At 46.1% G+C, this 115,343-nt stretch carries 117 protein-coding genes, 6 tRNA genes, 1 pseudogene and 2 riboswitches (2 of these 126 cut by a window edge); of the genes and pseudogenes, 37 read left to right on the top strand and 87 right to left on the bottom strand.

The window, feature by feature from the left end; all coding sequences use genetic code 11:
* The 7 genes from trkA to KIB08_RS00880 all read left to right on the top strand — a co-directional run.
* A protein-coding gene (gene trkA / locus KIB08_RS00910; RefSeq protein ID WP_303988437.1) for a Trk system potassium transporter TrkA crosses the window boundary here: on the top strand, positions 1-993 show its 3' portion. It extends 345 nt beyond the left edge of the window; only the last 993 of its 1,338 coding nucleotides appear in the window; its start codon lies beyond the left edge, outside the window; it ends in the stop codon at positions 991-993.
* A 1-nt stretch (position 994) separates the two neighbouring features.
* The gene (locus KIB08_RS00905; RefSeq protein ID WP_303988436.1) at positions 995-2,497 is read left to right on the top strand and encodes a TrkH family potassium uptake protein; all 1,503 of its coding nucleotides are present in this window, start codon (positions 995-997) and stop codon (positions 2,495-2,497) included.
* A 53-nt stretch (positions 2,498-2,550) separates the two neighbouring features.
* Positions 2,551-2,626, top strand: a tRNA-Asp gene (locus tag KIB08_RS00900).
* Positions 2,627-2,642: 16 nt separating this feature from the next.
* Positions 2,643-2,718 (top strand) — tRNA-Phe (locus tag KIB08_RS00895).
* A 4-nt stretch (positions 2,719-2,722) separates the two neighbouring features.
* Positions 2,723-2,797: transfer RNA gene (locus tag KIB08_RS00890), tRNA-Gly, on the top strand.
* A 4-nt stretch (positions 2,798-2,801) separates the two neighbouring features.
* A tRNA-Cys gene (locus KIB08_RS00885) sits at positions 2,802-2,875 on the top strand.
* A 5-nt stretch (positions 2,876-2,880) separates the two neighbouring features.
* A tRNA-Leu gene (locus KIB08_RS00880) sits at positions 2,881-2,969 on the top strand.
* Positions 2,970-3,283: 314 nt separating this feature from the next.
* Here the strand turns inward: KIB08_RS00880 and KIB08_RS00875 are convergent.
* On the bottom strand, positions 3,284-4,990 hold the full coding sequence (locus tag KIB08_RS00875; protein WP_303988434.1) for an Rqc2 family fibronectin-binding protein: 1,707 nt from the start codon (positions 4,988-4,990) through the stop codon (positions 3,284-3,286).
* Between the two features lie 94 nt (positions 4,991-5,084).
* Between KIB08_RS00875 and dapF the strand changes: the two genes are divergently transcribed.
* The 26 genes from dapF to KIB08_RS00745 all read left to right on the top strand — a co-directional run bounded on the left by dapF (position 5,085) and on the right by KIB08_RS00745 (position 30,690).
* On the top strand, positions 5,085-5,957 hold the full coding sequence (gene dapF, locus KIB08_RS00870; RefSeq protein WP_303988432.1) for a diaminopimelate epimerase: 873 nt from the start codon (positions 5,085-5,087) through the stop codon (positions 5,955-5,957).
* The gene (gene remA, locus KIB08_RS00865) at positions 5,938-6,207 is read left to right on the top strand and encodes an extracellular matrix/biofilm regulator RemA (protein ID WP_303988624.1); all 270 of its coding nucleotides are present in this window, start codon (positions 5,938-5,940) and stop codon (positions 6,205-6,207) included. Before dapF ends, remA begins: the two co-directional genes overlap by 20 nt.
* The gene (gmk, locus tag KIB08_RS00860; RefSeq protein WP_303988430.1) at positions 6,204-6,848 is read left to right on the top strand and encodes a guanylate kinase; all 645 of its coding nucleotides are present in this window, start codon (positions 6,204-6,206) and stop codon (positions 6,846-6,848) included. The genes remA and gmk overlap by 4 nt, the downstream gene beginning before the upstream one ends.
* Before the next feature lie 2 nt (positions 6,849-6,850).
* Positions 6,851-7,063, top strand: a complete 213-nt coding sequence (rpoZ, locus tag KIB08_RS00855) for a DNA-directed RNA polymerase subunit omega (RefSeq protein WP_303988429.1) — start codon at positions 6,851-6,853, stop codon at positions 7,061-7,063.
* Positions 7,063-8,271, top strand: coding sequence for a bifunctional phosphopantothenoylcysteine decarboxylase/phosphopantothenate--cysteine ligase CoaBC (gene coaBC / locus KIB08_RS00850; RefSeq protein ID WP_303988427.1), 1,209 nt, complete (start codon positions 7,063-7,065; stop codon positions 8,269-8,271). Before rpoZ ends, coaBC begins: the two co-directional genes overlap by 1 nt.
* 24 nt (positions 8,272-8,295) lie before the next feature.
* Positions 8,296-8,390: riboswitch (SAM riboswitch) on the top strand.
* A 45-nt stretch (positions 8,391-8,435) separates the two neighbouring features.
* Entirely contained in the window at positions 8,436-9,623 is a 1,188-nt protein-coding gene (metK, locus tag KIB08_RS00845; protein ID WP_303988425.1) for a methionine adenosyltransferase, read from the top strand.
* Between the two features lie 41 nt (positions 9,624-9,664).
* A complete protein-coding gene (priA, locus tag KIB08_RS00840) occupies positions 9,665-11,998 on the top strand; it encodes a replication restart helicase PriA (RefSeq protein WP_303988423.1) in 2,334 nt (777 codons plus the stop codon).
* Positions 11,999-12,010: 12 nt separating this feature from the next.
* Positions 12,011-12,493, top strand: a complete 483-nt coding sequence (def, locus tag KIB08_RS00835) for a peptide deformylase (RefSeq protein ID WP_438362028.1) — start codon at positions 12,011-12,013, stop codon at positions 12,491-12,493.
* Complete coding sequence (gene fmt, locus KIB08_RS00830; protein WP_303988419.1) at positions 12,490-13,431, top strand: methionyl-tRNA formyltransferase; 942 nt, start codon at positions 12,490-12,492, stop codon at positions 13,429-13,431. The genes def and fmt overlap by 4 nt, the downstream gene beginning before the upstream one ends.
* The gene (locus KIB08_RS00825; protein ID WP_303988417.1) at positions 13,412-14,236 is read left to right on the top strand and encodes a DUF116 domain-containing protein; all 825 of its coding nucleotides are present in this window, start codon (positions 13,412-13,414) and stop codon (positions 14,234-14,236) included. Before fmt ends, KIB08_RS00825 begins: the two co-directional genes overlap by 20 nt.
* A 7-nt stretch (positions 14,237-14,243) precedes the next feature.
* A complete protein-coding gene (rsmB, locus tag KIB08_RS00820; protein ID WP_303988415.1) occupies positions 14,244-15,518 on the top strand; it encodes a 16S rRNA (cytosine(967)-C(5))-methyltransferase RsmB in 1,275 nt (424 codons plus the stop codon).
* Positions 15,515-16,552, top strand: a complete 1,038-nt coding sequence (gene rlmN, locus KIB08_RS00815) for a 23S rRNA (adenine(2503)-C(2))-methyltransferase RlmN (RefSeq protein ID WP_303988413.1) — start codon at positions 15,515-15,517, stop codon at positions 16,550-16,552. Before rsmB ends, rlmN begins: the two co-directional genes overlap by 4 nt.
* A 68-nt stretch (positions 16,553-16,620) precedes the next feature.
* Positions 16,621-17,334, top strand: a complete 714-nt coding sequence (locus KIB08_RS00810) for a Stp1/IreP family PP2C-type Ser/Thr phosphatase (RefSeq protein WP_303988411.1) — start codon at positions 16,621-16,623, stop codon at positions 17,332-17,334.
* A 23-nt stretch (positions 17,335-17,357) separates the two neighbouring features.
* A complete protein-coding gene (pknB, locus tag KIB08_RS00805) occupies positions 17,358-19,220 on the top strand; it encodes a Stk1 family PASTA domain-containing Ser/Thr kinase (protein ID WP_303988409.1) in 1,863 nt (620 codons plus the stop codon).
* On the top strand, positions 19,220-20,101 hold the full coding sequence (rsgA, locus tag KIB08_RS00800) for a ribosome small subunit-dependent GTPase A (protein WP_303988407.1): 882 nt from the start codon (positions 19,220-19,222) through the stop codon (positions 20,099-20,101). Before pknB ends, rsgA begins: the two co-directional genes overlap by 1 nt.
* Positions 20,098-20,745, top strand: a complete 648-nt coding sequence (gene rpe / locus KIB08_RS00795) for a ribulose-phosphate 3-epimerase (RefSeq protein ID WP_303988405.1) — start codon at positions 20,098-20,100, stop codon at positions 20,743-20,745. The genes rsgA and rpe overlap by 4 nt, the downstream gene beginning before the upstream one ends.
* A gap of 12 nt (positions 20,746-20,757) precedes the next feature.
* A riboswitch (FMN riboswitch) is annotated at positions 20,758-20,883 on the top strand.
* A 44-nt stretch (positions 20,884-20,927) separates the two neighbouring features.
* Positions 20,928-22,061, top strand: coding sequence for a bifunctional diaminohydroxyphosphoribosylaminopyrimidine deaminase/5-amino-6-(5-phosphoribosylamino)uracil reductase RibD (gene ribD / locus KIB08_RS00790; RefSeq protein ID WP_303988403.1), 1,134 nt, complete (start codon positions 20,928-20,930; stop codon positions 22,059-22,061).
* Positions 22,046-22,690 carry a riboflavin synthase gene (locus tag KIB08_RS00785; protein WP_303988401.1) on the top strand — a complete coding sequence of 215 codons (645 nt, stop codon included), beginning with the start codon at positions 22,046-22,048 and terminating at the stop codon, positions 22,688-22,690. Before ribD ends, KIB08_RS00785 begins: the two co-directional genes overlap by 16 nt.
* A gap of 14 nt (positions 22,691-22,704) precedes the next feature.
* Entirely contained in the window at positions 22,705-23,889 is a 1,185-nt protein-coding gene (locus KIB08_RS00780; RefSeq protein ID WP_303988400.1) for a bifunctional 3,4-dihydroxy-2-butanone-4-phosphate synthase/GTP cyclohydrolase II, read from the top strand.
* Between the two features lie 11 nt (positions 23,890-23,900).
* The gene (gene ribH / locus KIB08_RS00775; RefSeq protein WP_303988399.1) at positions 23,901-24,362 is read left to right on the top strand and encodes a 6,7-dimethyl-8-ribityllumazine synthase; all 462 of its coding nucleotides are present in this window, start codon (positions 23,901-23,903) and stop codon (positions 24,360-24,362) included.
* A 1-nt stretch (position 24,363) separates the two neighbouring features.
* Positions 24,364-25,245, top strand: a complete 882-nt coding sequence (hslO, locus tag KIB08_RS00770) for an Hsp33 family molecular chaperone HslO (protein ID WP_303988398.1) — start codon at positions 24,364-24,366, stop codon at positions 25,243-25,245.
* Positions 25,238-26,050 carry an S-methyl-5'-thioadenosine phosphorylase gene (mtnP, locus tag KIB08_RS00765; protein ID WP_303988397.1) on the top strand — a complete coding sequence of 271 codons (813 nt, stop codon included), beginning with the start codon at positions 25,238-25,240 and terminating at the stop codon, positions 26,048-26,050. Before hslO ends, mtnP begins: the two co-directional genes overlap by 8 nt.
* Positions 26,047-27,099, top strand: coding sequence for an S-methyl-5-thioribose-1-phosphate isomerase (mtnA, locus tag KIB08_RS00760; protein ID WP_303988396.1), 1,053 nt, complete (start codon positions 26,047-26,049; stop codon positions 27,097-27,099). The genes mtnP and mtnA overlap by 4 nt, the downstream gene beginning before the upstream one ends.
* Positions 27,096-28,349, top strand: a complete 1,254-nt coding sequence (locus tag KIB08_RS00755) for an adenosylhomocysteinase (protein ID WP_303988395.1) — start codon at positions 27,096-27,098, stop codon at positions 28,347-28,349. Before mtnA ends, KIB08_RS00755 begins: the two co-directional genes overlap by 4 nt.
* Complete coding sequence (locus KIB08_RS00750; RefSeq protein ID WP_303988394.1) at positions 28,346-29,626, top strand: amidohydrolase; 1,281 nt, start codon at positions 28,346-28,348, stop codon at positions 29,624-29,626. The genes KIB08_RS00755 and KIB08_RS00750 overlap by 4 nt, the downstream gene beginning before the upstream one ends.
* Positions 29,627-29,709: 83 nt before the next feature.
* Complete coding sequence (locus KIB08_RS00745; protein ID WP_303988393.1) at positions 29,710-30,690, top strand: site-specific integrase; 981 nt, start codon at positions 29,710-29,712, stop codon at positions 30,688-30,690.
* A gap of 24 nt (positions 30,691-30,714) precedes the next feature.
* Here the strand turns inward: KIB08_RS00745 and KIB08_RS00740 are convergent, their stop codons facing one another.
* Positions 30,715-31,032 carry a LysM peptidoglycan-binding domain-containing protein gene (locus tag KIB08_RS00740; RefSeq protein WP_303988392.1) on the bottom strand — a complete coding sequence of 106 codons (318 nt, stop codon included), beginning with the start codon at positions 31,030-31,032 and terminating at the stop codon, positions 30,715-30,717.
* A 141-nt stretch (positions 31,033-31,173) separates the two neighbouring features.
* Between KIB08_RS00740 and lexA the strand changes: the two genes are divergently transcribed.
* Positions 31,174-31,800 (top strand): transcriptional repressor LexA, encoded by a 627-nt coding sequence (lexA, locus tag KIB08_RS00735; protein WP_303988391.1) that lies wholly within the window; start codon positions 31,174-31,176, stop codon positions 31,798-31,800.
* A gap of 30 nt (positions 31,801-31,830) precedes the next feature.
* Here lexA and dapA read toward each other — a convergent pair whose 3' ends face one another.
* From dapA to KIB08_RS00615, 24 genes are all read right to left on the bottom strand, one after another.
* Positions 31,831-32,715: a 4-hydroxy-tetrahydrodipicolinate synthase gene (dapA, locus tag KIB08_RS00730; protein ID WP_303988390.1), complete on the bottom strand. Its 885-nt coding sequence runs from the start codon at positions 32,713-32,715 to the stop codon at positions 31,831-31,833.
* Positions 32,716-32,731: 16 nt separating this feature from the next.
* Entirely contained in the window at positions 32,732-33,763 is a 1,032-nt protein-coding gene (locus KIB08_RS00725; RefSeq protein ID WP_438362031.1) for an aspartate-semialdehyde dehydrogenase, read from the bottom strand.
* Between the two features lie 14 nt (positions 33,764-33,777).
* The gene (gene dapB / locus KIB08_RS00720; protein ID WP_303988622.1) at positions 33,778-34,569 is read right to left on the bottom strand and encodes a 4-hydroxy-tetrahydrodipicolinate reductase; all 792 of its coding nucleotides are present in this window, start codon (positions 34,567-34,569) and stop codon (positions 33,778-33,780) included.
* A gap of 146 nt (positions 34,570-34,715) precedes the next feature.
* Positions 34,716-36,398 (bottom strand): DNA repair protein RecN, encoded by a 1,683-nt coding sequence (recN, locus tag KIB08_RS00715; RefSeq protein ID WP_303988388.1) that lies wholly within the window; start codon positions 36,396-36,398, stop codon positions 34,716-34,718.
* Positions 36,399-36,404: 6 nt separating this feature from the next.
* Positions 36,405-36,866 carry an arginine repressor gene (gene argR, locus KIB08_RS00710; protein WP_303988387.1) on the bottom strand — a complete coding sequence of 154 codons (462 nt, stop codon included), beginning with the start codon at positions 36,864-36,866 and terminating at the stop codon, positions 36,405-36,407.
* A 29-nt stretch (positions 36,867-36,895) separates the two neighbouring features.
* Positions 36,896-37,783: an NAD(+)/NADH kinase gene (locus KIB08_RS00705; protein ID WP_303988386.1), complete on the bottom strand. Its 888-nt coding sequence runs from the start codon at positions 37,781-37,783 to the stop codon at positions 36,896-36,898.
* Between the two features lie 16 nt (positions 37,784-37,799).
* On the bottom strand, positions 37,800-38,591 hold the full coding sequence (locus KIB08_RS00700) for a TlyA family RNA methyltransferase (protein ID WP_303988385.1): 792 nt from the start codon (positions 38,589-38,591) through the stop codon (positions 37,800-37,802).
* 1 nt (position 38,592) lies between these two features.
* Positions 38,593-39,048, bottom strand: coding sequence for a divergent PAP2 family protein (locus KIB08_RS00695; protein WP_303988384.1), 456 nt, complete (start codon positions 39,046-39,048; stop codon positions 38,593-38,595).
* Positions 39,049-39,060: 12 nt separating this feature from the next.
* Positions 39,061-39,945, bottom strand: a complete 885-nt coding sequence (locus KIB08_RS00690; RefSeq protein ID WP_303988382.1) for a polyprenyl synthetase family protein — start codon at positions 39,943-39,945, stop codon at positions 39,061-39,063.
* Positions 39,932-40,171: an exodeoxyribonuclease VII small subunit gene (gene xseB / locus KIB08_RS00685; protein ID WP_024049228.1), complete on the bottom strand. Its 240-nt coding sequence runs from the start codon at positions 40,169-40,171 to the stop codon at positions 39,932-39,934. Before xseB ends, KIB08_RS00690 begins: the two co-directional genes overlap by 14 nt.
* Positions 40,168-41,373 carry an exodeoxyribonuclease VII large subunit gene (gene xseA / locus KIB08_RS00680; protein WP_303988378.1) on the bottom strand — a complete coding sequence of 402 codons (1,206 nt, stop codon included), beginning with the start codon at positions 41,371-41,373 and terminating at the stop codon, positions 40,168-40,170. The genes xseB and xseA overlap by 4 nt, the downstream gene beginning before the upstream one ends.
* Complete coding sequence (locus KIB08_RS00675; protein ID WP_303988376.1) at positions 41,355-42,305, bottom strand: glycoprotease; 951 nt, start codon at positions 42,303-42,305, stop codon at positions 41,355-41,357. Before KIB08_RS00675 ends, xseA begins: the two co-directional genes overlap by 19 nt.
* A 2-nt stretch (positions 42,306-42,307) precedes the next feature.
* On the bottom strand, positions 42,308-42,697 hold the full coding sequence (gene nusB, locus KIB08_RS00670) for a transcription antitermination factor NusB (RefSeq protein WP_303988374.1): 390 nt from the start codon (positions 42,695-42,697) through the stop codon (positions 42,308-42,310).
* Complete coding sequence (locus KIB08_RS00665; RefSeq protein ID WP_303988372.1) at positions 42,694-43,059, bottom strand: Asp23/Gls24 family envelope stress response protein; 366 nt, start codon at positions 43,057-43,059, stop codon at positions 42,694-42,696. The genes nusB and KIB08_RS00665 overlap by 4 nt, the downstream gene beginning before the upstream one ends.
* Positions 43,046-43,432 (bottom strand): Asp23/Gls24 family envelope stress response protein, encoded by a 387-nt coding sequence (locus KIB08_RS00660; protein ID WP_303988370.1) that lies wholly within the window; start codon positions 43,430-43,432, stop codon positions 43,046-43,048. Before KIB08_RS00660 ends, KIB08_RS00665 begins: the two co-directional genes overlap by 14 nt.
* 58 nt (positions 43,433-43,490) lie before the next feature.
* Positions 43,491-44,048, bottom strand: coding sequence for an elongation factor P (gene efp, locus KIB08_RS00655; protein WP_034436143.1), 558 nt, complete (start codon positions 44,046-44,048; stop codon positions 43,491-43,493).
* Positions 44,049-44,083: 35 nt separating this feature from the next.
* Positions 44,084-45,133, bottom strand: coding sequence for a M24 family metallopeptidase (locus KIB08_RS00650; RefSeq protein ID WP_303988368.1), 1,050 nt, complete (start codon positions 45,131-45,133; stop codon positions 44,084-44,086).
* Positions 45,134-45,205: 72 nt separating this feature from the next.
* Positions 45,206-45,817 carry an alpha-ribazole phosphatase gene (gene cobC, locus KIB08_RS00645; protein ID WP_303988366.1) on the bottom strand — a complete coding sequence of 204 codons (612 nt, stop codon included), beginning with the start codon at positions 45,815-45,817 and terminating at the stop codon, positions 45,206-45,208.
* A complete protein-coding gene (locus tag KIB08_RS00640) occupies positions 45,814-46,890 on the bottom strand; it encodes a pyridoxal phosphate-dependent aminotransferase (protein WP_303988364.1) in 1,077 nt (358 codons plus the stop codon). Before KIB08_RS00640 ends, cobC begins: the two co-directional genes overlap by 4 nt.
* The gene (locus KIB08_RS00635; RefSeq protein WP_303988362.1) at positions 46,874-47,743 is read right to left on the bottom strand and encodes a GHMP family kinase ATP-binding protein; all 870 of its coding nucleotides are present in this window, start codon (positions 47,741-47,743) and stop codon (positions 46,874-46,876) included. The genes KIB08_RS00640 and KIB08_RS00635 overlap by 17 nt, the downstream gene beginning before the upstream one ends.
* Positions 47,728-48,480, bottom strand: coding sequence for an adenosylcobinamide-GDP ribazoletransferase (cobS, locus tag KIB08_RS00630; protein WP_303988360.1), 753 nt, complete (start codon positions 48,478-48,480; stop codon positions 47,728-47,730). The genes KIB08_RS00635 and cobS overlap by 16 nt, the downstream gene beginning before the upstream one ends.
* Positions 48,477-49,442, bottom strand: a complete 966-nt coding sequence (cbiB, locus tag KIB08_RS00625; protein ID WP_303988358.1) for an adenosylcobinamide-phosphate synthase CbiB — start codon at positions 49,440-49,442, stop codon at positions 48,477-48,479. The genes cobS and cbiB overlap by 4 nt, the downstream gene beginning before the upstream one ends.
* Positions 49,439-50,983: a cobyric acid synthase gene (locus KIB08_RS00620; protein WP_303988356.1), complete on the bottom strand. Its 1,545-nt coding sequence runs from the start codon at positions 50,981-50,983 to the stop codon at positions 49,439-49,441. The genes cbiB and KIB08_RS00620 overlap by 4 nt, the downstream gene beginning before the upstream one ends.
* A gap of 9 nt (positions 50,984-50,992) precedes the next feature.
* Positions 50,993-51,568, bottom strand: a complete 576-nt coding sequence (locus KIB08_RS00615) for a bifunctional adenosylcobinamide kinase/adenosylcobinamide-phosphate guanylyltransferase (RefSeq protein ID WP_303988354.1) — start codon at positions 51,566-51,568, stop codon at positions 50,993-50,995.
* A gap of 74 nt (positions 51,569-51,642) precedes the next feature.
* Here KIB08_RS00615 and KIB08_RS00610 point away from each other — a divergent pair, with 74 nt between their 5' ends.
* Positions 51,643-52,020, top strand: coding sequence for a hypothetical protein (locus KIB08_RS00610; protein WP_303988352.1), 378 nt, complete (start codon positions 51,643-51,645; stop codon positions 52,018-52,020).
* 31 nt (positions 52,021-52,051) lie between these two features.
* Here the strand turns inward: KIB08_RS00610 and KIB08_RS00605 are convergent, their stop codons facing one another.
* The 27 genes and pseudogenes from KIB08_RS00605 to mnmA form a co-directional block, all read right to left on the bottom strand.
* Positions 52,052-52,561 (bottom strand): cob(I)yrinic acid a,c-diamide adenosyltransferase, encoded by a 510-nt coding sequence (locus KIB08_RS00605; RefSeq protein WP_303988350.1) that lies wholly within the window; start codon positions 52,559-52,561, stop codon positions 52,052-52,054.
* Between the two features lie 9 nt (positions 52,562-52,570).
* Positions 52,571-52,975, bottom strand: coding sequence for a nucleoside-diphosphate kinase (gene ndk, locus KIB08_RS00600; RefSeq protein WP_024049245.1), 405 nt, complete (start codon positions 52,973-52,975; stop codon positions 52,571-52,573).
* Positions 52,976-53,086: 111 nt separating this feature from the next.
* Positions 53,087-53,163 (bottom strand) — tRNA-Pro (locus KIB08_RS00595).
* Positions 53,164-53,181: 18 nt separating this feature from the next.
* Positions 53,182-54,105, bottom strand: a complete 924-nt coding sequence (gene thrB / locus KIB08_RS00590; protein ID WP_303988347.1) for a homoserine kinase — start codon at positions 54,103-54,105, stop codon at positions 53,182-53,184.
* Positions 54,092-55,402, bottom strand: coding sequence for a homoserine dehydrogenase (locus KIB08_RS00585; RefSeq protein WP_303988345.1), 1,311 nt, complete (start codon positions 55,400-55,402; stop codon positions 54,092-54,094). Before KIB08_RS00585 ends, thrB begins: the two co-directional genes overlap by 14 nt.
* Positions 55,403-55,412: 10 nt before the next feature.
* Complete coding sequence (locus tag KIB08_RS00580; RefSeq protein ID WP_034436117.1) at positions 55,413-55,862, bottom strand: ACT domain-containing protein; 450 nt, start codon at positions 55,860-55,862, stop codon at positions 55,413-55,415.
* 6 nt (positions 55,863-55,868) lie between these two features.
* Positions 55,869-56,891 (bottom strand): lysylphosphatidylglycerol synthase transmembrane domain-containing protein, encoded by a 1,023-nt coding sequence (locus KIB08_RS00575; protein WP_303988342.1) that lies wholly within the window; start codon positions 56,889-56,891, stop codon positions 55,869-55,871.
* Positions 56,888-57,739, bottom strand: coding sequence for a ChbG/HpnK family deacetylase (locus KIB08_RS00570; protein ID WP_303988340.1), 852 nt, complete (start codon positions 57,737-57,739; stop codon positions 56,888-56,890). Before KIB08_RS00570 ends, KIB08_RS00575 begins: the two co-directional genes overlap by 4 nt.
* Positions 57,740-57,748: 9 nt before the next feature.
* Positions 57,749-58,687 (bottom strand): ribonuclease HIII, encoded by a 939-nt coding sequence (locus KIB08_RS00565; protein WP_303988338.1) that lies wholly within the window; start codon positions 58,685-58,687, stop codon positions 57,749-57,751.
* Positions 58,677-59,080 (bottom strand): annotated as a pseudogene (gene larC, locus KIB08_RS00560) (nickel insertion protein). Before larC ends, KIB08_RS00565 begins: the two are co-directional and overlap by 11 nt.
* Before the next feature lie 26 nt (positions 59,081-59,106).
* A complete protein-coding gene (locus KIB08_RS00555; RefSeq protein WP_303988334.1) occupies positions 59,107-59,382 on the bottom strand; it encodes an AIR carboxylase family protein in 276 nt (91 codons plus the stop codon).
* Complete coding sequence (locus tag KIB08_RS00550) at positions 59,358-59,606, bottom strand: hypothetical protein (protein WP_303988333.1); 249 nt, start codon at positions 59,604-59,606, stop codon at positions 59,358-59,360. Before KIB08_RS00550 ends, KIB08_RS00555 begins: the two co-directional genes overlap by 25 nt.
* A gap of 214 nt (positions 59,607-59,820) precedes the next feature.
* Positions 59,821-60,648, bottom strand: a complete 828-nt coding sequence (locus KIB08_RS00545; RefSeq protein WP_303988331.1) for a TrmH family RNA methyltransferase — start codon at positions 60,646-60,648, stop codon at positions 59,821-59,823.
* On the bottom strand, positions 60,645-62,381 hold the full coding sequence (locus tag KIB08_RS00540) for an ABC transporter ATP-binding protein (RefSeq protein WP_303988329.1): 1,737 nt from the start codon (positions 62,379-62,381) through the stop codon (positions 60,645-60,647). Before KIB08_RS00540 ends, KIB08_RS00545 begins: the two co-directional genes overlap by 4 nt.
* Positions 62,382-62,384: 3 nt before the next feature.
* A complete protein-coding gene (locus KIB08_RS00535) occupies positions 62,385-64,115 on the bottom strand; it encodes an ABC transporter ATP-binding protein (protein WP_303988326.1) in 1,731 nt (576 codons plus the stop codon).
* Between the two features lie 89 nt (positions 64,116-64,204).
* Entirely contained in the window at positions 64,205-66,103 is a 1,899-nt protein-coding gene (locus KIB08_RS00530; RefSeq protein ID WP_303988619.1) for a glutamine synthetase, read from the bottom strand.
* Positions 66,104-66,175: 72 nt separating this feature from the next.
* The gene (locus tag KIB08_RS00525) at positions 66,176-66,631 is read right to left on the bottom strand and encodes a GatB/YqeY domain-containing protein (RefSeq protein ID WP_303988325.1); all 456 of its coding nucleotides are present in this window, start codon (positions 66,629-66,631) and stop codon (positions 66,176-66,178) included.
* A gap of 17 nt (positions 66,632-66,648) precedes the next feature.
* Entirely contained in the window at positions 66,649-66,825 is a 177-nt protein-coding gene (rpsU, locus tag KIB08_RS00520; RefSeq protein WP_024048955.1) for a 30S ribosomal protein S21, read from the bottom strand.
* A 76-nt stretch (positions 66,826-66,901) separates the two neighbouring features.
* On the bottom strand, positions 66,902-67,255 hold the full coding sequence (locus tag KIB08_RS00515) for a histidine triad nucleotide-binding protein (protein WP_303988321.1): 354 nt from the start codon (positions 67,253-67,255) through the stop codon (positions 66,902-66,904).
* 2 nt (positions 67,256-67,257) lie between these two features.
* The gene (gene mtaB, locus KIB08_RS00510) at positions 67,258-68,568 is read right to left on the bottom strand and encodes a tRNA (N(6)-L-threonylcarbamoyladenosine(37)-C(2))-methylthiotransferase MtaB (protein ID WP_303988319.1); all 1,311 of its coding nucleotides are present in this window, start codon (positions 68,566-68,568) and stop codon (positions 67,258-67,260) included.
* Between the two features lie 101 nt (positions 68,569-68,669).
* The gene (gene dnaJ / locus KIB08_RS00505; protein ID WP_303988317.1) at positions 68,670-69,824 is read right to left on the bottom strand and encodes a molecular chaperone DnaJ; all 1,155 of its coding nucleotides are present in this window, start codon (positions 69,822-69,824) and stop codon (positions 68,670-68,672) included.
* Positions 69,825-69,842: 18 nt separating this feature from the next.
* Positions 69,843-71,693, bottom strand: coding sequence for a molecular chaperone DnaK (gene dnaK / locus KIB08_RS00500; protein ID WP_303988315.1), 1,851 nt, complete (start codon positions 71,691-71,693; stop codon positions 69,843-69,845).
* 14 nt (positions 71,694-71,707) lie between these two features.
* Positions 71,708-72,265 (bottom strand): nucleotide exchange factor GrpE, encoded by a 558-nt coding sequence (locus KIB08_RS00495; protein ID WP_303988313.1) that lies wholly within the window; start codon positions 72,263-72,265, stop codon positions 71,708-71,710.
* Entirely contained in the window at positions 72,266-73,303 is a 1,038-nt protein-coding gene (gene hrcA / locus KIB08_RS00490) for a heat-inducible transcriptional repressor HrcA (RefSeq protein WP_303988311.1), read from the bottom strand.
* Between the two features lie 98 nt (positions 73,304-73,401).
* On the bottom strand, positions 73,402-74,541 hold the full coding sequence (hemW, locus tag KIB08_RS00485) for a radical SAM family heme chaperone HemW (protein WP_303988309.1): 1,140 nt from the start codon (positions 74,539-74,541) through the stop codon (positions 73,402-73,404).
* A 1-nt stretch (position 74,542) separates the two neighbouring features.
* Positions 74,543-76,339 carry a translation elongation factor 4 gene (gene lepA / locus KIB08_RS00480; protein ID WP_303988307.1) on the bottom strand — a complete coding sequence of 599 codons (1,797 nt, stop codon included), beginning with the start codon at positions 76,337-76,339 and terminating at the stop codon, positions 74,543-74,545.
* Complete coding sequence (gene mnmA, locus KIB08_RS00475; protein WP_303988305.1) at positions 76,329-77,507, bottom strand: tRNA 2-thiouridine(34) synthase MnmA; 1,179 nt, start codon at positions 77,505-77,507, stop codon at positions 76,329-76,331. Before mnmA ends, lepA begins: the two co-directional genes overlap by 11 nt.
* A gap of 59 nt (positions 77,508-77,566) precedes the next feature.
* Here mnmA and lgt point away from each other — a divergent pair, with 59 nt between their 5' ends.
* Positions 77,567-78,382 carry a prolipoprotein diacylglyceryl transferase gene (lgt, locus tag KIB08_RS00470; RefSeq protein ID WP_303988303.1) on the top strand — a complete coding sequence of 272 codons (816 nt, stop codon included), beginning with the start codon at positions 77,567-77,569 and terminating at the stop codon, positions 78,380-78,382.
* A gap of 24 nt (positions 78,383-78,406) precedes the next feature.
* Here lgt and trmFO read toward each other — a convergent pair whose 3' ends face one another.
* The 16 genes from trmFO to KIB08_RS00390 form a co-directional block, all read right to left on the bottom strand.
* Positions 78,407-79,732: a methylenetetrahydrofolate--tRNA-(uracil(54)-C(5))-methyltransferase (FADH(2)-oxidizing) TrmFO gene (trmFO, locus tag KIB08_RS00465; RefSeq protein WP_303988301.1), complete on the bottom strand. Its 1,326-nt coding sequence runs from the start codon at positions 79,730-79,732 to the stop codon at positions 78,407-78,409.
* Positions 79,710-81,881: a type I DNA topoisomerase gene (gene topA, locus KIB08_RS00460; RefSeq protein ID WP_303988299.1), complete on the bottom strand. Its 2,172-nt coding sequence runs from the start codon at positions 81,879-81,881 to the stop codon at positions 79,710-79,712. Before topA ends, trmFO begins: the two co-directional genes overlap by 23 nt.
* Before the next feature lie 9 nt (positions 81,882-81,890).
* Positions 81,891-82,988, bottom strand: coding sequence for a DNA-processing protein DprA (gene dprA, locus KIB08_RS00455; protein WP_303988297.1), 1,098 nt, complete (start codon positions 82,986-82,988; stop codon positions 81,891-81,893).
* A 59-nt stretch (positions 82,989-83,047) separates the two neighbouring features.
* Complete coding sequence (locus tag KIB08_RS00450; protein ID WP_303988295.1) at positions 83,048-84,568, bottom strand: YifB family Mg chelatase-like AAA ATPase; 1,521 nt, start codon at positions 84,566-84,568, stop codon at positions 83,048-83,050.
* Positions 84,569-84,578: 10 nt separating this feature from the next.
* On the bottom strand, positions 84,579-84,932 hold the full coding sequence (locus KIB08_RS00445; RefSeq protein WP_303988293.1) for a YraN family protein: 354 nt from the start codon (positions 84,930-84,932) through the stop codon (positions 84,579-84,581).
* A 33-nt stretch (positions 84,933-84,965) separates the two neighbouring features.
* Entirely contained in the window at positions 84,966-85,745 is a 780-nt protein-coding gene (locus KIB08_RS00440; protein ID WP_303988291.1) for a ribonuclease HII, read from the bottom strand.
* Positions 85,738-86,604: a ribosome biogenesis GTPase YlqF gene (gene ylqF / locus KIB08_RS00435; RefSeq protein WP_303988289.1), complete on the bottom strand. Its 867-nt coding sequence runs from the start codon at positions 86,602-86,604 to the stop codon at positions 85,738-85,740. The genes KIB08_RS00440 and ylqF overlap by 8 nt, the downstream gene beginning before the upstream one ends.
* A gap of 107 nt (positions 86,605-86,711) precedes the next feature.
* A complete protein-coding gene (gene rplS, locus KIB08_RS00430; RefSeq protein WP_303988286.1) occupies positions 86,712-87,053 on the bottom strand; it encodes a 50S ribosomal protein L19 in 342 nt (113 codons plus the stop codon).
* 101 nt (positions 87,054-87,154) lie between these two features.
* Positions 87,155-89,200, bottom strand: coding sequence for a glycine--tRNA ligase subunit beta (gene glyS / locus KIB08_RS00425; RefSeq protein WP_303988284.1), 2,046 nt, complete (start codon positions 89,198-89,200; stop codon positions 87,155-87,157).
* Entirely contained in the window at positions 89,193-90,077 is an 885-nt protein-coding gene (glyQ, locus tag KIB08_RS00420; protein WP_303988282.1) for a glycine--tRNA ligase subunit alpha, read from the bottom strand. The genes glyS and glyQ overlap by 8 nt, the downstream gene beginning before the upstream one ends.
* A gap of 246 nt (positions 90,078-90,323) precedes the next feature.
* Positions 90,324-91,010 (bottom strand): DNA repair protein RecO, encoded by a 687-nt coding sequence (recO, locus tag KIB08_RS00415; protein ID WP_303988280.1) that lies wholly within the window; start codon positions 91,008-91,010, stop codon positions 90,324-90,326.
* The gene (locus KIB08_RS00410; RefSeq protein ID WP_303988278.1) at positions 90,988-92,274 is read right to left on the bottom strand and encodes a hemolysin family protein; all 1,287 of its coding nucleotides are present in this window, start codon (positions 92,272-92,274) and stop codon (positions 90,988-90,990) included. Before KIB08_RS00410 ends, recO begins: the two co-directional genes overlap by 23 nt.
* 52 nt (positions 92,275-92,326) lie before the next feature.
* On the bottom strand, positions 92,327-93,217 hold the full coding sequence (gene era / locus KIB08_RS00405) for a GTPase Era (RefSeq protein ID WP_303988276.1): 891 nt from the start codon (positions 93,215-93,217) through the stop codon (positions 92,327-92,329).
* Positions 93,214-93,603 carry a cytidine deaminase gene (locus KIB08_RS00400; RefSeq protein ID WP_303988274.1) on the bottom strand — a complete coding sequence of 130 codons (390 nt, stop codon included), beginning with the start codon at positions 93,601-93,603 and terminating at the stop codon, positions 93,214-93,216. Before KIB08_RS00400 ends, era begins: the two co-directional genes overlap by 4 nt.
* Positions 93,593-94,069 (bottom strand): rRNA maturation RNase YbeY, encoded by a 477-nt coding sequence (ybeY, locus tag KIB08_RS00395; RefSeq protein WP_303988271.1) that lies wholly within the window; start codon positions 94,067-94,069, stop codon positions 93,593-93,595. Before ybeY ends, KIB08_RS00400 begins: the two co-directional genes overlap by 11 nt.
* Entirely contained in the window at positions 94,070-94,978 is a 909-nt protein-coding gene (locus tag KIB08_RS00390) for a PhoH family protein (RefSeq protein ID WP_303988269.1), read from the bottom strand.
* Positions 94,979-95,172: 194 nt separating this feature from the next.
* Between KIB08_RS00390 and nadE the strand changes: the two genes are divergently transcribed.
* Positions 95,173-96,765 carry an NAD(+) synthase gene (gene nadE, locus KIB08_RS00385; RefSeq protein ID WP_303988267.1) on the top strand — a complete coding sequence of 531 codons (1,593 nt, stop codon included), beginning with the start codon at positions 95,173-95,175 and terminating at the stop codon, positions 96,763-96,765.
* Positions 96,766-96,787: 22 nt separating this feature from the next.
* On the opposite strand, the gene sufU is transcribed toward nadE, so the two are convergent.
* From sufU to KIB08_RS00295, 18 genes are all read right to left on the bottom strand, one after another.
* Positions 96,788-97,222 carry a Fe-S cluster assembly sulfur transfer protein SufU gene (gene sufU, locus KIB08_RS00380; protein ID WP_303988265.1) on the bottom strand — a complete coding sequence of 145 codons (435 nt, stop codon included), beginning with the start codon at positions 97,220-97,222 and terminating at the stop codon, positions 96,788-96,790.
* Between the two features lie 12 nt (positions 97,223-97,234).
* Positions 97,235-98,461 carry a SufS family cysteine desulfurase gene (locus KIB08_RS00375; protein WP_303988263.1) on the bottom strand — a complete coding sequence of 409 codons (1,227 nt, stop codon included), beginning with the start codon at positions 98,459-98,461 and terminating at the stop codon, positions 97,235-97,237.
* Complete coding sequence (locus KIB08_RS00370) at positions 98,458-99,534, bottom strand: SufD family Fe-S cluster assembly protein (RefSeq protein ID WP_303988261.1); 1,077 nt, start codon at positions 99,532-99,534, stop codon at positions 98,458-98,460. The genes KIB08_RS00375 and KIB08_RS00370 overlap by 4 nt, the downstream gene beginning before the upstream one ends.
* Before the next feature lie 8 nt (positions 99,535-99,542).
* A complete protein-coding gene (sufB, locus tag KIB08_RS00365) occupies positions 99,543-100,958 on the bottom strand; it encodes a Fe-S cluster assembly protein SufB (protein WP_034436059.1) in 1,416 nt (471 codons plus the stop codon).
* A 4-nt stretch (positions 100,959-100,962) separates the two neighbouring features.
* A complete protein-coding gene (gene sufC / locus KIB08_RS00360) occupies positions 100,963-101,703 on the bottom strand; it encodes a Fe-S cluster assembly ATPase SufC (protein ID WP_303988258.1) in 741 nt (246 codons plus the stop codon).
* A 131-nt stretch (positions 101,704-101,834) separates the two neighbouring features.
* Positions 101,835-103,091 (bottom strand): diaminopimelate decarboxylase, encoded by a 1,257-nt coding sequence (gene lysA, locus KIB08_RS00355; protein ID WP_303988256.1) that lies wholly within the window; start codon positions 103,089-103,091, stop codon positions 101,835-101,837.
* Entirely contained in the window at positions 103,088-104,323 is a 1,236-nt protein-coding gene (locus KIB08_RS00350; protein ID WP_303988254.1) for an aspartate kinase, read from the bottom strand. Before KIB08_RS00350 ends, lysA begins: the two co-directional genes overlap by 4 nt.
* A gap of 138 nt (positions 104,324-104,461) precedes the next feature.
* A complete protein-coding gene (gene cobO / locus KIB08_RS00345) occupies positions 104,462-105,001 on the bottom strand; it encodes a cob(I)yrinic acid a,c-diamide adenosyltransferase (RefSeq protein WP_303988252.1) in 540 nt (179 codons plus the stop codon).
* A 1-nt stretch (position 105,002) separates the two neighbouring features.
* Positions 105,003-106,382, bottom strand: a complete 1,380-nt coding sequence (locus tag KIB08_RS00340) for a cobyrinate a,c-diamide synthase (protein WP_303988250.1) — start codon at positions 106,380-106,382, stop codon at positions 105,003-105,005.
* Entirely contained in the window at positions 106,382-107,089 is a 708-nt protein-coding gene (cobI, locus tag KIB08_RS00335) for a precorrin-2 C(20)-methyltransferase (RefSeq protein WP_303988248.1), read from the bottom strand. The genes KIB08_RS00340 and cobI overlap by 1 nt, the downstream gene beginning before the upstream one ends.
* Positions 107,090-107,106: 17 nt before the next feature.
* Positions 107,107-107,964 (bottom strand): sirohydrochlorin cobaltochelatase, encoded by an 858-nt coding sequence (locus tag KIB08_RS00330; RefSeq protein WP_303988246.1) that lies wholly within the window; start codon positions 107,962-107,964, stop codon positions 107,107-107,109.
* 215 nt (positions 107,965-108,179) lie between these two features.
* Positions 108,180-109,001: an energy transducer TonB gene (locus tag KIB08_RS00325; protein WP_303988244.1), complete on the bottom strand. Its 822-nt coding sequence runs from the start codon at positions 108,999-109,001 to the stop codon at positions 108,180-108,182.
* Positions 108,964-109,395 carry an ExbD/TolR family protein gene (locus KIB08_RS00320; RefSeq protein WP_024048996.1) on the bottom strand — a complete coding sequence of 144 codons (432 nt, stop codon included), beginning with the start codon at positions 109,393-109,395 and terminating at the stop codon, positions 108,964-108,966. Before KIB08_RS00320 ends, KIB08_RS00325 begins: the two co-directional genes overlap by 38 nt.
* The gene (locus tag KIB08_RS00315; protein WP_024048997.1) at positions 109,385-110,002 is read right to left on the bottom strand and encodes a MotA/TolQ/ExbB proton channel family protein; all 618 of its coding nucleotides are present in this window, start codon (positions 110,000-110,002) and stop codon (positions 109,385-109,387) included. The genes KIB08_RS00320 and KIB08_RS00315 overlap by 11 nt, the downstream gene beginning before the upstream one ends.
* A gap of 391 nt (positions 110,003-110,393) precedes the next feature.
* Positions 110,394-112,298, bottom strand: a complete 1,905-nt coding sequence (locus KIB08_RS00310) for a VWA domain-containing protein (RefSeq protein WP_303988240.1) — start codon at positions 112,296-112,298, stop codon at positions 110,394-110,396.
* Positions 112,295-113,326, bottom strand: coding sequence for an ATP-binding protein (locus KIB08_RS00305; protein ID WP_303988238.1), 1,032 nt, complete (start codon positions 113,324-113,326; stop codon positions 112,295-112,297). The genes KIB08_RS00310 and KIB08_RS00305 overlap by 4 nt, the downstream gene beginning before the upstream one ends.
* A complete protein-coding gene (locus tag KIB08_RS00300; protein WP_052098439.1) occupies positions 113,323-114,399 on the bottom strand; it encodes a radical SAM/SPASM domain-containing protein in 1,077 nt (358 codons plus the stop codon). The genes KIB08_RS00305 and KIB08_RS00300 overlap by 4 nt, the downstream gene beginning before the upstream one ends.
* A gap of 739 nt (positions 114,400-115,138) precedes the next feature.
* Positions 115,139-115,343 carry the 3' portion of a hypothetical protein gene (locus tag KIB08_RS00295; protein WP_303988235.1) on the bottom strand. 119 nt of this gene lie beyond the right edge of the window, so the window shows 205 of its 324 coding nt (coding positions 120-324); its start codon lies beyond the right edge, outside the window; its stop codon occupies positions 115,139-115,141.

Here is a 115,343-nt window from a genome sequence, read left to right as displayed (position 1 = left end):
GGTTTGAACCTCATTATTAACACAGAAATGGTTACAGCCAATGAAGTAATGCAGATTATCAAGATGCCGAATGCCTTGGATGTTGAAAACTTTGCGAATGGCAAAGTCCGACTCTTGGAAATTAAAGCACGTGATAATGAAGACATGTTGGGACAACGGATTCGTGATTTGGAAATTCCCGACAAAGTTCTGATCGTCGGCATTTTCCGACATGGACGTATGATCATTCCAAACGGGGATGATACGCTTCAAATGCTTGATAATGTATTCTTTCTCGGCGAACGTCAAGCGATTGAAGGACTTGAAGAAGAACTCTCTACGACCCGTACACGGATTCAAAATGTTTTGCTGGTGGGTGCTGGACTGGTTGGTCGTAATTTGGCTATTCTTTTAGAAAAAGCCAATTACCATGTCAAAGTTATCGAAAAAGATTATGAGCGTTGCGAACTCCTTTCAGCGGAAACCGACAACGTGATCGTCATTAATGGTGACGGCACTGATGTCGATCTTTTGCGTGACGAGGAAGTGGGCGATTATGATGCGATTGTTTGTTTGACCGATGATGATAAACTCAATTTACTCGTCGCATTAATGGCACGTCATTTTGGTGTCCAACGAACTCTTGTACGTGTCGGACGACCGGAATACATAGACTTGATGGAACAAGTGGGGATCGATATCGTATTTTCGCCGCGTTTACTGACTTCGAACGAAATTTTACGACAGATTCGCAAAGGGGAAGTGCTTTCCATCAGTAGTTTTGAGGACTCGAAGGCGGTGGCTTTGGAATTGAAAGTAACCGAGCAAAATCCTCTTGTGCATCGTCCGTTGGCGGAAATTAATTTGCCGGGGACAACCTTACTGGCAGCTATTGTTCGCGGTGAGGAAACGATAGTACCAAATGGACGTACGGTGTGTGAGCCGGGCGATCAAATTGTACTATTTACACTGCCGGAATATAGTGATGCGGTAATTTCGTATATGGAAGCATAGTATGAATAAAAAGATGAAAGCCGTTTGTGCCTTGTTAGGGAAAGTGGTTATGGTGTTTTCCCTTGTTATGCTGGTGCCTTTTTTCTATGGCATTTGTATTAACGAGTGGATTTGGCCGCTTTTCTTTAGTGCTTTAATTACATTGGCATTGGGAATATTGATTGACCGCAACGGTCAAAAAATCACATCCATTTCACTTAGTCAAGGGTTCGTACTGGTTTCGTTTACTTGGATTTTAGCCTCCTTGGTGGGCGCACTGCCCTACTACATGTGGAATGAACTTCCCAGTTTCGTGGATGCGCTTTTTGAATCGGTTTCCGGCTATACGGCGACCGGTGCTACCGTTATTTTGGACGTCGACGGGATGCCACGTCCGTTACTGTTGTATCGCAGTATGACACACTGGTTTGGCGGTATGGGGATCATTATTCTTTTGCTCGCGTTTCTGCGCAGCTTAGGGCCGGAGGCAGCGAACCTTTTTAATGCCGAAGCAGCGATTAACGGCTATGGTCAAATTATGCCGCGCATTCGCAAATACGCCATCACGCTGTGGGGAATCTATTGCCTTTTTTCGGCCGTATTGTTTGGGCTCTTATGTTTGGCAGGAATGCCGATTTTTGAAGCGCTGAATTATGCTATGTCAATTATTGCAACCGGCGGCTTTGCGGCTCGCAGCGCCGGAACGTTTATTTATGAAGAAAATTATGTCATTCAGGCAATTTTTATTTTATTTATGGTTCTTTCCGGCGGTAACTACGGTCTGTATTATTTAGGGTGGAAAAAAGGGTTTCGCCTCATTTTTAAAGATACCGAATTTCGAGTGTATATTTCCATTTTGTGTGTAGGCGCGTTAGTTATTGCGAGCACACTCTTTTTCAAGCAAAATACTACGATTTTAGAGAGTTTAATGGATGGATTCTTCACCATGACATCCATGCAAACCGGCTCAGGGTTTGCAGTAGCTGATTATGATCTTTGGCCCCCGTTTGCCAAAACCATTTTATTTATTGCCATGTTTATTGGTGGCTGTTCAGGCTCCACGACCGGCAGCGTCAAAGTGATTCGCTACATTTATATCGGTAAAGCCATTTGGGCCTATTTGCAGCAAATGATTCATCCGGGTATGGTGAAAGTAGTCAAATATAATGGGGAGGCGGTACCGAACAAAAAAGTTATGGTAACTCTTATTTTCTTCATCTTGTACATTTTGATTTTGTTTACATCGACATTATTGGTAACCTTGACTGGCATGCCGATTATGGAATCTCTGACGGGGGTTGCCAGCACATTGGGTAATGTCGGCTTGGCGTTCGGCCATTTAGGACCGACCGGTTCATATGCATTGGCACATCCCTGGGCCAAGGTCGTATTTATTGTCGACATGTTGTTGGGACGTTTGGAGTTGTTGACATTGCTGGTCATGTTGCATCCCGGCTTTTGGTCGAACTTTTTGCGCAAAGATAAAAAGCGTTTACAGAATGCAAAAAAGCGACGCTACTTGTAATGAAATCTTGACACTGTACAGGAAAACCGATATACTATCAAAGTAAGTCTTGCGGCCCGGTGGTGTAGTGGTTAACATGCCGCCCTGTCACGGCGGAGATCGTCGGTTCAAATCCGATCCGGGTCGCCATTTTTCTTTTTTATTTGCCTCGGTAGCTCAGTCGGTAGAGCAGAGGACTGAAAATCCTCGTGTCGGCAGTTCGATTCTGCCCTGAGGCACCATCATGCGGGAATAGCTCAGTGGTAGAGCATCGCCTTGCCAAGGCGAGGGTCGCGAGTTCGAATCTCGTTTCCCGCTCCATTGTGGCGGCATAGCCAAGCGGTAAGGCAGAGGTCTGCAAAACCTTTATCCCCAGTTCGATTCTGGGTGCCGCCTCCACATTTGCCGGGGTGGCGGAACAGGCAGACGCAACGGACTTAAAATCCGTCGAATCGAGAGATTCGTACCGGTTCGATTCCGGTCCTCGGCACCAATTTTTGGTCATAAGATTTATTAAGAAAAAAACCGATTCATGCGAATCGGTTTTTTTGTTGCGCCAAATGGCACGAATAAATATGCTGCGAATCAAAAATCGTAGCCGAAGTTCTTAATAGAAACGATTTTGGGTGACATCAGCACGTATCATGAATACACAATGGCATAATGCGTGTTGTAATATGCTCAAAAAAATAATTATTAAGGATATAAACTTTTTACGAGTAGCAAGGAATTGGTTCTTAGAGTTGATAAAGTCTTCGCGATAGGACAAAATGAATTTACAAAAAAAGAACCGATTGATACGGTTCTTTAACTTTCTTTTTGCGGTGGGACAAGCAACGTTTTTTGGTGAGTATAATGCACAAATCCGGGTGGCGTGCCTTGTGGCTTTTTGATGTATTTACGAAAGGTATAATCTACTTCGACCTTCGGGGCTGTTTTGGCTTTGCTGTAGTACGCAGCCAGTTGCGCCGCATAGGTAATGACCTCCTCGGTGAAGGACTCACCGGGATTGGCAAAGATGATAACGTGGGAACCCGGAATTTCTTTGGCATGGAGCCAAAGGTCATCAGGACCTGCCGTTTTAAGAGTCAAGGTTTCATTTTGCACATTGTTGCGTCCGATCTCAATGCGGTAGCCGTCGTAGTTCAGTGACAGCGGTTGCGATTTTGTGCTTAATGAGCGATGATTGTGATTCTTTTGCTTTTTAGGCCGCAAGGCATCCAATTCGTTTTCTAAATCGGTCAGTTCCGGTGCTTGCAAAGACTCCTCAAGAAAATACGCAAGGGAATCTAAATACCGGAGATTCTGCTCCGATTTTTTCAAAAAAGGCAAAGCCTGTGTTTTTCTTTTTTTCAAACGATTATACCGCTTGTAATAAAGTTGCGCATTTTCCGCCAGCGACCATTCCGCGCGCAGAGGTATGGTAACATCTTCCTGCTGATCAGAAAGCAAATTGGGAAGTGTAATTTTTGTGCGATATTCATGTGGTAAATACGCATGAATAGACAAAAGATCACCGTATAATTTGTCAGTTTCAAGACGATCCGTTTCCGCCATTTCCCGGCGGATTTTTTGTTGCTTAGTGCGTTCCTTTTTTTGCATAGAGCGAATACGTTGGCGCAGGCGCTGGATGCGTTCTTCGTATTGCGAAAAAAGTTCTGCAGAAGCAAACGCCTGATTAGGATCAGAGAATTCTGCGACTTTATCCATCTGCCATTCCCAAAATAGGAAAGGAGACAGCCACGCTTCGCGGCCGTGTTTATAAAAATATACGTTAGATTGCGTCATGAAAAGTTTCTGCAATGTTGCCAAGCATGTCATCAACTCTTTTTTTGACGCAGAGGAAAGCTCTGCCAACGTCATTTCCGGAACGAGTTGTAAGCGTGTGTTTAACAGCCTGGTTAACGGACGAGAAAAACCGTTAAAATAAGTGGCAAGTGCTTGTGTAAGAGTGAGCTCCTGTGGTAATTCGCCGATTAAGTTCAATATTTCCTGTGGTGTCAATTCGAGCCAGAATATTTTTTCGCTGTGCGGCGGTTCACTATAGGTTTGACCGGGAGCGAGATCACGGCGCGAAGAGGGTTTGCGATGTAACGCATCGATAACTTGTCCGTCAACAGTTAATACCAGATTTGGTGCATTCGGAATCAGTTCTAATTCGAGCTTTTTAGAGACAATTTTTCCTTGGGCTTCAATGCGCTGAAATGTGGCGGTGACCCATTTATCACCATAGCGTGCTGCAATTTCCGTAAGTGTGGCGCCCTCCAGATGTTTGCGCAAAACCATGCAAAAATTGTTGGTAGGAGTATTGTTTCCTGCCGGCTTTTTATGACTCCACCAAGTTCGTGGCGATGATTGTAAGGAGACTTGCCAGGCGCGTGTACCTCGAGGCAAAAGCATTGTTAAGCTGAACGTGGATGTATCTAAAATTCGAATGTTGCCGAGCTTTGCGCCTTGTAATTCTTCTTTTGCAAGTAAAGCCCATTTTGTAAAAAGCAAACTGTCAATATTCATCTAAACCTTCCATTTCCTCCGTCTATATCTGCTAAGTCTCTTCATTTTACATCAGTTACTGAAAATGGTAAAATAGCTTAAATGGAGGTATTGTATGCAGTTTACAAAGTGGCATGGTTTGGGAAACGATTTTGTTTTACTGGACGGACTTATTGAAGAAGTGGTGATGACACCTTCTTTAGCACGCCAACTATGCGATCGTAAACGCGGCATCGGCGCAGACGGTGTAGCGATCATACTACCTCCCGAAAATTCTCACTATGATTTAGAAATGCGGATTTATAATGCGAACGGAACCATTGCGGAGATGTGCGGCAATGTAACCCGTTGTGTGGCTGCCTATGCAACACAGCAGCAGCCGGACAAAAAGCATTGGCGTATTTTGACAGCCACCGGGGTCATGCAGGCTGATGTGATTAACCATACGCCGCAGGAATCAGAGGTCACCGTAATCATGAGCGTACCTAAATTACGACGCGGTGACATCGGTATAACTGCGGATAAGGAGCAGCCTGCGCAAAATATTCAAATCGATCTTGATGGAAAGACGCTTACATTTACCGGTGTTTCTATGGGGAATCCGCACATTGTTACATTCGTTGATGATGTCGATACAGTGCCGTTGGGAGATTGGGGGCCTCAGATCGAAACAAATCCGCTATTTAGCGAAAAGACGAATGTGGAGTTTGCACAAGTTTTGTCTGCGAATGAAATCCGCATGCGTGTTTGGGAACGCGGCGTAGGTATTACGGAAGCGTGCGGAACAGGTTCATGTGCGACATTGGTAGCGGCTGTTGCCAACCAACTGATGAAAAATACAGCGACGTTAATTTTGGACGGCGGACGGCTGCAAATAACTTGGCCGGGTGTTGGGAAACCGGTACAAATGACAGGTCCGGCAGTAGAGGTATTCAGTGGCGAATATAAAAGAATCGGAGAAAACAATGATGAATGTACGATTAATTAATATCGGATTTGGCAATATGGTTTCCGCCAGTCGACTGATGGCAATCATTAGTCCGGAATCAGCTCCGATCAAGCGTATGATCCAAGAAGCCCGCGAAGGGAGTATTCTGGTAGATGCAACGTATGGCCGGAAAACTCGCGCCGTTTTGATTATGGACAGCGGGCAGATTATTCTATCAGCTATCCAGCCGGAAACCATTGCCAACCGGTTACATGAATTCGGCGAAGAATGGGATGAAGAAAAAGAATGAGCGCGGAGTATAAACATGACGAAGGCGTACTTTTAGTGGTCTCAGGTCCTTCCGGTGCAGGTAAGGGCACGATTTGTGATGCACTGCGCCGGCTTCATCCGGAAATTCGTTACTCCATTTCGGTTACCACCCGGCCGCAACGAGTAGGTGAGGTTGACGGGGTCAATTATTTCTTTACTTCTGTCGATAAGTTTAAAAACATGTTGAAACAAGACGCCTTTCTTGAATATGCCGAAGTTTATAACAATTACTACGGCACACCGAGAAAGCAAGTACTTGATTTGGTTCATGAAGGTAAAACGGTCTTGCTTGAGATCGATATTCAAGGCGCGATGCAGGTCAAGAAAAAATATCCCGAAGGGATTTTTATTTACATTGTCCCACCATCTTTACAGGAGCTCTCTCATCGTTTGTATGCTCGGGATACTGATTCCAAAGAAGTGATTCAAATGCGTCTTGCGAAAGTGATTGGCGAACTCGAGTTAGCGCACCAATATGACTACATCGTTGTCAATGATAAATTGGATGAAGCCGTAGATAAAGTTCGCGCCATTATGGTGGCAGAACGTTGTAAACTGTCGCGTAATAAAGAGCAAATCGATACTATTTTTGAAAAGTATATTACCAGGGAGGTTATGTAGTTATGGTATTCCCATCAATTGATGACTTATTGGAGCGTGTAGACAGTAAATATACCTTGGTTTCTATGGTGGCTAAACGAGCACGAGAACTCACCGAAGGAGCGGAGGCATTGGTAGAAGCTGATGAGAAAAAGCCGACAACGATTGCTTTAGAAGAAATTTATTACGGTAAAGTCAAGAAAGCGGCTACCCATCCGGCGGGAAATATACGATAATGGAACGCTTACAAGGGAAAAAAGTAGTTCTTGGCGTAAGCGGCGGTATTGCTGTTTACAAAGCGCTTTTTTTGGTTAGAGAGCTGCGTCGACATGGCGCGGAAGTTCATGTGATTATGACGGAACACGCAACGAAGTTGGTGGCGCCGCTTTCTTTTCGTGAGCTTTCCGGTCAGCCGGTTACGACGACGATGTGGGGAGAAATCACCCATTGGAATGTAGAACACATTGCTCTGGCTAACTTGGCGGATGTTTTCGTCTTGGCTCCGGCGACCGCAAATTTAATTGGCAAAGTAGCCAACGGGATTGCCGATGATATGCTGACGACAACCGTAATGGCAACACCCGCTCCGGTAGTTGTCGTGCCGGCGATGAATACCCGAATGTACGAAAATCCTTTTACGCAAAGCAATTTACAAAAGTTGGCTAGTGCGGGCTATACCGTCATCGAACCGGAATCGGGGGATATGGCCTGCGGTACAAACGGTAAGGGGCGCTTCCCCGCCGTAGAGACAATCGTTGCCACCATTGAAAGAGTGGCGTCGCAAGGTCTGTTGCAAGGTAAAAAAGTGGTTGTCAGCGCCGGTGGGACACGCGAGGCTATTGACCCGGTACGGTATCTCTCCAACCGCTCCAGCGGCAAAATGGGGTATGCGGTAGCCGCTGCTGCAGCTTGCCAGGGAGCCGAAGTGGTCTTGGTCAGTGCGGCAACATCGCTGCCGGAAGTTCCCGGTGTACGTATCGTTCATGTCAATAGCGCGCGGGAAATGAAGGACGCCATTGATGCCGAATTTGATACTGCCGATATTGTCGTCAAAGCGGCAGCTGTTGCAGATTATCGCCCGGCGAAAACTGCATCTCAAAAAATCAAAAAACAGGACGACGATATGCGAATCAAGCTGGTACGCAATCCTGATATTTTATATGAACTGGGCCAACGTAAAAAGCAACAAATTTTGATCGGGTTTGCGGCGGAAACCCAAAATGTTTTGGAATATGCTAAGGGCAAATTGGTCAAGAAAAATTTGGATATGTTGGTGGCCAATAATGTGGCTGCCCCCGGCGCCGGTTTCCAGACGGAGACTAACATCGTAACGTTTGTCTATCGTGACGGCAGTCACGAATCTTTGGATATCATGACTAAAGACCGGGTGGCGGAAGAGATCATCAAACGGGCGGCGAAGTTGGCAAACGCTTGCAAAAAATAGCATAATATCATAAAATAATAATTGTACTCATCCAGAGTGGTGGAGGGATTCGGCCCGTAGAAGCCACAGCAACCGGTTCAATTCGGTGCTACATCCGACAGGCAACTGGAAGATGAGGGAAATCCCTCATGGAGGGATTTTTTTATGCAAAAGGAGCGAATATTTTGGCAGAAAGAGAATTCTTTACTTCAGAATCGGTAACGGAAGGACATCCGGATAAAATTGCCGATCAAATTTCAGACAATATTTTGGACGCGATTTTGGCACAGGACCCGGATGGACGAGTTGCCTGTGAAACAGTAGTCAGCACCGGTTTAGTACACGTTGTTGGTGAAATATCGACATCCTGCTCCATTGATATCAATAAAATTATTCGTGAGACGATTCGACGCATCGGTTATGATCGTGCGAAATACGGATTTGATGCGGATACTTGCGGGGTGTTGGTATCGATTGATGAACAGTCGCAAGATATCGCTATCGGTGTAGACAGCTCGTGGGAAGCAAAAGAAAAAAGTGAAGACATCTTTGACGAAATCGGTGCCGGCGATCAAGGCCTTATGTTCGGCTATGCGGTTCGCGAAACACCTGAATTGATGCCGTTGCCGATCTCGTTAGCACATCGTTTGGCGCGACGGTTGGCGGAAGTTCGCAAGGACGGTATTTTGCCGTATTTGCGTCCGGACGGTAAAACACAAGTAACCGTAGAATATGTGGATGGTAAGCCGGTACATATTGATACAATCGTTATCTCGACACAGCATAGCCCCGAAGTAGAGATAGCAGAATTACGTGACGATATTATCGAGCAGGTCATCAAGCCTATTTTGCCGGATAACTTGTATGACAATAAAACGAAGCTCTATATTAATCCTACAGGGCGCTTTGTCATTGGCGGTCCGCAAGGGGACGCCGGCTTGACCGGTCGTAAAATTATTGTGGATACCTATGGCGGGATGGCTCGCCACGGCGGCGGTGCATTTTCCGGTAAAGATCCGACAAAAGTAGATCGCTCGGCGGCTTATGCAGCACGTCACGTGGCGAAAAATATTGTCGCGTCGGGGATTGCAGATCGATGTGAAATTCAGCTGGCATATGCGATCGGCGTAGCGCACCCGGTGTCAATTTTAGTCAACACCTTTGACACGGGTAAGATCCCTAATGAAAAAATCACGGACCTGGTTCGCACCCATTTTGATTTACGACCGGCAGCAATAATTCGCGATCTTGACTTACAACGACCGATTTATGCACAGACCGCGTCCTACGGGCACTTCGGTAGAACGGATATTGATTTGCCGTGGGAGCGCACCGATAAAGCAGATGAATTGCGTAAAGATGCAGGATTATAAGAAGACGGTATATGCCGTCTTCTTTTCACATAGGAGAGTTTATGACGGTAGCTGAAATTATCATTAACCGACCGACTAAGCATTTACAAAAATGTTTTTCATACCGTATTCCCGCTCATTTGGAATATATCACTCCCGGTTGGCGAGTGATTGTTCCATGGGGAACCGGTCACGAAGAGGGGATCGTTTGGAAGACTCGGTCGGAAACTTTTGAGGATACAACGCGCGAGTTGAAAAGTATTTTTGAGGCAATAGGAGATAATGCCTGGTTTACATCGGAAATGCTGGCACTTGCTGAATGGTTGGCAATGTACTATGCGTGTCCATTGATTGAAGCATTGCGTTTATTTTTAGTGGATAAAAAGACGATTAAAGGCCAAACGCGCTATAGCTTAACGGTATCAGGACAAAAAAAAATAGCACCTGAGAATATTCCTACAAACCATCAAAAACTTCTGAAGAATTATTTTCCCAATATGCTGGAGGCACTTGCCAATGGCTGGATTAAAGGTGAACTAAAACAGCTGAGTGATTCGCGATTCGCGAGTGAAATCGTTTGGGATGCAGCCATTGAACCCACACAATCACAACTTATGCGTACGCCTCGTCAGCAGGAGCTGGTTCTCTTTTTAACAGAGCATCCGGAGCAAACATCAGCAGAGTTAAATGCTGCGGGATTTTCTGCCGCGTTACGTAAATCTGCGCTAAGCAATGGTTATGTAAGCACTCACGAAAAGTGCAGCGACCATACCGGTATCCCGGATCATTTACCTCCACTTACCTCGGCACAGAAGCAAGCGTGGGCATCCATTCTGTCAGCCTTAAATGAACAGCGTAATGAAACGTTTTTGCTACATGGAGTCACTGCCAGCGGCAAAACGGAAATATACTTGCGCGCTGCCGCTAACGCCGTAGAGAAAGGCAAGAACGTATTGATTTTGACGCCGGAAATTTCGCTAACGGATCAAGTGGTGCGTCGCTTTACGGCACGCTTCGGAGCGGAAAAAATTTTTTGTCAGCACAGCGGTCTGACGGAGCTGGAGCGCTTTAATAACTGGCGGCGTGTGCGCGCGGGCCGGGGAAATATTGTAATCGGACCACGTTCCGCCGTATTCATGCCGGCAGAAGACATCGGCCTTATTGTTATCGATGAAGAATACGATGCCAGCTACAAACAAAGTGAGCAGACACGGTATCATGCCAGACGTGTGGCGGAGTGGCGTGCACGTTGGCATCATTGTCCGCTCGTTTTAGGCGCGGCAACACCCTCGATGGAAAGTTATTATCGCGCTGAAAATGGCGAAATCACTACACTACTGCTCCCGGAACGTATCGGCGGTGTATCCTTACCGAAAATGCATATTGTCGATATGCGCAGCGAGCTGGAGGCGGGGAATCGTTCCATTCTTTCACGGGAATTGTATCAGACGATGCAGACGATGCTTTCGCAAGGACGTCAAATTATTTTGCTTTTAAACCGACGCGGCTATGCTACCCATGTTTCCTGTCGAACATGCGGTTATGTTTTAACCTGTCCTCATTGCGACTTGCCTTATACCTATCATTTACCGACTCATACTTTACAATGCCATCGTTGCGGCGGCGCACGGGAGATGCCCGCAAGCTGCCCAAATTGTGGCAGTAAAGCGATTAAATATTTTGGACTCGGCACGCAACGCGCGCAAAAAGTGGTAGCGGAAGCATTTCCCCGGGCGAAAGTTCTGCGTTTGGATACGGATAATGCAGGGAATGCAAGGCGGCGCGCAGAAATTTTAGATACCTTTGCACAAGGGAAAGCCGATATTTTATTGGGAACGCAGCTGGTGGCGAAAGGCCATGATATTCCTAATGTCGGCTGTGTCGGAATTTTAAGCATCGATGCATTATTAAATCGCCCGCAATATAATGCGGCGGAACAGGTATTTCAATTGGTTGTGCAAGCAGCCGGACGCGCAGGACGTAAAGACGGTGATGGGCGCGTCATTGTGCAGACATACCATCCGGGGCATTATGCATTGCAGGCGGCCTGCACCGATGAATGGCAGAATTTTTATACCGAAGAACTTGAACTGCGCGAGTATTTGCATTACCCGCCATTTTTTGAACGCGCTAAAATCAGCGCTTTTGCGGAGAGCCAAGAAAAAGCGCAAAGTCATTTACAAGTTCTATTTGATGATCTTGCAAAAATCCTTGCAGAAAAAGGGGTAGAAGTGGAATATACGGATATTTATCCTGATTATCAGGCTAAATTACGTGACCGGTTTTATATGTCGTTTCAAATAACAGCAAAAAATCTTAACACGGTTAGAGCGCATATCAAGAAAAGCGACCTATGGCAAGTAAATGGTATAATAATAGATATGGAAATGAGCTAACATACAAAAGAGGTGACACGATTGGCAATTCGTAAAATTGTATTGGCGGGCGCGCCCGTACTGAAAACAAAAGCGCAACCTGTTACAAAAATGACAAAATCGATTAAAACTTTGCTGAAGGATATGAAAGATACGTTATATGATGCCAACGGCGTGGGCCTTGCAGCACCACAAGTCGGTGAATCGTTGCGGATCTTTGTGATTGATGACGGCAACGGTTATGTGGAATATATTAACCCGGAAATTATTACTTTATCTGACGAAAAAGAAGAAATGACGGAAGGTTGCTTAAGTGTTCCTGGTTTTGTGGGAGTGGTCGAGCGCTCTACCAGCGTTACTGTACGATATGAAGATCGTAATGGGCGTACGCATGAGGTAAGAGCAACGGGACTGTTGGCGCAGGCTATCCAACATGAAAATGACCATATTGATGGTACTCTTTACATCGAACGTGCGAAAAATTTGTACAAAGAAAATGAAGGAACGATCGAATGAGAGTCGTTTTTATGGGGACGCCGCAATTTGCTGTACCCTGTCTGGAGTCGGTACTAACACATCCGAAAGCGGAAATTGTCGGTGTATATACACAACCGGATCGCGTCAATCGTCGCGGTAAAAAAATGAGCTTTTCACCGGTGAAAGAGTGTGCCCGTACGCATGGTTTGTCGTTGTATCAGCCGGCAACACTGCGCGATGTCGACGCGCAAAAAAAATTACAGGAACTTGCACCGGAACTTTTGATCGTGGTGGCTTATGGTCAAATTCTCCCGGCAGAAGTTCTTGAAATTCCGCGTCTTGGTGCGATCAATGTTCACGCATCATTGTTGCCCAAGTATCGCGGCGCCGCACCTATGCAGTACAGTTTGCTCAATGGCGATAAGACGACCGGTGTCACTATTATGCATTTAGATGAAGGTATGGATACCGGCGATATCATCTTACAACGTCGGATCGATATTCCTATTGATTGGGATTTCAATCAATTATCTGCGCACTTGTCCTTACTCGGTGCGGAATCCTTGCAAGAGGTCTTGGCGGACGCGGATACAGCGATTGGTGACGCTACACCGCAAGTACACGATCGGGCTACATGTACCGGAAAAATTGCTAAAGAACAGGGAAGAATCCACTGGAATAAAAATGCGCGCACTATTCATAATTTAGTGCGTGCATTGCATACGAATCCGGGAACCTATACATTCTTTCGCGAAAAACGTTTGAAAATTCATCAAACCGCTCTGACAAAAGCGCATGCGATGCTTTTACCGGGTGAATTATTGGTGGACGGTACGGATGTTTTTGTCGGTACGGGTGAGGGGAGCTTGCAGCTTTTGCAAATGCAGCCGGAAAGCAAACGGAATATGCAGGCGGCTGAGTTTATTAACGGCTACCAAATAAAATCAGGTGAAACCCTTGGCGAACAAACAGATTGATGAAACGTTGCAAAATCGTAATCTCTGCCTGCGTTTGACCTTGTTGACGTGGGCAACATTAAGTGCGACCGCCTTTGCGATTGCGTATTTATTGGCGCCCGGCTTAGCTTTGCTGCATCCTGTTTTGCCGAATCTTGCATACGTTTTGGCGGCAGCGGGTGTGATCTTCAGCGGCGGCCTGATTGCAAGCATCGGCGTGGCGTTGGAAACCCATCATGAATTGCCCTTGGGGATTTTACGTAGCGCCAGTAAAGCGGTATATATTTTTTTACCGTATTGCATTTTATGGGGCAAAGTATTCCGTATTCCGAAAGAGCATGTCGCCCAGTCGTTGGTAGACTTAATCAATACATTGTCAGAGCGCTACCTGACGAAGCTCAAACCGGAAGATATTATGCTGCTGACACCGCATTGCTTGCAAAATGATACCTGTCCGATTAAAGTAACTCGCGATGCGTTTGCCTGTCGTGAATGCGGGCGTTGTCCGGTAGGAGGATTGGTTCATCTTGCAAAAACATATGGCGTCTCCTTATATATCGCGACCGGGGGAACCTTTGCGCGCCTTTTAGTAAAAAAACATCGTCCTAAAGCGATTATTGCGATCGCTTGTGAGCGGGACCTGGTTTTGGGAATGCGGGATGTTTTTCCGATTTTAGTGTTCGGGGTTTTAAATAGTCGTCCCTATGGTCCCTGTTTCAATACCCAAGTGGATCTGCAAAAAGTAGATAAAGTATTAGCCCATTTGTTAGGAGAAAAGAAGTCTGTTGAAAACTGCTCGAGAAATAGCGCTCGTCGTCTTGCGTAAGGTGCTTGTGGAAGAGGCTTATGCAAATATTGCCTTGCAACAAGTATTTACCACATGGCCTGCTGAAGATCGCGAACGCCGATTTGCCACCGAAATCATTTACGGTGTAATTCGTAAGAAAAATTATTTGGAGTGGATATTAGGCCGTTTAAGTCGCCAGCCGTTGGCAAAATTGGATGCGGATGTACGGCTCATTTTGTTGTGCGCATTATATCAAATTATTTTTCTAAACAGTGTGCCTGCGCGCGCGGCCATTAACGAAGCCGTCGAGCTGACAAAAGAAGTATCACATCGTGGCAGTGCGGGTTTTGTAAACGGTTGCTTACGCAGCTATTTACGTAAGCGAGAAGGGTTTAAAATTCCGCAACGGACAAATGATCCTATTACCTATTTAAGTCTTACATATTGTCAGCCGAAGTGGTTCGCTCAATGGGCAGTTCGTACATGGGGCATGGAACGCACGGAAGAGCTGTTTGCTTATTTTATGCAGCCGGCGCCACTCACTGTGCGTGTGAATACGCTTAGGCAAACTCGGGATGAGGTTATACGAAATTTAATATCTCGCGGTGTAGACGTAGTAAAGCTTGCTGTTCCTGAAGGTCTTTCCATTAGCCGGGGAGGGATTGCCGCCATTCGTGAAGAGCTGCAAAGCGGGGTTTTATATGTCCAGGATGAAGCGGCGATGTGGGTAGCACATGCAGTTTCTCCGCAGCCGGGTGAAACTATATTAGATTTGTGTGCAGCGCCCGGCGGTAAAACCACTCACTTAGCACAAATTATGGAAAATCAGGGAGAAATTATTGCCTGTGATTTATATCCTCACAAACAACAGCTGATTCGGGATAATTGTAAGCGGTTGGGCGTAACTATCGTTTCTGCAGTGGTGCAGGACGCCACTAAAGAAAATCCGAATTGGCAAAAAAGGTTTGATAAAGTACTCGTTGATGCTCCTTGTTCAGGATTAGGAGTTATCGGCCGTCGCCCGGATCTTAAATGGCGGCGGACCTCGAAAGAATTAAAGGCCTTTCCTCTCTTACAGCAGGCAATCGTAGAACGTGCCGTTACGTATTTAAAACCGAGTGGTCGCTTAGTGTACAGTACCTGCACACTGAATCCGGAAGAGAACGAAGGCGTAAGAGAAAGAATTTCACAAACCCATCCTCAATTGCAACCGTGTACAATTTCGCTGGAGAATACGATCAATATAGATGAGTATAGATTTTGGCCGCCGGAATCGAAAACAGACGGTTTTTATATTTGCGCTTGGGAAAACAAAATATGAAACAAAATATTTGGGGTAAAACCCTCCCGGAATTGCGGGCTTTAATGAAGGAACTTGGCGCTCCCGGATACCGCGGTCAGCAGTTGTTCGATTATATGTATAAGCGGGGTGTTTTACATTTTCATGAAATGGCTCAATTGCCGAAAGAATTGCGCAACAAACTGATAGAATCGTGCATCATCGATTTTCCGACCATTGTGCGTGAACAACGGAGCAGCGACCGAAAAACCGCCAAGTTGTTGCTGCGTTATAGCGATAACTCACTGATTGAAACAGTACTAATGAATCAACCGTACGGTTATTCTGTATGCATTTCCACGCAGGTAGGGTGCGCGGTCGGCTGTACATTCTGCGCCTCAGGTTTAACCGGTTTGCAACGTAATTTAACGGCCGCAGAGATGTTGGCACAGATTTATTTATGGCAATTTCTCTATGATATCAAAATTCACTCTTTCGTGTTGATGGGCTCCGGTGAACCTTTACAAAATTATGATAATGTACTTTCTTTTATGAAAATGTGTCATGGTTTTGAAGGATTAGCGATAAGTTATCGAAATATGACTCTATCGACCTCGGGTATTACACCTAAAATTTATGATTTGGCTAAAGAAAAAATACCGATTACATTAGCACTTTCGCTACATGCACCGAACGATACAATCCGCAATCAAATCATGCCGATCAGTAAATGGTATCCCTTGCCGGAACTATTGGAGTCGTTACAATTCTATACCCAAACCACCCGCCGACGCGTGACTTGTGAATATATTCTTTTGGCAGGAGTCAATGATCAGCCGGAACATGCCGCCGAGTTGGCGCAAATGATTTGTCCGTTGCGCGCGCATGTAAATTTGATTCCATTAAATGAGAGCCCGGGTATTCCTTACCGGCGACCGGAAATGAAACATTCACAGGAATTTTGTGAACAGCTGCAAAAGCAGGGAATAGCAGCTACCATCCGCAAAGAAATGGGTACTGAAATTCAAGCTGCCTGTGGTCAGCTCAAAATGAAATTTGTTGGAGATAACGCCTAGTTTGACGCTGTATTTGATAGATGATACGATATCCATATATTGATTAAATTTACTATTAAGGTGGTTTCATGAAAAGTTTTGGTATCACCAAGCGTGGTCTTGTGCGTCCTACAAATGAGGATGCTTTCCGCATCGTTGCGCCATCGCTTTTTATTGTGGCGGACGGAATGGGAGGACATGTTGCCGGGGAGATCGCAAGTCACATGGCCATCGAACGTGTCTCAGACTATGTGCGCAGTGAACGTTCGGAGCTTTGGAACGAAGTCACACTAAAAGATGCGGTCAATCAAGCAAATATAGCTATCCGCGAACGTGTTAACAGTGAGCCGAATCTAAACGGCATGGGGACAACGCTTTTAGTTGCACGCGCTGAAGAAGATCTATTCTTCTGGGCGCATGTCGGCGATAGTCGAATTTATCGTTACTATCGTGGTCAGTTGACCCAGATTACGGTGGATCACTCCTTGGTTACCGAAATGGTTCACAAAGGTACTTTAACTGAGGAGCAGGCTAAAATTCATCCGTCACGCAATGTAATTACCCGTTCCGTCGGTACAACGGATACTCTGAAAGTAGATACAGGGCGATTAACGTTGCAATCGGAAGAGATGATTGTGATGTGCACCGACGGTGTTTATAATATGGTTTCGGACGCAAAATTACGTGATCTTTTAATTACGAATGAAAATGCGCCGGAAGCGTGCGCTCGCTCGATCATGCGTGAAGTATATCTAGGCGGAGCCAAAGATAACGCGACCGTGGTCGTAATCAGTAATACGTAAGAGAAAGTGATGGTGTAAACTATATGGTTGGACGGCTTTTAGACAATCGTTACCAGCTGACCGAAAAAATTGGTAGCGGCGGCATGGCTGATGTCTATCGTGCTCAAGATGTGTTACTGGATCGTGTCGTTGCCGTAAAAATATTGCATAGCAATTTTGCGACTGACAACGATTTTGTCGTAAGATTCCGAAGAGAAGCACAAGCGGCCGCAAAATTGTCCCACCCCAATATTGTTAATATCTATGATGTCGGCAAGGACAATGATGTGTATTATATCGTCATGGAATACGTCGGCGGTGAAACGCTAAAAGATTATATTGCGCGTCAGGGGCACCTTTCCAATGAAGCGGCCGTTCGAATTGCGATAGAAATTGCAGAAGCATTGGAACATGCACATGCTAACGGCCTTATTCATTGCGATATCAAACCGCATAATATTTTGGTTACTAAAACCGGTAGAATCAAGGTTGCTGATTTCGGTATTGCACGTGCGATCAATACAGTTACGATTGCCAATAAGCAATCCGTACTTGGTTCTGTACATTATTTTTCGCCGGAACAGGCCAGCGGTGATCCGCTGACGCCACAAACGGATATGTACTCTTTAGGAATCGTGCTGTATGAGATGCTTACCGGTCACCTTCCTTTTGAGGGAGAAACGGCGGTCAGCATTGCTTTGAAGCATATGCAGGAAGATATCCCTAAACCGGCAAAATACAATCCGACCATTTCACCAATGTTGGAAGATTGTGTCATGAAGGCACTACAAAAAGATCCGCATAAACGGTTCAGCGATATTTCGGAAATGATCGCTGAATTGCGTTTAGCGCAGGGTTTAGTAACGCCCAAAAATGCAAAAACCGGTCGTCATGATTTTTCCACAGGTCAATTTCCGCGCACCCGCCCGATTCCCAAAACGGATTTGGAACCGAAAGAAAGTGTATTAACACCGATTTTATCGTGGCCGGTACGATGGATTGTTTTAGGCATTGCCGGATTATTCTTATTGGCATCGGGTATTGCCTTTTGGATGTTTGGCGATTTTTGGAGCCCGGATTCAATGACATTACCCAATGTGGTGGGCCAACAGGTAGAAGTAGCACAAAAAACGCTGACAAGCAAAAATTTAAATGTTCGTATCAGCGAAATTGCGAGTGAAGATGTGCCCATCGGTCAAGTTATTTCGCAAACGCCGAGCGCCGGAATGGAAGTAAAAACGCATCGTATTATTCATCTGACTATCAGTAAAGGCGGGAGCAATATTTTGATTCCCGACTTGACAGGCCTTACGATTGAACAGGCAACTGCCAAACTGAACAGCATCCACTTAAGGCTTGGAAAAATTGAAGAGAGGGAAGACAGCAGTCGCCCCTTAGATACCATTATCGGACAGTCGCCGCTGGCGCCGAATAAAGTGGAAGCGGACACTAGTGTAAACGTGGTTGTCAACAAAAAAGACATGGTTAGCCGTGTTACGACTCCGGGAGTTGTCGGTAAAACATGGCAGGAAACAAAACAAATCTTGAAACAGGCAGATTTGACAGTGGGTTCTTTGACACGTGACGGCAAAGATGTCACGCCCGCCGACGGAGATTTGGTAACTGCACAGAATCCATCTGCAGGACAAGCCATTGTACGCGGCTCAAGCGTAGATTTGACATTTGACAAAACGGAAGAAAAAAAGGCGAATGTCGGTATTCGGGTGCCTAACGATGGAAAATCTCATCATGTTGAAATTATTGTCACCGATGATACGGGTAGACATACCGTATTTTCCGCTAATGAAAAAGCAGGGACTACTATTAACCAGCGAGTCACAGGTAGCGGACAGGTACGGGTTCAAGTGTTGATAGATAACGCTATCGTGCAAGATCAAGAGCTCTAATGAAACAAAAAGGAATTGTGATACGCAATCAGAACGGTTATTTTACCGTTTCTGATTCTCACGGACATGAATACACTTGCAAAAGCAGAGGGCGGTTGAAGCTGGAGTCTTCCGGCATTTTGGTGGGTGACTATGTAGACATCGATGTGCTTACGGAAACAACCGGCATGATTGTTGCCATACATCCGCGCAAGACAACGTTACAGCGTCCTCATGTTGCCAATGTCACACATTTGATTGCCGTGATGGCAGTAGCACAACCTGAACCAAATTTGTTTTTACTCGACCGCATTTTAATGATGGCGGAAAAGCAAGGTTTGGATCCGTTAATTTGTTGGACAAAAGTGGATTTAGATCACGTAAAAGCAAAACGTCTGGCAACGGACTATGCTAATGTTCCCTACATTACTTTGCAATCCGGTTATGACCAGCCGGTACGCGAACCGTTACTGGCGATTCTGCAGGGGCACATCAGCGTCTGCTGTGGTCCGTCGGGTGTGGGAAAGTCTACTTTAATCAATCATTTGGCGCTGACCGACGCTTTGCGCACGCAAAGTGTCAGTTCAAAAATCGGCCGTGGACGTAATACTACTCGTCATGCCAAGTTACTGCGACTGGCACCAAATACATTTATTATGGATACGCCGGGGTTTGCGTCGCTCTCCTACTTACCGCATGAAGTGACCGATATTGCTGCGCGTTTTCGTGATTTTGTGCCCTACTTAGGTCAATGCCGATTTGATGATTGCCGCCATTTAAAAGAACCGCACTGTTCTGTCAAAAGGGCGGTAGAAAACGGTGCTATTTTACAAAGTCGCTATGACTCCTACCAAGCGTTAGCAGAAGAGTGGCTGGAAAAAGAGAGAGGCAGATATCGATGATAAAAATTGCACCATCCTTACTTTCTGCAGACTTTTCTCGCTTGCAGGAAGAGTTGAAAATGCTAACGCAAGCGGGCGCCGATATTGTTCATTTGGATATTATGGACGGCCATTTTGTTCCGAATCTGACGTTTGGTCCGCCGGTGATCAAAGCGTTGCGACCTCACAGCGATTTAGTGTTTGATGCTCATTTAATGGTCGAACAACCGAGTGATTATATTAAACCTCTACATGAGGCCGGTTGTGATATGATATCTTTTCATTATGAAACAGAACCGCATGCGGATCGCGTAGTGCAGCGGATTAAAAAGTACGACATGAAGGCCGGCATGGTATTAAATCCGTCTACTCCTGTAGAAGTATTGCAAGACATTTTGCCGGCACTTGATTTTGTGTTATTGATGAGTGTCAATCCGGGATTTGGCGGCCAAAAATTTATTCCTTATGTGACTGCTAAAGTAAAACGTTTAGCTGAACTGATTGAACGCACGAAGAGCTCCGCGGCGATTGAAATCGACGGCGGTGTAGGACCTCAAAATGCGGCTTCGTTGATTGCAGCGGGGGCGAATATTTTAGTCGCGGGCTCCGCTGTATTTAACAGTACGGATCGTGCCGACATGATTCGTACATTACGTAATTCGTAATAACTTAATATGTCGTGTCTTTGAGGCAAGGTGAGAGTCAATTGACTCAATTCCTGACCGGCGGTAAAGTCCGCAAGCGCAAGCTGATTCGATGAAATTTCGAAACCGACAGTATAGTCTGGCTGGGAAAGGACAAAAAAGGACACTTTTGCGTTGTCCTTTTTTCTTTATGGAGGCATATTATGCAAGCTGATATATCGAAAGAAGATATTTTGTACATGGAGCGAGCGCTGCAACTCGCACAACTCGGGACAATAGCCGTACGACCTAATCCGTTTGTCGGGGCGGTGGTTGTTAAAAACCATACGATTGTTGGGGAAGGATGGCACCAAAAAGCGGGCGGTCCGCACGCTGAAATCTGGGCACTGCAAGACGCAGGAGAAGCAGCGCGAGATGCTACTTTATATGTAACACTTGAACCGTGCTCACATTACGGAAAAACACCTCCATGTACTCAAGCGATCATAACGGCAGGCATCAAGCGAGTGGTCTGTGCATGTTGTGATCCATTTGCAAAAGTCAATGGAAATGGCATCAAGATATTAGAAGAGGCCGGCATAGAAGTAGTGTGCGGTGTTTGTAAAGAAAAAGCACGCAAAATTAACCGCGGCTTTTTTCGTAGTATTGAACAAAAGCGACCGCAAGTGATAGCAAAAATGGCGGCGACGCTGGATGGCAAAACGGCCACTGTCACAGGAGAATCTCAATGGATTACAGGCAAAGAAGCGCGTTATGATGTGCAACGTTTGCGTTCTCTTAGCGATGCCATCACGGTAGGTATTAATACCGTACTTGCCGATGATCCGAAGCTTACGGTGCGAGATTTTTCTCGTCCCAAACAACCGTGGCGTGTGATTTGGGACAAAACGGCACGATTACCGCTCACCGCCACGATAGCTACACAGTTGCCGGAACGAACAATTTTATTTTGCACACAGGAAGCTGCCCCAAATCGACTTGAGGCACTGCGTCGGCAGGGAGTCAATGTGGAATTATTATCCTGTAATGCCGAAGGCGAACCGGATATCCGAGCAGGTGTCAAATTACTCCTGGAAAAGTACGAGATTCAAACTGTTTTATTAGAAGGCGGCGCCACACTTATCGATGCGTTTTTACGAGCCGCACTTTTGGATGAAATTTATCTGTATATAGCGCCACTTATGTTCGGTGGAGCGATGGCTAAAGGGATTAGTGCCGGAGTTGGAATTGAGGCATTAAATAATGCACCGCGATATACCTTGATAGATACCCAAATGTTCGCTGATGATATTCGCCTGCATTATGAAGTAAAGGAGTTCGGATGTTTACAGGTTTGATTGAACAAGTTGGCACGATACGGCGGCTGGAACGAAACGGTACCAGCTACTTGCTGACCATTGCGCATCTACCGTGGGATGAGCCGCTTAAAGTAGGAGACAGCGTCGCTGTTAACGGCATTTGTCTGACGACAGTCGATGTGCAAGCACAAGCATTTAGTGCGACCGCCATGCCGGAGACGGTACAACATAGCGCGATGGCCAAGTGGCAATTGGGGATGCATGTTAATTTAGAGCGGGCATTATCGGTAAACGGACGTTTACACGGTCACTTTGTTTCCGGGCATATTGACGGTATCGGTAAAGTCAGCCAAATTCGAAAGGATGAAGTAGCGCACCGCATACGGGTTCAAGTGGAACCTGCACTCTTACGGCATATTATTCCCAAAGGGTCGATTGCGCTTGATGGTATGAGTTTGACCATAACGGAAACCGGGAAAAATTACTTTGAGGTCTCTATTATTCCGCATACCTGGCAACAAACGAATACCCGAGAATATCAAAATGGCAGTGTCGTAAATATTGAGACGGATGTACTTGGAAAGTATATTGATCATTTGTTGGGAAGTCAAAAAAATACCGATGAAAACCTGCAAAAGATTTTAATACAAAACGGTTTTCTAGATTGAGGAGAGTAAGGTAAATGGATTCACTTCAACAGGCCTTAAATGATTTAAAAAGCGGTAAAATGATTATAGTGGTAGATGACGAGAAGCGGGAAAATGAAGGCGATCTGGTAATGGCTGCTCAATTTGCTACTACCGAGGCTATTAATTTTATGACGAAAGCCGCTCGAGGAATTATTTGCGTACCAATGAAGAGTAAAGATCTGGAGCGTTTGGAGATTCCTCAAATGGTTGAGGAAAATACAGACAACCATCAAACGGCTTTTACAGTTTCTGTTGATCATATTCATACCGGTACCGGCGTTTCACCGCATGATCGCGCGCTTACTATTAAAGAACTTTTAAATCCTGCGGCTAAAGGCAACGATTTTCGCCGTCCTGGGCATGTGTTTCCGCTTCGTGTTCGGGAAGGCGGTGTGTTTGTACGTTCGGGCCATACGGAAGCCTCCATTGACTTGATGGAGTTGGCTGATTTATATCCTGCCGCTGTGATTTGTGAAATCACGGCAGACGATGGAACGATGATGCGTCGTTCGGAATTACAGCAATTTGCTAAAATACACGGGCTTACCATGATCAGTGTGGCGCAAATATATGAATATCGCAAGCAATCCGAGGAGTTAGTACGTCAGGTGGCTGCCGCACAATTACCGACGGCATACGGTGAATTTACTATTTATGTTTATGAAAACACACTGGATTCGTTTAACCACCTGGCCATCGTGAAGGGAGATATTGACGGTAAAGAAAATGTATTAACCAGAATCCATTCGGAATGTTTGACCGGGGATGTATTCGGTTCTTGCCGCTGTGATTGCGGCGAACAACTACATGCTGCATTGCGACAAATTGAAGCCGCGGGCGAAGGTGTCATTATCTACATGCGTCAAGAGGGAAGGGGCATCGGTCTCGCCAATAAAATTCGTGCGTATAAATTGCAGGAAGAAGGCTTTGACACGGTGGAAGCTAACGAGCAGCTGGGGTTTCCTGCCGACTTGCGTGAATATTCACTCAGTGCACGAATTTTAGATGATCTCGGCGTGAAAAGCATTCGGTTGTTGACCAATAATCCCGCAAAAATTGATGATTTAGAAAAAAACGGGGTTACCGTTATTGCACGAGAATCAATTGTTATTCCGCCCAATGATTTTGATCGCAAATATTTAAAAACAAAAGAAGATAAAATGGGGCACATTTTTTAACGAGGTAATATATGAAAACATACAACGGAAACTTGGTTGCTGACGATTTAAAAATGGCGATTGTTGTCGGTCGTTTTAATGATTTTATTACAAATCGACTCTTAAGCGGGGCATTGGATGCACTGAAACGGCACGGCATGAAAGAGGAAAACATTACAATTGCGTACTGTCCGGGAGCGTTTGAATTACCGCTCGTAGCTAAGAAATTTGTTGCTAAAGAAGACGTAGATGCGGTTATTTGCTTAGGGGCTGTGTTACGAGGAGCTACGTCGCATTACGATCTGGTATGCAATGAAGCGGCCAAAGGTATCGCCGCCACGTCTCTTGCTTCGGGAAAGCCGATTCTTTTCGGTTTGGTGACTGCTGATACTTTGGAGCAGGCGATTGAACGGGCCGGAACTAAAAGCGGCAACAAAGGCTTTGATGCCGCTATGTCGGCCGTGGAAATGTGCAATTTATTGAAGGAGATATGACATGTGGAAAGATAGTATTAAACATTATCTGGCCCATGAAGGTTTGAAAATCTCAGTGGCGTATACGACCTCTGCTGTCGCGCGCGCACGAGCATTGCATGATCTTTCTCCTGTAGCTACGGCTGCATTAGGACGCGCGATGACGGGTGCATTGCTTCTCGCAACTGATTTTAAAAACCAGGAAGGCGTAAGTATTCGTTTCGACGGCGACGGACCGCTGGGCAAAGTATTTGTCGATGCCTATGAGACTAACCGTGTTCGCGGCTACGTGGAGAACGGACAGGTCGATTTGCCGCTTAACGAGCACGGGAAATTGGATGTCGGGCAAGCAGTCGGTCAAGGTATGCTTTATGTCACAAGATACTCTCTCTTGCGGCAGCCTTACCAAAGCGCTATTGAAATCCACTCGGGCGAAATCGCGGAAGACCTGGCTTATTATCTAACACTTTCGGAGCAGATTCCTTCTGCGGTAAGTCTCGGTGTGATGGTAAGTGGCGATGTACAGGTATTAGCCGCCGGAGGCATTTTGGTAGAGGCAATGCCGGATCGTGATGAAGAAGCATTGCAGCAAATGGAAGCCAATTTGGCAAAGCTGGGACCGATTACCACTGCGATGCGTACGCATACAGAAGAAGAAATTATCGAAATTCTTTCCCACGGTTTACATGTAGATTTACTGGCAGAAAAACTAGTGCTTTGGGAATGTACCTGTTCGTCCGAAAAATTTCTTACAGCGTTAAAGACGATTCCGAAAGAAGATCAGGAAGCTTTACTGCAGGAAGATAAAACGGAATTGGTCTGTCACTACTGCGAACAAAAATATGTTTTTACCAAAGATGAATTGGCAGCCGTCTTTGCTGAAAAGGAGGAGTCTAATGCGTAAACTGGCTATTATCGGAGGGACGGGAGTATATGGCCCCGCGTTGCTCAGTAATACGAAGACAACGTCAATCAAGACACCTTATGGACAAGCCGTTTATACATCCGGTATTTTTATGGATAAAGAAATTATTTTCATGACCCGCCATGGTGCCAATCACACGATTCCGCCGCATAAAATCAATTATCGTGCCAATATTTATGCTTTGAAAATGCTTGATGTTGTTGCGATTGTAGCGACTACCGCCGTCGGTTCACTCAATCCGGACATGAAGCCGGGTGAAATGGTACTGGTCGATCAATTACTCGATTTTACCAAATCGCGTGAACACACCTTTTATGACGGCTCTCCTTTGCCGGTAGCACATGTGGATTTGACGGAACCTTACTGCGGTACATTACGTAAGATGATCGCAGAAGCCGCCAAGAAAGAAAAGTTGCCGTTACATGAAAAAGGGACCTATGTATGTACAGAAGGCCCGCGTTTTGAAACTGCCGGCGAAATTAAAATGTATTCGCAACTCGGAGGCGATGTTGTCGGTATGACCAATGCTCCCGAATGCCCATTAGCTCGGGAAGCGGAAATCGCATATACTACCGTATCGCTCGTTACCAACTTTGCTGCCGGTATTTCTCCACAAAATCTTACACATGGTGAAGTGGTAGAGGCTATGGAAAAAAACAGTGAGCAACTGAAAAAACTCCTACGATCTGTCATGACGACATTTGACCCTGCATTTGATAGTCCGGCATTGCACGCCATGGCAGAATACGGTGGCTTTAAAGTAGAGCAGGGAATTAAGTTATGAGACACTTATATTGGGAAGATGACGCACTTATCTTGCTTGATCAGCGACGTTTACCCACTGAAGAAGTGTATATAACATGCAGAAAGACAGCCGATGTCACTCATGCGATAGCTACGTTAGCTGTACGTGGAGCACCAGCCATAGGCGTCGCGGCGGCGTATGCCTGCGTCTTGGCATTTGCCGAAAGCGCACCGTCAGAAAAAAGCATCCCCCAACAATCTGTCTTTAACGCCGCTACCGAAACTTTACGGGAAGCGCGGCCGACGGCTGTCAATTTAGCCTGGGCTGTGGACTTACAGCGTGAGATGTACGCTACCCTGCTTGCACAAAAATCGTCGTATGACGCGGCTTACCAAGCATTACTTTTGCAAGCGCAAAAAGTGGATAGCGATGACCTTGCACAAAATAAAGCGATAGCTAAACATGGTGCAGCGCTTTTTGATCGACCTGTAACGATTCTTACTCACTGTAATGCGGGAGCACTTGCTACGGCAGGTATCGGAACTGCATTGGGAGTTATCCGCGAATTGCATCTCCAAAAAAAACTAATCACGGCCTATATGGATGAAACGCGACCGCTGCTTCAGGGGGCTCGTCTGACGGCGTATGAACTAACGAAAGATAAAATTCCCTGCACGTTAATTTGTGACAATATGGCCGCAAGCGCTATTTTAAACAAAAAAATAGATGCCATAATCGTCGGTGCGGATCGAATTACCACGCATGGTGATGTTGCTAACAAAATCGGGACTTACGGCTTAGCTGTGCTGGCGCATTATCATAATATTCCATTTTACGTAGCGGCACCGAGCTCGACATTTGACTTCACACTTACCGATGGTTCGCAAATCCCCATTGAAGAACGTGTTGCCGAAGAGGTCCGCCAATTTCAAGGGGTTCGCAGTACGCCGAAAAATGTTGCCGTTTGGAATCCAGCATTTGATGTAACTCCCGCTGAATTGGTGACGGGAATGATTACAGAAAAAGGTGTGTTAACCGCACCATATGAACAGGCAATCACCAAATTAAAAGAGAAGGTGAAACAATGAATTCTATCATTCGAGATTTATCTTTGGCCGCGGAAGGCGAAAAAAGAATTAATTGGGTACAAAGGTATATGCCGGTGCTGCAGGAAATTCGGCGTGATTTGACAAAGCGACAAGCGTTTGCAGGTAAAACCATAGTCATGTCGATTCACTTGGAAGCAAAAACGGCATTTTTAGCGACGGTTTTACAGGAAGCCGGCGCCAAGGTCATTGTTACCGGCAGCAATCCGCTTTCTACCCAAGATCCGATTGCCGCCGCTTTGGTCAAACGAGGTCTTACCGTATATGCTACGCACGGTTGTACTGATGAAGAATATACACAATACTTAAACCACGCCCTGGACCATAAGCCACATCTAATTTTAGATGACGGCGGTGATGTGACGGCGCTTGTTCTGGATAGTCGTAAAGATGCGCAGGAGCGGCTCTTGGGCGGTTCCGAAGAAACGACTACCGGTGTACAGCGTTTGCGCGTATGGGACAAGGAAAAGAAACTGCAATTTCCAATGGTTGCTGTCAATGATTCACTGTGTAAATATCTTTTTGATAATCGCTACGGTACCGGGCAATCCGCTTGGGACGGTATTATCCGGACGACTAATTTGACGATTGCCGGACGCAATGTGGTAGTTGCGGGATATGGTTGGTGCGGTAAAGGCGTTGCCATGCGCGCCAAAGGATTAGGAGCACATGTTTATATCACGGAAATTGATCCGATCAAAGCGATCGAAGCGGTATTTGACGGTTTTACGGTGTTGCCGATGGAAAAAGCCGCCCAACTCGGTGATATTTTTGTCACGGTAACGGGTTGTAAAGATGTCATCACTAAAGCCCATTATCCGCTAATGAAAGATGGGGCCATTCTATGTAATGCAGGTCACTTTGATGTGGAAGTCAATGTGCGTGAACTCAGTGAGCTTGCCGACAAAGAATTTGAGGCCCGGCAAAATATTAAAGGCTATACATTGACCAATGGAAATACTCTCTTTGTTTTGGCCGAGGGGAGACTGGTCAATTTGGCAGCAGGGGATGGACATCCCGCTGAAATCATGGATTTGTCCTTCGCGTTGCAAGCGTTGGCGTTGGATTATGTACAGACAAACGCGGAATGGCTTTCACCAAAAGTATATGTCATGCCCAAAGTAATTGATGAAAATGTCGCACGAATTAAATTAGAGGCAATGCATTATGCTATTGATACATTGACATCCGAACAATATGCTTACTTATATGAGGAAGGAAGTGACGAATGAACACATTAATTCAACATGTGGACCTTTGGACACCGCAGGAAATCAAAATCGACGTTGATATTTTAGTAAGCGATCAACGGATTCAAAAAATTGGGAAAAATCTTGAATGTGAAGATGTTGACAATAAAATAGATGGCAAGAGAATGCTGGCCATGCCGGGTTTAATTAACAGTCATACCCATGTTGCAATGACATTATTTCGCAGCTATGCCGATGATGTTGCCTTAATGGATTGGCTCGAAAACCATATTTGGCCCGCGGAAGCAAAATTGAATGATGAAGTTGTTTACTGGGGTTCGCAGTTGGCTTTTGCGGAAATGATTCGGGGTGGTACCACCGCATTTTGTGATATGTATATGCATATGCCTCAGGTGGCTAAAGCGGCTGTTGATGTCGGTATGCGCGGTAATATTGCACGTGGCTTGGCGGGAACTTCTCCCAATGGGGAGGAAGCACTGCAGGAAAACGTGGCACTTTTCCATGAATGGCATCAAGCAGCAAACGGTTTAATTCGTGTAATGCTTGGACCGCATGCACCATATACCTGTTCGGCAAAATATTTGGAAAAAGTCATTGATGCTGCCAGTAAAGACTATATTGAAATTCATATCCACTTATCCGAAACCCAAGGGGAGGTCGAAACCTGCCGAGAAAAACACGGACTCAGTCCGATTGCTTATATGGAACAACTCGGTCTTTTTACTCAACCGACCTTAGCCGCACATTGCGTACACGTAGATGCTGACGATATTGCTATTATGGCGGAGCATAATGTAAGGGTTGCACATAATCCGCGCAGTAATTTAAAACTGGCTTCAGGCGTGGCACCGGTTCCTCAGATGCTTGCTGCGAATATAACCGTCGGTTTGGCTACAGACGGTGCATCGAGCAATAATAAGCTTGATATGTGGGAAGAAATGCAGACAGCTGCATTAATTCATAAAGGTGTATCCTACGATCCTACCGCTATTCCGGCACAAACCGCGGTGGAATTGGCTACATCAGGGGGCGCCCATGCACTTGGGTATAGCGATCTCGGCGAATTGAAAGAAGGCCATTTGGCCGATATCATTTTAGTCGACCGCAACGGTTTCCATTGGCAACCGCAGTATAATGTTACGTCATTGCTTGCCTATGCGGCACAATCGTCGGATGTGGATACCGTTATGATCAACGGCAAGCTTGTTATGCAACATCGCCAACTGCTTACTATTGATGAAGAGCGTTTGCGCAGTGAAATTACGAAAGCGCAGGAGTACTTTAACAACTTGTCATAAGCAATAAAATGTGATAGCCTATAATAAATAACGATAATGTTAAATTATCGTTATTTATTATAGGCCTTTTTTGGTGGTGTATTATGGCGAAACACTTCTATTTACGGGATAATCAACGAATTCAAAACAATTCTTTGCTTTCTTCCGGAAGTAAGGAGTTATTTACGTTGGAAAAGTCGCACTCGACAATTGATGCCTATGAATCAGATTGGTCGGACTTCTGTGATTGGTGCAATTATCGCGGCATTCACTTTTTTCCTGCGACTCCTGAGACGATTGTCAATTATATACATGATTTATCCGCTTATGCGAAAGCAAATACCATCGCCCGCCGTGTAAGCGCTCTATCGGAAAATTTTACGGCAGGCGGTTTGATTAAAGATAATCCCTGCCTATCTCCGTTAGTAAAGGCAGCGATGAAAGGTATTCGCCGTAAAATCGGTACCTATCAGCAGGGTAAATCACCGCTTTTAAAAGAAGATTTAGAAGCTATCGTGCAAATGATGGATGTTAAAGATCTTACCCAGCATTTAGATAAAACGGTTCTTGTAATCGGTTTTATGGGAGCATTTCGCAGAAGCGAATTAAGTTCTATACGATGTGAAGATGTTCATTTTGTGCGGCAAGGTATTGAAATCTTTATTCCCCGCTCCAAGGCCGACCAGGAAGGTGAAGGTAATATTGTTGCCTTACCGAATTTAACGCAAAAAGAATTATGTCCGGTCACGACCTTAAAAAGCTGGCTATCTCGAACCAAAATTACCTCCGGACCGGTTTTTCGCTCACCGACTAAAACGGGAAAACTACGTAAAAATGCGCTTTCCGATCAGATGGTCAATCGTATCGTCAAGCGTTGGGTAGAAAAAATCGGTTTGGATCCGGCGGACTACGGGGCGCACAGCTTACGCCACGGCTTTGCCACATCGGCTGCATTGGCCGGCATTGAGGAGCGGCGTATTATGCAGCAGACGCGACATCATTCCGTTGAAATGGTACGACATTACATTAATGAAGCAGATCGATTTGAACATAACCCGTTGCGCGATATGTTCAGCAGTAAATAAAAAAACAGTGCTAAGCACTGTTTTTTATTTTGCGGCAATGTTTATTTCGTCATTAATGGAAGATGATTCTACTGGAATATGAATAATCATCCCCGGCCGCAATGTACCGGCATCAACTAAATGATTATAGCTTTGAATTTCATACACGACCTCACGAATATCTTTATGCGCCGGTGCATATTGGGAAGCAATCTTCCATAATGTATCACCGGTCTGAATGCGAATCGGTTGATAATATACTTGTGAAGCAGGTTTACTGCTCATAAAGTACATCAGACCTGCGACGACAAGAATTATTAAAATGCCTAATTCCATAAAAATGTTGCCCATTGTTTTTGTCATAATATTCACATCCCCAAAGCGAACATTTGTTCTTTTATTAGATTCATCATACTACCGAACAAACGTTCTGTCGAGTATAATTCGAACATTTGTTTCCTATCTGAGAAAATTTTGTTATAATGCAAGAAAGGATGTGATTCCATGACAAACAACCAACGTCCGCAGTTAACGACACGTCAAAAAGATGTGCTGGAATATATTCGTGATTTTACCCACCGTAACGGTTATGTCCCTTCCGTTCGTGACATTGCACGAGCGATTGGTGTGAAGTCTCCTTCTACCGTACAAGGATATCTCGATGGTTTGGAAAAAGCCGGTTATATTCGCCGTGAGCCTTCGCAAAATCGTTCCATTATGTTGATTGAGGAAGATGAATGGCGCCAAAAAGAATTGACCCCAATTCCCTTGATAGGTAATGTTCATGCCGGTCTACCAGCTACTGCGGAGCAAAATGTAGAAGATGTCTACCCCTTTCCTCTTCAATTCATTGGCAGCGATTCGGCATTTATGTTGGAAGTGCAAGGCGACAGTATGATGGATGCCGGTATTTTGGAAGGTGACGTGCTTTTCGTTAAAGAGCAGCCGAATGCGGAAAATGGTGATATTGTGGTCGCTATGGTCGGTGACGAGGAAGCGACGGTAAAACGGTTTTATAAAGAGTCGGATCATATACGTCTGCAGCCTGAAAATAATGCATATGAACCTATCATCAGCCAAGATGTGAAAATCGTCGGACGCGTGATCGGGGTATATCGAAAATATAATTGAAATAAAAAAAGAGCCTTAGGCTCTTTTTTATTAGCAAAGATCGTAGTCGTTCAAAAATTCACGAATAAACGCTTTTTCTTTTTCATTCGCATGTACCAACGGCAAACGGAATTCACCGGCCGGCAAACCGATCATACTCACCGCTTCTTTCACCGGAATCGGATTGGATATGAAGAAAAGCTTCTTCATGATCGGTAGCAATTGATAATGAATTTGTTGTGCCTTTTGTACATCACCGGTCAGGAATGAGGTGACCATTTGGTTTAACTGTTCGCCGACGAGGTGACCGGCGACACTGATTACGCCACAACCACCCACAGCTAAAATCGGTAACGTCAAAGAATCATCACCGCTGTAAATCAGAAATCCTTCCGGACAAAGCCGTGCAATTTCGGAAACTTGATTCAGATTTCCGCTCGCTTCTTTGACCGCAACAATATTCGAAAATTCGTTGGCCAGACGGGCAACTGTTTCCGGTGTCACTTGCGAGGCGGTGCGTCCCGGTACATTGTATAAAATGATCGGCAAAGAGGTGCTTTGTGCAATCGCCGCAAAATGTTGGTAGCAACCTTCCTGTGTCGGCTTATTATAATACGGTACGACAGCCATACAGGCATTTACCCCAGTTTTTTCGGCTTCTTTTGTAAATGCTACAGATTGTTGCGTATTATTTGAGCCGGTATTGGCAACTAAAAATATTTCCGGACCGACTGCTTCACGAATCGTGGCGAAGAGCTTCAACTTTTCTTCCGCAGTCATTACGGCCCCTTCACCGGTGCTCCCGCAAATGACCAGTCCGTCCGAACCATGGGCAACTAAATAGCGGGCGAGCTGAGCGCTTGCTTGATAATCGACTTCTCCGGTTTCTGTAAATGGCGTAATCATTGCCGTTAAAACAGCTCCAAATGACTTCATGACACCGCTCCTTTACTCATAATAAATCGTTTTCCAAAATGTATTCCGCAATCTGCAGTGTATTTAAAGCGGCTCCTTTACGAATCTGGTCGCCGGAAATCCACAGATTTAGTGCATTGGGATCGTACAAGTCTTTGCGCAGGCGCCCGACGCTGACATCGTTTTTAAAAGAAGTATCCAACGGCATCGGATATTGCATCTGCTGCGGGTCATCACAGACGACGACGCCCGGCATCGCGCTCAATACCTCTCGCACAGCGGCAACTTCTAACGGTTTCTCCGTTTTCACACGAACCGACATGGCATGGCTACGCATGACCGGTACCCGTACCGTGGTCGGCGATACCGCAATGGTGTCATCGTGCAGAACCTTATGCACTTCATTGACCATTTTCATTTCTTCCTTGGTGTAGTCGTTATCCAAAAAGACATCAATTTGCGGAATCAAATTATAGGCGATCTGGTAATGGGTATCGAGGCTGGCAACCGGTAAATAATTCGCTTGCGGCTCTTCGCCGTTAACGATAGCTTCCACCTGTTTTGTCAATTCTTCCATGCCTTCTTTGCCGGCACCGGATACCGCTTGATAAGTACTGACGACAATTTCCTTAATCGGCGATAAATCATGAATCGGCTTCAAGGCCATCAACATAATAATGGTTGAGCAATTCGGGTTGGCAATGATGCCTTGTTGCGCTTTGACGTCCTCCGGATTAATTTCAGGAATGACCAAAGGTACATTGGGATCCATCCGAAATGTACTCGAATTATCAATGACAATGGCGCCGCGTTCTGCCGCTTCCGGAGCAAGGGTCTTGCTGACGCCGCCGCCGGCAAAAAGAGCGATATCGATATCATTAAAAGAATCAGGAGTGGCTTCTTCTACGATAATTTTTTTACCTTTTACGGTAAGCTCCTTACCGGCCGAACGTTTCGATGCCAACAGTTTTAATTCGCTATATGGAAAATTGCGTTCTTCAATAAGCTTAATAAATTCCTGTCCTACTGCGCCGGTAGCGCCTAAAATAGCAACACGTGCGTTACTGATCATGGACGACCTCCCTATCCCAGATAATGTTCCAAACCATATGTCAGACCCGGAAATTGACTGATCTTTTTACAAGCAAGCAGGACTCCCGGCATAAATGATTTACGATCTAACGAATCGTGACGCAAGGTAACGATTTCGCCGGTACCGCCGAAAAGAACTTCCTGATGGGCAACGTAACCTGGCAAACGAACGCTATGGATATGTACATCCTCAACGACACCACCACGCGCACCTGCTAAACTTTCCTGCGTTTTGTCGAGAGCCGGTGCCAGCGTTCTTGCCTTGGCAATTTTTTCTGCAGTAAGACGCGCGGTTCCGGAAGGCGCGTCGTATTTTTGATTATGATGCAACTCAATGATTTCCGCATTCGGAAGGTATTTTGCCATCAGTTCACTGGCCTGCATCAATAGTACCGCGCCGAGCGAAAAATTAGGTGCCACTAAAACGCCTACTCTCTTTTCACTGGCGATTTTGGCTAATGCATCGCGTTCATCAGCAGTGAGACCGGTCGTTCCGATGACGATATTGGCTCCATACCGTAACGTCGTTTTGGCATTTTCAAAAACAACTTTCGGACTTGTAAAATCGACAACTACATCGGGGCTTGTTGCCTCCAATGCAGCTTGTAAATCATCCATAATTACTACTTGGCAATCATCATTATTGACAATTTCCGCTACCGGCATACCCGCATTGGACACGTCTACGGCACCGACCAATTGCAATTCCGAATCTTGCCAAACCGCATTTACCACCTCGCGGCCCATACGTCCTCCGGCACCGCAAACTAAAACAGTGGTCATAATTGTCACCTCATTCATGATTATTTCTCATTTATACTATATTATAACATAGATTTTATGTGTAAAATCCTTGTATACAAAGGTAATTCGTAAATAAAAATGAAAGCAAAAAAGCGAAAACAATGTTTCGCTTTTTTAGCAGGTGCTTATGATTTGTTTTTTGCACGGAAATACTGCAACCAGCGCGTTACCGTATCTAATGTTGTACCCGTAAACTGATCCCCTTCAATTAATCGAGCCAACTCCTGCGCGCGTTCTGATTCCGGAATCGATACCAGGTGCGTTTGGGTACGCCCACCGTTGCTTTCCTTGTAAAGGTGGTAATGCGTTTGTGCAATCGCTGCGGTCTGTGCTAAATGCGTAATGCATATTACTTGGGTATGCTGTCCCAGAGTATGAATTCGCTCTGCTACTCGTAGCGCCGCATTACCGCTGATGCCGACGTCGATTTCATCCAAAACAAGCGTCGGCAAATCCATTTGCGCCGCAAGAACCGTTTTTAAGGCCAGTGAAATTCGTGCCAATTCTCCCCCTGAACCAACCTCACTAAGTGGTTTTGGCGGCTCACCGACATTAGCGCTAAACAGAAGCTCTGCCTCAGCTAAGCCTTGCGGAGTTAACGTATCTCCGGGAATGAGAGAATATGACAAGCTGCCATTCGGTAAATCCAAATCGCGCAATGCGATTTCGATTTCTCCGCTTAGTTCCGCCGCAGCGCGATATCGCGTCTCATTCCAAGCATCTCTGGCCGTCTGAGCCTCTTGAAAAGCGGCCGCTGCAGCTTGTGCTAATGCGTCACCGGTTTCCTGCGCATTTTCAAGCTCCATAATCTTTTTTTGTATGGTCGCTTGGTAAGTAAGAACCTCTTCCAGTGTATCGCCGTATTTTAATCGCAAGTCTTTTAAAATCTGGGCCCGTTCCTGCAACTGATCCAATCGCTCCGTAGAGTACTCGATTGTATAAAGACTCTCCTGTAAATTACGTGCGACCTCTTCTACATTATAAAAAGCAGTCTCCAAGGCCTGCACGGAAGGCAACAATGCCTCATCGAAACTGCTCGCCTTTTGCAGCTCGTTTAATGCTTGTGAAATTGTTTCCAGGCTTCCTCCGGAAGCATTTAATAATTGACTTGCCATTTGCAATGCAGCCGTGATCTTTTCCGCATGCGTCAGTCGTTTAATTTCCGCTTCGATATCCGTATCCTTTTCAGGATTGATTTTAGCGGCAGAGATCTCTCTTACTTCTTTATTTAAACGTGCTAGAAGTGTTTCACGTTCCTCTTCCTGCTCTAAAAATTTACGCTGACGTTGGACCGCTTGCTGCCAAGTTTGATAGGTTTTGTGATAAATTGCTTCCGGTTGTCGACCGTCACGATTGAAGGTGTCCAGCACATGCAGCTGGTATCGATCGGATTGCAATTTCAAATTGTCGTTTTGCCCGTGAACATCGACTAATAATGAGCCTAAACCTGCAAGGGTTCGCAAGGAAGTGAGCATACCGTTAGCCAAGATTTGTCCTTTACCGTTTTGTGATAAACGTCTAGAAATAATTAATGGCTCGTCATCTGCCAGCGGTATATTTTGTTCAATACAATAGGTTTGAACGGAAGGCATACCCATGACATCAAATTGAGCGGTCACAAAAAATTCTTCCGTACCAGTTCGGATATAATCGACAGCAGCGCGATTTCCCAATGCAATTCCCAACGCATCTAAAAGAATCGACTTGCCGGCACCGGTTTCTCCAGTAAAAACCGTCACGCCTTCCTTAAGCTCAATATCCAGTTGTTCTATGAGCGCAAAATTGCGAATATGTAACGACTGGAGCACAGCAGCTCACGCCTCTCGTAAAAATGAATACAGACGATCTTTTACTTTCTTCGGATCTTTTCCTTCCGCAACGACCAAAAGGATAGTATCATCCCCTGCAATCGTACCGATAATTTCCTGAATATCGGTATTATCCAAGGCATAGGCAACTGCTTGGGCAGAGCCGGGTAAAGTTTGAATTACGACCAGATTCCCGCTGTACTGAATACTGGTAATAGTTACTTGAAATAAGCTGATAAACCGATCTTTTGCAAATAATGCCGGCTGCTCGGGGGAAACCGCATAACGGTAACGACCGTCTTCCGTTGGTACTTTAATAAGCATCAGCTCTTTGATATCTCGTGAGATCGTAGCCTGCGTTACACTGACGCCCTCACCAGCAAGCGCTGCTGCCAACTCTTCTTGCGTTTCAATAACTTCTTTTTGAATAATATCCCGTATTTTCGCGTAACGATATTTTTTCTTCATGTTCTAAAATCCCGTCCATTCTATAGCAATTATTGCGCAGCGTGATAAATAGATTTGGTTAATTTGGGGAATAATAAGCGGAAGAAATTTTGATCGGAAAAATAAACAAAAGGTAATGAATTAGGATGTCGAGTGATCAAAAGCTTTTTTTCATTCGTAAAATAAAAAGATTCGTTGCCGTCGATGGATGCATATAGGTGTCGTTCCCGTTCCGGCATGGTGATGGTAACTTCGTCATCGGCATTCAGCATCAGCGGCGAGCTCTTCAAAAGATGCGGACAAATCGGAATGACCATCATATTGGTTAAATTAGGATGCATGATCGGGCCACCGCAGGATAGCGCATAACCGGTAGAACCGGTTGCGGTTGAGACGATAATGCCGTCAGCGGGGTACTCTTCTACAAACACGTCGTTAACGTATAAGCGCAATCTGGCCATACGTCCCGGTCGGCTGCGACCGATTACCACTTCATTCATGGCGGCGGGAAGCTGCTGAACTTGACCGCTTTCGTGCAGAATGGCCGAAGCTAAAAGACTGCGGTGCCAGATTTTATAATCGCCCGCTTTGATTTGTTCCAGACGTGTATCCAATTCGTCCGGTTCAATCATATTTAAAAAGCCCAGCTCTCCTAAATTAACACCGCAAAGCGGAATATCATACGGCAGTAACAACTTGGCTACGCTGATTAGTGTACCATCGCCTCCGAGCGTAAATGCCATATCCATAGAGTCCTGCATTTCCTGCAGGGAAGCCCAGCGATTATCGGTGAAATGGTACTCTCGCTGCTGCGCTTCTTCACGATAAGAATCAATGATGTAGAAATCTATATCCGCATTCTTCAAGTATCGGCACAAATCATTGACATGATGCTCTATATTTTTTTTAGATAAATTTGGAAAAATTCCTACCAGCATAATGATTAACCTCTCTTTACTGCGTCAGCTGTATGATCGTCTGTTGCCAATTAAAAAAGTTCGATGGCGGTACTTCCTTACGCAGCCATGTTAAAAATTCTCGATTACCGTCTGCTCCGTGAATCGGCGAATCTGTTAAGCCCCAAATGAAAAATCCCAACTGTTCAATGGCCGATAAAACGTTAATCAGCACTTCGCGATGAACGGCAGATGATTTAATGACACCGCCCTTACCTACTTTTTCCGGTCCGGCTTCAAACTGCGGCTTAATTAAAATCACAGCATCACCGCTATCTTTCAATAATGGATATGCAGGCGGCAATATTTTTGTGACAGAAATAAATGAAACATCGCAACCAATGAAATCGAGCGGCTCCGGAATCAGGTCAGCGGTAACGTCACGCATATTAGTGCGCTCCAGATTGACGACTTGAGGAGAATTACGCAAGGACCATGACAACTGCCCATACCCCACATCGACTGCATACACTTTCGCCGCCCCATGTTGGAGAGCGCAATCGGTAAATCCCCCGGTAGAGGCCCCGATATCAAGCATAATTTTACCATCCAACAGTAATGAAAATACTTCTAACCCTTTTTCCAGTTTGAGCCCGCCACGACCGACATAGCGAAGCGTCGGCTTGCGCAGACGAATGGCTGCGGTCAAATTGACTTTCGTCCCCGGCTTATCAATCGGTACATCGTCCACCAGGACATCTCCCGTCATAATATAACGTCGTGCCTTTTCACGACTTGTAAAGAAACCTTTATTGACCAGCAAGAGATCTAATCGTTCCTTGAATTTCATATCAATACCACAGGTAGTAAGAATATGCTACCGCAACTCCCAACAATGCGCCGGCAAAAACTTCCAAAGGTGTGTGTCCAAGCAATTCCTTAAATTTCACATCATTAAACGGATGACCTGCCATAAACTCATGAATCAACTCGTTTAAAAACTTGGCCTGTTTGCCGGCCGCCCGACGCACACCGGCGGCGTCGTACATAACAATAGTGGCAAAAAAGAATGCCAGCGCGAAGATGTTGGAACTGATTCCTTCCTGAATTCCGATCGAACAACAAAGAGCTACTACCAAAGCGCTGTGTGAGCTCGGCATACCGCCGGACCCAACTAAGCGTTCAACATCAAAACGATGGTGCTTTACTAAAAATAAGATGACTTTTATGATTTGCGCAATAAGCCATGCGCTAAAGGCAGAGAGAAATACGACATTGCTTGCAATGTCACGAATGTATAATTCCAAGTCTATTTCTCCTTACATCATTCTTCGTAATAAATAGTCAGGGAACTTCGCCAAATAAGTATTTTGCAAATTCAATTCGTTCACAATTTCAACCGCTTTTTGCGCTTCTAATTGTGCCCCTTCCTGCGCTCCCTTCAGGCCAAGCATCTGTACATACGTAGACTTCGACTGCTTTTCGTCCTGACCGACACGTTTGCCGAGTTTCTCTTCGTCGCCGATTTTATCTAAAATGTCATCGACAATTTGAAACAGTAAGCCGAGATGACGACCTAATACAATAAGCTTAGCTTGTTTTTCTGCATCCATTTCAGCAATAACACCGGCCATTAACAATGGAGCAGTGATGAGACGTCCGGTTTTAAGTTCATCCATAAATCGCAGTTGCGAAATGGTTTGGTCATGCCCTTCCGCTTGCATATCAATAATTTGTCCGCCTACCATCCCATCGGGACCGGCTGCCTCTGCCAAAATTTGCACTAATTGTAAACGAATAGTGGGAAAAATATTTTCGGACTTGGCTATAATTTCAAAGGCTGCGGTTAACAGTCCGTCCCCTGCCAGCGTCGCAATCGCAGGCGTAAATTTTTTGTGATTGGTCAGCCTGCCGCGACGATAATCGTCATCATCCATACATGGTAAATCATCGTGAATCAATGAATAGGTATGCACACATTCAATGGCTGCAGCGATATTTAAATACGGATCCAAGGGAACATCAAATGCTTCCAGTGTGCTGAGGAAGAGAATGGGGCGAACGCGTTTACCGCCCCCCAAGAGGCTGTAGTTCATTGCTTCAAACAACACTTTATAGGCATCATCTTGCGGCTTCAAAAGTGTGTAAAGAGCAGTTTCAACAGCCTCTTTTTGTGTCTCTAAATAATGTTCAAATGGAATCATTGCCGACTCCGTCCTGTACACTTTGTAAAGCAGTGAGTTCGCTGCGGTAGCTTTCCGCAAGTTCACCGTATTCCGTCAACAGGCTGTCTCCGACACGAGCAAGTTCCGTACCCTCTTTAAATAAGGCAAGCGCCTGTTCCAATGTGAGCTCACCGCTTTCCAATGTCGAAGTGATTTCCGTCAGTCGTTGCATGATTTTTTCAAAATCCTTAGATTCAGAATTCATCGCTTTAAAATCTCCTTCACTTCCGCTACGATGCTCACTTTTTCACCAATAATCGTAAGTTCTTCGCCAAGGTGACATTCGGTAAGCGCGGTAAGGCGATGTTGGTTTTGCTCCAACCAAAAGTAACCGTTACGAAACATTTCTTCAGGAGACAACTGCATCAGTTTCCGCGTTTGCTCCTGTTGACGGCTCTTTTCTTTTTCATATAATGATTGCGCTGCTAAAAACAAACGCCATTTGTGTCGTTGCCAATTTTGAGCTGATACTAAATGGCTTTGTGTCACTCCGGTTTGAGCAAACTTCCGAACGAGTTGATGCCATTGGTAGGTACGCTGTTTATCATAATATTGCCAAGCAGTCAACAAGCGTTGCAGAGTATGCTGAAAGGCAACGGCGATCTCCGTCAATGCAGGAACGGCAAGTTGCGCGGCATGTGTCGGCGTCGCGGCACGAACGTCAGTGACCAAATCAAGCAACGGGTGGTCGTTTTCATGACCGATTGCTGAAATCGTCGGAATACGCGACTGGAACGCTGCGGTCAAAACCGTTTCATTGTCATACGGTGCAAGTTCTGCCTGTGAACCTCCTCCGCGAGCAATAATTAATATATCGCAAAGTTCCTTTTCTGCATTAGCAGATATAATGGCATCCGCAATTTCCTGCGCCGCCTCGGCGCCTTGTACACGTGTTGGAAACACGGTAACCTTCACGAGTGGGTTACGCTGGCCGATCATACGTTTCAAATCATGCAAAACCGCACCTTCCGGAGAAGTCACAATACCGATCCGCGAAGGATGAGTCGGTAATTTTCGCTTGCGTTCCCATACGAAAAAGCCTCGAGCACGTAAGTCTTCCACCATTTTTTCTCGTGCCAATGTTTGTGCGGATTTACCTTTAATATTTACACGATCGGCAACCAACCGCAAGCTTTGGTATGCTGACTGATAGTTCAGCTTACCTGAAACAACTACCATTGCGCCGACCTGGATCATCTTTTCAAATAAACGCGCTTTACTTGCCCAAAGAACACAACTGATACGAGATGATGTTGCAGGGTCTTCCAATGAGAAAAAAAGATGCCCTCGCGCCGAACGTCCTGTTTCCGCTACTACGCCTTCAATCCATAATGATTGCAGGAGATAATCCGTATTTATTTTTTTCTCGAGATAGGATGTTACTTCCGCTACTGTTTGAATGCGCATAATTGATATCTCATCGCGGCGAACGCATTGCCGGTGGCATTGTCGCTGCTGTATTCCGGTGCTGCAAGAAATGGTTGCAAATGAAGATTTCTTAAAATCTCCGAAAACTCATTGCGCAAATACATGTTTGCAAATACACCGCCGACCGCAATAAAGGGACGTCCTTGTTCAAAATTTAAACGCTTCGCAGTACGGGCTAAAATACGACAAATGTAATCGAATACGGAGACCGCTAAATCCTGCTTTGAGAGATCCCCCTTCTCATATACTTTGCGCAATTGCGTTTCCGCACCGGCAAAACTGAGTGAATCCAGTCTTCGCGGTAGCGACAAGCGATACGAAAGTTTCCCTTGTTGCGCCAACCTTTCCAAAGAAGGTCCGGCAGGAAAAGGCAAGCCCAACATGACGCCAATGCGGTCGATCAACTGTCCGGCGGAAATATCGTCGCTCGTAGCCAGCTCGGCAATGGCAAGTCCCTCCGTTTGCCATTTCACTTCCAACCAATCGGTAGTGCCGCCGCTCAGATGCAGCATATAAAGTGGCTCCTGCCAAAGTTCCGGGTAGTCGCGAATGGCTGCAAAAACGTGATTTTCCTGATGACTGAAGCGGTGCAAAGGAACACGTAAGACACTTGCCAGCGAATGCGCTGTTCCTAATCCGGCCAAAAAAGCCGGCATATAGGAATCTTCCCGACGACGCGGAACAGCGGACACGCCAATCACATCTATCCTTCCGGCGTATTCTTGCCGCAATTGCATGATCAACTCCGGCAAATTACGAACATGTTGGTAAAGCATTTCGGATTGAGAAAGACCGCGTTTTCCCGCCTTAACCTTCAAAAGGCGTCGTGCTTGTGTCACGACTTCGAATTTTTCATTGACAATAGCTACGGATGTAGTGTAACAACTGGTATCAATGCCGAGTGCATGCATAATCAGGAATCTTTCATGGCAGCATCCAATACGCCGTTAACAAATCGTACGGCTTCATCGGTAGAATATTGGCGTGTTAAATCTAACGCTTCATTGATGATAATAGCTGGTGTCAGCTCCTCGTCCTCAATATATTTGCTTTCCGCAATCGCCATCCGCAGTAGCACCAGATCCACTTTATTCATTTGTGCAGTGTTCCAGTTTTTACTGTATCGATTGATAAGAACATCAATCGCCGTTCGATTTTGATCAACAGCAGTGATTATTTTTTGCGCATATTCATCATGACCGCTACTCTCCTGATCCGGCAATACAGACTCTTCCGCATCGGGATTGATTTCACGACTGTAGAGCAATTGCAAAGCCTGAATTCTGGCTTGTCTTCTGGTCATATTGGTTCCTCATTCACAACGGTTTCAATATAAATCTGCACTTCTTTGATGGTAATGCCCTCTTCTTCTTTCCACTTTTGAATGATTTCTGACTGCAGCTTACGGCATAGAGGAATGATTTCATAACCGTAATACAAAATCAAGGAAACGGCAATATACCAACCATCCTTGTGTTTGCTTAAAACAATGCCGTGAATCAGCTTACGGCGACTCATCGGTAGCGATGTCATGAATTCATCCATCATATGTTCTGTAATGGCGGCAACACCCGGCTCGGCCATGATCCTATCACGAATCTTCGTGGCCATCAGGCTGTATGCCAACTGCATATTTACGTCGGTAGCTTTGTTATTTGGCGCCATCGTCTGACACGCTTTCTATCGGTTCAAAAGCAATGCTTTGCACATATACATTGATGGCCAGTATGGTAACCCCTGTATACTTTTCCAAAGTGCTGCGTACCGCCTCCTGCAATCGCAAAGTAAGGTCAGGGATTCGCAAACCATACCTCACACGAAGGTAAAGGTCCACTTTTACTTCGTTTTCATTGGAATCAATCGATACTCCCAGTGTATTCGGATCCTTTCCGAACATGGAGCTGATGTCATGGATTAATGTGGACTCCATGCCAACAATATCCGAAAATTCTCTGGTAGCTATTCCCACAATAGCTGCGAGAGCCTGATCGGATATTTGAATATCCCCCCACTCGGTATGTTCTGCTGCAAGTGACATGGATCTCCTTTGATGTAACAAAAGCGATGAAAATCATCGCTTTTGTAGACTTCTAAAATTATGCACGCTCGATGTAGGCGCCTGAACGGGTATCAATTCGCAAAACGTCGCCCTCATTAATAAACATCGGCACCTTTACAACGTATCCTGTTTCCAATTTCGCCGGTTTCGTACCGCCTGTAGCCGTATCTCCACGAATTCCCGGGTCTGTTTCAACTACCGTCAAATCTACAGAGTTGGGCAGCTCAACACCGATAATTGTGCCGTTAAAGAAAAGCACCGTGATTTCCATATTTTCTTTCAAGAAATTCAGGGCTTCCGTTAACTGATCTTTCGTCAGCATAACCTGATCATAGGTTTCTGTATCCATGAAATGGAAGCTGTCACCGTCTGCATAAAGATATTGCATCGGGCGGCGATCCACTTGCGCTTTCGGTAATTTTTCCCCCGCGTTAAAGGTGCGTTCTATGACCGCACCGGTTTGCAAGTTTTTGATTTTGGCACGTACGAAAGCGGCCCCCTTACCTGGTTTAACGTGCTGGAAATCCACTACCTGCCATACTTGATTGTCAATTTCAATCGTTACACCTGGGCGAAAATCGTTACTAGAAATCATCTGTTAAGCCTCCACTTCAAATACTCTATTGACTTTTAAAGCTCCATTAATTCATGGGGAAAAAGCGTGATTATCTCAGGTTCTCCCTCTTTTACCACTACTGTATCTTCAATCCGTATACCGCCATATCCGGATATATATATCCCTGGCTCTACGGTAACTACCATATTAGGTTCCAATACGGTTTCACATTTCGGTGATAGTGTAGGTAACTCATGTATTTCCAACCCTACCCCATGGCCAAGCGAATGAATGAAATATTGATTCAGCCCTGCCTTCCCGAATTCCTGTCGCGCAAATGCATCGATAGTGTGGACCGCTACACCGCTTCGAACTTTTTTTACACTTTCTCTTTGTACGTGTGCGACCGCGTCATATAATTGTCTCTGTCGATCGCTCGCTGAACCGATCACAAAGGTGCGTGTCATATCGGAATGATAGCCGCGATACACTGCGCCAAAATCGATCGTCACGAAGTCACCGATCTCAATGCGCTTGTCGGTTGCCGTACCATGCGGCAATGCGGAACGTTTACCCGAAGCAACAATCGTAGCAAACGCGGTATGTTCCGAACCATGCGCAAGCATGGCCTGTTCCAAAGCAATACGTACTTCATTTTCGGTGCGTTGTGCTGCAATCTGCGGTAAAATATCATGTAACGCGTTCGCCGCTATTTGTGCGGCTCTTTTTAAATAGTAAAGCTCCGTATCTTTTTTGACTTGACGCAATGGATCTAAATCGATGTTATTTATGACTAGTTCAGGGCACTGTTCTTGCAACTTCCAATATGCCATTACCGATAATGAACTTGCTTCTACCGATAATAAGGATATATTTTCCTCTTGTAAGATTTTACTGATGGTGGCATATAATTGTCCTTGATGATTGATAACCTCCCAACCTTCAGCCTCTACCATCGCCTGTTCCGTGTACCTAGAATCGGTGATTAAAAGACACCTTCGCGGTGTAATTAAAAGCTCTGTACTATCACCGGTAAAGCGGCTCAAAAACCTGACATTTTCATCTTTATGCACCCAAATGGCAGAGTGTTCTTGCGGTTTGGGAAGGTGGGTTTGTCCTACCATGTATAACGCCTTCCTGTATATTTATTCAATATAATATTACCATAAAAAGTATTGAAAAACTATGATTTTAACTTACAATTTCTTTAAATGATGCGTATCATTTAAAAGTGCCAACAAGTTTCGATCACCATAATATTCGATCATGGTGACATTGGCATTTGCCTGCCGAAAATTCCATGCAAGATCCAGATCCAATCCCAGTAAAGTGCATAAAATACAGCGAATGGTGCCACCGTGGCATACAATAGCTACCGCCTCATCCGGATGAGCGCGAGTGATCTCTTCGATCGTTCTTGCGGCGCGCTGTTGAAGATCACCAAAAGACTCGCCGTTGGAGATACGCACGCTTGATGCATTGGCATACATATGCTCAATACTTCCCGGCCACCTGGAATTAATCTGCTCGTAAGTAAGACCTTCCCAATCACCGAAATTGATTTCTCTTAATCCGGAACGCAATTCAACAATAAGACCTTTGGCGTCGGCCAAGGGTTGTGCCGTTTCCACTGCTCGTTCCAAATCACTCGCATAAACGGCATCTAAAGGTAAATCAGCAAAATAATCCACCAGACATTGTGCCTGCCGACGCCCTAAATCGCTCAGCGCGACATCAGTCACGCCCTGATACTGACCGGAAAAATTCCAAACGGTTTCACCGTGACGAATCAAATAAAGTGTAATCACCTGGATCGCGATACCTCCTTAGAAATCGCCGTAAACAACCTGTCATTGGCGGCCGCTTGGCGAATAGCAATCCGCACATGGTACGCATCAAGGCCGTGGTAATTATCACAATTGCGAATCATTAACCCCTTCGCCAATAAGCGTTCAGTAAGTTCAGCGGCAGTGATTTTCCCTTGTAAGTTCAGCAGAATAAAATTAGCCGTGGGCGGATATACAAAAAATTCCGAAAGCGCTACATAGTTTTCATATACGCGTTCTTTTTCCTCATAGACAAATCGTTGCGTATTTTGAAAATATTCTATATCATTAAAAGCCGCTTTTAAATAGGATGCGGTCAGCGCATTGACATTCCAAATGTCGAGATCGGCATACACCGTTTCCGCCAATTGAGGCGCAGCAAACATGACGCCGGCGCGCAAACCGGGAATACCCCAAAATTTTGTCAATGAATGCAATACTACAAAGTCATCGCATTTACCGAGAAGACTTCTGGCCGTATCCAAATTAGGATTAAAATCAATAAATGACTCGTCTACTAAAACACGGGCGCCACGCGTACGTGCTGCTTGCAACCACTGCTTTAGTTGGCTTACATCGGTATACACGCCGGTCGGATTGTTAGGCGAACAAATGCAAAGGACATCCCCCTTGTTCATCTGCGTCAAGCTGTTCGGAAGATCTTCCCAAGCAATTTGGCGTATTTCCGCTCCGACCGCAATGGCCGCCCGTGAATATTCACTAAATGTCGGCACAGGGATCCAGACGGTAGCCGGTCGCCAATACCTGAAGACAGTAAATAAAAGCTCTGTAGCCCCGTTGCCAAGCACAACTCCAGCCTCATCGTATTGGTAAAATCGAGCCACTGCTTTTCGTAACGTGCTATTATTCGGTTCCGGATAATGCAAAGCCAAGGTCGGCCAATCCTGTAACGCCTCCACGCCTTCCGGCGAAAGGCCTAACGGATTGATATTGGCACTGAAGTCTTCTACTTGCTCCCGTACAGATGGCGGCAAGGCATAAATATTGCCGCCATGTTGAAACGAAGCATAAAGTGCATCAAGATCTATGGACAAAATGTATGCCTCCATTATAAACTTTTACGCAGTCTAAAAATGTCAGTGTATTGCCAAACTCAACCGCCAGGCCACTACGAATATCTTCCAGCTTTTTAAGATCTGTCAACAGCAACCCGCAAACGGTGCCACTGTGCGCAACAATAACACCATTAGATCCCAACTCTTTTCCCCATGCATGCAAATCCGCTAGATACGGACGCGGCAATATTTCCTGATTGGCATAGGCGCTCATCGTAGCAGCTGTTCCAATTTTTATCATATCACCCTTACGTAAACCTTCTATCAATAGGGTAAGGGCTTTTTGTATTTCTTTTTCCTTAATAGCACGCTTATTGATCAAGTCTTCCCGGGCGTTAAACTCCACGGTGTCAATCACTCCACCTTGATCAAAAATACAAATATAAGCTTCCGGAAAATGACCGAGCGGCCGTAAAAAACGCCCTTGCAAATGGTCAAATTGAACAATGCCCGGATAAAATGTGGCATCGCTGGGTTCAATTGACAGTGCTAAACGCGCCAGCTCCTGCATCGACAAATGCCGCTCGGCGGCTAAGGCAACCGCTAAACAAACCGCACTAATATCTGCCGAACTGGAGGCCATCCCCTTACCATCCTTCAGTTCAGAGTACAGTACCACATCAATATCCTGCACAATCTTTAAGTACTCTTTAGTCAACGTTACAGCTTGTTGCGCTTTATACGGAAGCTCATGAGTATGGGCAATTGTTTTGGGCCAAGCTGTTGCGATGGAGTATCGTTCAATAGGACAAGTAACTAAAAAGTTTTGTCCGTCAATTTGCCCCTGAATTAATTCACCGCATGCTCCCGGAGATTTTACAACAAATTCCATACACCGATCCGTTCCTGCAATAGCCAAGTCAATAAAATAACAATTTCAGATGTCTCTGTAATGGCACCGTAAGTATCACCGGTAACGCCACCTAACTTTTTGACGAAATGAATATTCGCCCATTGCATCCAACCAAAGGCAAAAAGCATCGGTAAAATGCTTTTAAGTCCTCCCACCGGGATCGCCAATAAAAGGCAAGCGGTAGCTACCTGTAATGTGTATGCAGGAGCATTGTCCGCAAACGCCTTCCCCATTCCTTGTGTCCGTGCGTAAGGAAAACGTACAATAGTCCAGCTCATCAGCCAGCGACTGATCAGCGGCATGATGATAAGTAACGGCCAAAGCGGTCCGGAGATATTCATATACAAACCGATTTTTAACAACACCAAAAAAACAAATCCGACAATACCCTCCGAGCCGACGCGGCTGTCTTTCATTATCTCCAGCATCCGTTCCCGGTTGCGACCCGAGAAATAGCCGTCACACGTGTCCATAAATCCGTCTGCGTGTAAGCCGCCGGTAATAATCATTTCGGCTAAGACAAGCAGTACCGCCATTAAAAACGAATCTATCCAACTTGCGGTGAGCCAATACAGCAGCGCAAGAAAAATTCCGATGACCAAACCGACTAAGGGGAAATATGCAACGGAAGCACCGAATTGATCATCCGGCCACACTTCCTGACGAACGATTTTAAAACGTGTTAAAAATTGTAATCCGATTAAAAAAGGTTTCATAATTCACCCAGCAGTAATAGCAACGTGATACAAAGCGTCCCGAGAAAAGTACTGGTGTACATTAACTGCACTGTCTTACGAATATGAAAGCGCTGAATTTTCTCATGTGGATCGCCCATGTAACTCCGAAATTCCGTTTTCCCCTGGTATTGATTATAGCCTCCCAGACGAATCCCCAGTGCGCCCGCAACAGTGGCTTCACTGTAACCGCCATTCGGACTGGGATGTGTATGCGCATCGCGACGCATCATCAACCATGCCTGCCGAGCTGAAAATCCCAGTGCGGCACTGCTCACCAACAATAATCCTGCCGTCAAACGAGCCGGCACCCAGTTGACCACATCATCCAGCTTTGCAGCCGCGCGACCGAAATACAGATACCGCTCATTCTTATATCCCACCATCGAATCCATGGTATTGATCGCACGATATAGAGCAGCCCCCAACGGTCCCAGCAACCAAAAATAAAACAACGGTGAAATGATCCCATCGACAATATTTTCTGCTACGGTTTCAATCGTAGCGCGGGCAATTTCACTTTCTCCAAGATGTGCCGTATCACGCCCCACTATCCAACTTAATTGACGACGTGCTTCTGGAAGATTTTTATCGGCAAGGCAACGATAAATTTTTTTTGCATCACGAGCTAAAGCCTGTGGTGTGATCGTGATATAAAGGATGAAAATACAACCACTAATGTATGCTGTATAATGAATTTCCGCCAAAATAAGCAGAACAATATACACCGGTAAGGCCACACTCAATAAAACGGCGATGACCAAAAATACGCCGTCATAAATTGTTTTTTTTACACCGACTCGGGGGCGAAAAAAAACAGACTCCCAAAAACTTATCGCTTTGCCGATCAAAACAACCGGATGAAAGCGACTGCGAGGATCACCGATTAAAGTATCCGCTAACAGAGCCAGAAATGGCACTGCACAATATAAATAGGCTGTCATTTTATGACATTTTTCGTCGGTGCAAATTCCAGCAATTCATACACCAAATCCATATTCAATGCTTCGCGAACCGTAGCGGCTAAGCGGTCATATTCGGATTCTTTATATTCCTGTAAACGAAATTGCACCGGAAGTGACGCTAAACCTTTTTTCTTTCGTAACGCGTTCAAAATGCCTCGGCGCAATTCATCATTATCAAAAATGCCATGAATGTAGGTTCCGAAACAATTACCGTCTGCGGTTACTAAGCCGTCCTGGATATCAACTTCATGCAAGCTGCGTTCAGTAATGTGAAAAGCAGCCGTGTCATGATGGGTAAAAACGCTTTTTCCCATGTGGATTTCGTAGCCCGCAAGGTCATCCCAATTCGCATGTAAATCTAAAAAAGAAAAATCGCGACAGGAGAATTTGACCTGATTGGTAGTTTTAGTTCCTGCCATCTCTGTGGAAAGCGGTAAAAGTCCGATGCCATCGATGCGGTCGTATTTGCTTTCGACGTGTTGCGGATCCGTAATCTCTTCGCCCAACATTTGGTAACCGCCACAAATTCCTATGACAGGTGTACCTTCTTTAGCAAGACGACGAATTTCATCTACATAACCAAACTGTTGCAGATACAAAAGATCTTCTGTCGTATTTTTGCTGCCCGGTAAAATAATCACATCCGGATGCCCGATACTGTCACCGCGACGAACGTAACGCACTTCTACATCGGGTTCATGACTGAATACGTCAAAGTCCGTAAAATTGGAAATTTTCGGTGTTTGTAAAACTGCGATTTCAAGTTCTTTTGCCTGTGCTGAAAGCTTTTTGTCTGCCAAGGATACGGAATCTTCGTTATCAATCCCCAAATCTTGCAGATAAGGCACCACTCCAAGCACGGGAATTTTGGTTTTCTCTTCCAAAAAATCGATGGCAGGTTCCAATAACTTAATATCACCACGGAACTTATTAATAACAATTCCTTTTACATGGGCACGTTCTTCCGAAGACAGTAATTCCAAAGTACCTACCACAGCAGCCAGCGCGCCACCACGATCAATATCGGCGACAAGAACAACCGGCGCATTCAATTCCAGCGCTACACGCATATTGACAATATCTGTCGCTTTGAGGTTCACCTCAGCGGGACTTCCCGCGCCTTCAATCACCACTACATCAAAATGGTTCCGCAGATAATCCACACTTTCTTTGACTTTATCCCACGCAGTCAGACTATAGTGTTCATGGTATTCACGCGCACTGTAAACTCCAACCGGTTTCCCCATTAAGACAACTTGAGATGTCTGATTTCCGGATGGCTTTAAGAGCACGGGATTCATTTGCACGATGGGATCCATCCCCGCCGCTTCCGCTTGTGCGACTTGCGCGCGGCCGATCTCATCACCGGCCTTCGTAACGTAAGAATTCAAAGCCATATTCTGTGCTTTAAATGGTGTCACACTATATCCATCTTGCAATAAAATACGGCACAACGCTGTCGTTAAAATGCTTTTACCCACATGCGAGCTGGTGCCTTGAAACATAATTGTTTTTGCCATGCGTCCTCCTTATTTGATCCGTTTCGGAATCCCGCAAAGCACAAATTCAACCCGTTGTGCTTGCGCAGTTAAACGCTGATTGGCCAAACCGACTAAATCTCGATAGACCCTGCTTAACGGATTATCCGGCACGATTCCCAGACCCAATTCATCGGAAACAAAAATAAAGTCTTTGTCACTGGAAACAATCGTGTCGATAAGTTTTTGAATCTCCATCTCAACTGCTTCCGTGACGATCTGTAAGCGTTCTTTTGAAATGTTGTTGCCGGGAGTAAGCTCCTCTTCCGTTAAACGGTCCATTAATAAATTATTTACATACATTGTAACACAGTCAAACAGATAGACTTCGCAAACTTGTAGGATCTCTCCTAAAGATTTCGACTTAGGAGGGTCATACATAAACGTTTGCCACGCATCGGGTCGACGTTCCTGGTGCCAACGTACCCGCAACGCCATTTCTTCATCCCAAACGCGGGCGGTTGCTATGTAGCCCTTGCTCACCGCCGAATGTTGCTCTAAAATCATTTCGGCATAAGCACTTTTACCGCTACGGGCACCGCCTAATATCATCGTAATGGATCCCACTCCTCTTCCTCCTTAATGGCGATCTTAAGTAAAATCAGCTATAATAATAGAAATAAATCAATGAGGTGCAATAAATGGCAGACAAGAAGACCTATCGCGTAGATTTAATGCGCACTCTATGGCAACATACGTATCGCGCTACTATTTTTGATGCGAGCGATGCGTATGCCGCAACTATCCGAATCATTCTGGGCATCCCTTTGGATCGTGCAGAAGTTCCCGAAAACGCTCCGGAAGTCAAAGATTATATCACAGTATTGGTAGAAGATACTGTGATAAAACCGCAAGATATTATAGCGTTTGAAGAACAAATTACGCGTTTCATTATGGAAAAATCGGCGAGTGAAGAGTTTCAACCGACACACTGCCTGTTCTTCTATCCGAGTCCGGCCGAAACTTTACTTAAAGAACAGGAAGAACAGGAAAACGGTAAACCGGCAAATGACAAATAAAATAAAAAACAACTCCCTGTGGGAGTTGTTTTTATTTCAATTCTGACTCTGCACGTCCTAAAATATAGCATACATCGGAAAGACGATTTAAATAGCGAATATCGACTTCGTTAACCTCTTCGCCTTCTTCTGCATGCAATTTCCAGTAAGAGCGCTCCGCACGACGCACTACTGTTCTGGCAACATTCAGAAATGCTTCAGCCGCGGTTTCACCGGGAACTAAAAATTTAGTAAGCGGCTCCAGACGTGCATCGTACTTATCAATCATTTGTTCCAATTCTTCGACCCGTTCATCAGTAATGTCCGGATCTTTACCAAGGCTGGCCGTATCTGCCATCAGTATCCACAGATCTTTTTGCAGGGCGTAAATATCATCTTTGACTTCTTGTAGGTGGGCCGCTGCGCGAGCCATGCCTAAAACAGCCTGTGCTTCATCGATAATCCCGTACGTTTCGACACGAGTGCTGTATTTGGGAAGGCGTTGTCCTGTATATAACGCCGTCGTCCCATTATCACCCGTTTTTGTGTATACCTTAGACATATAGTCTCCTTACAGTTCCGGGAACCAGAGTGCGATTTCCTGTGCTGCCGTTTCCGGAGCATCCGATGCATGCACAATGTTTTCATCAATCGATGTCGCAAAATCGCCACGAATCGAGCCCGGTACCGCTTCGATCGGATTCGTTGCACCGTTAATTTGGCGCACGGCTGCAATGGCATTTTCACCGCTGATTACCATCGCCAGCAACGGACCCGAAGTAATAAATTGAATCAAACCGTCAAAAAACGGTTTGCCCTCGTGTACAGCGTAATGCTTCTTCGCTAATTCCGGCGAGATCTGTTCCATGCGAATGGCATCGATCGAAAGCCCTTTGCGTTCAAAACGCGAGATAACTTCGCCGCAGATTTTTTTCTGAACTCCGTCCGGCTTAACTAATACTAATGTTTTTTCCATTTACATCGCTCTCCTTTTGTTAAAAATAAAAGCCAAAGAGACCTTAGCCCGTCCTCTTTGGCTGATGTATCCTTGACACGGTACCTCTGACAAGGAGGGGACCAGTTAAGGTGGTCGGAACGACATGATTTGAACATGCGACCTCTACCACCCCAAGGTAGCGCTCTACCAAACTGAGCTACGTCCCGACATCTTATTATAGAATATTAATTTTGCGTCTCTTTGTCAAGGGGAATCAGCGCTACACCGTCGGCACAAACCGTGACAATATGCACTTGCGCCGCTTCCTCTTCACCAAATTCCATTTTCATGGCTTTCCCTACAGCAGTGGCATGATTCTCATCACTAACTGCCAATAAGGTGCTGCCCGAACCGCTGATAGTCGATGCGTACGCACCCGCTTGCAAAGCGGCCTCCAATACTTCTCTGCCATGTGGGATTAATGTCAGTCGGTACGGCACGTGCAAACGATCGGCAAATGCCGTTTGTAAAAGTTGAGGGCGTCGGTTCACCAATGCACCGATCAACGCGGCCGCTCCGGAAATGGTTTGAATCGCATCTTGCAACGAAACCGTCTGTGGCATAATCGCCCGCGCCTTTTGCGTCGATACTTCCGAGCGAGGCGATACGACTACAAAACGCCAGTCGGACGGCACAGAGCATTGGGAAATCTGCCAATCATCATCAATATGATGTGCTGAACAAAAGCCCCCCAAGAGACAAGGCGTAACATTATCAGGATGGCCTTCCAATGCCACCACCAGAGGCAAAAGTTCTTCTTTCGAACGCTGCAGGCCGGTAATTTGATTGGCTAAAAACACTCCGCCTACTACCGCCGCCGAAGAACTCCCCAAGCCTCTTGCCATGGGAATACGATGTTCCATCACCAGATGTCCGTGGGGTAAATCAACTCCGTAATGGGTAGCGAAAAACTTCATGCTCTTATAGAAAAGGTTCTGCTCGTTAAATACGAGCGTATCCGCTCCTTCCCCATGTATTTCACCGGTAAGAGCCCCCCCGCCGGGAATAAAGGTGACTTCATTATATAAGTCCAACGCCATTCCGAAGACATCGAAACCACACCCGAGATTTGCCGTCGTCGCCGGTACACGAATCTTAACGGTCGCCATTGCCGCTTTCCTCAAGCACTCGTAAAACATTGGCGATTTCACGTACGCAGTTCAAATTTTGCAACCTTGCCCGCACGTTTTTAACCGCCGTATCTCCTGCCGGGTAAACAACCATTACAATTTCCGCCGTCTCTTCCAAATTTCCTCGTTGCCACATTGTTTTTATGCTCACGCCGTCCTGTGCAAAGCATTGTGAAATCTCCGACAGAACGCCGGGTGCATTGTCAACAATAAGACGAAAATAGTACGACGACCGTAAAAAGTTGGGATCCATAAAATGTGCCGGATTATTCTCTTTCAGCCACGCATTTTTTCCGGTTGCATGATGGTGCAAGTGATCCGCAATTTCCAGCACATCGCCCAATACGGCACTGGCCGTCGGGTATGAACCGGCGCCTTTACCGTAAAACATGATGTCATCAACCGCATTACCTACAATGTAGACAGCATTATACGCACCACGTACCGCGGCCAGCGGATGATCTTGTGGTACAAATGCAGGATATACTGCTGCCGCAACTCCCTCTGATTGTTGTCGGGCTACAGCCAATAATTTGATGACATAACCGAATTCTTTGGCAAACTGAATATCTTTACTGTCAATTGATTCAATTCCCTCAACAGAAACGTCGTCGCTGGTCACATTGGCTCGGAAACCGATGGAGCTTAAAATAGCAATTTTGCGGGCGGCATCAAACCCGCCGACATCTGCCGTCGGATCCGCTTCGGCAAATCCCAGTTTTTGCGCATTCGCCAACGCATCCCCGTACGACATATTTTTTTCGGTCATTTCCGTAAGAATATAATTCGTAGTTCCGTTGATGATTCCGACAATTTCTGTAATTTGATTTGCTTTCAGAGATTTTTGCAACGGCAGTAAAATCGGAATACCGCCGCCGACACTTGCTTCGCACATAAAATCGGCAGCATTTTCAACGGCCGCAGAGACAATTTCAGGGCCGTGCATCGAAACCAGATCTTTATTGGCGCTAACTACGCTTTTACCCCGCCGAAGAGCTTCCAAAATAAATTCTTTGGCCGGATGAATGCCTCCCATAACTTCAACCATAATCGAAATATCCGGATCATCCAAAATGTCATTGATATCATCGGTAATGGTCAAATCGGAAGGAATATTTAAGTGCCCGTATTCATTAACGTTTTTGACAAGCGCGCGTTTAATCCGAATCGGGCTACCCAAATCCTCTTCAATGATCGTACGATTTTTTTCTAAGGTATTTAAAACGCCGGATCCAACCGTCCCCAGTCCCAACAGACCAATATATATTGATTCCATTGCTGCCTCCTTATTCGTGTCCGATCAAAGTTATTTCCTTAACGCCCTTAATCCGGCCGATGCGTTTGATAATATCCTCGACGCTTATCTTCATATGTCGAGTTTCAAATGACATCGTTACATTAGCGATATCCTGCAATGGAATTCCTTGATTAATGGTGATAATACTTCCGTTTTCCCGTGCGATCAATTGTAATACGCGAGACAAGACCCCCGCCTCATGCGAAATCATGATGGAAACGCTGAACACTCGTCCTTGAATCGCCTCATAAAAAGGTTCCACGCGATCTTTATACTTATAGTACGCACTGCGACTTAAATCCGCCATTTGCACAGCTTGATGAATCGTTTTCGCTTCGCCGTTGCTGAGAAGATTTTTTACTTGGATCGTTTTTTTGATAGCTTCCGGCAATATACGTTCATCGACTAAATAGAATTGGGTATCTTTTGAGTTATCCACTGCGTTTTACTCCTCCAACCGCTGGGGTAAGTGTCCCGGATCTTGAGTCTTCCCCAATAAATATTTTTTTCCGAACAGAGTTAACATAAAATACATGCCTAAAAAGAACGGAATATACTCCGCTATAAAACGCCACATGACGGCAAGTAAACCTACCGTACCCCGAGGCACATATCCTTTAAACAAAAGTACAAAAAATCCTTCAGCAATACCGGTGCCACCAGGTGTCGGCGCGAAGTAGAGCATAAAATTCAATACGATCATACGCCCTAACAGGAACAAGTTGCTGACTGCGGCATTACTTTTCCAAAGCAAAGCCGGTAAGATTCCGTAAATACAACACAAACTAAGTCCGGAATAAAGAAAGACAAGGAACGTATCCCATGGACTATCTTTCATGATCTGTAAAGTAACGGTTAAATCATCCAGAAAACGCAAAAGTTTTCGAATACGTTGCTTGGAAAAACCGCAAGTGTGCAGCATAACAAATGTCCATTTTTTGCCAGAAGATCCGGAAAATAACCAAAACCCAAACAAACAAGCCAATAAAAAAGCTATCGCAATATAAAATAAAGTGCTGTTTCCGATATACGGAATATCCAAATGATCAAAGAAAAAGACAAACGGTAACGCAAACACCAAAAACAAAATCGAAAAAATGGTGCGAATGATAACGATCATACTACTTTTAGCCACCGGTACGCCGATACTTCGCAAAATCAGTACTTGTGCAATAGCACCACCGGCAGCGCCGGGGGTCAGCAATCCCATAAAGTAGTTACCGAAAATCACCTGCATAATGCCGATCAAACGCACTTTATAACCGTTCATTGCCACAAGACGTTGCAAACGCAGACCGTCAAAATACATACCGACACTCCAAATTCCAAGCGCCAGTAAAATATTGGAAAAGGAAAAATACGTAAGTGCGTGCCAGGTAGTAAAGTCGATAGTAAAGTACACCGTGCAAAAGGTCACAATTGCAATCAGTGCAAATAATAAAATACCGTTACGGACGGTATGATTCATGCGCCGATCACTCCAAAATTGATTCTGTGAATGCCTTCATGCATCAATAATTCATAAACATTTGGTGAAGTTAACGCCTGGTACTCTTTTTCCCAGTTATATTCCCAGCCATATTGAGCTCCCAGATAAAGATTGCTGCTGCCCGGATGGCACATCAATTCATGGAAACCGTCTTGCAATTGTGGGAAAAGTTGCAACAATTTGCGTTCCGTCAAATGACCGCCATCCATCATCCCCCAAAAATGTTCGGTCGTCGCCATTCCGGCTGCACGTATTTTACGTCGTGCCCGATTTGCTAACACGGTAAGGCCCGTTTTTCCAAACAAACGACGCCAATCCGCAAGATGTTTACCGTAGCGAATATTTTCGGCCGGAATGCGCATCGCACGAATATGATATTTCTCACATAAGGTCAACACAATCGGTAAGACACGTGGCCAGACATGTAAATGCTGGTGTCCGTCGACATGTGTAATAGTTAATTTTGTTTCCGCAATTTTCTCAAATTGGGCTGAAAGCTCCCGATACACATCATTGTAATCGATTTCTCCGGCCAAATCGCGGCGAATGAATTCACCATAGTCGGCCAATAATTTACCGTTTTCGTCAAGCAAACTTTTGACTTCCGCCGGATCCGCCACCGGGTCTATCCCACCGACTAACGCAGTATGAATGCCCACTCCGAGTCGCGGTAATGTTTCTGCTACGGCGATTGCGTCTTCAAAAGCGGCGCCACCCGCCAATAGGGTAGTACTGGTAATAATTCCGTTTTGAAAACCGCGCGCTATCGCTTCATTGACAGACGGATGTAAACCAAAATCATCCGCATTCACAATTAAAAATTTCATATTGGCTCCTTATCGATAACGATCAAACGTTGAGAAGTGCCATTTGCCGATCATTTGTAAGTCTTTTTGTGCATGTTTTTGTGCAAAACTTACCAAGAACTGGCGCACCATAAACGACGCCCCCTTGGGAAGTTGTGTATGGTACTTTTCTCCCAACGCTGCCAGCGTATCTACAAATGCGGCACGGGCCAAGATAGACGCCATTGCCACCGCAGGGTATCGTTCGCCGCGAGGCGTTTGCAAAAGAGGCACGGTAATTTGCGCCGTCGCCCATTTTTTTTGCATTAGTTCTTCGCGAGCAAAACGATCCAAAATAATTTGCTCAGCAGGAAAACGCTGTAATAATTTTTTCATATTGGCGAAATGCAAATCAGTCAAAAGATCATTCAAGTTTTTGCCGTTTTTTTGGTAAGCGGCATATTTTTCATTATATAATTGCGGAGCAAGTATTGTGATTTCAGCTTGATCCTCATATTGATCCAGAAAACGTTGTGCTAATTTCGTAATTTGGAGATCGGTCAGTTCTTTACTGTCACGAACGCCCCATGATACTACTTCTCGAGCCTGATCTTTGGTAAGGTACACGGCTGCGACAACAAGCGGTCCCAGTACATCCCCCTTGCCGGATTCATCACAACCGATCACATGCGTGTCAATTACTTTTCTATCTTCCGTTGCCGCTTTGGTTTTCTTCGCTTCCGCGCCAGACGAATTAAGATTGGTTGCCAGGGCTTCCAGTTCTTCTTTCCATTCAGGATCCTTGGTTTGGATCACCAGTCGGAAGCCTTTTTTACCGTGATAAGTGTTTAAAATTGCCGTCTTTTCAGCGCGCACAACTTTCCACTGGATACCGTACGGGATCGCTTTTGTATTAGTTATTATTATATCATATTGCTTCAGACGCTGAGCCAATTTCTGACGCAGAGCATCCGGCGACTCATTTGGCAAGCCTATCTTCCCCTTTCATTTTCGCTTCCGCTTGCACTTGTCGTAATGGTATGTTTTGCGCTCGTGCAATACGGGCACAATCTTCATACTCCGACTTACATTTGTACTTGTTTTCTGCGCGAGCGTACTTCACGCGCACCGATTCACCGTACAAGGAAATCTCTGTTTCTTGCGTGGGTAAAACCGTTCGCTCACACGTAAATTCGCGTACTCCCCAACTGGTTGTTTCCTGCAAGATGAAGTCAACCAGCGCTTGCGATTGCTTTTCATCACAAAGCACACACAAGGTAACTGCCGGACGACTTTTTTCATAACAATCGGGATATACCAAACATCCAGCGCACCTGCCGCCAAAAGTCGTTCCTGCACATAGGCAAGCGTTTCCGGCGTCATGTCATCCAGATTAGTCTCCAATTGTTTCATGACGGATCCTTTTCTCGGCAAATTGCTGCAGCCACTCGGGCAGCACCATAACCGTTATCAATATTCACCACTGCGACTTTATCTGCACAGCTGGTAAGCATCCCGAAAAGAGCCGTCATGCCGTTTTGCGCTACACCGTACCCCACCGAAGTCGGCACTCCGATCACCGGGGCCGGAATTAATCCGCTTATCACCGTAGGGAGAGCGCCCTCTATACCGGCAATCGCAATGCAAACTTGCGCATCCTTCAGTTCTTTACAAACTGCCAGCAAGCGATGTATGCCCCCACACCGCGATCATAATATGCTTTCACGGGAATGCCTAAAAACTCAAGTGTTGCCACCGCTTCACGAGCTACACTTTCATCAGCGGCACCGGCGGTTACTACCGCCACAAAAGAGCGTATGGTTTGATGGGAACAGTGGCCGTACGCAAATACACGTCCAATCTCGTCCCATTTAGCTTGCGGTGCGAGTGTATGTAAATATTCGCCCATTTCCTTACTCAACCGAGTCAAAAGCAAGGGCTTGCTTTGATTTATTGCATATGAAAGTAACTCTCTAAGCTGTTCTTACGTTTTTCCGCTGGCCAATACCACCTCGGGAAACCCCTGTCGCTGAACGCGATTGTCATCCCAGCAAAGGCGATTAATATCCGTAAAACCATAATACTCCCGAATATTTTTTCCCAATTCAGTCAGATCAAGGGCATTATTTTTCCATGCTTTTAGCCAATTTTCGAGAGGTTCCGTCATAGCCTGTCCCTTTCCTCACCAAGCGATGATGAAATAAAATAATCGCTGCCGCCATGGCTACATTAAGTGATTCTACAGTAGGCGATATCGGAATATGGAAACGCGCATCGGCCTGCTGTAAAATTTCTTCAGGAATGCCTTTACCTTCGTTACCGAAAAGCCAAAAAACATTACGCTGTGAAGGCATCGTTTCATACGATACACTTTCACCAAGTGTGGTAGCCCAAAGCGGCATCTGCCGTTTGCGGGCCGCATCATATAAATCTTTCGGAACAATCTGCTGCACCACAGGAATTTGTAAAATAGTCCCCATGGAACTGCGCACGGCTTTATCGTTAAATAAATCGACAGTGCCTTTCGTTGTCCAAACGGCAGCACACTCCGCCGCTGCCGCAAGGCGGACTATTGTCCCCGCATTTCCGGGGTCCTGAACACCGCACAATACTGCAATGGGACCTGATTTTGTGTCTGTTTCCTTCGGTAAGCTTGCTATTTTTACAACTGCTGCAATTTCCTGACTGGATTCCGTTTGCGCGAGTGCTTTGAACATCTTCGAAGGCACTATAAAAAGAGGCGTCTTTTCCGCTATGGTAAGGCCACTCACCTGCAGACCTGTCTCGGTAGCCCAGATCTCATATTGCAAATCGGCCGATTGCAAGATGACTTCCACAGCACGTGCACCTTCCACCAGAAACGCACCGTACTGCTCACGATATTTACGTTGAGATAGCGCACAAACCCGTTTCCAATGCGGATTTTGTAAGCTGGAAATTTCTTTTTTCACGATTCCAACAACTCCCGAAAGTATCCTGATGTATTGGCCAATTCCTGATAAGTACCGGTCTGAATAATCCGACCTTCCTGAAATACATAAATACGATCCGCATTCCGAATCGTCGACAAGCGATGTGCAATCAAAAGAATCGTACGTTCACCGCGAATACCGGCTAGGGATTTTTGAATTCTTTCTTCCGTAGCGCTATCCATATTCGCGGTCGCTTCATCCAAAACCAACACCGGATACCGTCGCGCCATCACACGAGCTAACGATAACAACTGTCGCTCTCCCGCCGAAAAAAAGCTCCCCAGATATCCCGCCTGGGTATAAATACCTTGCGGTAATTGTTGAATTTCATCCCAAAGATTTACTTTTTGCAAGGCATGAATAATCCGTTCCGGTGTTAACGTCGGATTATGTAAGCTGATATTTTCCGCCACCGTGCCTTTAAACAAATGCTGATTTTGAAAAACGTAACCCAAGAGTGTACGTGTGGATGTAATCGAATAATCTTCAATCGGTTTGTCGTTTAAAAGAATACGTCCCCGTTGCGGAATATACATGCGCAATGCAAGCGACATCACTGTCGTTTTACCTGCCCCTGACGTGCCAGCAATACCCACCAACTCTCCATTATCGACATGGAAGGAAACATCTTTCAGCACCCATTTTTCCTCGTCACCATAGTGGAACCAGACATTCTCAAACTCTAAAGACCTGAACGGCTCTTCAAAATCCGGGCGATCGTCGATTTCCGTCACGCTCGTTTGCTCCCAAAGTTCGCCCACGCGATCGCCCCCTGCCAAGGCAGACTGCAAGGTATTGTAGCGTTCTGCCATGCCGCGAACCGGAGCAAAAAACTTCTCAATATACTGAATGAAAACAAACACGAGTGCCGCATCCGTAATATCGATGGCAAAATTGGTATAACCTAAAATCAGCACTACACAAATAAAATAAGTAAAATCGACAAACGGTCGAAAGACGGAAAATGTACGGACCTCTTGAATTCCTGCCGTGACATAGGCCTGATTAATCGTATCATACTCTTTAATTACTGCTTTTTCCGCATTGTATGATTTGACAATCATGATACCGCTCATCGCTTCCTGAATAAAACTGTTGGAAACAGAAATACAGGAACGCACTTTGCGATACGCGCGACGGCTGTATTGGCGGAAAATATATACCGCAATTCCCAGTAAAATCATTACTGTCAAAGATGCCAAGGCGAGGCGCATATGCATTTGCAGCAAAATTACAATGATGCCGACCATCATTAAAAAGTCACCGCAAAAAGGAATTAAAACCTCGATAAAAAGAGCGCGAATCGCATCTGTGTCATTCGTTACCTTGGTGACTAAATTACCGGTTTTGTAGCGTTTCAGCGAACTTTCCGACTGCACTAAAATGCGTTCGAAAACGTTTTGACGAATACGATAAATAATATTTTGCCCCACATATTGCAAAGAAAAATTCAACAAATATAAAAGTCCGACGCTTAGAAATACCGTTGTCAAATACAACCAACCGACCCTGTATAAAGCGTTAAGATCTTTCACGGGAAATATATCGCTGATCGCGTATTTTAATAAGTACGGACGCAACAGATCGAGTCCCACTGTCACCGCTACCAATATTCCGGCCAATACCCACCAACCGTAATACGGTTTTGCATAATTAAACAAGAGCCGGAGTTGCTTCAAATCGCGGCGATTTTTTCGTTGTTTATTCGCCATCGCTTATGCCTCCTGCTGATGATATAAAACGTAATACTCGCCGTGCCGATTCCACAGTTCCTCATGAGTGCCCTGTTCAACGATGTGTCCATCTTTAAAAACGAAGATAATATCGGCATCACGCAAGGCATCAATGCGCTGGGAAATAAAAAGGATCGTATATTTTCGACGCAGTTTTAAAATACTTTCTTCAATCATCGCAGCCGTTTGAAAATCGAGTGCCGAAAAAACATCATCCAAAAGCAACAAGGGGGCCCGTTTATATAAAGCACGAGCAATTCCGATACGCTGTCGTTGTCCTCCGGAGAGATCCGTACCTGCCTCCTGCAATTTGCTGCTTGGCCCCTGTAAACGATCCTGCAAAGAAAGTGAAATCGCCGTATCATCCATTAACTGTTGGACATAATCCATATCCTGCTCCTGCGCGGGTGCGGGAAAAGTGATATTGTCAGCCACTGTTTTTGAAAAAAGAATTTGCTCCTGCGGAACAAACCCGCTCAGCGCGCGCAAGTCTTCTAAACAGTACGAACGCACATCTTTGTCATTAATAAACAACGTACCTGCCGGCGGATTGTACAAGCGAAGCAACAATTTGAAAAATGTAGTCTTGCCGCTGCCCGGTGCGCCGACGAGCCCAACAAATGCCCCTTCGGGAATAGTTAGATTCACATCGCAAAGCGCCGGTGCGTCCGCTTCGGGATAGGTAAAGGTAAGATGTTCTGCGCGAACCTTTGCTTGTGCAGGCACACTGTCTCGATGGTCCGCGCAGTCATCCGTTGCCTGTTCTTCCGGCCATTCAAAATACTCGCGCAGACGATCATATGAGCCCAAAGCCCGATTCATCACCGCAATCAAGCCACCGACTCCCATCGTGGCCATGATCAGCATACCGATATACCCGTTTATAGCTACAAAATCACCGACGGAAATTTCATCGTTGATAACCAGTCTGCCACAAATAAAAAGTGAAACTGCATAGCAAATCATCGGTAAAATACGAATCATCGGTATAAATACAGCTTGCACGCGGGCAAGTGATAAGTTGCCCTGCATATTTTCTTCATTTAATGTTGCAAAATATCGTGCCACGGATGCTTCTTCGACAAGACTTTTAATGATAGGCAGGCCAAGAAACAGTTCTTGCGTATATTCGGTCAGATTACTGAACAGGTCCTGCACATGACGAAATCGTTTACGTACCACACGTCCGAGCAAAACTGCAGCCAGCAAAATTAGCGGCATTGGCAATAAAACACGCACCGCCAACTCTAATGTGATTTGGCTTGCCATCATCCAAAGCGCCAAACCGTTTAGAAAGATCGCATCTACCAAAAGTAGCATCCCTAAACCGAATGCAATTCGGATCGACGTTACGTCATTGATAAGTAAAGCCATGATTTTGCCGGGACCATGTTTTTCGTAAAATTGCACCGGTAATCGGATGGATTTTTTGACAATTGCATCTCGCATCAAATATTCACTTTTGCGCATTTGACCGAGAATACAAAGGCGGTAGCCAAATTTGCACACTAAAATTGCCAGCCCCAACAGCAAAATATTGCCCACATAGCTGGCGAGATATGTTTTCCCTAAACTGATATCATCTATCGCGGCCCCCAGTAATTTGGGCACCCATAATTGCAATGCGTCTACTGCAATTAAAAGTAGAATACCCAAAAAGTAAACCGGAAAATGCGGCCATAAAAACCGTTTGAAAAACTGTCGATAATTCATTATTTACTCCTTACGTACAGTTATTGTAACATATTCCTTATGCATCTATTAAAAAGAAGCCGAGACGCTGTCTCGGCTTCTTTTTAATGCTAAAAAATGTTTTCTTTGTAAGTATGGTAAAGATCATCCAGCTCCTGCAACTTTTTATCCATTTCAATCTGCATTGCAGAGGCCTGATCATAATCGCCCTCCACCAGCAACGAGCGAATTTGTGTAAAAATACTCTTTTTTCCGATATCGTCTTTCGCAAGTTCATTACGACGGGAAACAATTTCTTTCCAACGCTTACGATCCAACTCGTTATCCGCCGGTAATTCTCTATATGAGCACAAACGGTGCATTGCTTCATTAATGATTCGATTGTGCAATTCCAGTTTCCAACGGTTGACGACCCCTGTCAAAAAGGATTCCATCAGTCGCTTCGAGAACGTATCTCCTGCCGCTAACGCCTCCTGTTTGTCAGGATTCTCACGCAACATTTTGATGTTTTCCCAAACGGTTGCCGGCGGACGCGAGAAATGATGCTGACGTTCCTCTTCGGTGAACATTTCAAAGACATCTTCTTCACTGCGATACGCTCGATCTTTTTCCAAATAATCGGCGTTATCTCCCGGGGCTTTCGACAATTCTGCCAACAACTCATCCGTTGTTTTACCGCTCGTCACCGCATATTTAATGCCGTCCAGTGCGGCGAGGTAGCACAAGGCAATGCAAGTATATGTATTCGTGTACGGATTCGGTGCACGCAACTCAAAGCGAGTAGCCAACGGGTTTTTAAGATCACGGATTAAACCGATCAAAATGGTGCGATTTCGCGACGGAATCTCCGGCGCTTGACCGAGGGATGTAACAATACAAACCGGTGCTTCAAATCCCGGCTGTAAACGATTTAATGCATCCGTTGTGGAACTGATAAATGGATTCATTGCCTCGTAATTTTTCAAAATGCCCATGATCGCGCCATAACCGAGTACGCTTACAAAGTCTTCTTTCATGTTTTTCGGCGCAAACAAGTTCACCACCTTACCCGATTTCATTTTTGCAGACAGGCCGATATGCGTATGTTTACCGCTACCGGCGACACCGTGAATCGGTTTCGCTTTAAAAGTAACTTCCAAACCGTGTTTACGAAATGTTTCGCGAATAATAATACGCGCTTCCAATTCGTTATCTGCAGTCTGTAGCGGACTGGACGAAAATTTCCAGTCAATTTCCAACTGCTCCAGAATGTTTATAAGACGCCCGTTGTCATCAATGCGCGGTTTTACACCGCCCACTTCTTTATGACCCATTTCAGGCTGTAGACCTAACTTTTTTAAAAGTTCAATGGATTCTTCCATCGCGGTACGAACCGCTCCGTGGGTTCGTTGCCAGTATTGTTCCTTCATACGCTGTGACACCGACAATGCGCGACTGTCGATCGGCTGGCTCGGCGTTTTTACCCAAAATTCGAGTTCGGTCGCTGTGGTAAACAAAAGCTCGTCAATTTCTTTGACATTAACGTGTTCCATCCCCGGAACCGTATGCGTCGAAAGTAAATCTAAAATCTCCTGTTCAACATACGCAATACTGCGTTTCAAGATCGAACGGGCATCTACCATTTCTCCATTGTGGATCAAAAAGGCCGGAATGCGGAGTGTCCCGATCGGCTTTCCCGTTTGTGGATCCAAATGATCGTAATTGTAGTCAACCACCCAGTTTACGTCCGGGTCTGCGATCATATCGATTCGAGCATTATTCAGTGTAGCAATCGTGGGGAGAACCACCGATGAACCATCGGTTTGTACTGCATCACCGGAGAAAAAGTCGTTATAATTTTTAAAAAACAATTCAATCGGAATACGTTCATCGGTATCGTTACCGGCCATATCAATCCCGACAATGGAAACATATTGAATTTCAGGGTACTGTGCTAATAGCGAAAGCACGCCTTCCTTACCGTATTTGCCTGCGGGAATGACATAAAGCAGTTCTTCATCGCGTAACATGTTCATTTGGTTCCTCCTCAATAAAAAGACCTCAACACGATATCGAGTTGAGGTCCCCATTGACCGAATATTCTATTTATTGCCGGCCAACCATTCACGTACAGCCTGGTTGACGACCTTGCCCTCTGCCCGACCTTTCAGTCGAGGCATAACTGCTTTCATCAAAGCTCCCATATTACGTTCTTCAGGCGCTAATCGAGAAGCAGTTTCGGCAACAATATTACTTACTTCTTCTACACTGACAGGCTGCGGCAAATAGCGACTCAATACTTCAATCTCTGCTTTAGTTTGCGTGATCAGATCATGACGATCTGATTTTTCAAACTCCGCCAAAGAGTCTTTCCGGAGTTTCATTTCTTTCGCTAAAATACCTATGACATCTTCTTCTGCTAAAGGCGCAGAGCTGTCAATCTCAGCATTTTTAATCGCGGCGCGAGCCATGCGGATGACCGAGAGTGCAAGCTTGCCATCTTCTTTGGCCTTCATGGCCTCTTTCATGTCACGCTGCAGGGTTTCTTGAATGGTCATCAACTTTCACCTTCTCGTTATTTGAATTTACGTTTTCTGGCCGCTTCCGATTTCTTTTTACGACGAACGCTCGGCTTTTCATAATGTTCGCGTTTTCTTACTTCAGAAAGAACCCCGGCTTTTTGGCAGGAACGTTTAAATCTGCGAAGAGCACTATCGAAAGACTCGCCCTTTTTAACTCTGATTTCAGACATTGATATCCCTCCCTCCAAATAGTCTTATGGGGTGCAATTGCACTAATTAAAATTATAAGCCCCGATGCTGCATTTGTCAATCTGCAAACGGAGGCCAACCTAACGCCTTACCGCCGATTATATGCGCATGAAAATGGGGTACCGTCTGACCACCGTCAGCACCTGTGTTGATAACGACACGATAGCCGTTTTCGGTAAGGCCGAGTTGGCTTGCCACCGCTTGTACGGTGCTGAAAAAATGTGCAAATTGGTCTTCCGTTTCGGCATCCGTAATTTGATTGATGCTTTGAACATGTTGTTTAGGTACCACCAAAACATGTACCGGTGCCGTTGGTGCAAGGTCATTGAAGGCAACAAAATCATCATTTTCAAAAACTTTCGAACTGGGAATCGTACCGTTTGCAATTTGACAAAAAATACAGTCTTCCATGGTTACCCCTCCTCGATTCTTTCTCCGATCAACATGGCTCCGTCGTCAGAGACGACTCGTGTCGAACAAATCATACCTGCTTTCAGTCCCTCGCCTTTGATTTTTAGCTGGCAATAATGAGGTGTAAAGCCTTTCCATGCACCATCTTCCGTTTGTTGTTCCAATAAAACATTCGTGGTTTTCCCGATAAAAAAGCGCCGATAATCAGTGGCCGTTTGCTCCGCCACTTTTTCTGCGGCATGCACTCGCTCTTTTTTAACCGCTTCAGGAACTTGATCCGGAAACTTCGCTGCCGCCGTACCGTTGCGCTTGGAATAAGGAAACACGTGCACACCTGCAAAACGCAATTTTTTCAACGTTGCCATCGTTTCCGTAAAAAGCTCTGCCGTTTCGCCGGGAAAGCCTACGATTAGGTCAGTAGTAACTGCCAAATCGGGAATTCTTGCACGTAATGATGAAATAAGATCCACATATTCTTGCAGATGATAATGACGGCGCATTTTCCGCAAAATTTCTTCCGATCCCGATTGCAAAGGCAAGTGCAGATGTGGACATACACGTTCATTCGTGGCAATCAGATCCACTAATTCTTCAGAAATCTCAACCGATTCAATGGAACCGAGTCGAATTCTTGAAATATGTGTACGCTCGAGCAGCATCTTGACAACGTCAGCCAAGTCCACTTGCCGTCCCAGGTCCACGCCGTAATTCCCCAAATGAATACCCGTTAAAACGACTTCTTTAAATCCTTGCTCATCCAATCTTCGAGCTTCATGATAAATATCTTCCACTCCTCTGGATTTCAATTTACCACGAGTATAAGGAATAATGCAAAAGGCGCAATAATTGTTGCAACCTTCTTGAATTTTTAAGTATGAACGGGCACGATTGGAAGCCGGATGTGCCCAATTCAATTCTTCGAATTGACTCGTTTCAAAAATATCATGCACCGCATTATGCGCTTGTGAAGAAGATCCGTACGCCTCAATCAAATCGACCACCTTGGCTCGATCCTGCGTACCGATAATCAGATTAACCCCGTCAATTTGTTGAATTGTTTTCGGATCCAGTTGTGCATAGCAACCCGTCACAATAATTTTTGTCTGCGGATTCAAACGTTTGGCACGACGAATCATTTGACGCGATTTGCGTTCACCGATATGCGTTACCGAACAGGTATTAATGACACAAATATCCGCTTTGTCTTTCGCAGATACCTCTTCATATCCGCGCGCAAAAAAAAGGCTGCGCATCGCATCGGTGTCATACTGATTTACTTTACAACCCAGGGTTAAAAACGAAACTGTCTTCAAATTGATTTCCTCTCCGTCGCAATTTAGTAATTTGATTCATTGTAATGTTTTTTTACTTGTCATGCAAGAAAAACGAGGCGCGTCCGCGTCTCGTTTTTTTACTAATTATTCAATTTATCCTTCAGTTTATCAAAAAAAGACGGTTCTTCTTTATTGACGGTGCTGTCGCCCATGCACTCGCTGTATTTCAGCAAAGCCGCTCGCTGCTCGGAGGATAAACTGCGCGGTACGCCGATCGTGACCCGTACATTTAAATCGCCTTTGCGATCGCTTCGCAACGATGGCAGTCCTTGACCGGAAAGACGAAATGTCTTTCCTCCGGGAGTGCCGTGGGGAATTTTTAACTCCACTTTGCCGAACAGCGTGTCGAGCTGAATCGTCCCCCCCATAGCGGCTGTCGGAAACGAGACTTCCGCTTCACAAAAAAGATCCGCACCACGACGTTGGAAACGCGCATGTGGCTGAACATAGATATACACATACAAATCGCCCGTTTCCCCGCCGCGTTCTCCTAAACCGCCTTCACCGGCTAAACGAATCCGCGAATCGGTGTCCACACCGGCTGGAATTTTCACGCGAAGCTTACGTTTTTTCTGAACTTTACCGCTGCCGCGACATTCATGACACGGAGACTCGATAACTTTTCCTCGACCTTGGCAACGCGAACAGGTATGCACACTCATCATTTGACCTAAGGGCGTATTCCGTACGACTTGCTCCTGCCCGGTACCGTGACATTGCGGACAGGTTTGCACGCTGGTTCCCGGTTCGGCACCATCACCGTGACAATGGGGGCAAACTTCGTCTTTGACAATACTAAATTCTTTTTCTACGCCCACAGCGGCTTCTTCCAAAGTGATTTCCAAATCGTAGCGCAAATCCGCGCCGCGTATCGGCCCCGTTTGCCGAGCTCCACCACCGCCGAAAAAGCTGCCGAAGATGTCACCCAAATCACCGAATCCGCCAAATCCGCCTTGCGCTCCGCCGAAACCGCCGAAACCACCGAAGCCGCCCGTTTGACCGGCCTGCTGATACGCAGTATGACCAAATTGGTCATACTGCGCACGCTTGGATTCATCCGAAAGCGTTTCATAGGCTTCATTGACCTCTTTAAATTTGGCTTCCGCTGTTTTCGGATCATCCTTATTTAAATCAGGATGATATTTCCGAGCCATTTTACGGTAAGCTTTTTTTATCTCATCAGCACTGGCGTCCTTATTGACCCCCAGTACGTCATAATAATTCTGATCGCTCATGCCAAACTTCCTCTGTCATTATTTTTTATCTTCATCGTCCATGACTTTGTAATCGCCATCGACGGTGCCGTCATTCGTCTCCTGTTGCGTTGTTTGTTGCTGACCGTTATTTGCCTGCGACTGTTGTTGTGCATTGGCCTGTTCATACAACTTGCTTGCCAACTCGTGCAGCGGTGTGCTTAATGCTTCCGCCTTCGCTTTAATGGCCTCTACATCAGTACCGGCCAGCGCTTCTTTCAGATCGGCAATCGCCGTTTCTACTTTTTGTTTTTGTGCCGCATCAACTTTATCACCAAGGTCTTTCAGCGTTTTTTCTCCTTGGTAAACTAAAGAGTCGGCATTATTGCGAACTTCCACTTCTTCTTTTTTCTTTTCGTCTTCCTCTTCGTGCAATTTCGCCTCTTTTACCATGCGCTCAATTTCATCGTCGGAAAGGCCGCTCGAAGACGTAATTGTAATTGTCTGTTCTTTACCGGTGCCCAAGTCTTTAGCGGATACATGTACGATACCATTCGCATCAATATCAAAAGTAACCTGAATTTGTGGTACTCCACGAGGTGCCGCAGGAATGCCGCTCAGTTCAAAACGGCCCAGCGTCTTATTATCCGCTGCCATGTTACGTTCGCCTTGCAAGACATGAATGTCTACGGCAGGCTGATTATCCGCCGCGGTCGAGAATACTTGGCTCTTCGACGTCGGGATGGTCGTATTGCGATCAATAATTTTCGTGAATACTCCGCCCAATGTTTCAATCCCCAAGGAAAGTGGGGTAACATCCAGCAGCAGCACGTCTTTGACTTCACCGACTAATACGCCAGCCTGAACCGCTGCACCGATCGCTACCGATTCATCAGGGTTAATACCTTTGCTGGGTTCTTTGCCCAAGATTTTTTGGATCGCTTCCTGAACAGCCGGGATACGACTGGATCCGCCAACCAAAAGAATCTTGTCAATGTCCCTTACTGCCAATCCCGAATCCGCAATCGCTTTACGGGTCGGCTCCATAGTTGCCTGTACCAAATCTTCGGTTAATTCATTGAATTTAGCACGGGAAAGATTCAAGTCCAAGTGCATCGGCTGACCGTTGGAGTCGGCCGAAATAAATGGCAAGTTGATATTTGTAGAGAGCACGCCGGACAATTCAATCTTTGCTTTTTCCGCTGCTTCTTTTAAACGCTGCAATGCCATTTTGTCCCGGCTCAAGTCGACACCATTGGTCTTTTTGAATTCTCCGATAATCCAGTCCATAACCTTTTTATCGAAGTCATCACCACCGAGATGGTTGTTTCCCTGCGTAGCTTTGACTTCAAAAACGCCTTCGGCCAGATCCAGAATGGAAACGTCAAACGTACCGCCACCCAAGTCGAACACAAGAATGGTGTGCGCTTCATCTTTATCAAGTCCATACGCTAATGCGGCTGCCGTCGGTTCATTGATAATACGTAATACTTCCAGACCGGCAATCGCGCCGGCGTCTTTTGTAGCTTGGCGCTGACTGTCTGTAAAGTATGCCGGCACCGTGATAACAGCTTTTTCTACTTTTTCTCCCAAGTATGCTTCCGCATCCTGTTTGAGCTTTTGCAAAACCATCGCGGAAATTTCCTGCGGCGTATACGCTTTGTCATCGATGTTTACTTTATAATCGGTTCCCATGTGACGTTTAATGGAACTGATTGTACGATCCGGATTGGATACTGCTTGGCGTTTCGCAAGTTGTCCCACTAAACGCTCACCGGTCTTCGAAAAGCCGACGACCGACGGTGTTAAGCGCGAGCCTTCCGCATTTGTAATAACTACCGGTTCGCCGCCTTCCATAACCGCGACTACCGAGTTGGTTGTACCTAAGTCAATGCCTATTACTTTTCCCATTCTAAATTTCCCCCTTAGTCTTCTTGGTGCGCTACTTGCACCTGTGCTGCGCGTAGTACTTTATCATTCATGCGGTAACCTTTTTTGAATACCGCGGTAATTTCCCCTTCCGGTTTATCGTCGGTCGCCAGACGCATGACGGCTTCATGATAATTCGGATCCATCTGCTCACCTAAAGCAAGGATTTCTTCCACTTTATAGGCTTTCAGTAAATCCACCAACTTACGATAAATCAGCTGAAATCCTTCTAAAAATTTTTCATCTACACCTTCTACAGGATGTGACAAGGCTCTTTCAAACTCATCTAAAATCGGCAATAAACTTGTAATCACTTCCGCTTGCGCGCTGTCGTTCAGTTCTGCACGCTCTTGACGATAACGCCTTCGGGCGTTATCAAAATCAGCTTGCAAACGTAAGCGTAAGCGTTCACTGTCTTCCCACTTTTGTGTCAACTCAGCAATCTCTGCCGCGAATGCAGAGTCTTCCTGTTCACCGACAATTTTCGATTCGTCAACCGTATCTCCATCGACTTCGGTTGCTTTGTTTTGTTCTTCCTTGTATTCCGGATTCAATTAACGCACCTCATCTCCATCTGCTTTTCCTGTTCGTAAGACGAAATTCACTTTTTGCTGCATCATATGCAACAGCGAAACAATTTTATCATATTCCATGCGTGTCGGCCCGATGACCGCTACGCTACCTACCAGTTTTTGTTGATCAAAAAATTGTGCTTGTACCACACTATAGTTATGCAATGCGGCAATCCCCGTTTCCGGCCCGATGCGTACTGTAAGCGCAGTCGACGGCGAATGGCTTATAAGATCAGCGAGTTGCTTGCTCTCTTCCAAAAGTTGCATCAACTCTTGCAACTTGCCCAAGTCCTTAAACTCCGGCTGGCGAATTAACTCACTGACACCGTCGGTAAAAATTTCGCGATTCTTGCCGACCGTGTTCTGAATCGTATCCAGCGTACTGAACATCACTTGGGGTTCGACCCAAAAGTCCTGCTGCAATTCCTGCATAAGTTCTGTAGTAATCTCCCGCAATTCACGCCCATGTAACGCGCGATTCAGCTGCAACGCAAAATCCTGCAACTTCAACAACGTCACCCCGGCGGGCATTATAAACGTGGAATGATCCACGCTGCCGTCAGTCGTTACGAGGAGCAAAATGGCGCGGTTGTCATCCAGCGGTAAAAATTGGATGTAATTGAAAACCGCATGTTGCGACTCATCTGTCACAGCCAACGAAAGATTATGCGTCAGGCCTGATAAAATACGAGCCGCTTCACTAAAAATTTCTTGTGTTTGCGTGTTCTCAAAGGTAAACCAGTCCTTAATCGCAGTCGCTTCTTCCCGACTGACTTCACCCGGTTGCATTAGGCTGTCCACATAAAACCGATACCCCTTTAGTGAAGGAATACGGCCGGCAGAAGTATGCGGTTGCTCTAAATACCCCATCCATTCCAAATCCTGCATTTCGTTACGTATGGTAGCCGGACTGATACCTAAATCATAAATTCGAGCAATCGTACGTGAGCCGACCGGCTCGGCAGTGGCAATATAGCTTTGAACGATCGCACGTAAAATAATTTGTTTACGTTCTTTCATCGTTATCACCTCTGTCTTATTAGCACTCTTATCCGTCGAGTGCTAAATCTATTACATAATTTATCATGAAAAGGTGAAAAAGTCAAATTATTTTGTTTTTATGTGCGGATAAAGTAAGTAAACACTTGGTTAGCCACTTCTGCGCCACGGCGTGTAAGTGTTATCGTATCGGCGGTAGCACGATACAAAAGCCTTTCTTCCAGCAGTGTTTGTAATTCTTTTCCATAAGTTTCCTGAAGTGTAACACCAAATTTAGTGGCAAACGAGGACATGGAAATACCGCTCCGACGGCGTAAATTCATGAAGCAATATTCTTCCATTGCGGTTTGACGGTCAATGCTTTCTACGTCTTGCGGTATCCATCGCGCACTGTCGATCTGCTTTATATAGGCCTGCCAATCCGCAACATGGCTGTAGCGAACATTTCCATCAAAGGAAACAGCGGCCGCACCGAACCCGATATACGGTTCATAGCGCCAATATTTTTGATTATGTACTGCTTCGTAGCCTGATTTTGCAAAATTGGCAATTTCATAACGAGAGAAACCATATTGCGGTAGCGTACGTACCATAGTCTGATACATTTCCCATTCGGTTTCTTCCGGCGGCAAGACCAAGCGCCCTCGTTCTGCCAACCGAGCAAATAAAGTCCCCGGTTCAACAATCAATCCGTAAACGGAAATATGCGTGATCGGTAAGTGCACCGCCTTCACGAGCGACTCTTTAAAATCGGCGGCGGATTGTCCGGGAAGACCATACATTAAATCAAGAGTGATATTTTTAAAACCGATGTATGCCGCATCTTTGATAACCCGTCGAGCGTCCTGCGCGCGGTGGATACGTCCGATCCGCTGCAGTAAATCATCACGAAAGGTTTGTACCCCTACGCTTAAACGATTAATCCCTGCCGCATAGTAAGCTTCTAAATCACTGCGAGTGATCCCGTCGGGATTCATTTCCAAAGTTACTTCCGCGGTGTTCTGTACAGCAAAGCGTTCACGGAGTGCCAATAACACGTCATGAATTCGTTGCACGCCAAAAAGGGACGGTGTCCCGCCCCCAAAGTAAATGCTGTCCACATGATCGGAAAAGGAACTCAGCGGTCGATTGGCAATTTCTTTCAACAATGCCGCCAAGTAAAAATCATACATTTCTTCGCGAACCACGGCAGAGTAAAAATGGCAATAATGACAGTGGCTTGCGCAAAAAGGAATATGAACATAAATTCCTGTGCTCATCTTAATCGTCTTTCAAAATCGCCATAAACGCCTCTTGCGGAATCTCAACGCTGCCGACCTGCTTCATGCGCTTCTTACCTTCTTTTTGTTTTTCGAGCAGTTTGCGTTTACGTGTGATATCGCCGCCATAACATTTTGAAAGTACATCTTTGCGCATCGCTTTAACGGTTTCACGAGCAATAATTTTATTGCCTATTGCCGCTTGAATCGGAATTTCGAACATTTGGCGCGGAATAATATCTTTCAGCTTCAATGCCAGTGCCCGACCGCGTGACGGTGCCGAGCTTCGGTGAACGATAGTACTCAACGCATCCACTAAGTCTCCATTCAGCAGAATATCGAGTTTGACCATATCCGCCGGTCTATACCCAAAGAGCTCATAATCCAAAGACGCATAGCCCCGTGTTCCGGATTTCAGCTTGTCAAAGAAATCGTAAATGATTTCATTCAACGGTAAATAGTACTCGAGTGCGACCCGAGTCTCGTCAATGTATGTCATTGTATGATACTCACCGCGACGTTCCTGCGCAAGTTCCATGACGGCTCCGACAAGATCGGACGGTAGCATGATGGTAGCCTTTACAAACGGCTCCTCGATATGATCAATTACCGTCGGATCAGGCAAATGAGCGGGGTTGTCTACTGCGATCATGTTTCCGTCCGTGGTATAGACATGATAAATAACCGAAGGTGCTGTCGTGATCAAATTCAACTGATATTCTCGTTCCAGACGTTCTTGGATTACGTCCATATGCAACAAACCGAGAAAGCCGCAGCGGAATCCGAACCCCAACGCAAGCGAAGTTTCTGCTTCATATACCAGCGACGCATCATTTAAATTCAGCTTGTCCAATGCATCGCGTAAATTGCCGTAATCTTTGCTGTCCACCGGATACAATCCGCAATACACCATCGGGGTCGCCTTACGATAACCGGGCAGTGGTTCGGCAGCACCATTTTCCACTGTCGTAATCGTATCGCCGACTCGACAGTCGTGAACATTTTTAATGCTTGCAGCCAAATACCCTACCGTACCGCAACTCAATTCCCGGGTAGGCATCATTCGCGGCGCAAAAAATCCGACTTCCGTCACCTCAAATGATTTGCCCGTCGCCATCATCCGTATTTGGTCTCCCACTTTGACAGACCCTTCATGGATTCGCACGTAAGCAATAATACCTTTGTAAGGATCAAAATGAGAATCATATACCAGCGCCTTCAACGGTCGATCGCTATAATCCGGTGGTGAAGGAATTCGTTTGACGATTTGTTCCAGAACATCTGGTACACCCAACCCTGTCTTGGCGGAGATCATCGCGGCATCGTGCGCATCAAGACCGATAACATTTTCGATCTCGGCTTTTACCAAGTCGGTATTTGCACTTGGTAAATCTACCTTGTTAACGACCGGAATAATCTCTAAATCATGATCCACTGCCAAATAAACATTGGCTAAGGTTTGCGCCTGCACTCCCTGGGTTGCATCTACAACCAAAAGCACCCCTTCACACGCAGAAAGGCTGCGGGAAACTTCATAATTAAAATCGACATGCCCGGGCGTATCAATTAAATGCAACATGTAATCTTTGCCATCTTTGGCATGGTAATGCAAACGAACGGATTGTGATTTAATCGTGATACCCCGTTCTTTTTCCAATTCCATATTGTCCAATACCTGTGCTTGCATCTCCCGCTGGGATAAAGCACCGGTAATTTCAATCAGGCGATCCGCCAGCGTCGACTTGCCATGGTCAATATGTGCGATGATCGAAAAATTACGAATATATTCAGTGGACACGAATGTTCTCCCCTTGCCAATGATTTTGTCCTATAATAGCGCCGCCAAGCACTCGATCGCCGTCATAGAAAACAATCGATTGGCCCGGCGTTACCGCACGCTGCGGTTCTTTAAAGACTACATGCACGCCATCTTTTACCGGATATACAGTACAGTCTGCTGCCGGTGCCGCGTAGCGGATTTTAGCTTGCGCGGTAAACGGTTCTGTGCAAGTTTCCCATTCCGTAAATGACGGATCCAACGCCCATACTTCCCGTTGGAAAATGGACGCATTAGGGCCGACAATGACACGGTTATTTTCCGCATCGATAGCGACCACGTATAACGGATGTTCTGCCGCCACACCAAGACCTTTACGTTGGCCGATGGTATATGCCGGTAACCCTTGATGCGCTCCTAATATATTGCCTTCAAGATCGACAATATCTCCCGGCACAAATTGCTCGGGAATACGCTCTTTCAAAAAACGGATGTGATCATTGTCGGGAATAAAACAAATATCTTGACTCTCCGGTTTATTGTATACGGGTAAGTTCAATTCTTTTGCCAAAGCCCGCGTATCTTCCTTATGCATTTCTCCCAACGGGAACATAATGTGGGGTAACATCTTTTGGTTTAAATGATACAACACATACGACTGATCTTTTTTCAGATCCGCACCGCGACGCAGTTCATAAAGGTCACTTTCTTGATTATAAAGAACGCGTGCATAGTGTCCTGTCGCCAAAAAATCGGCGTCAAGGTCACGGCTAAACTCGTACAAACTCCCAAATTTAATCCAATCGTTGCACATTACACATGGATTGGGAGTAATCCCGCGAGCATACGATTGTGTAAAATATTGCATAATTTTTTCTTCAAAAGATTGGCGTAAATCCAACACATAATGCGGCACTGCCAATTGATCCGCTACCCGCTTGGCATCCGTAATCGCGGCAGATTCAACTACTTTATTATTTTTCACGGTATCAAAGAGCAGCATGGTGACACCGATAACATCATAACCTTGCGCTTGCAAACGCGCCGTTACTAATGAGCTGTCAACACCACCGCTCATAGCGACCGCTACGCGCTTTTTGCTCATACTATTCCTCCTTACATACCATTTTATTATAGCATATAGAAAATCTTCTAAACGATTTTTGTATCCAGCCCATCGACATCTCATGTATGCCCTCATCATGGATGCTGTATAATAAGATTATTGAAAGTGTTTAAGGAGAATTTATGCATCAATATCTGTTTTTTATCGGCTCATTTCCGATTCGCAGCTACGGATTGTTTTTTGCTCTGGGAATTATTACCGGCGGCCTGCTTGCCTATTATTTCACACGCAAAGCGGGACGTTATTCGGAATACATTTGGGATCTTACCGTTTACTGCGGACTCTGGGGAATTATTGGCGGTCGTCTTTGGGATGTTTTCTTTTTTGACTGGGACTACTACCAAGATCACCTTTTAGAAATTCCGTTTGTATGGCAAGGCGGCATGGCCATTCAGGGTGGTTTATTGTTCGGTATTTTAGCCGCTCTGTACTATTTACGTAAACGCCGCGTCGATATTTTAGACTTTGCCGACCTGGTTGCACCTGCCATTGTCATGGGCCAGAGTGTCGGACGCATGGCGAATCTCATGAACGGTGATGCCTTCGGTCATCCGACCGGCGGTTCATTTGGTATCCTATATCCCGAAACTACACTTGCGTATCACACATATGGCGCACAACCCCTATGGCCGGCAGAAATTTGGGAAGGCCAAATTGATGTTCTGATCTTTGTCATCTTACTTGCTTATTCATTGCGCTCTCATGCCAAAGGGCAGGTATTCGCGCTCTACATTATGTTGTATTCAATAGCGCGCTTCGGTTTGGAATTTTTACGCGGCGATTATGGAACACTGCTATGGGAGTTAAAGTCGGCGCAACTGACTTCTCTTATTGCTTTTTTCGCTGCCCTGAGTGCATTTGTATACTTCGCGTACCGCAAACCGCAAAAAGCCGTTCCACCTACTCCGACAAAGGCGAGTAAACGCAATAAAAAATGACGTCAATCGACGTCATTTTTTATTTCAGATTTCGTCATTGGCAATCGCCACCTGCAATGCTTCCAAGGCCCGATTAGCAAGTGCCATGTTCTTTTCTTTTTTAGGAACGCGCTTAGCTAACGGAGCGATTAAGCCGAAATTTACATTCATTGGTTGGAAGTTATCTTTGTTATCGGTCGAGATATATTGCATCAAACTACCGATTGCCGTTGTTGCCGGCGGTTCCCAAAGCATTTTACCATGCAGCAAACGTGCCGCGTTACGACCGGCAAGCAAACCGGCAGCGGCAGATTCCACATACCCCTCCACGCCGGTAATTTGTCCCGCAAAAAACAAGGTAGGGCGTTTTTTAGTTTGCAATGTCGCTTGAAGTAGCTTTGGGGAATTAATATAGCTGTTGCGATGCATTACGCCGAAACGCGCGAATTCCGCATTTTCCATGCCGGGAATCATGCGGAAAATCCGCTTTTGTTCGCCCCATTTCAGATGTGTCTGAAAACCGACAAGATTGTATAACGTGCCTTCTGCATTATCCTGGCGCAATTGAACCACCGCATACGGTTCTTCGCCCGTACGCGGATCCGGCAAACCTACCGGCTTCAACGGTCCGAATCGCATGGTATCTTCTCCGCGATTACCGAGCACTTCAATCGGCATGCAGCCTTCAAATATTTCGCCTTTTTCAAAATGATGTTGGCCCGCTACCTCCGCTGCGATAAGTTCTTCGCGAAAGCGCAAATATTCTTCTTTATTGAATGGACAGTTGAGATATGCTGCCGGACCTTTATTGTAACGCGAAGCGCGATACACTATATCTTGGTTCAATGACTCTAAATACACAATTGGCGCCGCGGCATCAAAAAAGTGGAAATAGTCTTCCCCGCTGAATGCTGCGATCGACTCCGCTAACTTACCATCCGTAAGCGGACCGGTGGCAACGATTACAATACCGTCTTCCGGGATGGACATGACCTCTTCCGTAACCACTTCGATCAAGGGATGGTTTTTGATCGCATCGGTCACTGCCTGCGCATAGCCTTCCCGATCAACGGCAAGTGCACCGCCGGCCGGCACTTGATGCGTATCAGCCGCCTGCATGATAAGCGAATTCAATTGCCGCATTTCTTCCTTCAAAAGTCCTACCGCATTCGTAATTTCTGCCGCACGCAACGAATTGCTGCAAACGAGTTCGGCAAAATGCGGCAAAGTGTGTGCCGGTGTATACCGTTTCGGTTTCATTTCCAGTAAGCGAACACGTACTCCTTCTTGCGCTGCCTGCCAAGCGGCTTCACACCCCGCCAGTCCGGCACCGATGACGGTAATCACTTCATTTTTTCTTATGGCTGCCATGCGTCGGGCACTCCTTGTTGCTGCAAATAATTTCTTCGCCCCGTTGGCGTGTCTTCTTTTTTACCATAATCGATCCGCATTCCTTACAAAATTGATCCACCGGTTCATTCCACAATGCCAAATCGCATTCCGGATACCGATCGCAACCATAGAAAACACGGCCACGTTTGGATTTACGGCGAACGATGTGTCCTTTTTTGCATTTCGGACAGGCAATACCGATCGGATCGGTAAGCGGCTTAGTATTTTTACATTCCGGGAAATTCGGGCATGCTAAGAATTTCCCATACCTGCCAAATTTATAAATCATTTTAGCGCCGCATTTATCGCAGATAACATCGGATTCCTGCTCCATAACTTTCACTTTGTCGATTTTTTGTTCCGCGTCGGAAAGTTCCTGTGCAAATACTTTGTAAAAGCTTTCCAACAGTTGTTCGTAGCTTAGTTCACCCTCGGCAATTTTATCCAATTCCTCTTCCATACGCGAGGTGAATTTAACATCAACGACCTTGCTGAAAAAGCGTTTCAGAAGATCCACCACAACAAAACCCAGTTCCGTGGGAATAAATGCTTTATCACGCTTTTCGACATAGTTGCGTTTTTGAATGGTATCCAAAATCGGCGCATATGTACTCGGGCGACCGATTCCTTTTTCTTCCAAAAGTTTAATTAAGCTTGCTTCCGTATACCTTGCCGGCGGTTGCGTGAAGTGTTGTTTCGCCTCGATTTTTTTGACCGTCAGCGCATCATCTTTGTGCAACTCCGGTAAAATCGTTTCTTCTTTTTTATCTTTCGTCCCGTAAACTGCGGTGAAACCGTCAAAAATAATATGACGGCCTACGGCGCGCAGCTCAAATTTTCCGGCGCGAATGGTCACGGTTAAACGTTGCGCAATTTGCGGCGTCATTTGACTGGCCAGAAAACGATTCCAAATCAACGTATATAATTTCAGCTGATCCCGATTTAAAAAGGGGGCGACTTCCGCGGGAGAATATGCTAAGGACGTCGGACGAATCGCCTCATGCGCATCTTGACTCTGCTGTTGCTTCGAGTATTTATTCGGTGATTCAGGTACGTACTCTTTACCATAAGTTTCGGTAATGTACTGCTTTGCTTCTTTCTGCATCTCTTCCGCGATTCGTACAGAGTCGGTACGCATGTAAGTAATCAAGCCGACATGAGTGCCACGAATATCCAGACCTTCATACAATTGCTGCGCAATCATCATGGTCTTGCGCGCACCGAAATTCAGTCGGTTGACACTGTCTTGTTGCATCGTACTGGTAGTGAACGGCGCTTGCGGTCGACGGCGTTGCTGACCTCGTGTCAGTTTTTCGACATACGCGTCCGCCGCTTTCAATTCTTCGACTAAGTCGCTGGCGACGCTTTCCTGCGCAACGGCCAACTCTTTGTCGTCATACCGAACTACCTTGGCGGTAAATGATTTGCCTTTGCCGGCATGATAATTGGCTTCAATAGACCAGTATTCCTCCGGTACAAATGCCTTGATTTCTTCTTCGCGTTCACAAATCAAACGCACTGCCACCGACTGCACGCGTCCCGCGCTTAGACCGCGAAATACTTTTTTCCAAAGAAAAGGGCTTAATTTATAACCGACAAGCCTGTCAAGAACCCGACGTGCCTGTTGAGCATCTACTCTCTGCTCATCAATCGGACGCGGCTGGGCGATCGCTTCTTTGATCGCATGCGGCGTAATTTCATTAAATGTAATTCGCACATTCTCATCCGCCGGAACATCCAACAGCACCGACAAATGATGAGAAATAGCTTCTCCCTCGCGGTCAGGGTCAGTGGCGAGGATAACATCGCGCGATCTATTAGCTTCCGCACGTAAATGGGAAATTACATCATGGCGATCGGAAACATTCGTATACCGCGGCATAAATCCGTTGTCCACATCGACACCGAGCGAGTTTTTCGGTAAATCGCGCAAATGTCCCATGCTGGCCATAACTTTATAATTTTTACCGAGAATTTTTTCAATCGTTTTCGCCTTGGCGGGAGACTCCACAATCACGAGATGTTTCCCGCTCGGATTCGGTGTGCGCTCCCATTTCGGTGCCTTGACAACAGCCGGCTTACCGGCACTGTTTTTGCGTCCGATTGAAATTGTGCGTTTAATGGACAATGCTGCCTCCTATCTGGAAATCATTGCCATATATTTTTGATTTCCACATTGTTGTATAAGTCCTTTTAATTCTAATTGTAGCAATATATAGTTCGCTTCTGTCGGGTGTAAAGCGGAACGAAGAATAATCGTATCCATGTCGACTGTTTTCTCCAACTGGCAACAACGGTACACTAATTCCTCGGTCGGTGTCAAATCCGGACCGGTTACCGAGCCCACTTCACGCTCCGTATCCAACCAATTATATTCGCGTAAAATATCGTTTGGCTCCGCGGCCAACGCCGCTCCTTGTCGCAATAAGTGATGCGTGCCCACCGACATCGGTGAAAAAATGCTGCCTGGAACCGCGAATACATCACGCCCCGCCTCCAAAGCAAAGTCTGCCGTAATCAATGTGCCGCTGCGTTTCGCCGCTTCAATAACCAACACCCCGTCGCTTAATCCGCTGATGATGCGATTGCGTGCCGGAAATTGTCGCCCCAACGGTTTGGTTCCCAACGCATATTCCGATATCACTACACCGTGTTGCGCGATTTCATCAAATAATGACTTATTTTCCGGCGGATAGGGAATATCCAAACCACAAGCCAACACACAAATCGTATACCCGTCAGGAAGCGCAGCCCGATGACTTGTGGAATCTATACCGCGTGCACCGCCGCTGATGATAGCAACACCTGCCTTACTCAGCTCTCCGGCAAACAAACGCGCGGCATTAATCCCATACGGCGTCGGCTTGCGCGAACCGACGATGGCGATCGCTTTTTCCGGTTCTCGCCACGTACCACGATATGCAAGTATGGCCGGCGCATGAGGATCATTCTGTAAACGTTTGGGAAAATCGGCATCTTGAAAGGTCAGTAAGATGACGCCCCATTTTTGATTGGCCTCCCAAATCTTTTCGGGTTCAATCATTTTTCGTTGCGCCAAAAATCCTGCGAGCGATTTAGGCCCTAATGTATGGGATGCCAGTAACGCCTTTTCGGAAGCTTGCCAAATCGCTTCGAAACTACCGAAAAAACGAATCAGTTGACGTAATTTGACCGCACCTACATACGCCGTCTTTTGCAGCGCCGCCGCGTATACTTCTTCCCTTTTCATGTCCATTTTATTCACCGACTTAAATAAAATAGTTTATTCCTTCGAGTAGAAATCATAACACTTCTCTACTCCTTGTCTTGTGCACGGTAACTTACTGCTTCCGCAATTTGCTCCGCATCGATGATGTCTTTGCCCTGCAGATCGGCAATTGTACGTGACACTTTTATGATTCGGTCGTAAGCACGTGCACTTAAATGCAGACGATTAAATACATCCGCCAGAATTTGTTGCGCACGTGGTGTCATTCCACATGTTTCTTTAATCTGGCGATGTTGCATTTGGGAGTTCGTGCGCATCCCGTAAATAGCCAAGCGTTTTGCCTGTCTCTCACGGGCCAACTTAACACGAGCGCGAATGACCTCTGACGATTCTTCCGCACGGGTCGCGGTAAGTTCCGTGTACTTCGGTCGTTGCACACTTACATGCAGATCGATACGATCCAGCAATGGTCCTGAAATTTTGCGCAAGTAACGGCGAATATCACCGCTCGAGCAGGTGCATTCTTTGTCCGGATCACCGTTAAACCCGCAGGGACACGGATTCATCGCACTGATTAAAATAAAATCGGCAGGATACGTCAGGCTGGCATTCACACGTGATATATGGACAACTCGATCTTCCAGTGGCTGGCGTAACACTTCTAAAACAGAACGCGGAAATTCCGGTAATTCATCAAGAAACAATACACCTTTATGACTGAGTGTGACTTCTCCCGGCTTGGGAATGCTGCCACCACCGATTAAGGCTGCCGTCGATACGGTATGATGCGGACTGCGAAACGGTCGGGCGTGCAATGCAGCTGTCCGCGACACATCAAACAAGCCTGCCACGCTGTAAATTTTAGTCACTTCCAGTGCTTCTTCATGTGAAAGCGGCGGCAAAATGGAATTGATTCTACGCGCCAGCATCGTTTTGCCTGAACCCGGCGGTCCGATCATTAAGACATTATGCCCGCCAGCCGCGGCAATTTCCAACGCGCGTTTCGCCATAATTTGCCCCTGCACCTCCGCGAAGTCTTCATTCACCTCCGGCACATCTTCCTGTTCGGATTCGGGCACTGCCGCTTTCCAAACGATTTCACCTTGCAAATAACGAACCAAGTCTCGCAAGGAAGTGACTGCATAAACTTCAATACCGTTACATAAAAGAGCTTCCTGCACATTTTGCGGTGCGACAAAAAAACGTTTTTTACCCGATTCTTTGGCAGCAATGACCATCGGCAAGACACCGTTAACGGGACGCACCTTGCCGTCCAATGCCAGTTCACCGATACTGACCGTATCTGCCAAGCTCTCTCGTTGTAACGTTCCGCCGGCTGCGAGTATGCCTATCGCAATCGCTAAGTCCAGTCCCGCCCCTTCTTTTTTCAAATCAGCCGGAGCCAAATTCACAGTAATCTTACGCAACGGAAACTCCAGCCCGGAGTTTTTCAGTGCAGGGCGCACTCTTTCTTTGGACTCCCTAACAGCCTGCGTCGGTAAGCCGACAATATCATACGCAGGCAAGCCGTTAGCTAAATCCACTTCGACTAAAATCAAATGTCCGCTTAATCCGAACGTGGTGGCTCCAAACACTCGTGCAAACATATTTCTCCTCCTAAAAAGCGTTTTTCAGCTGATTTAGTTGATAGGTTCCGTTGGCGTGTATTTGAATTTCCACAACGTCAAAGCGGCACGGTATCTCTTTTGGCAGTTGAACTAAATAGGCCATCGCAGTTTTGCGTAACATGTTTTGTTTAAAAGGCGTGACCGCTTCACGCGGCAGACCAAAACGTTCGGTAGAGCGTGTTTTCACTTCGACAAACACAAGTGTGTTACCGTCGCTTGCGATGATGTCGATTTCACCCTTACCGCTACGAAAATTACGTGCTCGAATACAATATCCCTGCGTTTCCAAATATGAGGCGGCAAGCGCTTCCCCTTCTGCCCCTAAATCATTATGTCGACTCACGCAAACCTCTTCCTTCGGTGTATTGCGCATCCATTAGAATGCATTGATCATACTTTTAATCGGTTCAAAACTTTTACGATGAACCGGTGACGGCCCGTATTTTTTTAACATACTTAAATGATGTTCCGTAAGATAGCCTTTATGAGTAGCAAAGCCGTATTGCGGATATTGTATATCCAACTCTTCCATTAAATGGTCACGACTGACTTTCGCCAAAATAGAGGCTGCCGCAATGGAAGCACTTTGCGAATCGCCCCGAATAATCGCCTGCACCGGAATCGGTAAGGTAACCGGCATGGCATCTGACAGCAGCACTTGTGCCGCCGGTTGTAATGACATAGTCGCGGCCTGCATGCCGTCAAGTACTGCCTGATAAATGTTGACGGAATCAATGACTTCGACAGGAATATGCAAAATTTTATAGGCAACAGCAGTTTCAATAATTTCTTTGAATAATTTTTCCCGCTTCACAGCCGAAAGCTTTTTAGAATCGTTGAGTCCGTCCAACATAGCATGCGGCGGCAAAATAACTGCAGCCACCGTCACCGGACCGGCTACCGGTCCGCGTCCCGCTTCATCGGTGCCGGCAATATGCAGTTTGCCTTGTGCATACCAATGCTCCTCATATCGATAGAGAGCTCGTAAACGCTCGTGTTCCTGACGCACCTTGTTCTGGCGACGCGCGTATTGCTGCAAAGCCTGCCGAACACCCAGGCGACCATCCAAACTCCAGCGTAATAACTCTTCCGGGGTGGGTACTTCTGCCAAACGTGAACGAATCATGGCAATTGTTTCTTTTTTCTGCTCAGCCATTTTGGCTTGCCTCGGCAGGCGGGGTCTCTAAACTGATTTTACCCAGCCGTAATTGACGAAAATCACCCAAAACGAATTGGCGTGCCTTATGGTGGTCATATTCACCTTTGGGTAGCAATGCACCTCGTTTTTTAGCAATTTCCGTTAACCATTCATCAGGTGTCCCCGATTCTGTTTGAATTCCATAGCGTTCCATAAGAGCACCCGGGTAGTTTTCATCGATATAAGTCAGCAGATTTCTGACTACATCTTCCGCATCAAACACTTCATCGGTGATGGCGCCGGTGGCGGCCAACTTTTGACCCACCACAGGATCTTCAAACTTCGGCCATAAAACACCCGGTGTATCCATCAATTCAACGCCATCCGCCAACTTTACCCACTGTTGGCCGCGCGTTTTACCGGGACGATTGGCCGTATGAGCAATATAACTTTTAGCCAGCGTATTAATAAGCGTCGATTTACCGACGTTGGGAATCCCTAAAATCATCGTACGCACGGAACGCGCTCGAATACCTCGACGCTTCCAGCGTTCAAGTAATGGTGCTGCCGCTTGCCGAATTTCCTGAATCAAACGCTTACGACTGGACTTAGACGTGCTGTCTATGAGTAGCGTCGTAATTCCTCGCTTGGCAAAATATTGTTGCCATTGTGCAGAAATTTTGGGATCTGCCAAATCGGCTTTATTTAATAATAAAATCCGTGGCTTTGTCTGAATCAGTTCACGCAGCAACGGATTTTCGCTCGAAGCGGGCACACGTGCATCCCTCAGCTCCACGACGACATCGATAGCTTTTAGCTGCTCTTTAATTAGACGTTGCGCTTTGGCCATGTGCCCGGGAAACCATTGGATAAGCATGATGCACCTCCTTTATTTATATCCTATGATAAATCAATAATCGACAATGCCTCTTCTATTTTATTATATAAAAAAAGGACTGTATATACAGTCCTTTTCACTTACTCTTAGCGACGTTCACGAATACGAGCCGCTTTACCGGTCAAACGACGCAGATAGTACAGTTTTGCGCGACGTACGATGCCGCGGTTTTTGACTTCGATTTTGGCCACACGCGGGGAATGTACAAGGAATGTACGTTCTACACCGACGCCGGACGCAATACGACGCACTGTGAAAGTTTCACGGACACCGCCATTTTTGCGCGCCAAGACAACGCCTTCAAAAATCTGAATACGTTCACGATTACCTTCGACGACTTTGGCGTGGACGCGAACCGTATCACCGGCACGGAAATCCGGAATGTCCGAACGCAACTGTTCTTGTTCCAATTGTTGAATGATGTTCATATCGTTCTCCTCCTACCGGACATTCTTGCCCACCACCTGGTGAACAGAGGACTATCCAAAATAACAGTGATATTTTATCATATCACCCTTAATAAAGCAAGCTATTCTACTAGTTTTTTAATATCGAACCATGTCGTAAGCAAATCGGCAATGTTTTGCAAGATCAGCAAGCGGTTTTGGCGAATTTTTTCGCTATCCGCCATGACAATGACATGATCAAAAAATTCATTAATCGGTGCGACTAACGGCTGTAACTCCTGATACACGGCAGCATAATCCTGGTTCGCATAAGCGGCTTCAATTTTGGGGGCTGCCAATTCATACGCAGCATACAATTTTTTCTCTTCATCACTTTCAAAAAGCTCCGATTGAACTTTCCCCTGCTGCGGTTCTTTTACCAAATTCACGACACGACGAAACGCTTGGCGAAGTTCCATATCTTTGACAAATCCGGTGTCTGCCAACGCGTGCGCTTTACCGTAGACACTGTAAATATCAGTATCATCCCCTGCAAGAACGGCATCGATTTGATCGTATGACAAGCTCTCATCGCTCAAAATTGTTTGCAGTCGTTGCATTATAAAAGCAACCACTTGCTCCTGCACATCTGCCGGCACGTCACCGAGTGTTTTGGCAACGGCAGCAACCATTTTACGTAAACACCAGTGAGTTTTACTTTGGACGGCGATTTGCACAATCCCGATCGCCTGCCGGCGCAACGCAAACGGATCTTGTGAGCCGGTCGGTGCATGCCCCTGACTGAATGTCGCGACGATATTATCCAATTTATCGGCAAGGCTCAATACTTCACCCAGCTTGGTAGAGGGCAAGATGTCGCCTGCAAATCGCGGTAAGTATTGTTCAAAGATTGCTTGCGCCGTTTCTTCCGGTTCACCGTCCAACAGAGCGTATTCTTTACCGATCTCCCCTTGCAATTCCGTGAACTCTGTAACAAGTGCTGTCGCCAAATCGGTTTTGGCGAGATGTGTCGCACGTTGCAATAATTTCTTTTCCTCCGGCGTCAGCGCATACGCTTCACCGAGCGCTTGCGTAATCTTTTGCAAACGCTCGGTTTTATCTTGCATCGTTCCGAGATTTTCCTGATAAACGATACGTTGCAATGCATCATATCGATCGACCAAACTCTTTTTACGATCCTCATTAAAGAAGAATTCCGCATCCGCCAAACGAGCTCGTAAGACTCTTTCATTACCCGCCTGTACAGTATCCAAATGTTCATCGGAGCCGTTACGTACTGTCAAAAACAGTGGTAAGAGTCGGCCTTCCCGATCACGCAGCGGAAAATAGCGTTGATGATCTTTCATCGGCGTAACCACTGCCGCTTCCGGCAGCTCTAAATAGCGTTCTTCAAAATGACCGCAAAGCGGTGTCGGATATTCGACAAGGAAGACGATTTCCGTTAACAGATCTTCATCTTCCACCACAGTCGCATGCTGTTCTTCAGCAAGCTTTTGCAAACCTTGGGTAATCATCAGACGACGTTCGGAGGGATCGACGATAACATGCTGCTCGCGCAACATCTGATCATAATCGCTTGCTTGGGGAACTACGACATTTTCTTCCCCCAGGAAACGATGCCCGCGAGTGGTATTTCCAGAGGCCACGCCCGCGAGTGTAAATGGGATCACTTCCGCATTAAAAAGCGCCACGAGCCAGCGAATCGGACGTACAAAACGGAAGCTTTCGCTCCCCCACTTCATGCTTTTGGGGAATTGTAGCGATTGGATCAATTCCGGTAACAAGTTCACCAAAATAACCTGCGCCGTTTGACCTTCTTTTTTGATGTGCGCATACACGTAATTATCTCTTTCGATCAGTTCAGAAGGATGGATGCCTTGACCGCGAGCAAATCCCTGTGCAGCTTTGGTCGGGTTGTGATTTTCATCAAACGCGATGGCTACCGACGGCCCACGATTTTCTTCAACCATGTCCGGCTGACGATCTGCTAAATCCTCCACAATGAGTGCCAGACGTCGTGGTGTTCCGACTGTTTTTAACGAGGCAAACGATAAACGAGCATCGGCAAGCATTGTTTCCGCCCGCGTACGCAATTCATCAAGAATACGCGGCATAAATTTCGCCGGAATTTCTTCCGTACCGATTTCGAACAATAAAGTATTATTCATGCCGAGACGCTCCTTTCAACAACGGATATCCCAGTTCTTCACGCTGTACAAGGTAGGCATGCGCACAAAGTCTGGCCAGTTTACGCACGCGTCCGATAAACGCAGTGCGTTCACTGATACTGATGGCGCCACGCGCATCCAAAAGGTTGAAAACATGCGAACATTTCAATACATAATCATACGCCGGCAAAACTTTACCGGCACCAATAATACGTACCGCTTCCGCTTCATATTTATTGAATAAATCAAACAAAAGGTTAATATCTGCCAACTCAAAATTATAGACAGACTGCTCATATTCATTTTGATGGAAAATATCGCCGTAAGTAACATCGCCGGACCAGACGATATCATACACATTTTCCTTGCCTTGGATATACATGGCAAGACGTTCCAAGCCGTAAGTAATTTCGACGGCAACCGGATTCATATCAACGCTGCCCACCTGTTGGAAATAAGTGAACTGAGTGATTTCCATACCGTCAAGCCATACTTCCCAGCCCAATCCCCAGGCTCCTAATGTCGGCGATTCCCAATTATCTTCGACAAAGCGAATGTCGTGTTCGATTGTGCGAATACCGAGTTTTTCCAAACTTTCCAAGTACATTTCCTGGATCCGATCGGGAGACGGCTTCATAATTACCTGAAATTGGTGATGTTGATACAGTCGATTAGGATTATCGCCATAGCGACCATCCGCCGGACGCCGTGACGGCTCAACATACGCTACGTGCCACGGTTCCGGCCCCAATGCCCGCAAAAATGTCGCAGGATTCATCGTACCGGCACCTTTTTCCACATCGTACGGCTGCTGAATCAAACAACCTGCTTCCGACCAATAGCGTTGTAATGTCAAAATCATTTCTTGGAAGGTCATCATTTCCTCCTCTGCTTTGCAAATAAAAAAGTCCCTGTAACAATTGTTACAGGGACGAGTATACCCGCGGTTCCACCCTCATTGGTCATTGACCCACTTAATGATATAGCGGCCTTTACTATCTTACGATTTCCTGCCGCAGCTCCAAAGCGCCTTCCTTTGTGTGGCAAGCTTCCACTATCCTTGCCTCGCTATCGCCAAAGTACTACTCTTTATCATCGCTTAATTACTAAAAATATAGCAAACTCAAATTTTATTGTCAATGCCCTTTTGCGCAAATGTGAAAACATTCGTAAATTGGGTAGCGATCTCCACATAATTCGTCAAATAATATAATAATGCATCCGCCGCCTCCGTTAATCCCTGCCGAGAAAAAAGTTGCGGTCCATCCTGCCACGTAGCATGTAAAATGGCAAATAGCGTTTGGCGACCTGTATCGGAAAGCGGCAGAAATTGCTTTTCCTGCAAAACCGTCTGCGGATCATAACCGGCAATACCTAAAAGTTGCCAGGCAGCGATTAATGTTGCTATTGCCAAATCTTTACGGGAAAGCGCCGTCAGGTACTGCTCCCATAAATGATATACCTGTGCATCCGCTTGTCCCGATGCGAAAAGCTCCTCAGTCATGTGTACCAGGAAATAATAAACTTGCCACATAGGATACGTCCATTGCCACGTATCCGTCAGTGCTCGTCCATCGGCTTGCAACAAACGATAGCCTTCAATATCAGCTGCTACGGTACAACGTAAAAAAGCAGCCGGTACCAAGTAGCCAATATAATTGGCCTTGCGTCTTGCTTGTGGTGCGAATATAAAAACTCTGCCCGCTTCTTTGGTCCAAAGAGTAAGTTTTTTACCGGCGGTACCGGCATCCCGTGCAGCCAACACAAATCCTTCATAATTTTGCCAATTATTCGTGTTCGTCATCAACATCAGGCTCCTCGTTGAGCACGCGAGTCACCAAAAGGCGCACAATACGGAAACCGTTAACTTTAGTGACGCAAAAATCCCAACCGTCAATAACGATATGATCACCGTTGCGCGGAATACGTTCCAATAAGGCAAATACATATCCGCCGATTGTGTCCGCTTCCACTTCCGCAAAGTCAACATCTAATAATTTTTCTACATCTTCCAAAATAACATTGCCGTCAAATTCAAAGTGATCTTCATCCAGTTCGAGAATCGCAGCCAACGATTCGGGTTCATGTTCGTCCTGAATATCACCGACAAGCTCTTCGATAATATCCTCCAACCCAACCAATCCGACGGTCCCGCCAAATTCATCCACGACCGCCGCAAGATAAATACGCCGGGTACGCATCAATTGCAAGAGATCAAAGATCGGCATAACTTCCGGGATGATGAGAATTTCACTGATAATCTGCTTTAACTGCGGCTTACCGGTAATATACAACTCCATAAAGTTTTTGACGTGGATAAGGCCGATAATATGATCTTTATCACCGTCACACAAAGGATATCGTGTGTGGCGTGAAGTGCGAATCGCTTCCCGCATCGTCTCCAAACTGTCTTCATAATAAAGTACCGACATATCAGGACGCGGAATCATTACCTCACGAGCCAAACGGTCCACAAAAGTGAACGCATTTTTGATCAGTTCGCCTTCCCGCTCATCCAATTGGCCGCTCAAATGTCCCTCGTTAAAAAGCAGGCGGATTTCCGCTTCCGTGCGCGGCATTTCCACCTCATTTGTCAGCGTCAGATCGTGCGTATGCAAATACATGGTGGCTAAGCGTTCGCCCAGCCATATAATCGGGGCACATATTTGATGTAAAATACGCACGATTCCTGCCGTGCGTGGCAGCCATTTCAATGCATTCTGCAAAGCTACTGCTTTAGGAATTAAACCTGCGACAATCCAAAATAAAGTGACGGCAACCAAAAGCACAACCAAAGAAAGTATCCACTCACCCCAGAGCCACTGTATTGTCGGTGGTGTGAGCAGCATCCAACACTGATAAATGCTGTAATAGTAAAGCAGTGTCACAACCAGCAAAGCCCATTGAATAGTCCCTAAATACCGATTCGGTGAATCATAAAAGTTCGATATGCGTGACCATTTCGGTTCTTCCTCCTCCGCTGCAAGTTCTTGCACATATTCACGACGCAAACGGATAAAAGAATATTTCGCAATGACTAAAATAGTTGCCATCATCAAAAAAAGAACTGCCAATATCGACCAAAACGCTCCCCAAGGCGTGAGGAGATGAGCAATGAGCATATTATTATTCATACCCCAATTCTTTTAACATGCGGTCTTTATTACGCCAATCCGGCGCTACTTTTACCCACAAATCTAAGTAAACCGAGCCGTTCATTAATTTTTCAATATCCGCTCGGCTTTCCGCCCCGATAGCTCGCAAAAGCGCACCGTTTTTACCGATAATGATCCGTTTTTGTGAGTCGCGTTCCACATAAATAACCGCGCGTACATACCACTTACCGTTTTTCCTTTGCGCGATTTCTTCCATTTCCACACCGATTGCATGAGGCACTTCATCTCGCGTCATATGCAGAATTTTTTCCCGAATCAGTTCCGCCATAATATTGCGTTCCGGTCGATCGGTAACCATATCGTCCGGATAATATTGCGGTCCTTCAGGTAAATGATCACGGAGCACATCTAACAATGTGTCAACTTGATATCCGTCACGCGCCGAAATCGGTATAATTTCAGTAAAGTTAAATTTTTGTCGATAGTTGTCAATTAAAGGTAATAATTTTTCCGGTGTAATCTGATCCATTTTGTTAATCGCTAAATACACAGGAATCGTAAGCGTTTGTAACCGATCTAAAATATACTGCGTCCCCGGTCCGAAGCGCTCGTCAGCCGCCACCATAAAGAGAACCGCATCCACCTCATTCAGTGCATCCAATGCCTCTTTACGCATTTTTTCACCCAATTTGTGACGCGGTTTATGAATCCCCGGCGTATCGACAAATACCATTTGAAAATCGGGTTGGGTATAAACTCCCATAATTTTATCGCGCGTAGTCTGCGCTTTATCCGAAACGATAGAAATCTTTTGCTGCAAAATACGGTTGAGCAAAGTGGATTTCCCAACATTGGGCCGTCCGATCAAGGCAATAAAACCAGAGCGAAATACACCATTCATTCCAATTGTTCCTTTCCAAAAGCATACGGTAACAAATCTTCTAAAGCAAACTCTTTAAACGCCTGTGATGTTCCCGTGATGAGACGCGGAATGCCAAATTCCGCCATTACCTGCCGACAGGCCCCGCACGGCATTAGATCCTGTTTTCGCGGACTAAAAAGCGCCAGCGTAACGAATGTCCGCTCCCCCTGCGAAACGGCAGCCATAATCGCATTACGCTCGGCGCATTGCGTCAATCCGTAAGAACTGTTTTCGACATTACAGCCGGTAAAAACTGTACCGGTTTTCGTCAGCAATGCAGCGCCGACGGGGAAGTGCGAATACGGCGCATAAGCGTTCTCCGCCGCCTCCTTTGCCGCCTGCAAAAGATCCTGATCACACGTCATGAATATCCTCCCGCGTAATACCGAGCGCATGCAAAACTTCCTCTTCTGCGACCCGCATTTCTTTTTTATCTTCCGGTTTCTCGTGGTCATAGCCCATAATATGCATCAGACCGTGAATCGCCAAGTACGCCAACTCTCTGGTTTCGCTGTGCCCATATTCCTGTGCCTGTGATAAAACCCGATCGACGGAAATGACGATGTCCCCCAATAACATTTCTTCGTCAGACGAATCTTCTTCTCCTTCATTCAAGGCAAACGAAAGCACGTCGGTGGGCCGATCAATGTTTCGATATTCGCGATTTAACATCCGCAGATACTCATCATCCCCCAACGTCACGCCGAGTTCCGCTTCCGGTGGGATCTCCTGACATTCGGCTCCTTTACTCAATGTGGTTTCGATAATCTTCGGCCATTCCGAGTATTTCCGTGCCAATTCTTCGTTTAAAAAATCAATGATGACTTTCAATTATTTGACATCCCCCTGTTTGGCATACGCATCAATAATTCGTGCCACCAAATCGTTACGAACAACATCGGCGGCAGTAAAATCCACACGCGCAATCCCGCGCAAATTCTCGACGATTGAGACTGCCTGCTCCAGACCGCTTTTTTGTCGAGACGGCAAATCGATCTGTGTCACGTCACCGTTAATGACCATTTTGGAATGATTGCCCAAACGCGTTAAAAACATTTTCATTTGTTCCGGTGTCGTATTTTGTGCTTCATCTAAGATTACGAAGCAATCTTCCAGCGTGCGACCGCGCATGTATGCCAAGGGAGCCACTTCAATCGCTCCTTTAGTTTGCAACTGCATATATACATCTCCACCGAATAAATCCCCCAAGGCATCATATAGAGGGCGCAGATAGGGATCCACTTTTTCATTCATGTCCCCCGGCAAAAAGCCGAGACTTTCACCCGCTTCTACTGCCGGACGCGTTAAAATGATTCGATTGACATTATGGTTGCGAAAATAAAATACCGCTAAGGCAACGGCAAGATAGGTTTTGCCGGTACCCGCCGGACCGATGCCGAATGTAATCGTATTGTTGCGAATGGCATCCACATACGCTTTTTGTCCGGCCGTACGCGGGCGAATAATTTTACCGCCGCGTGTCACCATTACAGTATCATCATGCAAGTCGCGCAGTTTATGCTCTTTCCCCTGGTCAATCATCTGCAGCACCGTTTCCAATTGCCTTTCCGAAATGGTGTTTCCCGATGACAACGTAGTCAAAACATCTTCGATAACGCGTTGTGCGGCCCCCAACGACTCCGGCTCACCGATCAATCGGATAATGCCGCCGCGATCTACCAGCTGCGCATCGTAATGTGCCGCAATTTTGGGTAAAATCCACGCGTTTCTTGCGACCAAAAGCTGTTTCTCATGGTCTGCTGTCAGAGTATATGCCGTAGAGCGAATAGGATATCATTCCTTTCCTGTCTGAATGATTACGAATTATGATGACGTTCTTATCTTTATTTATTATATATTAGTCCTTCGACAGCGTCCAGCGTTGCGCCTTTGACGATCAACAATGGTTGGGTATAATAAAGCAGGAGGAAATTATGAATATTGTCGCTTGTACCTCACCCTTGCAAACCGGAAGAATAGATAATAATCTGCAGTGGTTTCGATCGCATCATGATGAAATTATGTCACGGGAACCGGATCTGATTGTAATGGCGCAAAACAGCCTCACAGGATTTGTCTCAGACACCTTGTTGCGTGACACGGATTTTCAATCGAAACTTGACGCAGCACTTTGCGAACTTTCCACATTTTTTTCGGTGCCGGCAATCGGTAGTCAGGACCAATGGCTACACGGTCAACGCAAACACCGGACGTTGTATTTTGAAAACGGCAAGGCAACAGAGCTCGACTCCGCAACCATCTCGTGCGAACGCCAAACGTTGTATATTCGTGCTGATGAAAATGCCCCGTTTCCAAATGATTTACCGGTGATCGATCTTTTTAGCCGACCTGCAACGCTATCTTCGCCTGCGTATCATAACAGCATACGTATAGATGCATTGACGGTTGTGGATTGCGGCGGATATTTCGAACCGCATACCGGCTTTTTACATTGCGGCGAAACATGTCACGGCGGCTGGCAGCAGGGAATCTATACAGTTGCATTGACGACCAGCGGTTGGCGCACGAGTGCACCGCTCACATGTACATGGAAACAAATGAACCTCCTGCGCTGGCAGTTACAAACCATTTTACGGACGCTCTCTTTGCGTGACGTGGTTATCGGCCTTTCCGGCGGCATTGACTCCACGGTCAACGCTCTTCTCTACCAAAGCGTCGTGGGAAAAGACCATATATTGGGCGTTACTATGCCTTCCTCCTACACCTCTTCTGTGACTCGCTCGATTGCGAAACAACTTGCCAAAAATGCCGGCATTCCGTTGCTTACCGTGCCGATTAAAGAATCCGTTGAAGCGACACGAACACAGCTGAAAAAAATTGCAAAAGCGACAGGAGTTTCGCTTTCACTCGACGGCTTGCCGTATGAAAATTTGCAAGCGCGCGATCGCACTTCCCGTGTATTAGCTACGATTGCTTCCGCTCTCGGTGCCACCTTCACATGCAATGCCAATAAAACGGAAACCACCGTAGGTTACGGCACAATGTACGGTGATATAGCCGGTGCGTTAGCGGCTACCGCCGACCTTTGGAAACATGAAGTATATGAATTGGCCAAAGACTTGGATGACTTTATGGGTGGAGGTATCATTCCGCGAGAAGTCTTTACGGTCCCCCCCAGTGCAGAGCTTTCTTCTGCGCAGGATGTCACAAAAGGATTTGGCGATCCGCTGATTTATCCTTACCACGACTATCTCTTTGCCAGTTGGGTACAAGATACGCCGCTTTCGCTTGCAGAAATTCTTGAATGCTATGAAGAATGCACATTAACAAAACGTCTGGGCGCCACTGTAGAGGTCGGAACGCTTTTTGCCGACGCGGATGCGTTCGTCGCCGACTTGGAGCGCTGGTGGACACTCTACCGCGGCTTAAGCATTGCCAAACGTGTACAGGCACCGCCGATCCTTGCCGCCGGTCCATATCCGTTTGGAAAATATCTTGAAGCGCAAGGAGAACCGCGATATTCTGACCGGTATCTGGCAAAACGAAAAAAACTTTTGAAAAAATAAAAAGAGCCGATCGGCTCTTTTTTTATGCTTCGATTTTTTTCATTGCTTCATCCAACGTATGCCACGCGAGTACCGCACATTTTACACGCGCCGGTAACTGCGAAACATTTTCCAATACAATCGCCTCTTCCAGCGACTCCCGCTCTTCTTCATTCAACTCTTCCCGTTGGATCAAACAAATAAACCGCTCAATACATGCTTTTGCTTCTTTAACCGACTTCCCGCGCACCACATCGCAAAGCATGGAGGCAGACGCCTGACTGATCGCGCACCCTTGACCCTCATACGCAATATCTTCGACCATTCCGTCGGTAATGATCGCATTCATGGTTAAGTCATCACCGCAGTTCGGATTATGACCATGCTCCGTTACCGTTGCATCTGTTAACGGGCGATGATTGCGCGGGTCCTGATTATGTTCCAGAATTAAATCTGTGTACAATTGCTGGAGATTCATAGTTCCTTCTTCCTATTTAAATCCCATTTGTTTACGCACCAATGGCAATACTTCTAAAAACCGTGCCACTTCCGCTTCCGTATTATAGATATAGAAACTTGCTCGATTTGTCGCCGGTGCATGCAAATAAGCGCCTAGCGGCTGCGCACAATGATGCCCTGAACGAACCGCGATCCCGTAATGATCCAAAATCGTCGCCACATCATGCGGATGTACACCGTCAACTAAAAATGTAATTACGCCGTACTTTTCCGCAGGATTTGTCGTGCCGATAATCTTTACAAACGGCATCTCGGAAAGGCCTGTAAGCGCCATTTCCGTCAGCTTTTTCTCATGCGCAACAATCGCATCCCAACCGATCGCTTCCAAATACTTTATGGCAGCGGCCAGGGATACTGCACCTTCCACATTTTGTGTACCGGCTTCAAATTTAAAGGGTAAAGTATTGAATGTAGTGGTCTGTTCTTGCACGTATTCAATCATGTCGCCGCCCAAATTAAATGGTTCCATATCATCAAGCAGCGCTCGTTTTCCGTACAACACACCGATCCCCTGCGAAGCGAGCATCTTGTGACCGGAAAATACATAGAAATCACAATCCAAAGCCTGCACATCGACTGCAAAATGGGGCGCCGCCTGTGCTCCGTCTAAAACCACGACTGCTCCGACGGCATGGGCGCGCTGAATCATCTCTTGCACAGGCACGTGCATGCCCAACACATTGCTGGCATGACCGAACGCAACAATTTTTGTCGTTTCGTCAATTTTTGTAAAATCGGACGGATCAAAATGTCCGTCTTCCGTTAAATAAATATATTCCAGTGTCGCTCCGGTCACGCGTGCAACACGCTGCCATGTGACCAAGTTGGCATGGTGTTCGGCGATTGTGACGATGATTTTATCGCCAGTCTTGAGATGTGTCTCACCATAACTGCGGGCGATGAGATTCAGACTTTCCGTCGCATTACGCGTAAAAACAATCTCATCCGAACTTGCGGCATGGATGAAACGAGCCACCACTTCCCGTGCACCGTCATATGCGAGAGATGCGGTTTGCGCTAAACGATGCGCACCGCGATGTGGATTACCATGCCGCGAGAATACGTACTCCTCGACTGCCTCCATAACTTGCCGGGGGCGGTGGGTTGTCGCCGCATTATCAAAATAAATCAGCGGCTCCTCTCCCACTTTTGTTTGTAAAATAGGAAAATCCTTACGTATGTTTTCCAGATTCATCATATCGCTTCCATCTTTGTCTCTACTGCGGTAAGTACCGTTTCACGCAAATCATCGGCAATAATTTTATCAATGACAGGGCGCAACATCGCTTCTACCACTAAACGCTTCGCTTCTTCCTGTGAAAAGCCTCGGCTCATTAAGTAGTATAACCGTTCTTTATCCATTTGGCCGGCACTGGAGGCATGATTTCCCTGCACATCATCTTCCGTACATAAAAGCAAGGGCAAAGAGACATTTTTCGCCTGCGGACTCAAAAGCACGACATAATCTTCCTCGTTGCCAATCGCTCCCGATGATCCGTGCTTGAAGTCAATACAGCCGCGAAAAACTTTTTTTGCCGCATCTCGTAAGGCTCCATAAGTCGCTAAATGAGATTCGGTTTTCTTCCCGAAATGGTTACGATCATAATACAAGTCAAGATGCTGCTTTTCGTTGGCTACATAAACGCCTTCTTCGGAAAGCGTAGATGCTTCACCTAACAAATCCGCATCGCTGTGATAGATAATACGCTCCGCACCGAATTCGGCACCGATAAATGCCGCTTGAGATGCGGTGTTGAGCCGAGTGTAACGATGCTCAATCGCAGTCGTCAGAGGCACGCCTGTATGAACTTTAGTAATTTTTAATACGGCATTGTCACCGACGGAACTTAAAATGGCATAGTTCAATCGCCCTTCATTTTTGCTTTCATTGTCAATGACAATCTCCAACGCTAATTCGGCATTCGCCCGCACATCAATGATAACTGCACCCAACCAGTGATTTTGTGTTTCCGTAAATGTGAGGTTCAAACGCAGTTGTTGCTTGGTGCCTTCCGGTACGACAATTTTGAATTGCTGCGCTGCGTCACTCATCGTTTCCGCAAACGTTGCGGGGTCCGCACCGCGAAATTGGGGCCGTAAAAACGCAAGAGATGCCGTCGTCATCCCTGTAACGCATTCGACTTGTTCCGGCTGCGACCACACTGCCGTAAGTTGTGAGGCGTCTACATGATCCGCCACATCCAGTTCCGTGTAATTGGCTTTCGTCCAGCGATAGGTTGTCATCGGCAGCAAGTTAAATTGTTTTTTCATTTTTCCTCCTACCCGATGGAACCTTCGAATTCCAAACGTATCAAATTATTCATTTCCACCGCATATTCCAACGGCAATTCTTTAGAAATCGGCTCGGCAAAGCCGCGTACCAGCATGGCTTTCGCCTCGTCCTCCGAAAGGCCCCGACTCATCAGATAATAAATAGCTTCATCGCTGATGCGTCCAATCTTAGCCTCGTGTCCTAAATCAACATCGTCGTTTTCAATAGAGATATCCGGTACCGTATCGGAACGTGACTGGTCATCCAGCATCAGCGACTCACAGCTGACAGAAGATTTAGCCCCTTTAGCATTCGGTCCGATCCGCAAAAGGCCGCGATAAATCGCTGCACCGCCACTCTTAGATATCGATTTGCTATTGATGTTTGAAGTTGTATTTTTACCTAAATGAACGACTTTCGAACCTGTGTCTAATGTCTGTCCTTCCCCCGCAAATGTAATGCCGGTAAATTCGCAGACGGAGTTGTCTCCTTTTAAAATCGTCATCGGATACAGCATGGAAACATGCGAACCAAACGAGCCGCTAACCCATTCCATACGTGCGTCCTTACCGATCAACGCACGTTTTGTATTGAGGTTGTACATATTCTTCGACCAATTTTCAATCGTCGAATAGCGTAATTCCGCACCGTCAGCGACAAATAATTCGACACACCCGGCATGCAAATTCGCCACATTGTAGCGAGGCGCTGAACAGCCCTCAATAAAATGGCACTTCGCCCCCGGTTCCAAAATAATCAGCGTATGTTCAAACTGCCCGGCTCCCGGCGCATTCAAACGGAAGTAACTCTGTAAGGGAATCTTGACATCAACACCTGCCGGCACAAAAACATATGATCCGCCTGACCATACTGCGCCATGCAAAGCGGCAAATTTGTGATCGTTCGGCGGCACCAGCGTCATAAAGTGACGGCGCACGATATCTTCATGTTCTTTGAGTGCCGTCTCAAAATCCGTATAAATGACGCCCTGTTTCACCAGATCTTCCTGGATATTGTGGTACACCACCTCAGAGTCATATTGCGCCCCAACACCGGCAAGCGAAGTTTGCTCCGCACGCGGAATACCCAAACGATCAAATGTTTCCTTAATATCCTGCGGCACGTCATCCCAGCTTGCTTTCATATCGGTACGGGGACGCACATAGGTCACGATTTCTTCCATATTCAAGCCGGAAATATCCGGCGCCCACGGAGGTACATCCATCTGCTGATAAATCGCAAGTGAACGCAGACGAAAATCAAGCATCCACTGCGGCTCATCTTTTTTGGCAGAAATTTCACGTACTATGTCCGGCGTTAATCCCGAATCCGTCTTATAGTCATACGAAAAACTGTCGCGTACGTCGTAAACGCCACGTTCCATGTCGGCAACATATGTTTTTTTGCGTTTTTCTTCAGCCATCATGTCACCTGTTTCGCAAATGATCAAACCCCTGCGCTTCAATCGTATCGATGAGAGACGCATCGCCTTCGGTTACGAAATTTCCGTTCATCATTACATGTACTTTATCGGGGCTGATGTATTTTAACAATTGATTGTGATGTGTGATGATAATAAATGCGTGTTCAGGACTATGGTAGTCGGCAATTGCCTGGGAGACAATACGGACAGCATCCACATCGAGTCCCGAGTCCGTTTCATCTAAAATAGCCAATTTCGGTTCCAGCATCTTCATCTGTAAGATTTCACTTTTCTTGCGTTCTCCGCCTGAAAATCCGTCATTTACGTAACGATCGGCATAGGCGATATCCATATCCAGGGAACGCATTTCCTTGTGGAGCTTGCGCTTGAACGGAAATAATCGTTGCTGTTCACCGGAGACCGTTACTTTTGCCGTACGCAAAAAATTTTCTACCGTAATTCCGGGTACCGCAAGCGGCGACTGGAAAGAAAGAAAAATTCCCGCTTTAGCGCGTTCATCCACGCTATAGTCGGTAATATCTTTTCCCTCAAAATAAATTTTTCCTTGGGTAACTGTATAGGCGGGGTTCCCCATAATGGCGTGCATTAAAGTCGATTTACCGGCCCCGTTGGTTCCCATCACAACATGCACTTCACCGTGCTCAATGGTGAGATTGACGCCATGCAAAAGTTCTTTATCTTCGACTGCTACATGCAGGTCTTCAATGCGTAATAATTCAGACATAAATCCTCCTTGGAGTCGTGCCTTACTATATATAAATTTTTCAATATTCTATGTTTTAAGAGTAACGTATTTATGTAGCAAAGTCAATAAATCGGCTCTTCATGAAAAAACACCAATCGCGATTGGTGTTTTTAGCGTGGTAAATCGGGGTAGTCCAGTGTAGCGAAATAGTCGCGTAATGTTTCCGGTCGGCGAATTTGTTGCACTTGCCCATTTGATTTCAGCAACAATTCACGAGCGCGTAACTTGCCGTTGTAATTGAATCCCATTGCATACCCGTGTGCGCCGGTATCATGAAGGATAAGGATATCTCCCATCACGATTTCCGGAAGTGACCGCTGAACCGCGAACTTATCGTTATTCTCGCATAACGATCCAACCACATCATAGGTATGATCGCACGACACGTCATCCTTACCGAGAACGGTGAGATGATGATATGCACCGTACATTCCCGGACGCATCAGATCTGCCATCGAGGTATCTACTCCGATATAATTTCGATATGTATTTTTATAGTGGATGGCACTGGTGACAAGCCAACCGTACGGTCCGGTAATAGCACGACCGCATTCCAAAGCTAATGCAACATCTTGCAAGCCGCAAGGTGCTAATATTTCTCCATACAGTTTCCGGACACGATTACCATAATCCTGATAGTCGAGAGGCGTCTCATCCGGCCGATAGGCGATACCGATACCACCGCCTAAGTCGATAAAGTCAATTCGGATTCCTTCCGAATGACAAATTTCCGCCGCAAGAGTAAACATCATTTTCGCGGTCTGCGCCAACTCCTCAATGTCGAGAGTATTGGACACAATCATCGTATGCAGACCGATCCATTGAATATTTTGTTTTTTTGCCCATCGCACGGCAGCAAAAATCTGCTCCTTGGTCATACCGTACTTGGCTTCTTCCGGATGCCCAATAATATCATTTCCGTAACCGATTGCGCCGGGATTATATCGAAAACAAATTTTTTCCGGTAACCATTCTCGTTCTTTCAAATCCGGCAAGTGAGAAATATCATCGACATTAATGATGGTATTATCCTGATACGCTCGTTCGTATTCTGCCGGCGCGGTATTATTGGAAGAAAAAACAATTTCATCCTCCCGAAAACCCACCGCATGTGCAAGCACCAGTTCAGGAAGTGAACTGCAATCGGCACCGCAACCTTCTTCGTGCAATATTTCCATCAAGTACGGATTAGGATTTGCCTTAACCGCGTAATATTCCCGAAAATGAGGATGCCAGGAAAAAGCCGCTTGCAATTGGCGCACATTTTCCCGTATACCTTTTTCATCATAAAGATGAAAAGGCGTACCGTACTCTTGTACAAGTTCACGCAACGCCGCTTCACTGAGCGGAATCGATTTCTTCGTCATTGCGCTGCAGCAGCGCCTTCCAGGAAACGGGCATGAATCAAGGCAACCGCCTTTTCGGCATCACGCTCGTCTATCAGGCAGGAAATGCTGATTTCCGAAGTGCTGATAATTTGAATATTGATATTCCCGTCGGCAAACGCGCCGAACATATCCGCCGCAACCCCGGGCGTACCAAGCATACCCGCGCCGACCACCGACACTTTCGCGACATCCGTGGCATATAAAATGTCCTTAATACCATGATCGCGCTTAAACACTTCAAGAACTTCCTGTGCCTGCGGAAAATCACTTTCTGCAATCGTAAAAACAATATCCGTTTTGGAATCATCCGATTCGCGAATACTCTGTACAATCATGTCCACATCAATATTGGCTTTGGCCAGGTAGCTGAAAATCATATGCGCCACCCCCGGCCGATTATCCACGCCCATAACGGTCACTTTAGCTACATTGGTGTCATGCGCGACGCCACGAATAGCGGCTTGCTTTCCTTCCATCTTGTACTCCTCCTGAATCATCGTTCCATCTGTTTCCGTAAATGTTGAACGTACATGAATCGGTACACGATAACGGCTTCCCATTTCTACTGCCCGAGGCTGCATAACACCGGCGCCAAGTCGTGCCATCTCAAGCATCTCACCATACGTGATTTCCCGCATCTTGAATGCTTGTGGAACCACACGCGGATCTGCCGTATAAACGCCATCCACATCCGTAAAAATTTCACAGACATCCGCCTGCAGTGCACCGGCTAAAGCAACTGCCGTAGTATCACTGCCACCACGCCCCAATGTCACCATATCACCGTTATCCGCAAGACCTTGGAAGCCGGCAACAATCACAATATTACCTTCGTTAAGAGCCGTGAAAACACGTTCCGGATTAATGTCCAAGATGCGTCCTTTGCCGTAAGACCGACTGGTTTGAATTCCGGCCTGTTGTCCCGTAAAAGAAATCGCAGGCTGACCCAGCTCTATAAATGTCATCGCAAGTAAAGCGATGGAAACCTGTTCACCGGTGGTAAGCAGCATATCCAGCTCGCGGCCATATGCTTTATGCGTACATTGCTTCGCCAAGGCCATTAAATCGTCTGTCGAATCCCCCATTGCCGAGACGACAACGACGATTCTGTCTGTCGGTTGTTTCGCCGCCAAAATGCGCTCTGCAATGTGACGGATTTTTTCTGGCGTTGCTACGGAAGAACCGCCAAACTTTTTGACCTGTAACGTCATACTTTGCCTCCTCAAATATTTAAAAAATGCTTATTTAACATGGTAACATTAACACCTGTTTGTGTAAAGAACTTACCATATAAAAAAGAGCGGTTTAAACCGCTCTTTTTTATATGGATTTGCACAGTTATTAATTTTTTAAAATTCAATACCCCGACGTGCGCGAACACCTTTCTCAAATGCATGCTTGATCGGTTTCATTTCAGTTACCGTATCGGCGACAGCAATGACTTCCGGACGCGCATTGCGCCCCGTCAAAACAATGTTCAATCGTTCCGGACGTTTTTTTATTAAATCGACAACATCTTCCACCTGCAACAGACCGAAATCCACCGCGTAATTAACTTCATCCAAAATAACCAGGTCCCATTGATCCGACATCACTTCATTTTTGACCGTCTCCCACGCAGCACGTGCTTTTTCCTGATGCTGTTGAAACTCTTTCTGACCGCCGTCTTTTTTATTATGACGTACGAAACCGTTTCCTAAAGGATGAACTTCCACATCCGGTGACAATCGTTCCAATGCACTGAGTTCGCCGTACTTCCAAGCGCCTTTGATAAATTGCAATATCAGCACCTTTTGGCCGTTTCCCACTGCTCGCAAAGCAAGTCCCAATGCGGCGGTAGTTTTGCCTTTACCGTTGCCGGTATTTACCAATACTAAGCCTTTATCCATTTTATCTCCCTTGCCGATAGTCATGACAAATAGTCAAGAAGCGTCGCGCCGCTTCCGGAGAGCCATCCCACGCCAAATGCAAGTACGATGCCAATACATTGTGTGAAACATACCCTTCCTTATGCGGTGTGACATTGCGACTACCGATCAATTCGTATGCCCATGGATACATTTCGTCGTTCTTCGGAAGTAACGTTGAGAAGTGAAACTCATGCCCGCGTAGAGTCGCTCCTTTTATCGCGATAATGCTGTCCTGTTGTGCGGTCGCCGTCACATAGCCGACGCGTTGCAGCTTCTTTTCCATTTGCGTCGTTGCAGGTACGATACCCGTCAACGGGTATCGGGTACCGGCAAAATCCGTCACGCTTTCGCAAAGGTACATCACCCCCCCGCATTCCGCGTAGATCGGCATACCAGCCTCAGCCGCTTGCTTCATTTTTATAAGCATCTCCCGGTTTTGGCTCAATGCATCCAAAAACATTTCCGGGAAACCGCCGCCCAAAATGATTCCGTCGATATTTGGCGGCAATTCTTTGTCAGTTAACGGGCTGAAATAAACTAATTCGGCCCCCAACCGCTCCAAATATTGCAAGCTGGTCGGATAATAAAAAGAAAATGCCGCGTCATGCGCTACGGCAATTCTTACCTTTATCGGTTCGTCAAGCTCCTGTCGCGATTCGATACTAAGATCCGGTGCTTGTTCAGCCGCGGCGCGCAAACGATCCAGATCAATGGATTCCTGCATGACCTTCGCCATCTGCTGAATCACAGAAGTCGGGTCGGTTTCCGTCACCGGTGTCAACCCCAAGTGCCGTTCCGGCGTTTGGAGCAAATCATTACGATGAATAATACCTAAGACCGGAATCCCCAGCTGTTCAATGCTTTCCCGAACCATTTCGGCATGTTTCGGTGAGCCGACACGATTAACGATTACGCCTGCCAACCGAACGTCCGGGTCATAATTTTTATACCCAAGCGCAATAGCACCGGCACTTTGTCCCATCGACTGCACATTAATAACCAATATGACCGGCGCCTGCAAGCGTTTCGCGATAGCAGCCGTACTACTGATACCGGCAGAGCCTCCATCGTATAGGCCCATGACTCCTTCAATGATCGAAAGTTCTGCGCCCTCACTTAACCGCGTAAAATTTTCCGACAGTTTTTCCTCCGGTACCAACCAAGTATCAAGGTTATATGAATCCCGCCCGGACGCCAGCGCATGAAAGCCGGGGTCAATGTAATCCGGCCCTACTTTAAATGGCTGAACAGCATGTCCGGACTGCGTCAATGCCGCGAGTAGTCCCGTTACGATCGTCGTTTTCCCTACGCCGCTATTCGTCCCGGCTATCACCAATCGTGGTCGGCGAAAGGTTGCCATTAGTGACTCCGCTTCGCTAAAATCGTCGATAAATAATTCAGCTTCGCATCTTCCGGCAAGGCACGCAAATCACGATATACGACCTCATCTGGCAGACCCGCACGCGAAATCATAATCGCATCATCGATCAAATTGTATTTTTCCATCAGTTTTTTAATTATCGGCCAAGTTTTATAAACTTTCATAATAACTAAACTGTCGCTGACCGCAATGACACGTTCCAATTTTTCTGCATCCGCAGTACCGGGTAAAATGGTAATAACGTCTTCCTGATCGCCGACCGTCCGTCCGATATGAGAAGCAATCGCCAAAAAAGCCGGGATGCCCGGAATGGTTTCGATGGGGTATTCCGTTTTCTTCAATGCTCTAAAAATGTACATATAGGTGCTATACAACATCGGATCACCGAGAGTTAAAAATGCTATATCTTTACCTTCAGCCAACAATCCGGAAATAATTTTACGATTTTCCTCCCAGGCTCTTTCCTGAACTGTCATGTCAGGAACCATCGGAAAAACGATAGGGATAACTTCCGTTAATTCTTTGATAAAAGGCTTAGCAATTTGGTAGGCAACCGAATCGGTTTTTTTCTCCGTTTTCGGAACGATAATCACGTCGACATGCTCCAGTGTCCGTACCGCTTTGACTGTTAGAAACTCTGAATCCCCGGGTCCCACACCAATCCCATATAATGTTCCTGTTTGCATACTAACCCCCACAAATTTTAAATAATAGAAGGAATCGCCGGTCGCCCGTGTGAGCGACCTCGATACCGTTCACTGATTGCATCATCCAAGTGCTGCATATATAGCTTAAGGATATCTTCGATTTGTCCCAAAGACTGCCAATCCTCTTCGACAATAAAACCGTATTCTGACAACTTTTGAACAACACTTTCTTCTTCTTTGCTGAATATGTCCACACTTACGTGTTCACCCGCATGGAAAAAGAGAGGTTTAACATGAATTTTACGAATTCCCGCAAAACGCATTTGCTTTGCCGCTTCGCGCCATTCGGGAAATCCCTCCAGCGTCCCTATCCAGACATTATCGTAGCCCAAATGATTCGCCTTGAGTTGCAACGCTGAATACACCGCCTGCGCAGGATGATTCGTCCCATGCGCCAATAGCAAAAGGCCTTCCTGTGGTGCGGAGGGAATCGCCTCCTTTAAACTATCCAAAAGCAATTGATAGTCATCCGGCCGTTCGTCCCCCTGACCGATAAAATACAATAAGGGTCGACCGATCACCAAACGTCTAAAAACAAGGTCTGCTTTCCATTTGTACACAAGTTGCATTACTTTCGAGTATTCTGCCCCCGGAATAATATGCAAAGGCTGATATGCTACCTCGCGATATCCTTCCGATGCCAAGTGGTAAAACATGGCACGTTCACTGTAAAATTTTTCTCCCTCTTGTTTCGAGATTCGGTCGATGACAATCCGACTTGTAAAGGCGATGTATACGTCCCAATCCGGATATGCTTTTTGAGTCAAGTTCTGCATATGTTTCAGCGTGCGTCTACGTTCGTCTGTTAGCGTCGTACCAAAACTCGTCAGCACAATCGCTTTATCATTCATCATGTCCCTCCCAAATATTCTGCTCTGTCCCTTATTTCCATTGTGTTGCTTCATTAATGCTTTCCGAATCGGCAGCTCTGCTGGCTTAAAGTACATCATAATTAATGTCGTACTGACTTCCGGCATTAGACAGGCAGGATGGTTTTGACGCCGTATAATGTGTATATTACCAATCCATATAATACCATTGTCGTACAAGCGATGCGAATTACAGTTTCTTAGCGTGAATGTTGTTTCAAGCCAAAGCTTACACGCACACGAGATCGTGTTTCGACCGGGGATCCGTTAACCGTCCCGGGCGCAAAGCGCCATCGATATACGGCATCCACTGCTGCCTGATCCAGCGCTGCATTTCCTGATGATTCGGCTACCCATGCGCTCGTTACGGATCCTTGCGCTCCAATTACCAATTCTACACCTACGGTGCCTTCAATATTGGCTCCACGGGCGGATTCCGGATACTTCGGGTCGGGAGCGGAAAGTATGGATGGGCTTGTAGGCGGAGCAGTATTCGAGCCCACACCGGATCCTGTGCCTGATCCGGTCCCTGAACCGATGCCGGATCCTCTCCCGGAACCGATACCGCTACCTATGCCCGATCCATGTCCGGTTCCCTGACCTGTGCCGGAGCCGGATCGTGAACGTCGAACACGATGTTTTCGCATCGGCTTTGCCGGGGATTGTTCCGGCGTCGATGCGTAAGCATCATGAATTGGCGCTTCTACGTTTTCATCAATACTTTCTTCTGTGCTTTCCCAATCATCGTATTCATCTAAATCATCCGGAAATGTCGACGTGTTCTGTGCGGCAATATCGGAGCCGCCGCCACCACCGCCACCCGGGTCATAAATCTCGACTACCACGGGATCGAGAGATACGTGTTCCGGTGTTGGTGCAAAGTGAATCGCAACTCCGAATAAAGCAAAAACAATAGCATGCGCCAGAAGAGATCCTGTTATAGGCTTGCCCCAGCCCTCATTTTCACCATAATACATAACAACCTCAAGGTTGCGGCGCAGCCGGCGCCGATTTCGCCCCATCGGTAGCGATACCGATGCGCGAAATGCCTGACAGCTTTACCTGATCCAAAACATACATAAAATTATTGTATTGCGATTCCGCATCCGCGCGCACCAAAATCGCCAGTTGTGGATTTCTGGCTTTTTCTACTTCAATGCGTCGCCGCAAGTCCTCTGCATGTATTGGTTCCTGTTCAAAGTAAATCGTACCGTCTTTTTTTATACTGATCGGCACGGTAGTTTCCATACTCACTTTAGCGGATTGTGTCTTGGGCAAGGACAAATCCACTGATTTTTGAACTACCATGGTAAGCATACTCATCATAAAAAACACAAGCAAGAAAAAGATGATATCAATCATCGGGATAATCATCAGCTTCGGTTGCTTGCTTACCCGCATTTCTCTAAGCTTCATTTGCCTCACCGTCCACATGGGCCAGGTAAACAGATGCTAAACGCTCCATATCGGAAACAAGATTATCCAAACGGTGTGCCAAATACGTATGCACAACCAGAGCCAAGATGGCCACCAACAACCCGGTTGCCGTTGCTACCAGTGCTTCCCCGACACCGGCAGTGATAGCAAAAGGCTGCCCTTCAGAAACGGATAAAATGCTGAACGAATTAATCATCCCGGTCACTGTGCCCAATAATCCCAATAGCGGAGACATTGTAACGATGACATCCAAATAATTTAAATAGTTGCGCAATAAAGATGCGCCATGGGCGGCGCTGCCTTCGACAACGGCAGTTTGGCTGGCGCCGGTATGAAGATGCCCTACTGCGTCACGAATCGCCATCGCCGGGAATCCGCCATCCTCATCCAAGATCTGCTTCAAACCGCTAAGATCGTTTTGATGCAGCAGGACCGGAATTTCTTCGACTAATTTCGAGATGTCCGATTCTGCTTTTTGGTAATAACGAAATCGCTCAATCCCGATTGCAATGACTAAAATCGAACACAGTAGCAACGGATACATTACCAAGCCGCCTGCATTAAATAAATGAAGTGCTTCACTCATACTTTTCTCCTTCCTTTTCTCATTTTATGATGAGAATTTTCAAAATATAAACTCACGAGGTTTATAATAAATCACAATATCAAAATACCATAGTTAACGATTGATGTAAATGCATTCCCATCATTTTCTTGCAATGAACCTGAACTGTTGCGGATTTCGTGCAAGTATTGAATGGCCCCTTCATCTTTAAAACTCCGGTTCGTATGAATAAGATGTCCGTCGCCAACACAACTCCCGGTTATTCAGCTCAATACAATCTAAAAGTTCAACAAGTTCAGAATCAGTAGATTGTATTCCCTATCACCACAAACTTTTTACAGTCCCTTGAGTCATCTGTAAATAAAAACGCGAAAAAGCAACCTCTTAATAAATGTGTTGCTTTTTCGCATTCTTAATGTTGGTAGTGATCTTGGACAATGCGTAATACCTTTTCATCTGACAAATCTTTGACGTGATAATAGGTCGCCCCCATGGAAGAGGCCAATTTCTTAGCGATCCCCATGCTGATGAAATCGGTTTCGGTATCGATTACCACCATGGCTGCTCCGGTACGACGCAACTTTTCTCCCAGTTCGATCGCCTCGTCCACCGGGTTACCGCCCGAGAGCGAAGAAGTTGCACGGCCGTCAGTCACTAAAAGAAATACCGGTCGTACTTCCGGATCTTGAAATTTCAATTGTGCAAGCACGGCAAGCGACATTTCAAGGGCCGCCGCCAACGGTGTTTTACCGCCCGTAGGTAATTCCTTCAGAGCTTTTTGTGCCAAATCAATGCTGCGCGTCACGGGCAATAGAAGTTCCGCCGTATTGCGCCGAAATGTTATCAGACCTATGCGATCACGCTTTTGATAGGCTTCTTGTAAAAGGCCGTAAATGGCTCCTTTTACCGCTCCCATGCGATGCCTTGCCCCCATCGACCCCGACGCATCCACACAAAACAAAAACACGGTTCCGGTGCGTTTTTCGCGCACTTTCTGACGTAAGTCATCCTTTTCGAGAGCAATGGCCAAGCCATGCTTTTCCCGTTGCTTTTGGTACGGCGCAGCAGCACGAATGGTCGCATCCAGTGCAAGGTCGGTAACTTCGTGAGCCATCGGCACGGCACGAATGTAGCGCCCCTGTTTTAAATCTGTCTTCGTTCGTTGCCGTTTTCCCGAACCTTTACGCTTAAAACGATCCACATTCATCGTGACTTGCAGCTGTAACGCCGAAAACGCTTTATTGATATCTTCCCAAGTTTCCGGCGGCAGCGGCATTTGTGGATTCGGCGGCATATCGGCTTCCTGGGAGTCGTCATCATTTGTATCAAAGTCGTTATCTTCCGGTAGATTGGATGGAGGCGGCGGTAATTCTTGTGCATCATTCTGCGGCGGTAGATCCGCAGAATCCTCAGGTTGATCCGGCGGTGGCGGCGGTTGTTGCTCCGGCTGTTCCTGCGGTGCATGTTCGGGTTGATGCATACGATGCGGTAACACAAAATACGCCGCTCGTTCCATGTCATCGGGAATCAAGAAATTGCGGCCGGCAAGAGCCGCTACCGCTTTCGTCGCTTCGAGTAAAATAATGTCCCCGCGATGACCGGCAAGCCACGCATTTTCACTATACACAGCCGCCAACTGCAGCATTGGCGCCGGCACCTCCATCTCTGGAATGATGGCTTGTGCCGTTAGTACTTTTTTGCGCAACTTTTCGGTTTCTTCTGCATAGCGTTTTACAAAGGCGACGCGATCTTTTTCGTACGCTAAAACGCGACGAACAATCTCCTGTCGTTTGGCAGGATCGGTTTCCGCCTGCGCATTGACAAACATCCCGAACCGATCCAAAAGCGCATCGCTCAACGTTCCTTCTTGGGGGTTCATCGTACCGACCAGCATGAAGTCGGTAGGATGCGAATAGGAAAGTCCTTCGCGTTCGATTTTGTTTTCATGCGTCTCATGAACCTGCAAAATCGCCGCTAAAAGGTCTCGCCGCAAAAGATTGATTTCATCGATGTATAAAATTTGTTGATCCGCTTTGGCAAGCAAACCGGGTAAAAATATACGTTTACCATCGGCTAGCGTTTTTTCCAAGTCAATATGACCGAAGACGCGGTCTTCCGTTGCGGAAAGCGGTAATTCCACCAAAGTCTGCTCAGTTAGTGCCATTGCGGAACGCAGCAGTGTGCTTTTTGCTGTCGCCTTGGTTCCGGAAATCAGCAGACCTCCGATCTTCGGATTGACTAAAGCCAGGAGAATAGCTTCTTTTACATCATCCTGACCGACCACGGCAACAAACGGATAGATATACGGATAGCTCATGACGCTTGGCCGTTTAAAACCTGATCAATCACGGTAAAATCGATGCCGGTTTCTTCAAACGGTTTACGGCGCATACGGTGCGGCAAAACAAGTTCCGCCGCTGCCTTCAAATCCGCCAATGTCACTTCGCTGCGACCGTCAAAAGCGGCGATCGTCATGGCGGTTTTAAGCATTGTAATATCGGCGCGATGACCATCCACGTCTAACGCCACGGAAAGTTCCGCCGTTTTTGCCAACGCCTCATCAGGAATTTGAACAGTAGGCAGGAGCACACGGGCACGGTGAATTTTTTTCTCCAATTGTTTTTGTTCTTCCGCGTATTCTTCCGCAAATTTTTCCGGATCCGCTTCATACGCCAGGCGACGTTTAATAACCTCTACACGTTGCTGCGCATCGTGTTCGCCAACAACTTCAACGGAAAGCCCGAAGCGATCCAATAGTTGCGGACGTATATCACCTTCTTCGGGGTTCATCGTACCGATTAAGACAAATTTAGCAGGGTGCGACATGGAAACGCCTTCGCGTTCTACGGTATTAACCCCCATTGCGGCGGCATCCAACAATACGTCAACAACATGATCATCCAGCAGATTGATTTCATCCACATATAAAATATTTCGATTCGCATCTGCCAAAATGCCCGGCTCAAATTTCTTTTTGCCTTGCGAAATAGCATGTTCTAAATCCAATGTGCCAACGACACGATCTTCCGTCGCGTTGACCGGCAATTCAACTACTTTCATGCGTGTTTCATAGGTGGCAAGAGTTTCGCCCGCAGCCTGTCGTTCCATACAGTCACTGCAGAAAAGCCCAGGTTCTTCCGGATCACAACGGAACTGGCAATCTTTTACCGCATCAATCGGCGGCAAAACATCGGCCAATGCACGAACTGCAGTAGATTTTGCCGTGCCTTTTTCTCCTTTAATAAGAACTCCGCCGATCGCAGGATTAATGGCATTTAAAAGCAACGCTTTTTTCATGCGTTCCTGACCTACAATAGCAGTAAATGGGTAGTTTTGACGTTTCATACGACAACTCCTTTGTGAATAATATCTTTCTGCTCTCGATGAATAAATACTTTCTTTAATACACATTCCGCTTCCTGCGCTTGTTTGCTTTTGACCCAGCGAGCATAACACCCGCCACCGCAAACTTTCAAGTAATCGCATTCACGACATTGCTCAAGCAGCTCTTCGAGACGTTCATGAACGGTTTGCAGACATTCGGTCTGAATTTCTTCTTTATAAGAGCCCAAGCGAAACTCCGGCTGGCCGGACAAGGAGGCACAGGCATAGCAGTCACCGCTCGGATCCACATATAATGCACGATTGGTAAGGGCATAACAATGACCAAACGGAGCCAATTTTCCATCTATCAATAGGCGAATTCGTTCACTGTGGGAAAAGGTAATTTTTTTACCTGTTTTTCGATAAAACCAATCCGCTTTCTGAAGCACTTTAACCAAAGCAGCCTGCATTTCGTCGCCGGTAACGGTATCGGATACGCTCGCCCGCCCCTGCGGCCGTAAAATATCAAAGCCGATGCGAAATACATTCCCTGCATAATAGGCCATGGGGATTAACGAATCTAAATGCCGGATATTATGCCGACCCACTACACAGGTAATGCCTACGCCCAGACCGGCATCACGTAAAATGGATAGCCCGCGCATGATATGGTGTGCTGTACCTGTACCGTCAGGATAAATTCGAGCCGCATTATTACGTGCTACGTCCCCATCCAAGCTCACACCGATGCCGATTTTGTGCTTCGCAAAATATTCCGCGACGTCCGGCGTAATCAGGCTGGCATTTGTCTGGATCTGCCACTTGATATGGTAATTTTTTTCGGCGGCATACTCGACAGCGTAGCACAATCGGTCAAAAGCCAACAAAGGCTCTCCTCCGGTTAATTGTACAGTCACCGCTTTTCCGTTAGCCGCGGCCATATCCAATGCCCAACGAATGGCGGCATGAGGCAGTTTGACAAGTGCTTGATTCGCTGCATAACAGTAACGGCATTTAAAATTGCAGGCTCCGGTTAACGCCAGAATTACAAATTCCGGAGTCAAATAACACCACTTCCCCTTTTTCTTTTGCACGGAGGTCCTCATGCGCATCGCATACGCGCAGAATTGCGTCTGGCGGCGGCAAAACAAAAGAACCAACGAACTCTTTCAAAACTGCACTTCACTCCTCCGCAATTATTTGAGCCTCGTTATCATAATACGCTCTTTTTGTTCTCGACAAAATACATTTTAGCAAATCATCGTTCTTTGACGGCAATACATTATAATAAAATACCGTGCATTTCTGCATTTACCGAACCGGCTCCGGCCACTCCCGGAAAGCTAATGCGATTACTCCAAATATTCATACCGCAGACTCCGTCAGGCTGTCCAATTACACAGCAATCATCGTAAACCACCCGTCAGTCACTGCATAAATATCGTTTACAAAAACAAACGCCGCTATAATACCACCGCTCCGACCAAGTAGCGACAATCCCCGGATCTGCAACAGGTTTACGAATTCACTCATTCCAACACTGCGCCGGTCAATGATACCGTGTCGGCTCCCAAAACAGCTGCGCAGATATGTAATAGTCGAACATACCAGCACTACCGACTGTTCCTACGCAAAAAGCTCTCTGCCACTGCAGAGAGCTTTTATATTTCACGACAGCCTTATTACTTTCCTCCAAAGCAACCTATCTTGGAAGAAGAATTGAGTTTCGACAAATACATGTTTATAGGAACCGGCAACGCCCCTCAAACAAGCTCAACGGCTGTGCAATGATTTTTATTTAAAAAATGAGTGCATATGTAAATGCGGCAGCAATCAGGCCTGGCTGACTACTCGAATTTGCTGTGTACCAAAAGCATCGGCAATATCTTTACGAAACTTTCCTTCCAACATCGTCCGATTTATTTCTCGACGAGTAATTAAAAGCAATCGTTCCCCATCATAATTAATGCGCAGTAATGAATCGATGTATGTTTCAAAATCTTTCTTCCCCATTTTTGCTTGCAGTTCATTGAGAGCC

Source organism: Negativicoccus succinicivorans, from assembly GCF_018372215.1.
In the GTDB taxonomy this organism is placed as follows: Bacteria; Bacillota; Negativicutes; order Veillonellales; family Negativicoccaceae; genus Negativicoccus.
Note: the sequence above shows the minus strand (reverse complement) of the source record. Positions and strands in the feature narration are given on the sequence as shown.

What these genes read in the sequence shown, in the direction of transcription:
- KIB08_RS00780 (WP_303988400.1), top strand. Translation starts at nt 22,705, where the DNA reads ATGGATTCACTTCAACAGGCCTTAAATGATTTAAAAAGCGGTAAAATG.
- xseB (WP_024049228.1), bottom strand. Translation starts at nt 40,171, where the DNA reads ATGAATTCTGAATCTAAGGATTTTGAAAAAATCATGCAACGACTGACG.
- cobO (WP_303988252.1), bottom strand. Translation starts at nt 105,001, where the DNA reads ATGGATAAAGGCTTAGTATTGGTAAATACCGGCAACGGTAAAGGCAAA.
- KIB08_RS00620 (WP_303988356.1), bottom strand. Translation starts at nt 50,983, where the DNA reads ATGGCAAAAACAATTATGTTTCAAGGCACCAGCTCGCATGTGGGTAAA.
- argR (WP_303988387.1), bottom strand. Translation starts at nt 36,866, where the DNA reads ATGAAGAAAAAATATCGTTACGCGAAAATACGGGATATTATTCAAAAA.
- KIB08_RS00690 (WP_303988382.1), bottom strand. Translation starts at nt 39,945, where the DNA reads ATGATTCCATTTGAACATTATTTAGAGACACAAAAAGAGGCTGTTGAA.
- KIB08_RS00665 (WP_303988372.1), bottom strand. Translation starts at nt 43,059, where the DNA reads ATGGCGCCAAATAACAAAGCTACCGACGTAAATATGCAGTTGGCATAC.
- cobI (WP_303988248.1), bottom strand. Translation starts at nt 107,089, where the DNA reads ATGCAAACAGGAACATTATATGGGATTGGTGTGGGACCCGGGGATTCA.
- KIB08_RS00400 (WP_303988274.1), bottom strand. Translation starts at nt 93,603, where the DNA reads ATGACGTGTGATCAGGATCTTTTGCAGGCGGCAAAGGAGGCGGCGGAG.
- cbiB (WP_303988358.1), bottom strand. Translation starts at nt 49,442, where the DNA reads ATGACAGCCTATTTATATTGTGCAGTGCCATTTCTGGCTCTGTTAGCG.
- efp (WP_034436143.1), bottom strand. Translation starts at nt 44,048, where the DNA reads ATGATTTCTAGTAACGATTTTCGCCCAGGTGTAACGATTGAAATTGAC.
- KIB08_RS00605 (WP_303988350.1), bottom strand. Translation starts at nt 52,561, where the DNA reads ATGTCTAAGGTATACACAAAAACGGGTGATAATGGGACGACGGCGTTA.
- dnaK (WP_303988315.1), bottom strand. Translation starts at nt 71,693, where the DNA reads ATGGGAAAAGTAATAGGCATTGACTTAGGTACAACCAACTCGGTAGTC.
- recO (WP_303988280.1), bottom strand. Translation starts at nt 91,010, where the DNA reads ATGTTGATGACGAACACGAATAATTGGCAAAATTATGAAGGATTTGTG.
- gmk (WP_303988430.1), top strand. Translation starts at nt 6,204, where the DNA reads ATGAGCGCGGAGTATAAACATGACGAAGGCGTACTTTTAGTGGTCTCA.
- coaBC (WP_303988427.1), top strand. Translation starts at nt 7,063, where the DNA reads ATGGAACGCTTACAAGGGAAAAAAGTAGTTCTTGGCGTAAGCGGCGGT.
- mtnP (WP_303988397.1), top strand. Translation starts at nt 25,238, where the DNA reads ATGCGTAAACTGGCTATTATCGGAGGGACGGGAGTATATGGCCCCGCG.
- KIB08_RS00440 (WP_303988291.1), bottom strand. Translation starts at nt 85,745, where the DNA reads ATGGCTGAGCAGAAAAAAGAAACAATTGCCATGATTCGTTCACGTTTG.
- rlmN (WP_303988413.1), top strand. Translation starts at nt 15,515, where the DNA reads ATGAAACAAAATATTTGGGGTAAAACCCTCCCGGAATTGCGGGCTTTA.
- lgt (WP_303988303.1), top strand. Translation starts at nt 77,567, where the DNA reads ATGCATCAATATCTGTTTTTTATCGGCTCATTTCCGATTCGCAGCTAC.
- KIB08_RS00610 (WP_303988352.1), top strand. Translation starts at nt 51,643, where the DNA reads ATGGCAGACAAGAAGACCTATCGCGTAGATTTAATGCGCACTCTATGG.
- sufB (WP_034436059.1), bottom strand. Translation starts at nt 100,958, where the DNA reads ATGGCTGAAGAAAAACGCAAAAAAACATATGTTGCCGACATGGAACGT.
- KIB08_RS00320 (WP_024048996.1), bottom strand. Translation starts at nt 109,395, where the DNA reads ATGAAGCTTAGAGAAATGCGGGTAAGCAAGCAACCGAAGCTGATGATT.
- rsgA (WP_303988407.1), top strand. Translation starts at nt 19,220, where the DNA reads ATGAAACAAAAAGGAATTGTGATACGCAATCAGAACGGTTATTTTACC.
- KIB08_RS00550 (WP_303988333.1), bottom strand. Translation starts at nt 59,606, where the DNA reads ATGGGCGAATATTTACATACACTCGCACCGCAAGCTAAATGGGACGAG.
- KIB08_RS00650 (WP_303988368.1), bottom strand. Translation starts at nt 45,133, where the DNA reads ATGGTAGGACAAACCCACCTTCCCAAACCGCAAGAACACTCTGCCATT.
- KIB08_RS00530 (WP_303988619.1), bottom strand. Translation starts at nt 66,103, where the DNA reads ATGTTACGCGATGAAGAACTGCTTTATGTCATTCCCGCAGGCAAATAC.
- hrcA (WP_303988311.1), bottom strand. Translation starts at nt 73,303, where the DNA reads ATGAAAGAACGTAAACAAATTATTTTACGTGCGATCGTTCAAAGCTAT.
- KIB08_RS00350 (WP_303988254.1), bottom strand. Translation starts at nt 104,323, where the DNA reads ATGACGTTACAGGTCAAAAAGTTTGGCGGTTCTTCCGTAGCAACGCCA.
- hslO (WP_303988398.1), top strand. Translation starts at nt 24,364, where the DNA reads ATGTGGAAAGATAGTATTAAACATTATCTGGCCCATGAAGGTTTGAAA.
- KIB08_RS00325 (WP_303988244.1), bottom strand. Translation starts at nt 109,001, where the DNA reads ATGGGGCGAAATCGGCGCCGGCTGCGCCGCAACCTTGAGGTTGTTATG.
- dapF (WP_303988432.1), top strand. Translation starts at nt 5,085, where the DNA reads ATGCAGTTTACAAAGTGGCATGGTTTGGGAAACGATTTTGTTTTACTG.
- mtnA (WP_303988396.1), top strand. Translation starts at nt 26,047, where the DNA reads ATGAGACACTTATATTGGGAAGATGACGCACTTATCTTGCTTGATCAG.
- rpsU (WP_024048955.1), bottom strand. Translation starts at nt 66,825, where the DNA reads ATGTCTGAAATCAGAGTTAAAAAGGGCGAGTCTTTCGATAGTGCTCTT.
- KIB08_RS00370 (WP_303988261.1), bottom strand. Translation starts at nt 99,534, where the DNA reads ATGAAAAAACAATTTAACTTGCTGCCGATGACAACCTATCGCTGGACG.
- remA (WP_303988624.1), top strand. Translation starts at nt 5,938, where the DNA reads ATGAATGTACGATTAATTAATATCGGATTTGGCAATATGGTTTCCGCC.
- trmFO (WP_303988301.1), bottom strand. Translation starts at nt 79,732, where the DNA reads ATGGCAGCCATAAGAAAAAATGAAGTGATTACCGTCATCGGTGCCGGA.
- era (WP_303988276.1), bottom strand. Translation starts at nt 93,217, where the DNA reads ATGAATGGTGTATTTCGCTCTGGTTTTATTGCCTTGATCGGACGGCCC.
- KIB08_RS00700 (WP_303988385.1), bottom strand. Translation starts at nt 38,591, where the DNA reads ATGAAATTCAAGGAACGATTAGATCTCTTGCTGGTCAATAAAGGTTTC.
- dapB (WP_303988622.1), bottom strand. Translation starts at nt 34,569, where the DNA reads ATGACCACTGTTTTAGTTTGCGGTGCCGGAGGACGTATGGGCCGCGAG.
- fmt (WP_303988419.1), top strand. Translation starts at nt 12,490, where the DNA reads ATGAGAGTCGTTTTTATGGGGACGCCGCAATTTGCTGTACCCTGTCTG.
- KIB08_RS00675 (WP_303988376.1), bottom strand. Translation starts at nt 42,305, where the DNA reads ATGCATGCACTCGGCATTGATACCAGTTGTTACACTACATCCGTAGCT.
- KIB08_RS00810 (WP_303988411.1), top strand. Translation starts at nt 16,621, where the DNA reads ATGAAAAGTTTTGGTATCACCAAGCGTGGTCTTGTGCGTCCTACAAAT.
- ribH (WP_303988399.1), top strand. Translation starts at nt 23,901, where the DNA reads ATGAAAACATACAACGGAAACTTGGTTGCTGACGATTTAAAAATGGCG.
- KIB08_RS00310 (WP_303988240.1), bottom strand. Translation starts at nt 112,298, where the DNA reads ATGAGCTATCCGTATATCTATCCGTTTGTTGCCGTGGTCGGTCAGGAT.
- lysA (WP_303988256.1), bottom strand. Translation starts at nt 103,091, where the DNA reads ATGACGAAGAAATCGATTCCGCTCAGTGAAGCGGCGTTGCGTGAACTT.
- dnaJ (WP_303988317.1), bottom strand. Translation starts at nt 69,824, where the DNA reads ATGAGCGATCAGAATTATTATGACGTACTGGGGGTCAATAAGGACGCC.
- xseA (WP_303988378.1), bottom strand. Translation starts at nt 41,373, where the DNA reads ATGCGCATTCAAACAGTAGCGGAAGTAACATCCTATCTCGAGAAAAAA.
- hemW (WP_303988309.1), bottom strand. Translation starts at nt 74,541, where the DNA reads ATGAGCACAGGAATTTATGTTCATATTCCTTTTTGCGCAAGCCACTGT.
- KIB08_RS00540 (WP_303988329.1), bottom strand. Translation starts at nt 62,381, where the DNA reads ATGGCGAATAAACAACGAAAAAATCGCCGCGATTTGAAGCAACTCCGG.
- KIB08_RS00575 (WP_303988342.1), bottom strand. Translation starts at nt 56,891, where the DNA reads ATGAATCATACCGTCCGTAACGGTATTTTATTATTTGCACTGATTGCA.
- KIB08_RS00570 (WP_303988340.1), bottom strand. Translation starts at nt 57,739, where the DNA reads ATGAAATTTTTAATTGTGAATGCGGATGATTTTGGTTTACATCCGTCT.
- KIB08_RS00755 (WP_303988395.1), top strand. Translation starts at nt 27,096, where the DNA reads ATGAATTCTATCATTCGAGATTTATCTTTGGCCGCGGAAGGCGAAAAA.
- KIB08_RS00745 (WP_303988393.1), top strand. Translation starts at nt 29,710, where the DNA reads ATGGCGAAACACTTCTATTTACGGGATAATCAACGAATTCAAAACAAT.
- pknB (WP_303988409.1), top strand. Translation starts at nt 17,358, where the DNA reads ATGGTTGGACGGCTTTTAGACAATCGTTACCAGCTGACCGAAAAAATT.
- KIB08_RS00515 (WP_303988321.1), bottom strand. Translation starts at nt 67,255, where the DNA reads ATGGAAGACTGTATTTTTTGTCAAATTGCAAACGGTACGATTCCCAGT.
- nusB (WP_303988374.1), bottom strand. Translation starts at nt 42,697, where the DNA reads ATGACCAGAAGACAAGCCAGAATTCAGGCTTTGCAATTGCTCTACAGT.
- dapA (WP_303988390.1), bottom strand. Translation starts at nt 32,715, where the DNA reads ATGAAGTCATTTGGAGCTGTTTTAACGGCAATGATTACGCCATTTACA.
- KIB08_RS00305 (WP_303988238.1), bottom strand. Translation starts at nt 113,326, where the DNA reads ATGAAACGTCAAAACTACCCATTTACTGCTATTGTAGGTCAGGAACGC.
- cobS (WP_303988360.1), bottom strand. Translation starts at nt 48,480, where the DNA reads ATGAAACCTTTTTTAATCGGATTACAATTTTTAACACGTTTTAAAATC.
- KIB08_RS00585 (WP_303988345.1), bottom strand. Translation starts at nt 55,402, where the DNA reads ATGGAATCAATATATATTGGTCTGTTGGGACTGGGGACGGTTGGATCC.
- KIB08_RS00525 (WP_303988325.1), bottom strand. Translation starts at nt 66,631, where the DNA reads ATGACCATTCAAGAAACCCTGCAGCGTGACATGAAAGAGGCCATGAAG.
- rpoZ (WP_303988429.1), top strand. Translation starts at nt 6,851, where the DNA reads ATGGTATTCCCATCAATTGATGACTTATTGGAGCGTGTAGACAGTAAA.
- ribD (WP_303988403.1), top strand. Translation starts at nt 20,928, where the DNA reads ATGCAAGCTGATATATCGAAAGAAGATATTTTGTACATGGAGCGAGCG.
- KIB08_RS00315 (WP_024048997.1), bottom strand. Translation starts at nt 110,002, where the DNA reads ATGAGTGAAGCACTTCATTTATTTAATGCAGGCGGCTTGGTAATGTAT.
- KIB08_RS00705 (WP_303988386.1), bottom strand. Translation starts at nt 37,783, where the DNA reads ATGCTGGTAGGAATTTTTCCAAATTTATCTAAAAAAAATATAGAGCAT.
- KIB08_RS00535 (WP_303988326.1), bottom strand. Translation starts at nt 64,115, where the DNA reads ATGAATTATCGACAGTTTTTCAAACGGTTTTTATGGCCGCATTTTCCG.
- KIB08_RS00875 (WP_303988434.1), bottom strand. Translation starts at nt 4,990, where the DNA reads ATGAATATTGACAGTTTGCTTTTTACAAAATGGGCTTTACTTGCAAAA.
- glyS (WP_303988284.1), bottom strand. Translation starts at nt 89,200, where the DNA reads ATGAATAATACTTTATTGTTCGAAATCGGTACGGAAGAAATTCCGGCG.
- thrB (WP_303988347.1), bottom strand. Translation starts at nt 54,105, where the DNA reads ATGGCGACCGTTAAGATTCGTGTACCGGCGACGACGGCAAATCTCGGG.
- lexA (WP_303988391.1), top strand. Translation starts at nt 31,174, where the DNA reads ATGACAAACAACCAACGTCCGCAGTTAACGACACGTCAAAAAGATGTG.
- KIB08_RS00340 (WP_303988250.1), bottom strand. Translation starts at nt 106,382, where the DNA reads ATGGCAACCTTTCGCCGACCACGATTGGTGATAGCCGGGACGAATAGC.
- dprA (WP_303988297.1), bottom strand. Translation starts at nt 82,988, where the DNA reads ATGGACATGAAAAGGGAAGAAGTATACGCGGCGGCGCTGCAAAAGACG.
- KIB08_RS00450 (WP_303988295.1), bottom strand. Translation starts at nt 84,568, where the DNA reads ATGTTTGCACGAGTGTTTGGAGCCACCACGTTCGGATTAAGCGGACAT.
- glyQ (WP_303988282.1), bottom strand. Translation starts at nt 90,077, where the DNA reads ATGACCTTCCAAGAAATGATTTTGACATTACAACGCTATTGGTCGGAA.
- KIB08_RS00660 (WP_303988370.1), bottom strand. Translation starts at nt 43,432, where the DNA reads ATGTCACTTGCAGCAGAACATACCGAGTGGGGGGATATTCAAATATCC.
- ylqF (WP_303988289.1), bottom strand. Translation starts at nt 86,604, where the DNA reads ATGCTTATCCAATGGTTTCCCGGGCACATGGCCAAAGCGCAACGTCTA.
- sufC (WP_303988258.1), bottom strand. Translation starts at nt 101,703, where the DNA reads ATGTCTGAATTATTACGCATTGAAGACCTGCATGTAGCAGTCGAAGAT.
- KIB08_RS00635 (WP_303988362.1), bottom strand. Translation starts at nt 47,743, where the DNA reads ATGGAATTTGTTGTAAAATCTCCGGGAGCATGCGGTGAATTAATTCAG.
- KIB08_RS00375 (WP_303988263.1), bottom strand. Translation starts at nt 98,461, where the DNA reads ATGATGAATCTGGAAAACATACGTAAGGATTTTCCTATTTTACAAACA.
- sufU (WP_303988265.1), bottom strand. Translation starts at nt 97,222, where the DNA reads ATGAATCTCCAGCAATTGTACACAGATTTAATTCTGGAACATAATCAG.
- KIB08_RS00785 (WP_303988401.1), top strand. Translation starts at nt 22,046, where the DNA reads ATGTTTACAGGTTTGATTGAACAAGTTGGCACGATACGGCGGCTGGAA.
- KIB08_RS00905 (WP_303988436.1), top strand. Translation starts at nt 995, where the DNA reads ATGAATAAAAAGATGAAAGCCGTTTGTGCCTTGTTAGGGAAAGTGGTT.
- priA (WP_303988423.1), top strand. Translation starts at nt 9,665, where the DNA reads ATGACGGTAGCTGAAATTATCATTAACCGACCGACTAAGCATTTACAA.
- nadE (WP_303988267.1), top strand. Translation starts at nt 95,173, where the DNA reads ATGAATATTGTCGCTTGTACCTCACCCTTGCAAACCGGAAGAATAGAT.
- rplS (WP_303988286.1), bottom strand. Translation starts at nt 87,053, where the DNA reads ATGAACATCATTCAACAATTGGAACAAGAACAGTTGCGTTCGGACATT.
- ndk (WP_024049245.1), bottom strand. Translation starts at nt 52,975, where the DNA reads ATGGAAAAAACATTAGTATTAGTTAAGCCGGACGGAGTTCAGAAAAAA.
- mnmA (WP_303988305.1), bottom strand. Translation starts at nt 77,507, where the DNA reads ATGAGATGTCGATGGGCTGGATACAAAAATCGTTTAGAAGATTTTCTA.
- rpe (WP_303988405.1), top strand. Translation starts at nt 20,098, where the DNA reads ATGATAAAAATTGCACCATCCTTACTTTCTGCAGACTTTTCTCGCTTG.
- KIB08_RS00740 (WP_303988392.1), bottom strand. Translation starts at nt 31,032, where the DNA reads ATGACAAAAACAATGGGCAACATTTTTATGGAATTAGGCATTTTAATA.
- KIB08_RS00330 (WP_303988246.1), bottom strand. Translation starts at nt 107,964, where the DNA reads ATGATGAATGATAAAGCGATTGTGCTGACGAGTTTTGGTACGACGCTA.
- KIB08_RS00750 (WP_303988394.1), top strand. Translation starts at nt 28,346, where the DNA reads ATGAACACATTAATTCAACATGTGGACCTTTGGACACCGCAGGAAATC.